This window comes from Robiginitalea aurantiaca (assembly GCF_030380815.1).
Classification (GTDB): domain Bacteria; phylum Bacteroidota; class Bacteroidia; order Flavobacteriales; family Flavobacteriaceae; genus Robiginitalea; species Robiginitalea aurantiaca.
Map to the genome: position 1 here is coordinate 115,343 of NZ_JAUDUY010000003.1, position 115,343 is coordinate 230,685.

At 47.2% G+C, this 115,343-nt stretch carries 101 protein-coding genes and 1 tRNA gene (2 of these 102 running past the window's edge); 49 read left to right on the top strand and 53 right to left on the bottom strand.

Annotated features, from left to right (window positions below; all coding sequences use genetic code 11):
* The 6 genes from QU605_RS06935 to QU605_RS06960 form a co-directional block, all read right to left on the bottom strand.
* Positions 1–14, bottom strand: partial view of an ABC transporter ATP-binding protein gene (locus QU605_RS06935; RefSeq protein ID WP_289724559.1) — the 5' portion only. The gene continues 988 nt to the left of window position 1, outside the view; only the first 14 of its 1,002 coding nucleotides appear in the window; the start codon lies at positions 12–14; its stop codon lies off the left edge, out of view.
* Positions 15–45: 31 nt separating this feature from the next.
* Positions 46–2,199: a prolyl oligopeptidase family serine peptidase gene (locus QU605_RS06940; protein ID WP_289724560.1), complete on the bottom strand. Its 2,154-nt coding sequence runs from the start codon at positions 2,197–2,199 to the stop codon at positions 46–48.
* Between the two features lie 76 nt (positions 2,200–2,275).
* A complete protein-coding gene (locus QU605_RS06945) occupies positions 2,276–3,274 on the bottom strand; it encodes an aspartate-semialdehyde dehydrogenase (protein ID WP_289724561.1) in 999 nt (332 codons plus the stop codon).
* 378 nt (positions 3,275–3,652) lie between these two features.
* Positions 3,653–4,066: a large conductance mechanosensitive channel protein MscL gene (gene mscL / locus QU605_RS06950; RefSeq protein ID WP_289724562.1), complete on the bottom strand. Its 414-nt coding sequence runs from the start codon at positions 4,064–4,066 to the stop codon at positions 3,653–3,655.
* Between the two features lie 62 nt (positions 4,067–4,128).
* A complete protein-coding gene (gene alr / locus QU605_RS06955) occupies positions 4,129–5,238 on the bottom strand; it encodes an alanine racemase (protein WP_289724563.1) in 1,110 nt (369 codons plus the stop codon).
* Entirely contained in the window at positions 5,222–5,875 is a 654-nt protein-coding gene (locus tag QU605_RS06960; RefSeq protein WP_289724564.1) for a thymidine kinase, read from the bottom strand. Before QU605_RS06960 ends, alr begins: the two co-directional genes overlap by 17 nt.
* Before the next feature lie 105 nt (positions 5,876–5,980).
* Between QU605_RS06960 and QU605_RS06965 the strand changes: the two genes are divergently transcribed.
* Positions 5,981–6,667 (top strand): DUF8457 domain-containing protein, encoded by a 687-nt coding sequence (locus QU605_RS06965; protein WP_289724565.1) that lies wholly within the window; start codon positions 5,981–5,983, stop codon positions 6,665–6,667.
* Between the two features lie 30 nt (positions 6,668–6,697).
* Positions 6,698–7,411, top strand: a complete 714-nt coding sequence (rsmI, locus tag QU605_RS06970) for a 16S rRNA (cytidine(1402)-2'-O)-methyltransferase (RefSeq protein ID WP_289724566.1) — start codon at positions 6,698–6,700, stop codon at positions 7,409–7,411.
* Between the two features lie 79 nt (positions 7,412–7,490).
* On the opposite strand, the gene QU605_RS06975 is transcribed toward rsmI, so the two are convergent.
* Positions 7,491–8,093, bottom strand: a complete 603-nt coding sequence (locus QU605_RS06975) for a carboxymuconolactone decarboxylase family protein (RefSeq protein ID WP_289724567.1) — start codon at positions 8,091–8,093, stop codon at positions 7,491–7,493.
* Positions 8,094–8,142: 49 nt separating this feature from the next.
* On the opposite strand from QU605_RS06975, the gene QU605_RS06980 reads away from it, so the two are divergent.
* Both QU605_RS06980 and recJ read left to right on the top strand, forming a co-directional pair.
* Positions 8,143–8,571, top strand: coding sequence for an OsmC family protein (locus tag QU605_RS06980; RefSeq protein ID WP_289724568.1), 429 nt, complete (start codon positions 8,143–8,145; stop codon positions 8,569–8,571).
* Between the two features lie 76 nt (positions 8,572–8,647).
* On the top strand, positions 8,648–10,351 hold the full coding sequence (gene recJ / locus QU605_RS06985) for a single-stranded-DNA-specific exonuclease RecJ (RefSeq protein WP_289724569.1): 1,704 nt from the start codon (positions 8,648–8,650) through the stop codon (positions 10,349–10,351).
* Here the strand turns inward: recJ and QU605_RS06990 are convergent.
* Together QU605_RS06990 and QU605_RS06995 are read right to left on the bottom strand one after the other, a co-directional pair.
* On the bottom strand, positions 10,345–11,118 hold the full coding sequence (locus QU605_RS06990) for a UDP-2,3-diacylglucosamine diphosphatase (protein WP_289724570.1): 774 nt from the start codon (positions 11,116–11,118) through the stop codon (positions 10,345–10,347). The two genes, recJ and QU605_RS06990, sit on opposite strands and share 7 nt — an antisense overlap.
* Before the next feature lie 60 nt (positions 11,119–11,178).
* Positions 11,179–11,631 carry a 6-pyruvoyl trahydropterin synthase family protein gene (locus QU605_RS06995; RefSeq protein WP_289724571.1) on the bottom strand — a complete coding sequence of 151 codons (453 nt, stop codon included), beginning with the start codon at positions 11,629–11,631 and terminating at the stop codon, positions 11,179–11,181.
* 88 nt (positions 11,632–11,719) lie between these two features.
* Between QU605_RS06995 and QU605_RS07000 the strand changes: the two genes are divergently transcribed.
* The 3 genes from QU605_RS07000 to QU605_RS07010 all read left to right on the top strand — a co-directional run bounded on the left by QU605_RS07000 (position 11,720) and on the right by QU605_RS07010 (position 15,473).
* Entirely contained in the window at positions 11,720–13,555 is a 1,836-nt protein-coding gene (locus tag QU605_RS07000) for an ABC transporter ATP-binding protein (RefSeq protein WP_289724572.1), read from the top strand.
* Positions 13,556–13,677: 122 nt separating this feature from the next.
* Positions 13,678–14,367: a hypothetical protein gene (locus QU605_RS07005; protein ID WP_289724573.1), complete on the top strand. Its 690-nt coding sequence runs from the start codon at positions 13,678–13,680 to the stop codon at positions 14,365–14,367.
* Complete coding sequence (locus QU605_RS07010) at positions 14,367–15,473, top strand: BamA/TamA family outer membrane protein (RefSeq protein ID WP_289724574.1); 1,107 nt, start codon at positions 14,367–14,369, stop codon at positions 15,471–15,473. The genes QU605_RS07005 and QU605_RS07010 overlap by 1 nt, the downstream gene beginning before the upstream one ends.
* A gap of 140 nt (positions 15,474–15,613) precedes the next feature.
* Here the strand turns inward: QU605_RS07010 and QU605_RS07015 are convergent, their stop codons facing one another.
* On the bottom strand, positions 15,614–16,387 hold the full coding sequence (locus tag QU605_RS07015) for an enoyl-CoA hydratase/isomerase family protein (RefSeq protein WP_289724575.1): 774 nt from the start codon (positions 16,385–16,387) through the stop codon (positions 15,614–15,616).
* A gap of 15 nt (positions 16,388–16,402) precedes the next feature.
* Positions 16,403–17,737: an MATE family efflux transporter gene (locus QU605_RS07020; protein WP_289724576.1), complete on the bottom strand. Its 1,335-nt coding sequence runs from the start codon at positions 17,735–17,737 to the stop codon at positions 16,403–16,405.
* Between the two features lie 156 nt (positions 17,738–17,893).
* Between QU605_RS07020 and QU605_RS07025 the strand changes: the two genes are divergently transcribed.
* Positions 17,894–18,691: a universal stress protein gene (locus QU605_RS07025; RefSeq protein ID WP_289724577.1), complete on the top strand. Its 798-nt coding sequence runs from the start codon at positions 17,894–17,896 to the stop codon at positions 18,689–18,691.
* Between the two features lie 515 nt (positions 18,692–19,206).
* On the opposite strand, the gene QU605_RS07030 is transcribed toward QU605_RS07025, so the two are convergent.
* Positions 19,207–19,280, bottom strand: a tRNA-Ala gene (locus QU605_RS07030).
* 126 nt (positions 19,281–19,406) lie between these two features.
* Between QU605_RS07030 and QU605_RS07035 the strand changes: the two genes are divergently transcribed.
* Entirely contained in the window at positions 19,407–20,117 is a 711-nt protein-coding gene (locus tag QU605_RS07035) for an SDR family oxidoreductase (protein WP_289724578.1), read from the top strand.
* Here QU605_RS07035 and QU605_RS07040 read toward each other — a convergent pair whose 3' ends face one another.
* From QU605_RS07040 to QU605_RS07055, 4 genes are all read right to left on the bottom strand, one after another.
* On the bottom strand, positions 20,118–22,868 hold the full coding sequence (locus QU605_RS07040; RefSeq protein WP_289724579.1) for a PD-(D/E)XK nuclease family protein: 2,751 nt from the start codon (positions 22,866–22,868) through the stop codon (positions 20,118–20,120). It lies immediately after the preceding gene.
* 66 nt (positions 22,869–22,934) lie between these two features.
* Complete coding sequence (locus QU605_RS07045; protein ID WP_289724958.1) at positions 22,935–24,314, bottom strand: OmpA family protein; 1,380 nt, start codon at positions 24,312–24,314, stop codon at positions 22,935–22,937.
* 126 nt (positions 24,315–24,440) lie between these two features.
* Positions 24,441–25,634, bottom strand: a complete 1,194-nt coding sequence (gene kbl / locus QU605_RS07050; protein ID WP_289724580.1) for a glycine C-acetyltransferase — start codon at positions 25,632–25,634, stop codon at positions 24,441–24,443.
* Positions 25,635–25,637: 3 nt separating this feature from the next.
* A complete protein-coding gene (locus QU605_RS07055) occupies positions 25,638–28,760 on the bottom strand; it encodes a UvrD-helicase domain-containing protein (protein WP_289724581.1) in 3,123 nt (1,040 codons plus the stop codon).
* Between the two features lie 109 nt (positions 28,761–28,869).
* Between QU605_RS07055 and QU605_RS07060 the strand changes: the two genes are divergently transcribed.
* Positions 28,870–29,478, top strand: coding sequence for a superoxide dismutase (locus QU605_RS07060; protein ID WP_289724582.1), 609 nt, complete (start codon positions 28,870–28,872; stop codon positions 29,476–29,478).
* A gap of 684 nt (positions 29,479–30,162) precedes the next feature.
* Here the strand turns inward: QU605_RS07060 and QU605_RS07065 are convergent.
* The 4 genes from QU605_RS07065 to purN form a co-directional block, all read right to left on the bottom strand.
* Complete coding sequence (locus QU605_RS07065; RefSeq protein WP_289724583.1) at positions 30,163–32,061, bottom strand: amidophosphoribosyltransferase; 1,899 nt, start codon at positions 32,059–32,061, stop codon at positions 30,163–30,165.
* 36 nt (positions 32,062–32,097) lie between these two features.
* Positions 32,098–33,024, bottom strand: coding sequence for a PfkB family carbohydrate kinase (locus tag QU605_RS07070; protein ID WP_289724584.1), 927 nt, complete (start codon positions 33,022–33,024; stop codon positions 32,098–32,100).
* Positions 33,025–33,097: 73 nt separating this feature from the next.
* A complete protein-coding gene (locus QU605_RS07075) occupies positions 33,098–33,733 on the bottom strand; it encodes a ribonuclease H1 domain-containing protein (RefSeq protein ID WP_289724585.1) in 636 nt (211 codons plus the stop codon).
* A gap of 3 nt (positions 33,734–33,736) precedes the next feature.
* The gene (gene purN / locus QU605_RS07080; RefSeq protein ID WP_289724586.1) at positions 33,737–34,312 is read right to left on the bottom strand and encodes a phosphoribosylglycinamide formyltransferase; all 576 of its coding nucleotides are present in this window, start codon (positions 34,310–34,312) and stop codon (positions 33,737–33,739) included.
* Between the two features lie 145 nt (positions 34,313–34,457).
* Between purN and QU605_RS07085 the strand changes: the two genes are divergently transcribed.
* From QU605_RS07085 to QU605_RS07110, 6 genes are all read left to right on the top strand, one after another.
* Positions 34,458–34,694, top strand: a complete 237-nt coding sequence (locus QU605_RS07085; RefSeq protein ID WP_289724587.1) for an acyl carrier protein — start codon at positions 34,458–34,460, stop codon at positions 34,692–34,694.
* Positions 34,695–34,802: 108 nt separating this feature from the next.
* Positions 34,803–36,053 carry a beta-ketoacyl-ACP synthase II gene (fabF, locus tag QU605_RS07090; protein WP_289724588.1) on the top strand — a complete coding sequence of 417 codons (1,251 nt, stop codon included), beginning with the start codon at positions 34,803–34,805 and terminating at the stop codon, positions 36,051–36,053.
* Between the two features lie 7 nt (positions 36,054–36,060).
* On the top strand, positions 36,061–36,792 hold the full coding sequence (gene rnc / locus QU605_RS07095; protein ID WP_289724589.1) for a ribonuclease III: 732 nt from the start codon (positions 36,061–36,063) through the stop codon (positions 36,790–36,792).
* A gap of 108 nt (positions 36,793–36,900) precedes the next feature.
* Positions 36,901–37,362: an IPExxxVDY family protein gene (locus QU605_RS07100; RefSeq protein WP_289724590.1), complete on the top strand. Its 462-nt coding sequence runs from the start codon at positions 36,901–36,903 to the stop codon at positions 37,360–37,362.
* Positions 37,363–37,366: 4 nt separating this feature from the next.
* The gene (gene pyk / locus QU605_RS07105; RefSeq protein ID WP_289724591.1) at positions 37,367–38,809 is read left to right on the top strand and encodes a pyruvate kinase; all 1,443 of its coding nucleotides are present in this window, start codon (positions 37,367–37,369) and stop codon (positions 38,807–38,809) included.
* Positions 38,810–38,865: 56 nt separating this feature from the next.
* The gene (locus QU605_RS07110) at positions 38,866–39,702 is read left to right on the top strand and encodes a DUF6503 family protein (RefSeq protein ID WP_289724592.1); all 837 of its coding nucleotides are present in this window, start codon (positions 38,866–38,868) and stop codon (positions 39,700–39,702) included.
* 7 nt (positions 39,703–39,709) lie between these two features.
* Here QU605_RS07110 and dinB read toward each other — a convergent pair whose 3' ends face one another.
* Positions 39,710–40,810: a DNA polymerase IV gene (gene dinB, locus QU605_RS07115; RefSeq protein WP_289724593.1), complete on the bottom strand. Its 1,101-nt coding sequence runs from the start codon at positions 40,808–40,810 to the stop codon at positions 39,710–39,712.
* 26 nt (positions 40,811–40,836) lie between these two features.
* On the opposite strand from dinB, the gene QU605_RS07120 reads away from it, so the two are divergent.
* From QU605_RS07120 to QU605_RS07130, 3 genes are read left to right on the top strand one after another with little or no spacing between them, the layout of a single operon-like run.
* Complete coding sequence (locus QU605_RS07120) at positions 40,837–41,514, top strand: NAD(P)H-binding protein (RefSeq protein WP_289724594.1); 678 nt, start codon at positions 40,837–40,839, stop codon at positions 41,512–41,514.
* Between the two features lie 22 nt (positions 41,515–41,536).
* On the top strand, positions 41,537–42,010 hold the full coding sequence (locus QU605_RS07125) for a CYTH domain-containing protein (RefSeq protein WP_289724595.1): 474 nt from the start codon (positions 41,537–41,539) through the stop codon (positions 42,008–42,010).
* Positions 41,998–42,501 (top strand): YciI family protein, encoded by a 504-nt coding sequence (locus QU605_RS07130; protein WP_289724596.1) that lies wholly within the window; start codon positions 41,998–42,000, stop codon positions 42,499–42,501. Before QU605_RS07125 ends, QU605_RS07130 begins: the two co-directional genes overlap by 13 nt.
* Positions 42,502–42,503: 2 nt before the next feature.
* Here QU605_RS07130 and pheS read toward each other — a convergent pair whose 3' ends face one another.
* The 12 genes from pheS to QU605_RS07190 form a co-directional block, all read right to left on the bottom strand.
* Positions 42,504–43,523 carry a phenylalanine--tRNA ligase subunit alpha gene (gene pheS / locus QU605_RS07135; RefSeq protein WP_289724597.1) on the bottom strand — a complete coding sequence of 340 codons (1,020 nt, stop codon included), beginning with the start codon at positions 43,521–43,523 and terminating at the stop codon, positions 42,504–42,506.
* Between the two features lie 60 nt (positions 43,524–43,583).
* Positions 43,584–45,458, bottom strand: coding sequence for a SulP family inorganic anion transporter (locus QU605_RS07140; protein ID WP_289724598.1), 1,875 nt, complete (start codon positions 45,456–45,458; stop codon positions 43,584–43,586).
* Positions 45,459–45,543: 85 nt separating this feature from the next.
* Positions 45,544–46,176 carry a carbonic anhydrase family protein gene (locus tag QU605_RS07145; protein WP_289724599.1) on the bottom strand — a complete coding sequence of 211 codons (633 nt, stop codon included), beginning with the start codon at positions 46,174–46,176 and terminating at the stop codon, positions 45,544–45,546.
* Positions 46,173–47,768, bottom strand: coding sequence for a SulP family inorganic anion transporter (locus QU605_RS07150; RefSeq protein WP_289724600.1), 1,596 nt, complete (start codon positions 47,766–47,768; stop codon positions 46,173–46,175). Before QU605_RS07150 ends, QU605_RS07145 begins: the two co-directional genes overlap by 4 nt.
* 260 nt (positions 47,769–48,028) lie before the next feature.
* Positions 48,029–48,802 carry a tetratricopeptide repeat protein gene (locus QU605_RS07155; protein WP_289724601.1) on the bottom strand — a complete coding sequence of 258 codons (774 nt, stop codon included), beginning with the start codon at positions 48,800–48,802 and terminating at the stop codon, positions 48,029–48,031.
* Between the two features lie 2 nt (positions 48,803–48,804).
* The gene (locus QU605_RS07160; RefSeq protein ID WP_289724602.1) at positions 48,805–50,583 is read right to left on the bottom strand and encodes a BatD family protein; all 1,779 of its coding nucleotides are present in this window, start codon (positions 50,581–50,583) and stop codon (positions 48,805–48,807) included.
* Positions 50,584–51,429 (bottom strand): tetratricopeptide repeat protein, encoded by an 846-nt coding sequence (locus QU605_RS07165; RefSeq protein WP_289724603.1) that lies wholly within the window; start codon positions 51,427–51,429, stop codon positions 50,584–50,586.
* The gene (locus QU605_RS07170) at positions 51,426–52,475 is read right to left on the bottom strand and encodes a VWA domain-containing protein (protein ID WP_289724604.1); all 1,050 of its coding nucleotides are present in this window, start codon (positions 52,473–52,475) and stop codon (positions 51,426–51,428) included. The genes QU605_RS07165 and QU605_RS07170 overlap by 4 nt, the downstream gene beginning before the upstream one ends.
* 6 nt (positions 52,476–52,481) lie before the next feature.
* A complete protein-coding gene (locus QU605_RS07175; RefSeq protein WP_434967917.1) occupies positions 52,482–53,483 on the bottom strand; it encodes a vWA domain-containing protein in 1,002 nt (333 codons plus the stop codon).
* Positions 53,480–55,141: a hypothetical protein gene (locus QU605_RS07180; RefSeq protein ID WP_289724605.1), complete on the bottom strand. Its 1,662-nt coding sequence runs from the start codon at positions 55,139–55,141 to the stop codon at positions 53,480–53,482. The genes QU605_RS07175 and QU605_RS07180 overlap by 4 nt, the downstream gene beginning before the upstream one ends.
* Positions 55,141–56,007: a DUF58 domain-containing protein gene (locus tag QU605_RS07185; RefSeq protein WP_289724606.1), complete on the bottom strand. Its 867-nt coding sequence runs from the start codon at positions 56,005–56,007 to the stop codon at positions 55,141–55,143. Before QU605_RS07185 ends, QU605_RS07180 begins: the two co-directional genes overlap by 1 nt.
* A gap of 63 nt (positions 56,008–56,070) precedes the next feature.
* A complete protein-coding gene (locus tag QU605_RS07190) occupies positions 56,071–57,072 on the bottom strand; it encodes an AAA family ATPase (RefSeq protein ID WP_289724607.1) in 1,002 nt (333 codons plus the stop codon).
* Between the two features lie 158 nt (positions 57,073–57,230).
* On the opposite strand from QU605_RS07190, the gene QU605_RS07195 reads away from it, so the two are divergent.
* The 3 genes from QU605_RS07195 to QU605_RS07205 are packed head-to-tail and all read left to right on the top strand — an operon-like array spanning position 57,231 to position 60,004.
* Positions 57,231–58,106, top strand: a complete 876-nt coding sequence (locus QU605_RS07195) for an aldo/keto reductase (RefSeq protein ID WP_289724608.1) — start codon at positions 57,231–57,233, stop codon at positions 58,104–58,106.
* Positions 58,107–58,121: 15 nt separating this feature from the next.
* Complete coding sequence (locus tag QU605_RS07200) at positions 58,122–58,871, top strand: SDR family NAD(P)-dependent oxidoreductase (RefSeq protein WP_289724609.1); 750 nt, start codon at positions 58,122–58,124, stop codon at positions 58,869–58,871.
* The gene (locus QU605_RS07205; RefSeq protein WP_289724610.1) at positions 58,868–60,004 is read left to right on the top strand and encodes an ATP-binding protein; all 1,137 of its coding nucleotides are present in this window, start codon (positions 58,868–58,870) and stop codon (positions 60,002–60,004) included. Before QU605_RS07200 ends, QU605_RS07205 begins: the two co-directional genes overlap by 4 nt.
* A gap of 1 nt (position 60,005) precedes the next feature.
* On the opposite strand, the gene QU605_RS07210 is transcribed toward QU605_RS07205, so the two are convergent.
* The 3 genes from QU605_RS07210 to QU605_RS07220 all read right to left on the bottom strand — a co-directional run bounded on the left by QU605_RS07210 (position 60,006) and on the right by QU605_RS07220 (position 63,460).
* Entirely contained in the window at positions 60,006–61,946 is a 1,941-nt protein-coding gene (locus QU605_RS07210) for an alpha-amylase family glycosyl hydrolase (protein WP_289724611.1), read from the bottom strand.
* The gene (locus QU605_RS07215) at positions 61,943–62,896 is read right to left on the bottom strand and encodes a carbohydrate kinase family protein (RefSeq protein ID WP_289724612.1); all 954 of its coding nucleotides are present in this window, start codon (positions 62,894–62,896) and stop codon (positions 61,943–61,945) included. The genes QU605_RS07210 and QU605_RS07215 overlap by 4 nt, the downstream gene beginning before the upstream one ends.
* Positions 62,897–62,959: 63 nt before the next feature.
* Positions 62,960–63,460, bottom strand: a complete 501-nt coding sequence (locus QU605_RS07220; protein ID WP_289724613.1) for a DUF3575 domain-containing protein — start codon at positions 63,458–63,460, stop codon at positions 62,960–62,962.
* A 257-nt stretch (positions 63,461–63,717) separates the two neighbouring features.
* Between QU605_RS07220 and QU605_RS07225 the strand changes: the two genes are divergently transcribed.
* Positions 63,718–64,443, top strand: coding sequence for a metallophosphoesterase family protein (locus tag QU605_RS07225; protein ID WP_289724614.1), 726 nt, complete (start codon positions 63,718–63,720; stop codon positions 64,441–64,443).
* A 359-nt stretch (positions 64,444–64,802) separates the two neighbouring features.
* Here QU605_RS07225 and amaB read toward each other — a convergent pair whose 3' ends face one another.
* From amaB to QU605_RS07245, 4 genes are all read right to left on the bottom strand, one after another.
* Complete coding sequence (gene amaB, locus QU605_RS07230; protein WP_289724615.1) at positions 64,803–66,356, bottom strand: L-piperidine-6-carboxylate dehydrogenase; 1,554 nt, start codon at positions 66,354–66,356, stop codon at positions 64,803–64,805.
* Positions 66,357–66,482: 126 nt separating this feature from the next.
* A complete protein-coding gene (locus QU605_RS07235) occupies positions 66,483–67,022 on the bottom strand; it encodes a 3-hydroxyanthranilate 3,4-dioxygenase (RefSeq protein WP_289724616.1) in 540 nt (179 codons plus the stop codon).
* Between the two features lie 87 nt (positions 67,023–67,109).
* Positions 67,110–67,586, bottom strand: a complete 477-nt coding sequence (locus QU605_RS07240; RefSeq protein WP_289724617.1) for a CAP domain-containing protein — start codon at positions 67,584–67,586, stop codon at positions 67,110–67,112.
* 229 nt (positions 67,587–67,815) lie between these two features.
* A complete protein-coding gene (locus tag QU605_RS07245) occupies positions 67,816–68,328 on the bottom strand; it encodes a CvpA family protein (RefSeq protein WP_289724618.1) in 513 nt (170 codons plus the stop codon).
* Between the two features lie 75 nt (positions 68,329–68,403).
* On the opposite strand from QU605_RS07245, the gene QU605_RS07250 reads away from it, so the two are divergent.
* The 3 genes from QU605_RS07250 to QU605_RS07260 all read left to right on the top strand — a co-directional run bounded on the left by QU605_RS07250 (position 68,404) and on the right by QU605_RS07260 (position 70,819).
* Complete coding sequence (locus tag QU605_RS07250) at positions 68,404–68,760, top strand: hypothetical protein (protein WP_289724619.1); 357 nt, start codon at positions 68,404–68,406, stop codon at positions 68,758–68,760.
* Positions 68,757–69,092, top strand: coding sequence for an antibiotic biosynthesis monooxygenase family protein (locus tag QU605_RS07255; protein ID WP_289724620.1), 336 nt, complete (start codon positions 68,757–68,759; stop codon positions 69,090–69,092). The genes QU605_RS07250 and QU605_RS07255 overlap by 4 nt, the downstream gene beginning before the upstream one ends.
* 71 nt (positions 69,093–69,163) lie before the next feature.
* Complete coding sequence (locus tag QU605_RS07260) at positions 69,164–70,819, top strand: glycerol-3-phosphate dehydrogenase/oxidase (protein ID WP_289724621.1); 1,656 nt, start codon at positions 69,164–69,166, stop codon at positions 70,817–70,819.
* Positions 70,820–70,828: 9 nt separating this feature from the next.
* Here the strand turns inward: QU605_RS07260 and QU605_RS07265 are convergent, their stop codons facing one another.
* Positions 70,829–71,827, bottom strand: coding sequence for an NAD(P)H-dependent glycerol-3-phosphate dehydrogenase (locus tag QU605_RS07265; RefSeq protein ID WP_289724960.1), 999 nt, complete (start codon positions 71,825–71,827; stop codon positions 70,829–70,831).
* 196 nt (positions 71,828–72,023) lie between these two features.
* Here QU605_RS07265 and QU605_RS07270 point away from each other — a divergent pair, with 196 nt between their 5' ends.
* Together QU605_RS07270 and QU605_RS07275 are read left to right on the top strand one after the other, a co-directional pair.
* Positions 72,024–73,553 (top strand): SulP family inorganic anion transporter, encoded by a 1,530-nt coding sequence (locus QU605_RS07270; RefSeq protein WP_289724622.1) that lies wholly within the window; start codon positions 72,024–72,026, stop codon positions 73,551–73,553.
* A gap of 189 nt (positions 73,554–73,742) precedes the next feature.
* On the top strand, positions 73,743–74,717 hold the full coding sequence (locus QU605_RS07275) for a phytanoyl-CoA dioxygenase family protein (protein WP_289724623.1): 975 nt from the start codon (positions 73,743–73,745) through the stop codon (positions 74,715–74,717).
* Between the two features lie 2 nt (positions 74,718–74,719).
* Here the strand turns inward: QU605_RS07275 and QU605_RS07280 are convergent, their stop codons facing one another.
* From QU605_RS07280 to QU605_RS07305, 6 genes are all read right to left on the bottom strand, one after another.
* A complete protein-coding gene (locus tag QU605_RS07280) occupies positions 74,720–76,846 on the bottom strand; it encodes a glycoside hydrolase family 97 protein (RefSeq protein WP_289724624.1) in 2,127 nt (708 codons plus the stop codon).
* Between the two features lie 144 nt (positions 76,847–76,990).
* Positions 76,991–77,578: a 2'-5' RNA ligase family protein gene (locus QU605_RS07285; RefSeq protein ID WP_289724625.1), complete on the bottom strand. Its 588-nt coding sequence runs from the start codon at positions 77,576–77,578 to the stop codon at positions 76,991–76,993.
* A 78-nt stretch (positions 77,579–77,656) separates the two neighbouring features.
* Positions 77,657–78,136: a c-type cytochrome gene (locus QU605_RS07290; protein ID WP_289724626.1), complete on the bottom strand. Its 480-nt coding sequence runs from the start codon at positions 78,134–78,136 to the stop codon at positions 77,657–77,659.
* A 45-nt stretch (positions 78,137–78,181) separates the two neighbouring features.
* Positions 78,182–79,144, bottom strand: a complete 963-nt coding sequence (locus QU605_RS07295) for a YheT family hydrolase (RefSeq protein ID WP_289724627.1) — start codon at positions 79,142–79,144, stop codon at positions 78,182–78,184.
* A complete protein-coding gene (locus QU605_RS07300; protein WP_289724628.1) occupies positions 79,144–80,145 on the bottom strand; it encodes a bestrophin family protein in 1,002 nt (333 codons plus the stop codon). The genes QU605_RS07295 and QU605_RS07300 overlap by 1 nt, the downstream gene beginning before the upstream one ends.
* Before the next feature lie 11 nt (positions 80,146–80,156).
* Positions 80,157–81,128, bottom strand: coding sequence for an NAD(P)H-dependent flavin oxidoreductase (locus QU605_RS07305; protein WP_289724629.1), 972 nt, complete (start codon positions 81,126–81,128; stop codon positions 80,157–80,159).
* A gap of 103 nt (positions 81,129–81,231) precedes the next feature.
* Here QU605_RS07305 and QU605_RS07310 point away from each other — a divergent pair, with 103 nt between their 5' ends.
* A complete protein-coding gene (locus QU605_RS07310; protein WP_289724630.1) occupies positions 81,232–81,708 on the top strand; it encodes an acyl-CoA thioesterase in 477 nt (158 codons plus the stop codon).
* Here QU605_RS07310 and QU605_RS07315 read toward each other — a convergent pair.
* Both QU605_RS07315 and QU605_RS07320 read right to left on the bottom strand, forming a co-directional pair.
* On the bottom strand, positions 81,680–82,585 hold the full coding sequence (locus QU605_RS07315; protein ID WP_289724631.1) for a DMT family transporter: 906 nt from the start codon (positions 82,583–82,585) through the stop codon (positions 81,680–81,682). The genes QU605_RS07310 and QU605_RS07315 overlap by 29 nt on opposite strands.
* Entirely contained in the window at positions 82,582–82,935 is a 354-nt protein-coding gene (locus QU605_RS07320; RefSeq protein ID WP_289724632.1) for an arsenate reductase family protein, read from the bottom strand. Before QU605_RS07320 ends, QU605_RS07315 begins: the two co-directional genes overlap by 4 nt.
* An 84-nt stretch (positions 82,936–83,019) precedes the next feature.
* Here QU605_RS07320 and QU605_RS07325 point away from each other — a divergent pair, with 84 nt between their 5' ends.
* Positions 83,020–83,484: a DinB family protein gene (locus QU605_RS07325; RefSeq protein WP_289724633.1), complete on the top strand. Its 465-nt coding sequence runs from the start codon at positions 83,020–83,022 to the stop codon at positions 83,482–83,484.
* A 6-nt stretch (positions 83,485–83,490) separates the two neighbouring features.
* Here the strand turns inward: QU605_RS07325 and QU605_RS07330 are convergent, their stop codons facing one another.
* Positions 83,491–84,228, bottom strand: coding sequence for a DUF3298 and DUF4163 domain-containing protein (locus tag QU605_RS07330; RefSeq protein WP_289724634.1), 738 nt, complete (start codon positions 84,226–84,228; stop codon positions 83,491–83,493).
* A gap of 112 nt (positions 84,229–84,340) precedes the next feature.
* On the opposite strand from QU605_RS07330, the gene QU605_RS07335 reads away from it, so the two are divergent.
* The 4 genes from QU605_RS07335 to QU605_RS07350 all read left to right on the top strand — a co-directional run bounded on the left by QU605_RS07335 (position 84,341) and on the right by QU605_RS07350 (position 90,200).
* Entirely contained in the window at positions 84,341–85,501 is a 1,161-nt protein-coding gene (locus QU605_RS07335) for a cystathionine gamma-synthase (protein WP_289724961.1), read from the top strand.
* 133 nt (positions 85,502–85,634) lie between these two features.
* Positions 85,635–86,978 carry an NADP-specific glutamate dehydrogenase gene (gdhA, locus tag QU605_RS07340; protein ID WP_289724962.1) on the top strand — a complete coding sequence of 448 codons (1,344 nt, stop codon included), beginning with the start codon at positions 85,635–85,637 and terminating at the stop codon, positions 86,976–86,978.
* An 89-nt stretch (positions 86,979–87,067) separates the two neighbouring features.
* Positions 87,068–87,787: a DNA repair protein RecO gene (gene recO / locus QU605_RS07345; RefSeq protein WP_289724635.1), complete on the top strand. Its 720-nt coding sequence runs from the start codon at positions 87,068–87,070 to the stop codon at positions 87,785–87,787.
* Positions 87,771–90,200, top strand: a complete 2,430-nt coding sequence (locus QU605_RS07350) for a TonB-dependent receptor (RefSeq protein ID WP_289724636.1) — start codon at positions 87,771–87,773, stop codon at positions 90,198–90,200. The genes recO and QU605_RS07350 overlap by 17 nt, the downstream gene beginning before the upstream one ends.
* Before the next feature lie 58 nt (positions 90,201–90,258).
* Here the strand turns inward: QU605_RS07350 and QU605_RS07355 are convergent, their stop codons facing one another.
* On the bottom strand, positions 90,259–90,531 hold the full coding sequence (locus QU605_RS07355) for a hypothetical protein (protein ID WP_289724637.1): 273 nt from the start codon (positions 90,529–90,531) through the stop codon (positions 90,259–90,261).
* Between the two features lie 188 nt (positions 90,532–90,719).
* Between QU605_RS07355 and ileS the strand changes: the two genes are divergently transcribed.
* The 4 genes from ileS to QU605_RS07375 all read left to right on the top strand — a co-directional run bounded on the left by ileS (position 90,720) and on the right by QU605_RS07375 (position 95,870).
* On the top strand, positions 90,720–94,121 hold the full coding sequence (gene ileS / locus QU605_RS07360; protein WP_289724638.1) for an isoleucine--tRNA ligase: 3,402 nt from the start codon (positions 90,720–90,722) through the stop codon (positions 94,119–94,121).
* Between the two features lie 4 nt (positions 94,122–94,125).
* Positions 94,126–94,509, top strand: a complete 384-nt coding sequence (locus QU605_RS07365) for a TraR/DksA family transcriptional regulator (RefSeq protein WP_289724639.1) — start codon at positions 94,126–94,128, stop codon at positions 94,507–94,509.
* Positions 94,469–95,164: a hypothetical protein gene (locus QU605_RS07370; protein ID WP_289724640.1), complete on the top strand. Its 696-nt coding sequence runs from the start codon at positions 94,469–94,471 to the stop codon at positions 95,162–95,164. The genes QU605_RS07365 and QU605_RS07370 overlap by 41 nt, the downstream gene beginning before the upstream one ends.
* A 73-nt stretch (positions 95,165–95,237) precedes the next feature.
* A complete protein-coding gene (locus QU605_RS07375) occupies positions 95,238–95,870 on the top strand; it encodes a lipoprotein signal peptidase (RefSeq protein ID WP_289724641.1) in 633 nt (210 codons plus the stop codon).
* Here QU605_RS07375 and QU605_RS07380 read toward each other — a convergent pair.
* Positions 95,855–96,415 (bottom strand): 5-formyltetrahydrofolate cyclo-ligase, encoded by a 561-nt coding sequence (locus QU605_RS07380; RefSeq protein ID WP_289724642.1) that lies wholly within the window; start codon positions 96,413–96,415, stop codon positions 95,855–95,857. The genes QU605_RS07375 and QU605_RS07380 overlap by 16 nt on opposite strands.
* A gap of 478 nt (positions 96,416–96,893) precedes the next feature.
* On the opposite strand from QU605_RS07380, the gene uvrC reads away from it, so the two are divergent.
* From uvrC to QU605_RS07425, 9 genes are all read left to right on the top strand, one after another.
* Positions 96,894–98,684 (top strand): excinuclease ABC subunit UvrC, encoded by a 1,791-nt coding sequence (gene uvrC / locus QU605_RS07385; protein ID WP_289724643.1) that lies wholly within the window; start codon positions 96,894–96,896, stop codon positions 98,682–98,684.
* Positions 98,685–98,698: 14 nt separating this feature from the next.
* Entirely contained in the window at positions 98,699–100,960 is a 2,262-nt protein-coding gene (locus tag QU605_RS07390; protein WP_289724644.1) for a patatin-like phospholipase family protein, read from the top strand.
* A 201-nt stretch (positions 100,961–101,161) separates the two neighbouring features.
* Positions 101,162–102,304: a 4-hydroxyphenylpyruvate dioxygenase gene (hppD, locus tag QU605_RS07395; RefSeq protein ID WP_289724645.1), complete on the top strand. Its 1,143-nt coding sequence runs from the start codon at positions 101,162–101,164 to the stop codon at positions 102,302–102,304.
* 416 nt (positions 102,305–102,720) lie between these two features.
* Complete coding sequence (locus QU605_RS07400) at positions 102,721–103,476, top strand: DUF3108 domain-containing protein (protein WP_434967920.1); 756 nt, start codon at positions 102,721–102,723, stop codon at positions 103,474–103,476.
* An 8-nt stretch (positions 103,477–103,484) separates the two neighbouring features.
* On the top strand, positions 103,485–104,450 hold the full coding sequence (locus tag QU605_RS07405) for a tryptophan 2,3-dioxygenase family protein (protein WP_289724647.1): 966 nt from the start codon (positions 103,485–103,487) through the stop codon (positions 104,448–104,450).
* 3 nt (positions 104,451–104,453) lie between these two features.
* Entirely contained in the window at positions 104,454–105,734 is a 1,281-nt protein-coding gene (locus QU605_RS07410) for a peptidoglycan DD-metalloendopeptidase family protein (protein ID WP_289724648.1), read from the top strand.
* Between the two features lie 7 nt (positions 105,735–105,741).
* Positions 105,742–107,388: a glucose-6-phosphate isomerase gene (gene pgi / locus QU605_RS07415; RefSeq protein WP_289724649.1), complete on the top strand. Its 1,647-nt coding sequence runs from the start codon at positions 105,742–105,744 to the stop codon at positions 107,386–107,388.
* 157 nt (positions 107,389–107,545) lie between these two features.
* The gene (locus QU605_RS07420) at positions 107,546–110,812 is read left to right on the top strand and encodes a TonB-dependent receptor (protein WP_289724650.1); all 3,267 of its coding nucleotides are present in this window, start codon (positions 107,546–107,548) and stop codon (positions 110,810–110,812) included.
* Positions 110,813–110,897: 85 nt separating this feature from the next.
* Positions 110,898–111,341 (top strand): hypothetical protein, encoded by a 444-nt coding sequence (locus tag QU605_RS07425; protein ID WP_289724651.1) that lies wholly within the window; start codon positions 110,898–110,900, stop codon positions 111,339–111,341.
* Here the strand turns inward: QU605_RS07425 and QU605_RS07430 are convergent.
* A complete protein-coding gene (locus QU605_RS07430) occupies positions 111,334–112,398 on the bottom strand; it encodes an endonuclease/exonuclease/phosphatase family protein (RefSeq protein ID WP_289724652.1) in 1,065 nt (354 codons plus the stop codon). The two genes, QU605_RS07425 and QU605_RS07430, sit on opposite strands and share 8 nt — an antisense overlap.
* A gap of 93 nt (positions 112,399–112,491) precedes the next feature.
* Between QU605_RS07430 and QU605_RS07435 the strand changes: the two genes are divergently transcribed.
* Both QU605_RS07435 and QU605_RS07440 read left to right on the top strand, forming a co-directional pair.
* Positions 112,492–115,254 carry a peptidase associated/transthyretin-like domain-containing protein gene (locus tag QU605_RS07435; RefSeq protein ID WP_289724653.1) on the top strand — a complete coding sequence of 921 codons (2,763 nt, stop codon included), beginning with the start codon at positions 112,492–112,494 and terminating at the stop codon, positions 115,252–115,254.
* Positions 115,251–115,343: the beginning of a DUF5689 domain-containing protein gene (locus tag QU605_RS07440; RefSeq protein ID WP_289724654.1), read on the top strand. The gene runs 1,302 nt beyond the window's last position; the window shows 93 of its 1,395 coding nt (coding positions 1–93); its start codon is at positions 115,251–115,253; its stop codon lies off the right edge, out of view. Before QU605_RS07435 ends, QU605_RS07440 begins: the two co-directional genes overlap by 4 nt.

The following is a 115,343-nucleotide window of genomic DNA, read 5'->3' on the forward strand; positions in this document are numbered from 1 at the left end:
AAAATCCGTTTCATATGGGAAACGGATTTCTAAATTAAGGGTTTTTTATTCCTTAAAGTCTTTGAATACAGCTTTATTGGGAAGCGATTCAAATCCCATATTATACAAGGTAAAGCCAAAGATATCCGCATACTGTTCAATGGTCTTGCTGATAGGAGTCCCCGCCCCGTGCCCGGCATTGGTCTCTATGCGTATTAAAACCGGATTGGTCCCGCTGTGCTTTTCCTGCAATGTGGCTGCGAACTTAAAACTATGTGCCGGGACAACCCGGTCGTCGTGGTCTCCTGTAGTTACCAGCGTAGCCGGATACGCCACCCCATCTTTAATATTGTGGAGGGGCGAATACCCTTTGAGATACTGGAACATTTCATCGCTATCCTCCGAGGTTCCGTAGTCATATGACCAGCCCGCGCCAGAGGTAAAGGTATGGTATCGAAGCATGTCCAGCACCCCTACTGCCGGCAGGGCAACCTTCATCAGGTCGGGGCGTTGTGTCATTACCGCTCCGACGAGGAGTCCTCCGTTTGAGCCCCCGCGAATAGCGAGATATTCCGGGCTTGTATAACCTTCGGAAATCAGGTATTCCCCTGCTGCAATAAAGTCATCGAATACGTTTTGTTTGTTTGTTTTTGTTCCGGCGTTGTGCCAGTCCTTACCGTATTCTCCCCCTCCTCGCAGATTGGGTACCGCGTAAATGCCGCCCTGTTCCAGCCAAATGGCATTCACCGTGCTGAAACTGGGCGTAAGGCTGATGTTAAAGCCACCGTATCCGTAAAGTATTGTTGGATTCTTCCCATTCAACTCCAGGCCTTTTTTGTGGGTGATCATCATTGGAATTCTGGTGCCGTCTGCAGAGGTATAGAAAACCTGGTTCGAATCGTACTGATCAGGATCAAAATCGATTTCCGGTTTCCAGTATACTTCATAGTCACCGGTATCTGCATTGAATTTATACGAAGTGCCCGGAGTATTGTAGTTTGTAAAACTGAAATAGAGTTCTTTCTGTTCTTTTTTACCTCTGAAGCCCCCGGCACTTCCCATTCCAGGTAATTCTACCTCCCGGACAAGATTCCCGTCATAGTCGTATTGCAGTACTTTTGAAATAGCGTCCACCATATATTCGGTAAAGAAATACCCTCCTCCCGTACCCGGCACCAAAACGTTTTCGGTCTCAGGGATAAAATCTTGCCAGTTTTCAGGACCCGGGTTGGCTGCATCTACAGTTACAATCCGTTGGTTGGGAGCCTCCAGATTGGTCACGATGTAAAGTTTGGATCCGACATTTTCAATCACATAGCTGTCGCTATCCTCATGATCGAGGATGGGAACTATCGGCGCATCAGGACGGCTCAGATCCCGGAGGAACAGCTTGTTTCCGGAGGTCGTGTTGGAGGCTGAAATGACCAGAAACCGGTCATCCTCAGTTACAGTTGCGCTGACGTATCTGTGTTTTTCCCCGGGAACACCCCCGAAAATAAGCTGATCCGCTTCCTGTGGGGTACCCATTTTATGGTAGTACACCTTATGCTGGTCTGTCTTTGCTGAGAGTTCGCTCCCTTCAGGTTTATCATAACTGGAATAATAGAAACCTTCCTGGCCTTTCCAGGAAATACCGCTGAATTTGACGTCTGTCAGCGTGTCCTCCATAATTTCCCTGCTCCTGGCGTCTATCACAATGATTTTCCTCCAGTCGCTCCCACCCTCTGAAATGGAATAGGCTGTCAGGGAACCATCTTTGGAGAAACTGAGGCCGGAAAGGGATGTTGTCCCATCTTCAGAGAACGTATTGGGATCCAGGAAGACTTCTGCAGCACCTTCTCCGGCTTTGCGATAAACCACAGACTGGTTTTGCAATCCATCATTTTTAAAGAAATAGGTAAACGCTCCCTCGATAAAAGGAGTTCCAAGTTTTTCGTAATCCCAGAGTTCCTGCAAACGGTTTTTAAGGGCTTCCCGATACGGGATTTTTTCAAGGAAGGAAAAGGTGACCTCATTTTGATTTTCCACCCAGGTTTCGGTTTCAGAACTTCTGTCGTCTTCCAACCATCTGTAAGGGTCCGCTACCTGTGTGTTAAAGTAGGTGTCTACGGTGTCTACTTTGGGTGTTTGGGGGTATTCTAGGGCCATTGGCGCTTGGGTTTTATCCTGGCAGGAAAGGAGTAATCCTGTAAGGGCAAGTAATGTTAGAAAGCTTTTCATACGCTGGTTTTTGAGGCTCTCAAAAATACCATAAAAAGTATTCTGCCGTCAATAGGATACGGTGTTTAACAGATTTTTAAGCGGGTTGGGCAAGTTTGGAATCAAGGAGGTATTCAGCAATCTGAACGGCATTAGTCGCTGCACCTTTTCGCAAGTTATCTGCGACAATCCATAGGTTAAGGCTTCTGGGCTGACTTTCATCCCTTCGGATTCTCCCGACGAATACCTCGTCTTTTTGATGCGCAGTAACCGGCATTGGGTATAGATTGGCTTCAGGGGTATCCTGCAGTATAATTCCAGGGGTTTGCGAGAGGAGCTCCCGAACCTCCCTGAGGTCAAAATCCGTGTGAAATTCAATATTTACAGATTCGGAATGTCCTCCTGCGGTGGGAATCCTCACCGCTGTGGCCGTTACGGAAAATGTGCGGTCATCCAATATTTTCTGAGGCTCCCGGGCAAGTTTCATCTCTTCTTTCGTATACCCGTTTTCCATAAAAATATCACAATGGGGAAGTGCGTTCTTGTAGATGGGATGCGGATAGGCCATCTTTCCCTCAATACCGGACACTTCATTTTCCAATTGTTGTACGGCTTCGACTCCAGTTCCTGAAACGGACTGATATGTGGAAATCACAACCCGTTTCATTTTGTATTTAGCATGAAGCGGGGCCAGAACCATAACCAGTTGTATGGTTGAACAATTTGGGTTGGCTATAATCTTATCCGAAACTTCAAGGGATGAGGCATTGATTTCCGGAACGATCAACTTTATTTCCGGATCCATACGCCAGGCTGAGGAGTTGTCTATCACTGTCGTTCCGGCTGCCGCAAACCTCGGTGCCCACTCCAGGGATGTGGCTGCCCCTGCTGAAAAGAGTGCCATGTCAGGTTTGGATTCCAGGGCCTGCTGCAGTCCGATTACGGCTACAGCCGCTCCGCGGAACAGGAGCTTCTTGCCTATGGACCGCTCTGAAGCTACAAGCAATATCTCATCGACAGGGAATTTTCGTTCCTCGAGCACCTTTAACATCACTTCTCCAACCATTCCGGTGGCACCTACTACAGCGAGTTTCATACCGTACACATTTTGGGGTAAAAGTAGTCAAGCAGCCTATTCTGTCAAAACGAGGCGTTTTTTAAAACAGAATCCTCCCAAATTGTTAAAATTTATGTTCGTCCGCTTCAGCGGGATTTCCCTCTGAAATCGGATAGTTTATAAGGTATGGATTATCCCATTTTGTTTTGGAATCCGAAGGTTCTGAATCAAGTGTTTGCTTAAAGGAATCGGAATGTGATGTTGTTTGCTCCCCGATAATCCTGGTAAAGCCTGGCCATTCCCGATTAGGGATTCCCCCAGGGGCTGTTAAAAGAAAAACCGCTTCGACGGCACGAAGCGGTTTAGGGTTAATAAAAGCTGCGGTGCAGCGGTGTTCGCGCATAAGCGCGGGCTTGTTTATTGCTTCTTGAGCAGGTCGCGTATTTCTGTGAGTAGTTCTTCCTGGGTTGGCCCTGCCGGTTCAGGCGCAGGGGCTTCTTCTTCCTTCGTACGTACTTTATTATACGATTTCACAATCATGAACAGCACAAAACCTACAATGATAAGATTGATGATGGAATTGATCCAGGCACCGTATCGGATCGCGCTTTCCGGGGTCACCACGGTGCCGTCTGATCCCATTACTGCTTCTGAAAGAACGATTTTAAATTCTGCAAAATCAATGCCTCCGGCAAAGTACCCTACGACGGGCATCATGATGTCATTTACAAAACCGTTGACCACGAGTCCCACGGCTCCCGCAAGAAGGACAGCAACCGCAAGGTCGATTACATTTCCGGTCATGATGAAATTTCTAAATTCTTTGAGCATGGTGTTTGGTTTAGTGATTACTAGTACTAAGGTAATAAATTTCAGTATGTTCTAACTGAATTTTAAGCTCCGGTAATTACCCTGGGAACGCGCTGGGAGATACCCGTTAACAGTTCATAGGAAATAGTATCCGCTCTGGAAGCCAAGTGCTCTGCGGAAAAACGATCCCCGAAGAAAACAACTTCATCACCTTCCTTACAGGTAATTCCGGTAATGTCCACCATGGTCATATCCATACAGACATTCCCGATGATTGGCGCTGGCATGCCAGCGATGTAAACCACTCCTTTTCCCTGACCGTATTGTCTCCCAATGCCATCTGCATGACCGATGGGCAGGGTTGCAGTGATCCGGTAATCCGGTGCCTGGTACCCCTTGTTGTAACCCACCCATTCCCCCGGTTCAATCTTATGTATTTGGGAAATCTTTGTGCGCAATTTCGATACGGGCCTGAGCAAGGGGTCTGACTCAGGATCGTTTGAATAACCATAGAGACCAATCCCGGTGCGAACCATATCCCATTGTGCCTGGGGATAGTTGAAAACCCCTGAAGTGTTCAGCAGGTGCTTAAAGGGACGCACTTCAAAGTGCTTATCCCATTGGTTGACGATCGCCCCGAATTTCTGAATCTGCCCGAGTGTAAAATCCCTTTCGCCCAGATCGTCTGAAGCCGCCAGATGGGAAAAGAGGGAGCGAATCTCTATGGCATCCGTAGCGTTGAGTTGTCGGCCAATCCATTCCAGATCGGTTTCCCAAAAACCCAGGCGGTTCAGTCCGGTGTTGAACTTTAAATGAACGGGATACGCCTGTTGTTTCTGATCTGTGGCGATCCGGATAAATTCCTGTAAGATCCTCGGGCTGTAAAGACTGGGTTCCAGGCAAGCCTCAATAAGCCCCTCCATCCCATTTGGCTGGGGGTGCAGCACCAGGATCGGTACCCGGATACCCACTTTCCGCAAGTGCACCCCTTCCGAACCATAGGCGACTCCAAGGTAGTCTACCCCCAACCCTTCGAGTTTTTGCGCTATGGCAACCGAATCGCTTCCATAGGCAAAAGCCTTGACGACTCCCAGCATTCTGGTCTTTGGCAGGATTCGGGAGCGCAGCACCTGATAATTATGCTCAAGGGCGTTCAGGTCAATTTCTAGAATGGTTTCAGGAGTCTTCTGCATTCCCGGAATTTTTGCTGGTGATTACCTGCGGATCCTTTACTTCGAGCTTGTTTATTTTTTCCTTGAGCATCGCTTTATAGAAAGCCGCCCTGCTAAGGGGTTCATATTCTTCAGTTTCCCCCAATAGTACCAGGCGGTCGCTTTGTGATTTTCGAAAGCTGTAATGAGCCAGGTTGCCCGTCCTCGGACAGATGGCATGTACTTTGGTAACGTACTCCGCAGTCGCCATTAGGGCGGGCATGGGCCCAAAAGGATTCCCCTTGAAGTCCATATCCAGGCCTGCTACGACGACGCGAACCCCACTGTTGGCCAAATCATTGCAAACGGTGACTATTTCATCGTCGAAAAACTGGGCCTCATCAATTCCCACCACATGGCAATCATCGGCGAGCAATCTGATGTTCGCTGCAGCCGGGACAGGGGTAGACCTGATTTCATTCTCATCGTGGGAAATCACTTTTTCTTCATGATACCGCGTGTCGACGATAGGCTTGAAGATCTCCACCTTCTGCCGGGCGAACTTGGCGCGTTTCAGACGCCTGATAAGCTCCTCTGTTTTACCCGAAAACATGGAGCCGCAGATCACTTCGATCCAACCGAATTGTTCTTCCGGGTTAACGGTATTTTCGAGAAACATTTTGTAATTTTAGACTAAATAATAACCTTCCGTCGTTTTCCTTCGGTAGAGGTTATAAAAGTATGAAAAATACGGGCCGGGAATTACGGCTCAGAAGAAAACGCTATGAAACGGAAACTAAGAGCTGAATTGACAGGACTGGCGAGCAAAATTCTTTCAGACGATAAAATGACAGAACTGCCCGTGCTATACGAACAGGCGCGAATGCTCTATGAGAAACTCGCAGTATTGAACTTTATTGAAGAAAAACTTCAGGACCTTGAAGTGGATGTCAGTAAGAGTTCTGTCGCATCTAAATTTGAAAAAATGGCAACGGCAGTCCTCAACGAGAATAAGCGTGTGCCGGAAAGCAATCCGCACGATGAGGACATTATTATTCCGGGGATCGATACGATCAAACACATGGTGTCTGAAATGCCCGGAGGGGAAGAACTGGAAGGCATTCTGGCCCAGTTTTTACAGCAGAATGATTTCGTGAAAAACGATAAGGATACCGTCACCCCGACTGCTGAGGATATAGCCGGAGTGCGCCCGGCGCGATCTCTTAATGACACGCTTACGGCGAAAGACATTACCATGGGGCTAAACGACCGGCTGGCTTTTGTAAAGCATTTATTTAATGACAGCACGGAAGATTTTAATCGGATATTGTCTCAATTGAACACCATGGATTCACACAAAAACTCTGTGGAATTCATCGAGAAGATGGTTAAACCGGAATACGAGAACTGGACCGGCAAGGAAGAATACGAAAGTAGATTTCTTGCCATGATCGAACGGCGTTTTTCCTGAGGTTCATAGACGGATTATCACAAGGCCGGGATGCTGCATGCATTTTCGGCCTTCGTTTCTTTAAAGAATATGGTCGGCTCACTTATTATCGTCCCAACTCCCATCGGCAACCTGGGGGATATTACCCTCAGGGCTCTTGAGGTACTTAAGTCCGTAGACCTGGTACTGGCTGAGGATACGCGAACCAGTGGAAATCTTTTAAAGCACTTTCAGATCTCAACTCCCCTGCGTTCCTATCACATGCATAATGAACACCGGGTATTGGACCAATTGGTCAGCCGGATCAAAGCCGGGGATACCCTGGCCCTGATTTCCGATGCGGGAACCCCTGGAATTTCCGACCCCGGGTTTCTGTTGATTCGGGAATGCATTCAGGAGGGGATTTCTGTAACCTGCCTGCCAGGGCCTACTGCCCTGATTCCCGCCCTGGTCAATAGTGGATTCCCTTCGGACCGCTTTGTTTTTGAGGGATTTCTGCCTCCGAAGAAAGGACGTCAAACCCGATTACAACTTCTTGCGAAAGAAAGCAGGACGCTTATTTTTTACGAAAGCCCGCATAAACTTCTGCGAACCCTAACGCAATTCATTGCGCATTTTGGTGCAGAAAGACAACTAACGGTATCCCGTGAACTGACCAAAATCTACGAAGAAACCATTCGGGGTTCAGTGGCCGAGGTATTAAGCCATTTTGAAAAACACCCTCCAAAAGGGGAGCTTGTAATCGTCGTTGAGGGCTTTAAATAGCCGGTGATGCCGGTAGCACTCCAGATTCGAATTTTGATTTTCCGTTTAAAAAGGAAAGTGATTTTTGAACAGGTCTTCCTCAATAAGCGCTTCCGTCGTGTTTCCCTTTGTCCCAACCGTATTTAGAGAGGAATTTATCCCCACTTTCCACGGCCCCATCTTCGATGGATGTCCCCATGGAATCGTTCCAGCGGTTTAAATATCCGAACAGGGAAATCACACCCAGGATCTCGACTATTTCGCCATCATTCCAATAGGTGTGAAGCCTCTTTTTAAGGTCAGCGTCTACGGTATTGGGTATCTGGGAGGCTGCAAGGGCGAAATCCAGGGCAGCGCGTTCTCCTTCGGTGAAAGAGGCATGCGTGCGGTATTGCCAGATGTTATCCAGCTTTTCCTGTTCCGCTCCGTAGCGCTCCGCAGCACGAATGGAATGGGCCTGACAATAGCGGCAACCGGCTGCATTGCTGCTCACCCAGGCGATCATGCGTTTCAAAGCTGAAGTCACCCTTCCTTCATTAGCCATAACAGCTTTATTCAATTCAATAAAGGCTTTGGATATGGCCGGACGGTGTTGCATCGTAAGGACGGAGTTCGGACAAAACCCAAGGGTTTCATTAAAGAATTCTGCCAGCTTCCAGGTCTCGGGATCGCTATTGGGGTCAAGGGGTTCTACCAAGGCCATTGTAGGGGGATTTTATTGTATTTTTGATTTTTACAAGTAACGAAAAATTATGGCTTCTTCCAACTATGTGAAAACCAGGTGGATGGGGAATATGGCTTTTGAGAGCAATAACCCCTCCGGACAAACTTTTAAAATAGACGCCAGCCCCGATGAAGGGGGTCAGGGGGACGGTCTCAGGCCCAAAGCACTTATGCTTAGTTCGCTTGCCGGATGTTCCGGTTTGGACGTTGCATTTATCATCCGGAAAATGAAACTCGAGATCGACAGTTTTCACATCGATATTCATGCCCGTCTTACGGATACCCAACCCCAGACATACGAAAATGTTCAGATGGAGTTCCATTTCTTTGGTTCGAATTTAAACGAAGCCAAACTCAAACGGGCGGTTACCTTATCAGTGGATACCTATTGCGGAGTCATGAAAATGTTCCGGAGTTTTGCTGAGGTGTCTGTCAGTTCAAAGTTTCATCACCAATAGCAGACTACACAGTCCCCAATTGGAAATCCTGAAAGGCGATTTCAGATTCCGGGAGTATTGTTAACCTAAAGCATCGATGCGCTGGATTTATAAACCCAAACCGGACAGTGAGTCGACAGCTGCTCTGGCGGATTCGCTCAACGTGGACCCTTTAATCGCGGGCCTCCTTGTTCAGAGGGGTATTCTCGATTATGAACAGGCCCGTCTGTTTTTCAGACCTCAGCTCCAACACCTGCACGACCCATTCCTTATGCGGGATATGGATCTGGCGACCGCGCGAATTGAAAGCGCGATTCGGAATGAAGAGCGCATCCTGGTTTATGGGGACTATGATGTAGACGGGACTACTGCTGTTTCCCTGCTGGTCGATTATCTGGTATCCTATTACCCGCATGTAGCTTCATATATCCCCGATCGATACCTGGAAGGGTATGGGATCTCGTATCGGGGCATCGATTTTGCAGCTGACAATGAGTTTCAACTCATCATCGCACTGGATTGTGGTATCAAGGCTGTGGACCAGGTGGCCTATGCCAGTCAAAAAGGAATTCACTTTATCATATGCGACCATCACAGGCCAGGTGACCGATTGCCGGAAGCGGTTGCCGTGCTGGATCCCAAGCGGGATGACTGCACTTATCCGTATAGTGATTTATGTGGTTGTGGGGTTGGATTTAAACTTATTCAGGCCCTGCAGTACAATAAAGGACATTCCGTTGAATCCCTTCGTCCTTATCTGGATTTGGTGGCTGTGGCCATCGCCGCTGACATCGTTCCCATCACGGGGGAGAACCGGATTCTTACCCATTATGGCCTGCAAGTGGTCAATGAGCGTACGCGTCCCGGCCTGAGGGCCCTGATGCAGGAAATTAATAGAGATCACTATCAGGTTTCCGATCTTGTCTTCCAATTGGCCCCCAGACTGAACGCTGCCGGAAGGATGCAGCACGGGGACCAGGCCGTACAACTCCTGACAGCACGTGATTATAATCTGGCGGCAGAACTGGCAAGGGAGATCGAATTATTGAATCAGGAGCGGAAGGGTACGGATAAGCAAATGACTGAGGAAGCTCTGGCAATGATCTCCGAAGATGGGGAAGAATCCCGGATGAGTACTGTTGTTTACAGGGATTCCTGGCATAAAGGAGTTATTGGGATTGTAGCTTCAAGGCTGATGGAAACCTACTACCGGCCTACACTGGTCTTTACCCGGAGCGGGGATAAACTTGCCGCTTCAGCACGTTCAGTTCGCGGTTTTGACGTATATCAGGCCCTGGAGGCCTGTGCAGATTATATTGAACAGTTTGGAGGCCACACCTATGCGGCGGGTTTAACGCTTCAGGAGGACATGTATGAGGCGTTTAAGGGGAGATTTGAAGCTGTGGTGTCGGAGACCCTCCTGCCTGAACACCGCGAACCCCAGATACAGATTGATATGCCGGTGCATTTGAGGGAAATGACCCCAAAGCTGGCCCGAATTCTGAAAGAATTTGCGCCTTTTGGCCCCGGAAATCCCAGTCCGGTTTTCACGGCTGGACCTTTAAGGGATTCCGGCTATGCCCGGACCGTTGGCGAAAATGGGGATCATCTTAAACTGGCCGTTCTGCAGGAGGATGCAGGGCCTTTTGGCGGAATTGGGTTTGGCCTTGGAAAACACCTGGGTTTGGTTAAGGGGGGTGCTCCGTTTTGGGTGGTATTCTCGCTGGAGGAGAATGCCTGGAAAGGCAAAACAAGTCTACAGCTAAAAATCAGGGATATTACAGGGGAACCACCTCAGTAATCCTTTTCGAAATACACCAATTGAAGGTCTTTCCCGTCAAAGACCCCATAACTGAAGTAGCCGATCCAATCCCCCAGGTTTATATACCTGGATTCCTTTGAGAGCTCGATGTCCAGAGGCAGGTGGCGATGGCCGAAAACAAAATAATCATAATGCCGGGCCTCCAGTTTCTTTTTGGCATATTGGACCAGCCATTCTTTGTCTTCGCCCAGAAAATGGACATCTTCTTCACCTGAAATCAAGCGGTTTTTGACTGAAAAATACTGCGCAACACGCACCCCAAGGTCTGGATGTAACCATCGAAAGAACCATTTGGCAACCGGGTTGGTAAACACTTTTTTCATTCGCTTGAATCCCTTATCCCCTGGGCCAAGTCCATCCCCATGACCGATAAAAAACTCCTTCCCACCGATCTCAAAAACCTGTGGCCGGTGAAAGACAGGAATGTTTAACTCTTCTTCAAAGTAGCCATTCATCCACAGATCGTGATTTCCCACGAAATAATATACAGGAATGCCGCTATCGGTTATTTCTGCCAATTTTCCCAAGGTACGCGTAAACCCCTTTGGCACCACTGTGCCGTATTCAAACCAGAAGTCAAACAGATCACCTAAAAGAAAAATTGCCGCCGCATCTTTGCGGATGCTTTCGAGCCAGCGCACAAATTTTTTTTCACGTGGCTGGCTGCGTTCAGAAGTGGGTGCCCCCAGGTGATTATCGCTGGCGAAGTATATCTTTTTTCCTGATGGGACCTCAATGGAATTCATCGGCTGTAAAATTACGGATATCCCCGGGATTTCAATTCCTGGGAATTGTACAAACCCCGGTTACGGATTTTCACTGGCAAACCATTCTGCATATGCCGTGCCGGTTTCCCGTAATTTTAGGGAGTGCAGTTCAATTCCCTCTGGCAGGCGTTTGCGGATCTTACGGGCAAAATCTGAAACCATGTTTTCCGAGGTGGGCTGGTAGTCCGCAAGGATTACTTTGTGACCGTTTTCACTAAGCGTTTTGGCAAGGGTTACATGTGGCGTTTTTCCATTAAAGACCGTTGCATGATCAAACGGGTCTACAATTTCTTCCTTTACGATGGTCTTCAAATCCCCAAAATCTATAACCATTCCAAGTTTCTTATGCCCTTCTTCCTGAATGGGCGTCCCGATAACAGTCACAGACAGGTGATAACTGTGCCCGTGGACGTTCCGGCACTTGCCGTCATATCCGTACAGCGCATGTCCGGTTTCAAATGTAAATTCCTTGGTAATCCGAATACGTTCCATTGAAGGGTTCTTTAAAGGCTACAAAAGTAGGAATAATGTCTGATGGTGCCTTTATTTGGATCAGGGGAGTTCACTAACTTGCATGATTATGGCACGGACCCGACTTAAGTCCATCACAGATCAGGATCGAATCTCCCTGAAAGACTCCTTTAAGGGGTGGCGTTCAATACCCCGGTTTTTCCGGGAAATCTACCATGCTGCCCCGGGAATGTTTCTGATCAATACCACAGCAAGAGCCCTGAAGGCCTTTAGTCCTGTGGTTTTACTTTGGGTAGGGAAACTCATCATAGATGAAATTGTCCATTTAACCCAGGAAGGTGCAACCAATATGGAACAACTCTGGGTCTATGTAGGCATAGAGTTAGGGGTTGCCCTGTTATCCGATTTACTTGGGCGCCTGGTTAATTTAACGGATGGTCTTTTGGGGGATTTGTATTCAAATACGTCATCAGAGCGTATTATTCGAAAGGCACAGGAACTCACCCTTGAGCAACTCGAGGACCCTGAGTTTTACGATAAACTCGAGCGGGCGCGAACCCAAACCAACAGCCGTGTTAACCTGATGAGTAATGTCCTGGGGCAGGCCGAAGGGGTGCTCTCGGTGACTTCCCTGATCGCAGGGCTGATCTATTTTGAGCCCTGGCTGATCCTCCTGTTGATCCTGAGCGTAATCCCATCTTTTATCAACGAAATAAAGTATTCCTCAGACCGCTATTCCCTGGCCAGGTCCTGGACCAGTGAACGGCGCGAACTGGACTACCTCAGGTATATTGGGGCAAATAGTCAGACGGCAAAGGAGGTCAAGCTTTTCGGGCTGACCAACTTCATTGCCAAACGGTTTAAAAATCTGGCCCACGAATACTACCTCCTGAATCGAAAACTCGCGATCCGGCAGAGTGTTTTAGGGGGGGTGTTTAATCTTTTGGGGATTCTTTCCTATTACGGGGCCTATGTGCTGATCATCTACCGGACCCTGGGCGGATTCCTGACCCTTGGGGAACTGACCTTCCTTTCCGGGTCCTTCAATCGGCTTCAGGGCAGTCTTCAGGCTTTTTTCTCAAGGTTTACAAGGATTTCAGAGAGTGCGCTTTACCTGAAAGATTACTTTGACTTTGTCGACCTGGAAATCCCAACCCCTGAGCATGAACCGATACCCCTGCCGGACAGCATTAAGGAGGGGTTTGAGTTTAAGGACGTTCACTTTACATATCCGGGAAGCAATACCCCAACTTTAAAAGGGATATCCTTTACCCTAAAGGCTGGTGAGAAGATGGCCTTTGTGGGACAGAATGGAGCCGGTAAAACGACACTGATAAAGCTCATCCTGAGGTTTTATGAGCCGTCCAAGGGCAGCATTTTACTTGATGGGATTGACATTACACGGTTTGATAAGCAGGCGTACAGGGATCGGTTTGGCGTGATATTTCAGGACTTTTTCAGATATGAATTCACGATACGGGAGAATATCGCTGTAGGCAATATCGACGCCCTGGATGACACAGAACTGATTCGGGACGCTGCAAGGAAAAGTCTTGCAGACCAGGTGATTAGCGAACTTACAGAGGGACTGGAACAGCAGCTTGGGCGGCGTTTTAAACGGGGTCAGGACCTCAGTGGAGGACAGTGGCAAAAGGTGGCTTTGGCCCGGGCTTATATGAAGGATGCTGAGGTCATGGTGCTGGACGAACCCACAGCATCCCTCGATGCAAGGGCTGAGTACGAGGTGTTTAAACGGTTTATCGCGTTGACAAAAGGACGCACGAGTATAATCATCTCACACCGGTTCAGTACGGTGCGCATGGCCGATCGAATTCTGGTGCTTGAGGGCGGCAGGATTCGCGAATTGGGCACCCATGAGGAGTTGCTCGCCAAGGACGCGCTTTATGCCGAACTCTTTAGGTTACAGGCAGCCGGATACCAATAGCCTGCGTTTAATCCTCGGGAATGGGTTCTGCGATTTTCAAATTGTTTAACTTTACCTTGATACTGCTTATGTTTCCGAAATCAGGAAAGTGATTTAAGGATTCCAGCAATTGTATTTGATCTATGTTTCAGATTTCACAAAGAATCATATTCACAACCCTTTTCCTTGCAGGGATTGGATGTTTTTCGGGTATGAGTCAGGACGCCGGAGCAAATACGGTTTCAAAAGATAGCTCTGTCACCCCATTTCAGAAAGGCAGATGGCTCACCGGGCTCAATGGGAGCTTTAATTCCAGCACACTTGAACTGAGGTCTTCTGATGACCTTATTGCCACCAATTCCTATGCCCTTGAAATATTTAGCGGGACTTTTTTTAAGGATCGATGGTTCCTGGGGGCCAATATAGTCGCCAGGAGTAGCAGCGGGAACGGACTTGTAGACACAGAATCCGAAACCCTGTTGATTGGTCCATCCATTCAGTATTACTTTCTGAATGAATCTTATGGCTCCTTATACGTGAGCGTGCTACCCGGCTATATCAGACTGAGGGAATCATCCACTCTGGAAGTGGGAAACCGGTCAGTTACGGAATTAGCGGAGGGCCCCGGATTTGCTATCAGGACGCGTCTTGGATTTGCCTATGCGCTTTCCAAACGCGTAATTCTGGACGTTGGAGTAGGCTCAACTTTTAACTGGATAGATGTACGGTACGACTCGGAGTTACAACAAAATGTATTTAAAGAATCCATATTTGCGAACTCTACATTCTTTTCGTTTGGTTTCAATGTGCTTTTAGACGAATTCTTTTTCTGATGCGCAGACTCCTCTTCTACATATTGATGCTTAGTTGTTCCTTATCGGTATGGGGTCAGTCGAAAGATGGCGCCATCATAAGAAGCGATACGCTGAAGTCAGGAAAGAGCCTGAAACTTATCGGGATCCCTGTAATATTCAGCACCCCGGAAACCGGATTTGGATTTGGCGGAGGGGGTCAACTCTTTATCACCGGGGAAAGCAATACGTTTGGAGTTCGTAAGTCCAATATACTTTTCACCGGGATTTACACCGCCAATTCACAGATTGTGTTACAAGCTTTGCCCCAGGTGTATTTTGGCGAAGGCGATTACTATCTGGACGGGTCATATGAATTCCGGATTTATCCGAATAAATTTTGGGGTATTGGAAACAACACCCCGGATACCAATGAGGAGAATTACGACATGACCAGCCATAAATTAAGGGTGGACTTTCTTAAGAGGCTACCACCATCCCTAAATTTTGGGATGCGCTTTAATTACGAGTATCATGAGCTGACGGAAGTAGAAGAAGGCGGACTTCTGGACTCCGGGGACATACCCGGTAGTGAAGGGGCTATCATAGTGGGGCTGGGCGCAATTTTTAATCTCGACACCCGTGACCAGGTGGAAGATCCCAAGGGAGGTTATTATGTGAATTTCAACGCCCAGTTTTCCAGTAAGAACTTCGGGGCTACCTATGGTTACAATCGATTTATAACAGATCTCCGGGCCTATTATCCGCTTGGTGAAAAGGGGTTATTGGCTGCCCGGATTTACGTGGAAAACAACTATGGGGATGTTCCATTTCAGTCTAAAGCACAGTTCGGGGGAGGAAATATGGCCAGGGGCTATTTTCAGGGCAGGTTTATCGACGACCAGATGTATGTGCTAACAGCGGAATACCGATGGCGATTTCACCCGCGATGGAGCCTGGCAGCCTTTGGGCTTATGGGCGAGGTTTCCGGTATTAATCAGGAATTTTTTAACAATCCCAAGTTCAGTACGGGTGGGGGAGTCCGCTTTAAAATCCTCAAAAAACAGAATACCCTTGTCCGGTTAGACGTAGGGATCGGGGAGGCCGGAAACAGTGGATTTTACTTCGGGGTTAATCAGGCTTTTTAACCCCGGAACCAGTGCAGTTCACCAAAGTTTACTTCTGGCGTTGAGGTACTCCTAATGGTTTCCTTCACCTGCTATAAATAAGGATTCGGATCCGCTACTCAATAAAAATTTGGACAAGAAACCCCCGGTGTTCCGGTACTTCAGCGTTTTTTCTTAAAGGCTGAAATGGTTTGCTGGGTGGTTTGGGATAATGCCAGTTTACCTGTCATTGCTGCCCGGGAAGTCAGAAGATCATCCCAATGTTCGGTTCCTTCCCACAAGGCTCTTTTCATGAGCATTAAGGCATCCCGGGAGTGGGATGCGAGGTCAGCGGCAAAAAACTCAGTTTCCTTATCCAGATCCGAACGGGATTCGAAGACCTTTGAAAACAGGCCGCGTTCTCTGGCCCAGTATGCGCTTTTCCACTCGGAGGGAGCAAGAGCCAATTCTGCAAGTCCGGATACCCCTGCTTTTCGTTCTACCGCTGGGGCAATAACCAAAGGAGCAATTCCAAGACCGATCTCCGAGAGACGCAGCGAGGCTTTGTCAGAAGCCATCACATAGTCGCAGGAGGCTATCAGGCCTACTCCGCCACCTACTGCTTTACCATGTACTTTACCAATAATCGGGATGGGGCAGGTTCGCATACTGTTGATCAACCGGGCAAAACCATTGAAAAATGCAGTGCTTTGTTCCGGAGTTGAAATCTCCAGGAGTTCATCAAAAGATGCTCCTGCGCAAAAGGCCCGGTCTCCTTCAGATTGAATGAGAATAAGTGCGATTTCCGTATTGGCCCCAAGGCTTTCAATCTCCTTGCAAAGCCGGCTGAGAAGCTCTGAATTCAAGGAATTACTGGAAGGGTGTCCAAACTCCAGTATGGCCAGGCCCCCGTCTAAACGGGTGTAGAGACTACCTTCTTTGCGCGTTGTTCCCATTGTTTTAAATCAAATTTAGACGTTTTGTAAGAAGGGGCGAAATTTTCTCCGGAACTTCCAGATCAGCGTTCCACCCCGGACAAGCATCCAACATGTAAAAGCAGCCCAGATTCCATATAGTCCCAGATTCAGGGCTTTTCCTGCGTATAGCACGGGTAAAAAGACCAGAAAGGTCGCCAGGAGCAGGACATTCCTCAGGTAGCGCATTTCCCCCAACCCCTTGAAGATGCCATCGAAGATAAAAGCAATCGTATTGATTGGCATCCCCAGGATTACAATAATGAAAATACTGTAAAAGGCGCTGAGCACAGCGGGTTCAGAAGAGAAAACACGGCCTATGGGATAATAGAATATGCCTCCAAGTAACATGAGCATTACGGAGATCCAAAGACCATAACGGGTGATTTTTTTACTGAGAAGCCAGAGGCTGTCGTAGTCCTGTGCCCCTAGAAAACGACCTCCCAGGATTTTTCCGGCAGCCGAATAGCCATCTATAAAAAAGGCAGCGAACAGCCAGAGATTCACGGCTATGGTATGTGCTCCAATAGCTTGATCTCCCAGTGCGGTTGCTTCACGAACCCCGAAAAGAAGGGCGATATTTAGAGAGAGGGTTCGGACAAAAAGATTCAGTGCCATACCTATAAGCCGTTTCAATTCCGGGTGCAATGACCATTCAGGGAGGAGTCGAATGGAGGTTTGTGTGACCAGCAACCAAAGCGCCATGACCGCCATCACCCCCTGGGCGATCAGGCTTGCCCACGCTGCCCCCTCCAGACCCATAGGGGGGATCCAGTCTGTGATCCCATACACGAGGATCAGATCCAGGATGATATTTAATCCAGCCCCTGTAATGGCGATAAGCATAGGCCATACAGTATTTTGAAGCCCCTGGAAAATACCCATTATGGCAAAGACAAATAGCGTAAGGGGGAATCCCCAAACGCGTATTTCGTAATAGGCAACACACCGATCGAGAATTTGCCCGGAGGCGTTTAGAAGTTCAAAGATCTCGCGGCTTAAAGGCAATGAGACCAACAAAATGATCAGGCTTATTCCAATGTTGATGCTTATGGCCTGAGCAGGAAGGGACTGTATTTCGGATAGCCTGCCGGCACCATAATACTGAGCTATAATTGCCGAAATGGCAGAACGGGTTTGCCCCAGAATCCAGATCAGCATACTGAGAAAAGATCCGACAATCCCAATGGCGGCCAGGGACTCGAGGCCATTTTCGGGTATATTCCCGACGATGGCAGTATCTGTTATACTGAGCACGGGTTCCGCGATTCCGGCGATCAGTGCCGGAATCGCCAGCTTGTTGATATTCTTGAAAGTGAGGACCGAATTCACCAGGCGAAGATACGCGGAGTCGGCAATATTAAAAAGGATTCAAGGATCTACCTGGGGGCTTATTCCTTAATTGGCACCGGTATTTCATACTTTTGAGGCACCCTCGTGATTCAGGCTTTTTATTGTAAATTTAAGTTGTGTAATTAAATCTTTAGTATGAAAAATTTTCTGGTTCCTGTCGGAAATTCAAAAGACTCTTTTGAGACACTGCAATACGCAGTTAAGTTCGCTGCTCATTTTGATGCCGTAATCTATGTGATGGAGGTTTTAAATGTGACAAGCAGGGCCGGGGATCTGGCAAATATGACCGAAAAATTTGTAGCCAGCAGCCGGGAACGCGTGAGGGAACTTATCGGGCGTATCGATCCCGGATCCGTAACCATCAAAGTGGCCACCTATTCCGGAGATCTTATCGACGGTTTGAAAGAGATAGATGCTGAACTTGGGATTGACCTTATCATTATTGCCCCCAGGTCCGTTGAGGTAGATGAAGAACTCTATCTTGGGAGTACTTCCGGCAGTATCATCAAAAGAACGGACATACCTACCCTCATTGTTCCGAAAGGGGCAAAATTTGTACCCTATAAGAATATCCTGGCAGCATTCAAGTCAGGAGTTTTAAAACGGAATCGCATCTTAAATCCGCTGATTGCCATACAAAAGGAGTTTTCATCAAAAATCAGCCTGTTGCTGGTCAAAACCCCCGGATATACAGACGAGGACTTAAAAATAAACACCGCGTTGATGGATGTCAGCTCCGAAGTAACCCTTACCGAACACGCCAAGACCTATCTCGGCGTGCTGGAGCAAATCAAAACGCATCAACCTGACCTTCTTTGTGTTTTTCGAAGGAAGCGGGGCTTTTTCTCAGCCTTATGGGAGAAGAACCGAATTCTGAAATCCGAGTTTTCAGTTCGGATTCCGGTTTTGGTCCTTAGCGTTAAAAAGTTTTGAAACAGATTTCTAAGCGCAATATTCAGTAACTGAAAGGACATTGCAGCTTATGGGAATAACTTGTTTAACGGGGGTGGGGGTCAGTGCCCCAATTCCACACGAATGACCCCTCTCAGATCGGGGTGAATCCTTGGATCGCATAGTTGTAGCCTCCTCAAAACCAAAAAAATTCCGCTCGGGCAGGCTCGGCGGGTTTTTTAATTTCTGGATCACGTCATGAAAATTGCGATTGATCCTGGAAAATACCGGAGTAGCTGCGCTGCTCCAGGTCCGAGCCTCCAAATAGCTCCGGTGGAGCTATTTTAGCGAGGAGACAGGCGGTGTGGTGGCCTTGAGATAAATGAATTGCTCCAGGAGTAGCTGCGCTGCTCCGGATAATCTCCAGTCCTGCAATTACAGTTCACTTCGCCTATTGGCTCAGGTGTCTTAAAACAAAAAATCTGCTCAGGTAAACCTGGCAGATTTTTATGATTTTAATCCACAGCCGAACTGTAATCGTGAACCGTGAGTGATCGTGGAGAATACCGGAGTCGAACCGGTGACCTCTTGCATGCCATGCAAGCGCTCTAGCCAGCTGAGCTAATCCCCCGAACTAGAACGCAAAAAAAAGACTTTTTAGGGAGGTATCAAAATACAGGCCTTATTTTATCTTTCATAAAGGCCCGATTGCTTTTTTCAGACTATTTTTGGGACAATTAGGACAAAACACAGACAGATGGAAGATTTAAAAGGCAAGGTTGCATATATAACGGGAGGTTCCAAAGGCATAGGACTCGGTATTGCACGGGAATTAGTCGATAGCGGTATGCGGGTTGCAATTTCCGGACGGGGGGCATCGGACCTGGAGAATGCTGTGGCGTTACTCGGCCCGGAAAACGCCATGGGAATCATATCAGACGTAACACGGCTTGAAGATGAAACCTCCGCCGTTGAGAAAATCATCGATCGCTGGGGACAGCTTGACGTCGTTGTAGCCAATGCAGGGGTTGGACATTTTGCACCTATCGATGAATTGGAAGCCAGTGCATGGCACCAAATGATCAACACCAACCTGAATGGGGTCTACCATACCCTGATGGCCTCTATGGACCCACTAAAGGCTTCTAAGGGCTATTATATTACTATTGCAAGTCTTGCGGGTACTAATTTCTTTGCCCAGGGAGCGGGATACAATGCGACAAAATTTGGCGTAGTAGGATTTACGCAGGCTGTGATGCTGGACTTAAGGCCGCACGGGGTAAAAGTATCCACCATTATGCCGGGGTCTGTATCTACTTATTTTAATGATCACACCCCATCTTCCAAGGACGCCTGGAAAATTCAGCCGGAGGATATTGGCCGGTTGGTAAAGGATCTTCTTCAAATGCATCCGAGGACGTTACCCAGCAAAATAGAAGTACGGCCTACGCGCCCGGATTTAAAGTAATCAGATCCGTTCTATCGGCTCTATCGGAATAGTTGCATTAAAGAGTTCAGCGATAAGTGATTTAAGGGTCTCCTCAAAATGCAAAAGGACCTTTCGGTTAATGACTTCGTCCTGTTTATTGGGAGCAGTTTTTATTCCAAACCATTGAAATTCCGAACGGATATTCTTAAAAGAGAATACGCCTGCCCTGAAATTGGAGTCCGGCTCCTCAATTTCTTGCTGCATTAGCCAGGCGTAACACATTACCTGAAAAGCTTTGGATTTCTTCGGGTCTTCGCGCAGGCTTTGCCAATCCGTAATCCTCAGGTTGGTGGGCTCCACCCTTCCCGTTTTATAGTCAATAATATGCAAGGCGCCGTCCACGGTTTCAACCCGGTCAACGGTACCTTTAATACGAACCGGAAAATCACAACCTGGAACATTGTTAAGCAAGCGCGTTAACTTTTTCTCAATTCCCAGGATGCGTACTTCGTGCAATTTGATGCGCTTTAATTCTATTTCAAGGAATAGTTCAATGTATTTCCCCATAACACTTAAGGCAATCAGGTTTTTCCCACCTGCTTTGCTCCCTTTGAGATAGTGTTTCTCAAAAGCACCTGATAACACCTCGGGGACCTGGTTTTTCATCTGCCTGAGATGTTCGGGCGTCAGAATCTGTCCAAGTAAGGGCAGATAAAGGAGTTCAAGGGTTTCATGAATGACGTTTCCAAAGGTATTTGCCGCAATGGTTTCTTCTAAAAGCAAAGTATCATGGATTCCCAGAATCGTTTTACGGTAGAATTCAAGAGGATCTTCGATATATCTGCTAAGGGAAGTAGGTGAAAATCCCGTAGAGGCCTTCCTGCCAAGGTACTCCAGTAAAGACGAACTTTTGTCTATCGCTTTCAGGAGGGTAGGAGCAATACCGGATTCAGGAGCTGCCAGATTATGCTGTATAAACCCGGACATCCTGGGGTCGTTCCTCAATTGATGTATAAAGCGGCTTGGCTCTCCGCCTTCGAGGACATCGGGTTCCGTATTATAGCAGATGTATATGTTTTTGGCCCTTTGCAAGAGGCGATAGAAGTGATAGGTATATACGGCATCTTTTTCCTTAAAGGTGGGGAGTCCAAATTCTCTTTTAACTTCGAAAGGAATAAAAGAGCTGTTCGTTTTACCTGCCGGAAGTACCCCTTCATTTACCGAAGTTATCACCACAGTTTCAAAGTCCAGGCACCTGCTTTCGAGCATCCCCATTATTTGTAATCCTTCCAGGGGTTTTCCTTCGAAATCCAGGGTGTCCTCTGCCAAAAGTTGCTCAAAAAGCATAAGAAGGGACCTGTTATCCGAAATAAAGGGGTAGGTGCGATTTAAATCGGATAACTGATTGAATAAAAGGTGAAAATGCCTCAGGAATTCAAGGCTTACCGTATCCTGAGAATTCATATAAACGCGCTTTAAGTCCTCAAGAAGGTCCGTAAAGCGGGCAATCAACTGCCCTGGCCCCGGAGGCGGATACAAAGAGACCAGGGTTTCAATTTGCTGGGGAAACCCATAATACTGGAGATCTTTTGAATTCAGATAGATAATGTTATCCCGAATAATGCGTCCTGAAGCCACCGTGCTGTTAAAGCCCATCTCCGTAAACCACTCCTGAAGAAAGGGATGTGTCAGAAGTTCAAGTAATGTTTTTGCCTGTACTCCTCTTTTTGGGTTACCCTTATACAATTGGAAGAGCACCTTAAAAAGGTGCGCCAGGGAACTGTCTTTTAAAGGATAGCCCATGGTTATATTCACCCCGTCCAGGGCTTCGGGAAGGCTGTGTAATACAGGGTTTAAAAGGCTTTCATCTCCCAGGATCAGGGCTGTGTTTTCCAGCTTTCTGGAATCCTCCTTCAGGAGGTCGCCAATGAGACCCCCGGCGTATTTGGCCTGGGCAACAGATTTGGGCAGGCCTGCAATCTGGATGTTTTTTTCAGTACTGAAGTGCATGCCGACCCCCTTGGGAGCCACATTTTTTAAGGATTTCCAGGAATTGAAATGTTTTCTAAGGAAGTAACCTGCATCGTGGAGGGTATTCTCGAGGTAATATTCATCGGCATCCCAGAAGATATCCGCCCGATCATTTTCGAGTAGTTCCCGAATAATGAATTCCTCAGCCTTATTCAGGGCATTAAAACCAGCGAAAATATAATGCAAAGAAGGATTCAATTTCTGGTATTCAGCAACCCTGGAGGCGGCCTTTCGATAGACTTGCCCCTGATACCCCAAACCCTCTTTCTCGAGACGATTTCGAAATCGCTGGTAAATGGGCAGCAGTGATTTCCAGAAGCGAACTTGTTTATCGATCATTGGGGTAGAACTTCCATCTGGTGTCCAATGCCTGATTTCCTGAAGGGAACCCAGATAGTCAAAAAATTGGATCTCGTCTACCAGGTACCGGTCGATTTCATTGAAGTCCTGAAGAAGCATCCCACCCCAGCGACTGAAGTCGTAGAAAGATTCCTCCTCCAGGCCTTTTTCATCTCTATAGGCTTCGTAAAGATTGAACATCAGCTTGGTGGACGTGGCGTATTGCAGCTCTGAAATTTCGGCAATGAAGGTCTCAATACTGAGAATTTTTGGAGCCAGTAGCGTCTTATGTGTTTTTGTGGCCATCAGGTTCTTCAGGAAATAGCCGGCCCTTTTACTTGGGAGGATAAATACATAGTCTTCCGGCTTGCTGTGCCAAGCACCAAAATCTTCTAAAACCGATTCAAGGAATGAGATCATGTTTAAAAATAAAAAAAAAGCCCCGGCAGAAATGCCGGGGCTTTCATTATGTAAGAATGTTTATTCTTAGTTATTCGGAGTTTCACCGTGAATCTCAACCCTACGGTTGGTTCTTCTACCTTCGCGGGTGTTGTTATCCGCGATTGGGCGCTCTTCACCATATCCTACAGAAGTCATTCTTTCAGAAGGAATACCTTTCTCGATAAGGTAATTCATTACAGATTGAGCTCGCTCACCTGACAATCTCTTGTTAAGGGCGTCGCTACCAGTGCTGTCGGTGTGACCTTCAATTCTGAATTTAACGTTAGGATAATCGTCAAGAATATCGGCAATGTTATCTAGAACATCTGCTGACTGAGGCTTGATCGTTGATTTACCAGTGTCAAACAGGATCGTCTTAGCGTAATCCAGAAGCGTCTTACGAACGGCTTCAGTTACTTCAGGACAACCGTTGTTGGCAACTGTTCCTACGAGGTCAGGACAGAGATCATCTTTGTCTGGAATTCCGTCACCGTCACGATCTGGCCATGGGCATCCGTTGTTTTCAGCTGGACCTGGCTCATTAGGACATTCATCGTCTTTGTCAGCAACTCCATCGCCGTCAGCATCAGGACATCCTGCAAGAGCAACTAATCCTGGAGTGTTTGGACAAGCATCGTCTTTGTCGATTACAGTATCGCCGTCTGAATCAGGGCAACCGTTGTATTCAACTGGACCTGGAGTGTTCGGACAGGCATCTTTGGAATCTTCGATACCATCGCCGTCTGAATCAGGACAACCGTTGAAAGCTTCAAGTCCGGGTACTTCAGGACAAGCATCGTCTTTGTCGTAGATGCCATCACCGTCTGTATCTGTACCACCGAAGCGGATAGAAACACCTGCCATATGCTGGAAGTGCGTTACACCGTAGTCTTCGAAAGTGTGTTTGTAAGTAGATTGAAGGGTAAGTCCGATCCAGTCACTGAACCAGTAATCAAATCCAAGACCACCGTTTACAGTACCAGCTCCAATTTCGTCTACCCAAGTATAACCCCCACCAATTTCGATGAAAGGAGTAAAGCGACGTCCTTGAAGGAAGGCATATTTAAGAACACCATCAACAGCGTAATGAGATACGTCGTCTACTCTGGTGTCGCCTAGTTTGCTAATCCTGTTCAGGGATCCACGAACACCAGCGGAGAAACCATCTCCTACATAACGCGAAATACCCAGGTAAGAAACGGATGGCAAAATGTTCCAGTGGTCATTCACATTGAAGTACTCATCAAACAAACCTCCTGTTTCATAATTCGGAAGGAAAGAAGCAGGTGTGGAATTTGTAGGATAAACATCAATAGCGTTTATACCAATTGTGAACTGCCACGGATTATCCTCATCCTGAGCTTGAATGTTGTTAAACCCTAAAAGGATAAGGGTCACAACTAATAATCTACAAAGCTGTTTCATGTTCAAATTTTTAAGTTTAAGTGTTTATCAGACGCAAATGTAAGTTGTTAAGAATTATTAACAAAATCAATTTCCCATTTTTTATCGCATTTTAGGCCACCTCAATACCTTAATATGTATATGAGTTTATATTACATTTAATCCCTTACCTACCTCTATGAAAGCCTTTATAGCCCGATCCAGGTGCTCTTTAGTATGCGCAGCAGAGAGTTGAACGCGTATACGAGCCTTGCCCTTGGGCACTACAGGATAGAAAAACCCTATAACGTAAATTCCGCGATCTAAAAGCATATTCGCCATATCCTGGGAAAGCTTGGCATCGTATAGCATTACGGGTACAATGGCAGAATCCCCATCAATGATATCAAATCCGGCTGCTTTCATTCTCGTTTTGAAATAGATTGTATTCTCATCGAGTTGCTGTTTTAGACTGTTGTCCCGCTCCAGCAATTCAAAAACCTTTAATGAAGCCCCGACGATGGCGGGAGCCAGGGAGTTCGAGAAAAGATACGGGCGGGAACGTTGCCTGAGCATTTCAATAATCTCTTTTTTTCCGGTCGTGTAGCCCCCCATAGCCCCCCCCATGGCTTTTCCGAGGGTTCCTGTGATGATGTCTATCCGTCCCATGACTCCTTTTTCTTCCAGGGTTCCGATCCCTGTCTCGCCTATAAATCCCGTAGCATGGCATTCATCGATCATGATCATTGCATCGTAGCGTTCTGCCAGGGTGCATATTTCATCCAGAGGGGCGACAAGTCCGTCCATAGAAAAAACCCCGTCTGTTACGATGAGTTTAAATCTGGCGCCATCTTCCCGTGCCTGTTTTAACTGGGCTTCCAGATCCTGCATATCTGCATTGGCATAACGGTATCTTTTGGCTTTGCACAGCCGGACTCCGTCAATAATGGAGGCGTGGTTAAGGGAGTCCGAGATTATAGCGTCTTCAGGCCCCAGCAAGGGTTCAAAAACCCCTCCGTTGGCGTCAAAGGCCGCAGCGTATAAAATGGTGTCCTCGGTACCGTAAAAATCGGCGATCCGTTTCTCGAGTTTCTTGTGGATATCCTGCGTCCCGCAAATGAACCGGACCGATGACATCCCAAAGCCGTGACTGTCCAGGGTGTCTTTGGCCGCCTGGATGACTTCAGGGTGGGCGGAAAGTCCGAGGTAATTGTTTGCACAGAAGTTCAGCACTTCAGCTCCGGTGGAAATCCGTATCACAGGTCCCTGAGGAGAAGTTATGATCCGCTCTTCCTTGAATAAACCTGAGTTCCGTATTTCTTCGAGTTCATTTTCAAGATGTTCTTTTATCGATCCGTACATAAGCTATATAAATTCTGGGTTTACTTTGTTTTCGTTGATGTAAATAACGATTGCAGCCTCTACGGGATACCCCATATCTATTATGGCATCCCTGTATTCCCGGACCTGGGCAAGGTGTTTGTTATCGGGTTTCCCGGTTTTGTAATCCAGGATCACCGCCTTTTCCCCGAGGAAAACAAGCCGATCGGGGCGTAAAATTAGCCCATTTTTCGTTAGAATTTCCCGTTCGTTTAAAACACGGGCTCCGGGTCCGAAATAGGAGGCAAGTTGGGGGTGTCCCGTTACGGACTCCAGACGTTGCTGCAGGGATTCTCCATCCACCTGCTGTATCAACCCCTCCCGTATGATCTGAGATACAGCTTTATCCACATCAGAGGCATAAACGACCAAACTCAGCGCATAGTGCAGGATGTTTCCATACTGCATGGCCCTGATCTGTTCGGTGTCTCTGTACCTCTCCTGATTGCTCACAAGCCTGAGGGCAATCCTGTCCCTTCCTGTGTACTGGTAAGGCAGCGGAATCTTGGCATTCTTGATCTCAGGAGTGTGATCAGGATCTAAAGCCCCAAAGGAATAAACTGTTCTGTCATCTTCCCAAAGTCCTTTTTCAGAAAGGTACCTGAAATAAACATCTGAATAGGTCCGCGGGGTTGCAGAAGTGTCCTTTTTTGCAGGGGTTTTACTAATGATGTACAAAGCTTTAACAGCGCGCGTATGGGCCACGTACAGGAGGTTGTAGGCATCCAGTTCGAGTTTTTCCTGGGCTTCTTCATAGCGTTGAGGCGCTGGGTCACTGTAGTGCATCAGGTTTTTGTTTTTCCCGACGAGAACGGAGGTAAAACCGGCATATCGATCCGGGTTTACGGGCAGCCAGATTTTCGGGTTTTTTTCGTAATAGATTTCCGAATGCGCATATGGAAAGAGAACGACCGGGAATTCGAGTCCTTTGGATTTGTGCACAGTCATCAGCGTAACGGCATTGAATCCGCCCGGAGCACTTATGCTTAGGGAATTTTCCTTTGCTTTCCAGTGCTCCAGAAAGGTTTGTATTGAGGGATCCCGCCGCTGACCGATTTCCTGTACGATATCCATGTAGAAAATGAGGTAGGCATCCTTCTGCCCTCCGAGGTTGAACTGCCGGATGGCGAATTCCATTACTTCATAAACCGGTTTCAATCGCGCGCGTTCAGGATGGAAGTTATAGGTAATCAGAAGTTCGTCGATACCGTTCAAATGCCTGGTTATCCAGGCATGTCGATCCTCCATGTCCCGGCTGAGGTAGAATAACAGGTCCAAAGCGTGATTCTGATCTTCCGGCACTACCAAATACTTCAAAAGGGCCGTCAGAAACTGTATCCCGGGATGGTTCTTCAACAACAATGTCTCTGAAGAACTGACGGGTATTCCCGAATCCATGAGATACTGCGATAACATCACGCCGTCCCTGCCCTTGCGGGTCAGGATACAAATGTCTCCATAAGCATAACCCCTTCCGGCGAGTTCCCGAAGAATGGTTAGTGTCCTTTCCGCATAAGCGTCATCCTGGTTTTGGGAATCAGCGGGGATAAACTCCAGATGAACCAGACCCTGATTGTCAAAATGAAACTCCTGCTGATTGCCTTTAAGAAAGAGGTCCGCATAGCTTTTCCTACTCATATACGCGCTAATATGACTGAAAAAGGTATTGTTAAATTCCACAAGTGGCCTGTGGCTGCGAAAATTCTTTGGAAGTGGTTGATTCACGGGTTCTACGGGGAAGGGGTTCTTATTCCCTTCGATCAAATCCAGGAATTGCTCGGCCTTCCCTCCCCTCCAGCGATAGATGGCTTGTTTGGCATCTCCCACCAAAACCACCGATCCTCTGGCACCCTGTTCAAATTCACCTTCGAGGGCATTGCTGATCAGTGGGACGAGGTTTGCCCACTGCAGCTCTGAAGTATCCTGAAATTCATCGATAAAGTAGTGCTGATACCTTTCACCCAGGCGCTCGTAGATATATGGGGCAGGCTGGTCGGCAATATTATTGGAAATAATGGTGTTAAAAGCTGAAATCGGCAGGAGTCCTTCCTCGTCACGGAGTTTTTTAAGTTCCTGTTGGAGCAATCCGAGAACGGCAAAAGGGGCAATGTTTTTATAGGCATTTACCAAAAAATCCCAATAGTGCAATCCCCTGAGGATCTCATCAAAGCCCTTTTTAAATACCGGCAGGAGATTATCCATTTGGTGTTTTACAGTTTCTTCAACCCTTCCCGGATATAGGGGTTTTTCCCCAAATTCCCGAATCCATTGGCTTTCCAAGTTCAGGTTGAACTGCCCGGCTGAGATTTTTTGCAATAGATTTGGGAATGACTTCCGATTAAAATCTGAAAATTCCAGATCATTCGAAGCGACAACGGCAAGGAGTGCTTCGGCATTTCCGATCAGCGCTTTTTCAATTTCCCTCCGATAGGTGTTCAGTGTTTTTTGGAGCAGCAGAAAATCCTCAATATATTTCTCTGAGAATGCGTCCAAATCCCTGAAATGGGTTTCATCGAAGAGGAGCTTGCCCATTTGAAGCAGGTCATGGCTAATATCCCAGCTGCGGTCATCTTCAGCTTTTTCGAGTGCAAACTCAACCAGAATTGCAGTCAGTTTCTGATCTGTTCCCGCTTTTGCGACCAGATTATTCACGGCTTCTTCCAGTAGGGCGTCGGTATCCAGAACTACTTCAAAATTCGAACGCAGCCCGAGGTCCGGGGCAAATGTCCGCAGAATCCGGTGATTGAATTTGTCGATGGTCGAAACATCAAAAAAGGCGTAATTGTGGAGTATTTGCTGAAGCACGCCCCGACTTCTATGGATCAGGGTAGTCCGGTCTGTTTGCAGTGCCTCAAGGACTGCCTGAAATAAGGGTGGCGATTGTGAACCCTCTATTCTAAGGGTAGCGAAACCCATTAAATTTTCAAGGATACGGGTCTTTAATTCTGAAACCGCTTTGTTGGTAAAGGTGAGTGCGAGAATTCTTCGAAAAGAACGCGCTGAACCCGGCTGTAAAATTAAAGTGAGATATTCCCGGGCCAGAGTAAAGGTCTTTCCTGAACCCGCTGAGGCATCAAAAATCCGAAAGGCTTGCAGTCGCTCATCCATCAGTTGCAAATTAAGGATTCTCCTTAGCTTCTTAACAATTAATTAGCGCAAAGTGTTTGTTAAAAACTGTATTTTTGGTAAACATTTTTGATAACAAAAACCACGATTTATGTCATTTCAACTACCTAATTTACCTTATGCATACGATGCTCTGGAGCCTTACATTGATGCCCGGACCATGGAAATACATCATACCAAACACCACAACGGGTATACCACTAAACTCAACGCTGCCATTGAAGGCACGGATCTGGAGGGAAAGACCATAGAAACAGTCCTGGGCGACTTAGATATGTCGAATACCGCTGTTCGCAATAATGGTGGCGGTTATTATAACCACTGTCTGTTTTGGGAGGTTATGTCCCCCAATGGCGGAGGAAGCCCTGAAGGCGGACTGGGGTCTGCAATATCGGATGCTTTTGGCTCTTATGAGGGATTTAAGGACGCTTTTAGCAAAGCTGCTGCCACAAGATTTGGTTCAGGCTGGGCCTGGTTGTGTGTGCACAAGGGGGGAAAGGTTGAGATATGTTCTACGGCCAATCAGGATAACCCGCTTATGCCTGGTATAGGATGCGGAGGTCACCCCATTCTGGGACTGGATGTTTGGGAGCATGCTTACTATCTGCACTATCAAAACCGCCGGCCCGATTATATAGAAGCTTTTTTCAATGTGATCAACTGGGACAGGGTAGCAAAAGAATACGCGGCTGGCAGCTAAAGGCCATATCAAAGTCAATTGTCAAAATCCCGGATCTTCCGGGATTTTTTTTTGCCTCTGTAAATCAGAAAAGGGCAGAGAAACCTCTACCCTTTTCATCCCAAATCTTACCATAAACTTAACCTACTTATGCTATGGCAATACTAAAATACTGGTATTAAGAGAAATAACAAAGAAAATTCTTTAGAAAAAAAGACAGAAGTCCGAAAAGGACTACGTTTTGAGATGGAAATTCAAACAGGAATGTCTGGCAAATTTATGTGGATTGCCAAAATAAAAAGGCAAGGTTTTACCCTTGCCTTTTCCCCAAATCTTACCATGAACTTAACCTACTTATGCTATGGTTCTTCGAAAGTAAGGCAAGCATTCAGGTGTGGAAAAGCTCTTGGATGAACACCCGTTAAAACCGTTGAAATACGGGCATTGCAAATGCGTGTGGGAGAAGTAGTACGCTGTGTGAAAGGAGCAACTTCAGGGCTTGTGATAAAATAGGGAGTGATGGGTTAAAATAAAAAAGGCGGAGAAGACTCCGCCTTTTTTTCCCCAAATCTTACCATGAACTTAAACCTACTTATGCTATGGCTATCCGAAAGTAAGCCGTCAAGCCGCTCAGCATAGCAATTCAGCGATGAATTGCTTAAAACATCGATGAAATACCACTAAAGGTGTATTTCGTCGATAATCTTAATAGGCACGCTGGTTTTTGCCTTCATAAAAATTGATAAAAGCGCGGTTTACGACCCGATTGCCACCGGGAGTTGGATATTCACCCGTGAAGTACCAGTCTCCCAAATTTTTAGGGCAGGCTTTATGAAGATTCTCAATGGTCTGATAGATAATTGTTACTTCCGCCTTGATATCGGCAGGGCTGAGGATCTCAGCTATTTTGGCTGAAATCTCCTGTGCCGTAAAAGGCTCGTAAAACCTTTTCACATAGTTTATGTCTTCTGAGTCTTCCCGGACTACTGAGGCTTTACATTCTTCGTAAATATCTTTGATGGTATCTTCCGTTCCGCGATCCTTGTGAAGTTCAAGAGCAGCCCTGAAGGCGATAAAGTCTTCCAACTTGGCCATATCAATACCATAGCAGTCGGGGTACCGTATCTGGGGTGCGGAGGAAATCACAATGATTTTTTCGGGATTCAGTCTGTCCAGAATCCGAAGGATGCTTTTCTTCAGTGTCGTTCCCCGAACAATACTGTCGTCTATTATCGCCAGGTAATCCCCCTTTTCCACGGCCCCATAGGTAATGTCATAAACGTGGGCCACCAGATCGTCCCGACTGCTATCCTGGGTGATAAAAGTTCGGAGTTTGGCGTCCTTGATCGCAACCTTTTCAATCCGTGGACGTACATTGAGGATTTCGTTAAGGCTTTCCGGATTGAGGTCGGAACCCAATGCGAGTATTTGAGATTCCTTCTTTTTGTTGAGGTAGGTCTGCGCCGCTCCAACCATGCCCAGAAACGATGTTTCTGCGGTATTGGGAATATAGGAGAAAACGGTCCTGCGGATGTCCCCGTTTATCGTTTTCAACAATTGCGGAAACAATAGCCGCCCCAATTCTTTGCGCTCCTCGTAGATCTCCCGGTCATTCCCCCTGGAGAAATAAATGCGTTCAAAAGAGCATGCCTTTCGCTCTTTGGGCTCCAGGATTTCATCGATCGAGACCTGGCCATTTTTCTTAATGATAATGGCATGGCCCGGGGGCAACTCCTCTACGCTGTCGTAGGTAACATTAAAAACGGTTTGGATGGCAGGGCGTTCCGAGGCGATAACCACTACTTCCTCATCCTTGTAGTAATAAGCCGGCCGGATTCCTGAGGGGTCTCTGAGGACAAAGGCATCACCGTGCCCGAGCATTCCCGCCATGGTGTATCCCCCATCCCAGTTCTTCGAAGATTTCCGGAGGATTTTCGCGACTTTCAACCGCTCGGCAATATGAGGGGAAGCTTCCATTTTTGAAAACCCTTCTTTCTTGATATTCTTGTACAGTTTGGCTACCGCATCGTCGAGAAAATGCCCGATCTTCTCCATTACCGTAATGGTATCAGCCATCTCTTTAGGGTGCTGTCCCAGCTGAACCAGATTGTCAAACAATTCCTTGACGTTGGTCATATTGAAGTTCCCGGCGACAATAAGGTTGCGGTGCATCCAGTTGTTTTGCCTCAAAAACGGGTGAACACTCTCAATACTGTTCTTTCCAAAGGTCCCGTAACGGACGTGTCCGAGGATCAATTCCCCGATATAGGGAATATTGCTTTTAAGCCATTGGATATCCTCTGCCTTTTCGGGAGACTCTTCGAGAGCTGTATTGATTCTGAGATTTATGCGGTCAAAGATGTCCTGAATAGGTTGTGACTGTATGGATCGTATGCGACTCATATAACGCTCTCCTGCGTCCATATCGAGTTTAATACTGGCGTAACCAGCCCCATCCTGACCCCGATTGTGCTGTTTTTCCATCATCAGGTACATCTTGTTGACCCCGTAGAACGCCGTCCCGTATTTCTCCTGATAATATTCAAGGGGCTTCAACAGGCGGATCATGGAAATACCACATTCGTGTTTGATCGCGTCACTCATGGAAATAGAATTAAAAAACCAATATGATATGGTCGGTTATTGGATCTCAAAATCAAACTGCGTCAGATCTTTAAATTCTTGTAACCGGGTCTCGATTTCGTCAGGAGTTACATCCTGAATGCGTTCCGTACCAAAGCGCTCGACGCTGAATGAGGCCAGATTAGACCCGTGTATCACAGCGTTTTTAAGGTTTTCAAAAGAAATATTTTTTGTCTCTGCCAGATATCCGGTAAAACCTCCTGCAAATGTATCCCCCGCACCTGTCGGATCGAAGACTTCTTCTAAGGGAAGCGCAGGTGCAAAAAAGATCCGTTTTTCGTGAAAGAGTAGGGCTCCGTTTTCGCCTTTTTTAATCAGGACGAATGCCGGCCCCATGGCACTAATTTTACGAGCGGCTTTGACCAGGGAATATTCTCCGCTGAGCTGTCGGGCTTCTTCATCGTTAATGGTAATGACATCTACCTTGCCAATCACGTCGATCAGGGCATCCCAGGTGTGTTCCATCCAATAATTCATGGTATCGAGAACAATCAGTTTGGGTCGGCTCTTTAATTGCCTGAGTACACTAGACTGAATTTCGGGGTGCAGGTTGCCGAGCATTACGACATCGGCATTTTGGAACCCCATGGGAACTACGGGATTAAAATCTGCAAGCACATTGAGTTCCGTCGCCAGTGTGTCCCTCGTATTCAGGTCGTGATCATACTTTCCGCTCCAGAAAAATGTCTTTCCTTCTTTGACGACTTCAAGGCCTTCGATATCCACGGACTTACTTTTCAGCAGATCGAGATATTCCTGAGGGAAATCACCCCCGACTACGGAGACGATACCAGGCTGTACATTGTAATTGGAGGCTGCGAGTCCTATAAAAGTTGCTGCTCCGCCGAGGATTTTATCGGTTTGGCCGAATGGAGTCTCAATGGCGTCGAATGCCACCGTTCCGACAACGAGTAATTTACCCATTGATTTAAAAGATTTTTGCAAATATACGGTTTTGATTTGCGATACCTCATGGCATCAGGAGTGAAGTTTTGAACTACTTCCTGCCAAAATCTGCCGGGATTTCACCCCATGCCCGGGTTTCCCATTTTACCACGGGGGTGTTATAGGAATTGGAGTGCAACCATTCCTCTGCCCTGTGGATCATCTCAAAAAGTGCAGCATTTTTTTCTGAGGGTTTCAACTGTGTATTGCATTTTTTCTTCCTGACCCATGCCATCGCAGTTCTGGAATCTGAATAAAGCACACGGTTACTGCCGTGTTTTTTGAGATAAGCAAGTCCATGTACTATGGCGAGAAATTCTCCAATATTGTTCGTGCCCTCTTCAAAGGGTCCCTGCCGAAATAGTTTTTTCCCAGTTTTTGTATCTACTCCCTGATACTCCATAATCCCCGGGTTTCCGCTTGAAGCTGCGTCTACGGAAATCGACAGGTAATTGGGCGGCCCGATATCCTTCATCAATTCCTTTGAGCCCTTTTTTTTCTTGGCAATCAGCTTTAAACTGTCTTCGTAAGAAGTATTAAAGGCTTTTTCTGCCTCATCCCGGGTAATAAATCCCATGTATTTTGCCCCTTCAAAACCTTCAACTTCTTTTTTGCAGGCCTGCCAGCCTTTGTAAACCCCGGGGTTTTTCCCTTTCCAAACCGTGTAATATGCTTTTTTCTGAGCCATGGTTCAGGGAAATAGGAGGGTAGCGATGGTCGAGGGGTAATATTTGTATTCCAGGGAGTGAACTTTTTCGGCCAGGGTTTCAGGGGTATCATCCGGGTTGACAGGGATGCGTTCCTGAACCAGGATACTGCCTTCGTCATAGGCCGCATTAACGCGATGGATAGTGATACCCGATTCTTTTGCCCCGGAAGAAATTACTGCTCTATGTACGTGCATGCCGTACATTCCCTTCCCTCCGTATTCGGGAAGCAGGGCCGGATGTATATTTATAATGCGATCCGGGTAGGCGTTTACCATGGCCTCCGGAATTTTCCACAGGAATCCGGCCAAAACGATGATGCTGGGATTCAAACTTTTTAATAGCCCCATAAGGCCATCAGCTTCCTGGTAGGCCGGACGGTTGAAGCAATAGAGCGGTAAACCCAGTCTTTTGCAGCGATCAACAACTCCGGCTCCCGGGTTATTGCACAAAACACCTTTGATGGTTACCCGCTCATCCCCCTTAAAGAAATTAGCAATATTCTCGACATTGGAGCCTGAGCCCGAAGCGAATAGTACAATACGTTTATCGTTTTTCACGGAAGGAATTTAGGGTCGGATTTAAGGGCAAATGTACTATTGTCAGCTCTAAATTGTGTATATTAGGATACATTTTGATGGTAAATGGAGGTTTTATTCCAAAGTTTTATATTTTTGCCATCATCTTAATTTTAAATCTTACAATATGTCAGATATTGCATCAAGAGTAAAGGCTATTATTGTTGATAAGCTGGGTGTTGACGAAAATGAAGTGGTTACTGAGGCCAGCTTTACCAACGACCTGGGGGCAGATTCACTCGATACAGTGGAGCTTATTATGGAATTCGAAAAGGAATTCGATATACAAATCCCTGATGATCAAGCTGAAAATATCGCAACAGTAGGCCAGGCCATCAGTTATATTGAGGAGGCCAAGAATTAATGATATCCTATTCATTAGTATTTAAATTATCCATGTGGTAAACGCGCTGCATGGATAATTTTTTTTTAATTTACGCTTGGGTTGAAAGTACATTTATAGATTCGTTCCATGGATAAAAAGCGAGTAGTAGTTACCGGGATGGGGGCCCTTACGCCCATTGGGAACACTTTGGATGCGTACTGGGAAGGACTTATAAGCGGCAAAAGCGGGAGTGATTTTATCACGTATTTTGACGCTGAAAAATTCAAAACAAAATTTGCCTGCGAACTTAAGGGGTTTGATCCCATGGATCATTTCGACCGGAAAGAAGCCCGAAAGCTCGATAGATTTACACAATACGCTTTAGTTTCCTCAGATGAAGCCATTGCAGATTCAGGTCTGGACCTGGAAGCCATAGACAAATTCCGGGTCGGGGTGATCTGGGGCGCAGGGATAGGAGGCCTGGAAACCTTTCAGACCGAAGTTCTGAACTTTGCCCAGGGAGACGGGACTCCCAGGTTTAATCCATTTTTCATCCCCAAGATGATTGCGGATATAGCTCCGGGTAATATCTCAATCAAACACGGCTTTATGGGGCCGAACTATACGACAGTTTCTGCCTGTGCCTCTTCGGCCAATGCGATGATCGACTCCCTGAATTATATCCGTATGGGATATTGCGATGTGGTCGTAACCGGAGGAAGTGAAGCAGCTGTAACCATTGCAGGAATGGGTGGTTTCAACGCCATGCACGCACTTTCTACCAGAAATGATAGTCCAAAAACGGCTTCCCGTCCTTTTGATGCCACAAGGGATGGTTTTGTGCTCGGTGAAGGCGCTGGAGCGCTTATTCTCGAAAGCTACGAGCACGCTAAAGCAAGGGGCGCAAAAATTTATGCCGAAATACTGGGAGGCGGATTATCCAGCGATGCCTATCACATGACTGCACCCCACCCTGAGGGGATAGGGGTGATCAGGGTTATGGAAAATTGCCTGGAGGATTCAGGCGTTTCCCCTGAGGACGTAGATGCCATCAATACGCACGGAACGGCAACCCCCCTGGGGGATGTTGCCGAACTCAAGGCTATTTCCCACGTATTTGGGGACCACGCCCCGAATATCAATATCAATTCGACAAAATCGATGACGGGCCACCTTTTGGGAGCTGCCGGGGCCATTGAGGCAATTGCCTCTATCCTGGCCATGAAGCACAGTATCGTGCCACCGACCATCAACCATACCACGGTAGACGATCAGATCGACCCGAGGTTGAACCTTACCCTGAATAAAGCGCAGAAGCGGGAAGTAAAGGTAGCCATGAGCAATACCTTTGGATTCGGAGGGCATAATGCATGTGTCTTATTCAGAAAATTTAGTTAGAAGGCCGATGACATTTCCCGGAAATATCTTCAATTCCCATCCCAAAGAGGATGGGGATTTTTTTTTGGGAATCACTCAAATCCTCGGCTTTAAACCCCGGAAACTGGACCTCTACAAGAATGCATTCCTGCATCGATCCCTAAACCTGAAGGATAAAAAGGGCAACCCCCTGAATTACGAGCGTATGGAATTTTTGGGGGATTCAATGCTGGGGACCATCATTTCCCATTACCTCTATAAAGAAGTTCCGGCCGGTGATGAGGGCTATTTGACCAAAATGAGATCAAAAATCGTCAGTAGAAAGCACCTGAATGAGTTGGGGAAAGATCTGGGGCTTCTCAATTTTGTGGAAAGCCGAATTCCTAAAGAACACTTTGGTGAAAACATCTACGGTAATGTTTTTGAGGCGCTGGTAGGTGCGATTTATTTGGACAGGGGGTATAAGTACTGCGAGAAATTCATACAGTCAAGGGTGATTGACCCCTATGTGGATATCGAACAGCTGGAAGGTAAGGTAATCAGTTATAAAAGCCTGGTCATCGAAGGATGTCAGAAACAAAAGAAGGACTTTCAGTACGAGGTGTACGAGGATACCGGAAATGACCCGATAAAACACTTTGGGGTGAAGCTATGGATCGATGGACGTATTATGGCCAAGGCACGGGCAACATCAAAGAAGAAAGCTGAAGAGAAAGCTTCAAAAAGGGCGTTCTATGCCCTTCAGGGAAAAAAGAAATAGCCGTATTGTCAGAGCTACAACGTTTTCGCAATTTATGGGAAGTCCTTAGGGCCGGCCGTTCTAGGTGAATTCCTGCAGAACACGTATCTTTACTTTTGGTACTTTGTCATGGGAGAAATGGAGGATTTGTGGGAGGACCTTCTGGATGAAACAGTATTCAGCCTCTTCGCCATCCATAGCAATTTGGAGGATTATGCCATGGCTTACGCGATAAATGCGGCCTTCGGGCTTCACCTTAAGCGTACCCGGGAAGACCTTGAGCTCAATGCCCATGGTTTGTTTGTGGTCTTTGAATGGAAGGATGAGACGGCATATAGGGAGTGGACCTTGTTTAAAAATTCGGGATCGGAATACGGAGCCGGGTCATCCACGGGACTATTCAAGGATGAACCTGAAGTAAAGCGCCGGTCTCTAATCCCCGAAAAGCGAGAAGTGGATTTTTTTCTGAAACTGGAAGGAGATGAGCAAAACCTTGGAATTCTACCTTCTCTTTTATCCATCCCCAGGGTGAGTACGGCATACAGGCTTGAAACTGCAAAACTAAAATCCAGATACAATCTAATTTACTAGAGGAATGCCCAATAAAAAGAAAACTAAAATAGTTGCCACCCTTGGCCCTGCGACCAGCAAGAGAGAAGTACTCAAAGGGATGATGGAGGCAGGTGTAGACGTGTTTCGAATCAATTTTTCCCATGCGGATTACGAAGATGTAAAAAAGCGGGTAAAAATGATTCGGGAATTGAGCGAGGAACTTCAGGTTTATACCGCTATTCTGGCCGACCTTCAGGGTCCCAAACTTCGTGTAGGAGTGATGTCTGGAGAAGTGATAGTAGCCCCGGGGGATGAAATTGTTTTTCGGACCGGTAAACCTTTTGAGGGCACTGCCGAAGAGGTTTATATGAACTACAATGATTTCCCGAGGGATGTCAATCCGGGGGAACGCATACTACTCGATGATGGGAAGCTCATGTTTGAGGTTGTCGAGACAAACCGCAAGAATGCCGTCCGGGCAAAAGTAATTCAGGGAGGTCCACTCAAATCTAAAAAGGGGGTGAACCTTCCAAATACGAATATTTCCCTGCCGGCCCTTACAGAGAAGGATATCAAAGACGCCATTTTTGCTATTTCCCAGGAAGTGGACTGGATAGCCCTATCCTTTGTGCGACACAGCCAGGACCTTATCGACCTGCAACAGATTATTGAGAAGCATTCGAAGTACAAAATCCCCATCATCGCCAAAATTGAAAAACCAGAGGCGGTAAAAAACATCGATAAGATTGTGGCGTATTGTGACGGTCTTATGGTTGCCCGGGGGGATCTGGGAGTTGAAGTTCCTGCCCAGGAAGTTCCGCTTATTCAGAAGAAATTGGTTTTACGCGCCAAAAAGGCACGGATTCCGGTAATTATCGCCACTCAGATGATGGAAACGATGATCACCAGTATGGTGCCTACCCGGGCGGAAGTCAATGACGTCGCGAATTCTGTTATGGACGGCGCGGACGCGGTGATGCTCTCGGGTGAAACTTCTGTTGGAAACTATCCGATCCAGGTGATCGAGCGCATGACCAGCATCCTTAAAAGTGTTGAGAGCTCCGACCTGATCAATGTGCCCCAGGAACCACCACATGTACGTACTAAACGATATATTACCAAAGCGGTATGCTATCATGCAGCATCGATGGCCAATGAGATCAAAGCAAAAGCCATTTCAACGCTGACCAATAGCGGGTATACGGCATTCCAGATTTCCGCATGGAGACCCAGCGCCCATATCCTGGTATTTACGTCAAACCTGAGAATCCTTTCGCAACTCAATCTTCTTTGGGGCGTAAAGGCCTTTTATTACGATCGCTTCGTGTCAACAGATGAGACCATTGAGGATGTAAACCGGATCGCTTGTCAAAAAGGCTTTTTGGATGTTGGGGATATGCTAATCAGTCTCGCGGCCATGCCCATAAAGGACAAAGGGATGGTGAATACCCTGAGGGTTACAGAGATCGAAACGTGTAACTTATAAACCGGCAGCCAGGCATTTTTCAATTCTGATATCCTCAGGAGCAAAACCAATTTACGATGAATCCACTACAAAAGGTGCGTTTAGGCATTGCAGGGTTTTTCCTGCTGGCCTTTTGGGCTTGTAAGGATGCCCCGACTTCAAACCCGAATACCCCTGAAGAGATCGGGGATACAGCTCCTGCCCAGGTCCAAAGCCGCTATCCTGAGGCCTTTGCCAGGGCTTTAGAGGCTCATGGCGGTCTTGAAAACTATGAAAAGTTCCGGTCTTTAGAATTTAAATTGGAAAACTGGCCCTTTGGTAAGAAGGCTCCCTTGACGGACCTTCACAGGGTAGACCTGCAAAACCGGAAGGTGCTGATTGAAGGAGATAAGTATCGCCTGGGATTTGACGGAGATGAAGTTTGGGTAGAAAATCCAAAGGCGCTTGGTACTCCTGCGGACTTTTACTACGCCACCCCGTATTACTTCAGTCTGGTTCCATTTGTTTTTACAGATCCGGGTACAATTCTTGAGGATCAGGGCCCCGTCACTTTTCAGAATACGCTATACCAGGCTGTGAAAGTGACCTACGAATCCGGTATAGGGGATACCCCTGAGGACTATTATGTGTTGTATCTGGACCCGGAGTCCTATGAGGTCAAAATGATGTCTTATATCGTTTCGTTTCCGGCATTCCGAAATGGGAAACAGGTTCAGGAACTCGAACCCCACGTAATTGTTTACAAGGATTATCAGGAGGTGGAGGGCCTTAAAATGCCTCATTCCTTTGCGTTTTACAATTGGAATGAAGGCATGATTGATCTCGGGGAAAAACCCAGGGGAGAGGCACAATTCTCACAACTCAAACTCACAACCGAAGTTTTCCCGGATATGATCTTTAACAAGACCAATTGATCCGGGTTTAAAAATCAAATTTCAACTGAACCTGTACCGCATTCTCAGCGGGTTCATTTGTTGTTTTTTCCGTGTTGAGGTTCGAAAGGGATATCCCCAGCAGCCGAACGGAATTCTGCAGCGGTTCCTGATATAACAATTCTTTGGCAATTTCCAGGACCATGGAAGCCGTGGAAATATAATAAGGCAGGGTTTTACTCCGGGTGTGCAGTCGGAAATCACTGTATTTAATCTTCAGGGTAATCGTTTTACCGGCTCGCTTTTTAGGTTTTAGACGTGATTCCAGCTCCGCCGCAATGGCTGATAACCGGTCCAACATGAAGACTTCACTGCTCAAGTTTTCTGAGAATGTGCGTTCCGCTCCAACAGACTTGGGAGATCGTCTGGGTTGTACGGGACTAAGGTGAATTCCCCGTACTACCTGATAATAGTGCCTGCCGCTTTTACCGAAATGCGTCTCCAGGAATTCCGGGGTTTTCCGCAGTAAATCTGAACCTGTAAAGATCCCCAAATTGTGCATTTTCTCTGCGGTAACCCTGCCCACACCATAGAATTTGCGAATTTCAAGGGCCTGAAGGAATTGGGGGACAGCCTCAGGTGGAATGGTCTTTTGCCCATTCGGTTTATTGAGGTCACTGGCAATCTTGGCGATAAACTTATTGATGGAAATCCCGGCAGATGCCGTTAGCCCGGTTTTAGTGTAGATTTGATCCCTGATTTCCCTGGCGATGAGGGTAGCTGACGGGATTCCTGTTTTGTTTTCGGTTACATCAAGGTAGGCCTCATCCAGGGAAAGGGGTTCCACCAAATCGGTATACTCCCGGAAAATCTCCCGGATTTGCAGCGAAATTTCCTTGTAGCGTTCAAACCTGGGTTTAACAAAAATGAGATCCGGGCACTTTTGTTTTGCGAGATACCCACTCATGGCCGAGCGGACGCCATAGGTCCTCGCTTCATAGCTCGCCGCGGCTACAACACCTCTTTTAGAACCGCCGCCCACGGCAAGGGGTTTTCCTTTGAGGGATGGGTCGTCTTTCTGTTCAACCGAAGCATAGAAGGCATCCATGTCCACATGGATAATTTTACGCAGGGGTACCTCTGTCTCCATAATCAAATTTACTATATATTTAGGCGATGGAAAGGCAGGGAAAGAAGGCCATAGTATTGGGTGCCACCGGCCTGGTTGGGCGTTTGTTGACCCGGAAACTGCTCAAAAACGCTCAGTACTCAGAAGTCCTCATTATGGGCAGGACTCCTTTTGGTGAAAGGGATCCAAAACTTACTGAAATCCGGGCAGATTTACACGCACTGGAAGACTTCGAACACCTATTTTCAGGAGATGTTGTTTTTTGTTGTATCGGTACAACAAAGGCTAAAACCCCGGATAAAAAGAAGTATAAGGCGATAGATTACGGGATTCCTGTTACTGCTGCGGGATTATGCAAAGCCAATGGCATCCCTGCTTTCCTCGTCATATCGGCCTTAGGAGCAAATCCACAAAGTTCCCTTTTTTACAACCGTATAAAAGGTGAGATGGAAGCTGCCGTACTCAGGTATGACCTGCCCCATACGTATTTGTTGCAACCTTCTCTTATAGGTGGAAACCGTTCAGAGACCCGAAAGGGAGAAAAACTTGCCATAAAAATTATGGGACTGTTACAACCGATTTTTCGCGGTCCCCTGGCAAAATACCGGATCATTGAACCCGATACCATCGCCGAGGCGATGATTTATTTGGCAGAGAAACCACAGGCAACACCGCGAATACCTTCTGATCAAATTCAGAAACTCGGACAGGAGGCGAAATCTTAACACTGAGGAAAGGAATACCCACATGGTAGAAATTGAACGAAAATACTTGGTGAATGGGCTTGGTTACCGAAAGGAGGCCAGAGCTCATATCCGAATAGTTCAGGCATTTCTGTCGACCGATCCGGATCGCACCATACGCGTGAGATGTACGGGACCCCATGGATTTTTGACCATTAAAGGGCGCACCTGTGACAAAGGGACTACCCGACGGGAATGGGAGTATGAAATCCCGCTTAAAGATGCAGAAGAAATGCTTGCCCTGTGCGTAACACCTCCGATTGAAAAAATTAGATATCAAGTCGAATTTGGCCTTCATACATTTGAAGTTGACGAATTTACAGGCCTTAATCAGGGCCTGACCCTGGCAGAAGTGGAGCTTGAATCAGCAGATGAGGTTATCGAAAAACCTTCATGGCTGGGACAGGAGGTGACAGGGGATATTCGATATTACAATTCGCAGCTGAGTCTCAAACCCTATACCACATGGAACGATTAGTATACATTGCTTTCATCATTATGTGCACAGCCCTCGCAGGAGGTTGCAAAATAGATAACAAAACTCCTCAGGAGCCGGTGAGCGCGGAGCGCCCACAACCACCTTCAGTGAGTAACCTCAAGAAGAAACTTGTGGATGAGGGCTATGAAATCTTTGATTACGTGGATGAGAAAACCGGAGATACGGTATTGATGCAGCAATACTTTATCGCCTTCTTAAAGAGCGGACCAAACCGTACACAATCCAAAGCAGCGGCCGACAGCCTTCAGGAACTTCATATGGCACATTTAACGCGTATGTACGAAGAAGGGTATGCAGATATTTCCGGGCCGTTCGGGGATGATGGCGAAATACGCGGGATTACCATTTACAATACCCCTACCCTGAAAATGGCAGATAGCCTTGCGAATCTGGACCCCATGGTCAAATCCGGACGTCTGCGCATCGAAGTTCATCCCTGGTGGGCTGCCAAAGGCTTTCCGTTGCGGTGATCTTATAAAACGCTCTTGAATTGCTTTAGAAAGCGGAGGTCATTCTCGCTTAGTAACCGAATATCGGAGATCTGATATAGCAAAAGTGCAATACGGTCAATACCCATACCAAAAGCAAAACCTGAATATTCCGAGGAATCAATACCGCAATTGTCGAGAACATTCGGGTCTACCATACCGCATCCCATGATTTCAAGCCAACCGGTGCCCTTGGTCATTCGATAGTCTGTTTCGGTTTCCAGGCCCCAGTAAACATCGACCTCGGCGCTTGGTTCTGTAAAGGGAAAGTACGAAGGACGCAGCCTGATTTTTGATTTCCCGAATAAGGCCGTTGTAAAATACTGCAGGGTTTGTTTCAGGTCGGCAAAGGAGACGTTTTTGTCAATATAGAGTCCCTCGACCTGATGAAAAAAGCAGTGTGACCTGGCCGAAATAGCCTCATTCCGATAGACCCTTCCGGGAGAAATAGTGCGAATAGGCGGCTTATGCTCCTCCATATATCGTACCTGCACGGAGGAGGTATGTGTCCTTAACAGAATATCCGGATCGGTTTGTACAAAAAAGGTGTCCTGCATATCCCGGGCAGGATGGTATTCCGGTAAGTTCAGCGCGGTGAAATTATGCCAGTCATCTTCGATTTCCGGTCCTTCAGAAACGGTGAAACCGATTCTTGAGAAAATGTCAATGATCCGGTTGCGAACAATTGAGATTGGATGCCGGGCACCGAGCTCCAATGGCTCACCGGGGCGCGTAAGATCACCAAATAGGTTCTCCCGGTGCCTTGACTCCTGCAGCCCTTCACGCAGCGTTTGGACCTTGTCAGAAGCGGCAATTTTCAACTCATTTACCTGTTGGCCAAACGCTCGTTTCTCCTCCTTTGGAACATCTTTCAACGCTTTGAAAAAATCGTTGAGGAGTCCTTTTTTTCCAAGGTATTTTATGCGAAAAGCTTCAATAACTTCAGGGTCTTCTGAGCTAAAGTCCTTTACGTCTGCGATGTGTTTTTTCAGTTGGTCGATCATGCAGATAGCGGTTTTCCGGTGCGAACCCCGGGTTAAAGGGGATAACAGGAAACAAATGTACTATTTTTCATCATTTGGAACGGGGATGTTTTTACGTATCCAGCGGATACATGCACCGAAAGAATCAAATATTTGTGCTTCCGGCACCAATTCGGGAATAATATCAATGCCTTCCATGAGATATCTGGGTTGTTCCAGCAGATTCACAAAAAGAATGGTGACGCCCTTTTGAGCCAATCCCCGGAGTACTTCCTCCATAGCATACAGGCCGGACTGGTCCATATACTGCATCCTTCCCAGACGTAGAATTACGGTATTGGCTTTGGGAGGTATTTGGGCAGACAGCTGATGAAAACCGCTTGTGTTACCAAAGAATAAAGGCCCCTTGAGGTGTTTAATAAAGACGGTATCCTCCAGGCTTTCCGGGAAATTTTTTTCATCCGGCCAGGCCTTTTCCGGCTGCAGCGGACGCACCTCTGAACGCTTAGCTGTCAGGTCGCCAATGGCTTTCATAAAAATCAGGGAGGCGATAATTAGCCCGATGCCAACGGCGTAGACCAGATTCCAGAAGGTGGCCAGGACCATAACTATGACCATTATCACTACGTCCGCACTAATTCGAAAGGGTCCTAATCGCATGTTTTTAGGAAGACTGGGGATGGCTTTTAAGCCCCGATAATCCATAACGCTAATGCCGACCGTAATGAGAATTCCCGCCAGCACAGCAGCAGGTATATTCGAGGCAACCGGTCCGAGGGCCAGCAGGATAAAAAGGAGGAGGATCCCGGAGATCATCCCGGATAGTTTTGTCGTCCCTCCGGCATTAATATTTACAACAGTCCGAATCGTAGCTCCTGCTCCTGGCAAGCCACCAAACAAAGCTGAAATACTGTTGCCAATTCCCTGACCGACCAGTTCCCGGTTAGGTTGGTGACGTGTTTTTGTGATATTATCGGCGACCACAGAGGTCAACAGGGAGTCTATGGCCCCAAGGAGTGCCAGGGTAAAGGCAGTAAAGAGGTAGGGCGTAATCGTTTCCAGGTCAAACTCGGTAAAAACCCGCATTTCAGGAAGGGGTAAGCCCTGTGGAATGACTTCAATAGGCCGGTAGTCGATTTTAAAAAAAAATGCGATGCCCGAAACGAGCAGTAAAGCTACAAGGGTACTGGGAATGACACGGGTGATTCTCTTGAACCCATAAATAATCAGGATGGTGATCAATGTCAGAATGAGTTCAATCCAATTTAATTTAGAAAAAGCCCGGGGGAATACGCGGATGGCTCCGATGACCCCGGAAGCCTCTGACGAGGCCAGGGATTCAGCTTCTTTATGGATCGCTTCCGATGTGATTTCCCCCGAACGCTCGATGGTTTCTTTAAAGTCTTCAAGGACCAGGATGCCCTCCCCAGCCTCATCTTCCAGAATATTTTCAAGCAGCAATTCTTCTGCCTGAGGTTTAAAGGTATTTATAAACACTTCATCTTCTTTGGGATAGTACCCAAGGGCAGGGAGTAGTTGTGTAATGATGATGATCAGCCCAATAGCGGTCATAAACCCGGAAATAACCGGGTAGGGGATATACCGGACGTATATCCCAAGTTTGAGTAACCCAAGGGTGACCTGCATCAGGCCGGCTAAAAGGAAAACCATCAATATTGCAGGCAATGCCTCCTCCACAATACCGTCATAGGTTGCAATAATACCGGCGATCACTACCATGCTGACGGCTGTCATCGGGGCGGTTGGCCCTGAAATTTGGGTGGGAGTTCCTCCGAACAATGCTGCAAAAAAGCTGAGAAAAATGGCCCCGTATAACCCTGCACTCGGACCCAGGCCCGAACTGACCCCAAAGGCAAGTGCAAGGGGTAAGGCGACGATTCCTGCCGTTATGCCGCCAAACAGGTTTCCTCTTAGATTTGAGAACAGGTGTTTCACGTGTTTTCAGGATTGGATATCAAGATACTGAATTACAAATTGAAGCGTTGTAATCAGCTGTCACTGCCAGATTCTATCAGCAGTCTTAAAGATCCAGAAATCGGACCTTTCCGGAAGCAATATCGTACATAGCACCTGAAATGATAATCTCCCCGTCTTCTTCCATCATGCGGAGTACGGGGCTTTGTTTGCGGATGTTATCCATGGTCAGGCGAACATTGGTCTCGGCAACCTGATCCACAAAGCTGAGATTTTGAGAGGTACGCTCCAAAGGATCTTCTGGTTTAGATACGGCCTGAACGGCAGGTTTAATCTTGGATAAAAGCCCTGTCAGATTACCCATACGGGCATCATCGCAGGCACCTTTAACCGCTCCGCATGAGGTATGCCCAAGCACGAGAATTACTTTTGTGCCTGCTAATTTGCAGGCGAATTCCATGCTTCCAAGCAAGTCGTCGTTTACAATATTACCGGCCACCCTAACGCTGAAAATATCTCCAACGCCCTGATCAAAAACAAGTTCTGCGGATACCCTGGAGTCGATACAACTTAGAATGGTTGCATAGGGATACTGGCCCGTGGAAGTATCACGTACCTGTTCAAGCAGGTTTCTATCGGCCTGAAGGTTCTTTACAAAACGGTCATTTCCATTTTTGAGAAGTGCGAGTGCTGCGGAAGGGCTAATATTCGCCTGGTCTTCTTTGGTAAGTGCTCTCATAGGTCGGTCGGATTCACAGGGGCTGCCTGAAGGTTTATAAATTCGGAATAATCAACGGGATTTCTTTCTTCTCCCTGCTGGGAGATCAACAAGATATCTATGTTTCTGTCCCTTGCCTTAAAAGAAAAATCACTTAGGATTTCAATAATATCGTTGTCGAGGTAGCGCGTCTTGCGCACGTCGAGCTCCAGGAAAGTTTCCGGGGGCAGTCCATCGAGTTCCTTGAGGATAGCCCCTTTATTGAAAAAGGTAACTTCTTCGGCAAGAGTCATTCGAATCCTGTGCCGGCCATTGCTCTTATCTACGATGTGCAGAAAATGACTGTTCTGGTAGCTTTTAAAGAGAATTACGACAATACCGACACCAAGCCCGAGCCCGATACCCACCAGGAGATCGGTGAAAATAATACCCAGTACTGTGACGATAAAAGGGGTGAACTGCTTCCAGCCCAGCGAATACATATGTTTGAACAAGGTGGGTTTGGCGAGTTTATATCCTACCAAAAACAGGACAGCTGCCAGGACGGAGAGCGGTATTTTATTGAGCAGGCCCGGGATAAGGATTACCGAAATCAGCAGGAAAAAACCGTGAATCACCGCCGAAAGCTTTGTGCGGCCCCCGGATTGGATATTAGCAGAACTCCTTACGATTACCTGGGTCACGGGCAGTCCTCCAATAAGTCCTGACAACATATTGCCAACACCCTGGGACAAGAGTTCTCTGTTTGTAGGCGTTACCCTCTTCATAGGATCGAGCTTATCCGTAGCCTCTACACAGAGCAGGGTTTCCAGACTGGCCACCAGTGCTATTGTAAAGGCGGTAATCCAGATTTCGGGTTGTCCGATGACTGCAAAATTTGGAAAACTGAACTGGGCGAGGAAGGAGGCCGTATCCTCTGGCACCGGTACGCTGACCAGATGTTCTGACGAAATCCCCCAAAAGGTGTTACCCTGCGTACTTATAAAAAAGAGAATACCAATGACTACCGCGACCAGGGGTCCCTGTACCAACTGAAAAAATCTGTGTCTACGGGTTAGCACCCGATCCCAGAGCACCAGAATCCCGAGACCGACAAAGGCGATAAGCGTTGAGCCGGGTGAAATATTCTGAAAGGTCCTGAAGATTTCAGTAAAGGTGGTTTCCCCGTCCACCTGCATAAATGCAAAATCGCCCTCCGGATCCGCATCGTATCCAAAGAAATGGGGTATCTGTTTCAGGATAATAATAATTCCAATCCCTGTAAGCATGCCTTTAATGACTGAGGACGGGAAATAATATCCGATAACCCCGGCCTTTAAAAGACCAAAAACCAATTGGATGGCGCCCCCGAGTACTACGGCCAGCAGAAAATTCTGATAACCGCCCAGGGTTCCTATGGCTGTAAGCACTATCGCGGCAAGCCCGGCAGCCGGGCCGCTTACCCCAACCTCAGAACCGCTGAGAGACCCTACGACAATTCCCCCTACGATCCCTGCAATGAGCCCGGAAAATAAAGGTGCGCCACTGGCCAGTGCGATTCCCAGACATAAAGGAAGTGCGACAAAGAAAACAACGATACTGGCCGGAAGGTCCTGCTTGAGGGTTTTAAACATAGAGAGTCATTAAATATTACGCGTCTTCCGTGAAATGCCTGAAGTTATTTCAGGAGGCACTTCACCTGAAGAACCTGTTTGTTTTTACAAATGCCCAACCACGTATTCATACGGGATATTTTCATGGGGTCATTCCTTTTTGGGCGCGGGAACTATTCACGTTTAATACCCAAAGCCAGAATCCGTACGAAATTTGGAAGGGTTATTCCCGGCTGAATAACAAAGATAGAAGAGTAGCGGACTCAAACTGTTAAAGAATGTTAAAAATCCTTTAGAAGGCGGAGCGCATCACCTTCGGCCCATCCCGTTTGTCCGTCGGCCAATTCAATTTTCAGCCATACGTCCAGGGAATCCTTTACCTGAACCTTGGTGCCCTCATGAAGAAGAAAAACAGGACTGCTATCCCTGTTCGGTTCAGAACGGACCGTGATTTCCCGATTGAAAATAATGGCAGGCTGGGACTCCTGGTAGGCGCGGTATCTCAGGTAAGAAAACGCGGTACAGAAAAGTGCAAGCATCAGGGCGATACCACTGCTGATCAAACCGATTCGCTTTCGATTTGGCCGATCACTGCCCAGAAAGAACAAATACATCCCGACGAACAGGAACATTAAGAAGATCCCCAAAAATGCCCATGTATTCATGGAGAATGAATTGAGAATCCCTTTGTAAAGCCGCTCCAGATCCGGTTCCGGGAGTGGGCTGATATCATCCAGGGTCATGTTTCTGGCATAGGCGAGATTATTCAGAATTTCCGTATCTCCAGGTTTTAGCAGGAGTGCCTTCTCGTAATAATAGATGCTGGGGGCGACTTCATTCTGTTTATAATGCGCATTCCCCATATTGAAATAAAGGGCAGCCGAATGCTCCCCATTACTTAGTATTTGCTCGTAAAAGCCAATGGCCTCCTCGTAATTCCCCTGATTGTAGGAGGCTGTAGCCTTATCAAAAAGGTCTTCACTTTGCGCCATACCCAGATTCCCTAACATTAGGAGGGCGAAAACAGGATTGATTAAACTGTGGGTCAGCTTCATAATCATAGGGCTTTGTCAAGGGCAGTGATCACTTCACTGGCTTTTTGATAATCCTGCTCCATCTGTACCTGAGAAAAGGGGCTGTAGCGCGCCCTTTCACAATTTTCCAGAAGGGAAATAAAACCATCACTGGCGGAATCATCTACCTTTTTTTCCGATAGTAAGGTGCGTATTTTGTCCTTGGAGAATTCAGAGGTTTCTATTTTGAGTTTGGCCTTCAGATAATTATGCAATGCCTTTTCCATGGCGACATAAAAGGATTCCTTGTCTCCAAGCGCTTTTTTCGCTGTGGAAAGATACTTTCTGGCGAGTCGGTTGGCTCTTCGGACGCGCGTTCCTTCAACATCCATTTCTCGTGCTTCCTTCTTCCTGCGAAACAGTATAAAGAGCGGTATGGTCAACAGGGGTCCCAAGAGGAGTGCCAGGTGCATCCGGGTACCGACGAACGTATTCCATTTTTTAGGAATGAGTTCTGGGGTGAGTTTGATAAAATAAAACTGATCTCCTCCCTGGACGGTAGTTTTGGGAGCCGTGACAATGTCCGGGGTATCCAGGGTAGCCTTGGGGCCTTCCAGGACATTGATGGTAATTTCACGGGACGTGATCCGCTCATATTTTTCCTTTTCTGGATTAAAGAATGAAAACGAAATTGACGGAATAGGATATTTGCCCTGATAGCTGGGGACGACGGTATACTGCTCAGCAACACTACCCTTCATCCCGGAGAGATTTGTCTTGACATCCTCATTGAATTCAGGTTCATAGACTTCCAGGGCACTGGGAAGGGTGAGTTTTGGTAATTGGAATAATTTAAGGTTTCCGGTTCCGGAAACTACAACCTTGGCCTGCAGGGATTCACTTGCATTAAGTGCGTCTTTGGTTGTGGTCACTTCAAAATCGAAATCCCCGACTGCCCCACTGAAATCTGCGGGTTTACCCGAGGTTGGAAGGGGTTTGACCTGTATGGTCCTGTTACCCGCCGAGACCACTTTGTTGGTTTTCGTATAGACGCGTCCCCCAAAAAAGTCCCGTTTCTCCGTTGGTACTTCAAGAGAAACGTCCAGCGCTAGGGGTTCAATTTCGAGATCACCGCTTTTCTGTGGATAAAGCACTACTCTTTTCAGGATTACATAGCGATAGGGCTTGCCCTGGTATATGCCTTCTTCGATATTATAGCGGGAAAGGGGAATGTCCTGACTCCAGAAATTATTGTATTTGGGGTTGTCCAGCGGACGAAAGTTTGACACCACGATGGATGGGCTTACAAAGAGCTTATAAACCACGCTTATGGGTTCATTCAAATAGGGATCCGTTTTGGAAACCTCCGCGATTAAATGCAAATTCTCGTCTGCGATATCATCGGCTGAAGGTGCACCGTTTGGTCGCGCGACGGCATCGGTTACAGTGATCTTTTTCGGAATGGTCTTATAGGTTTTCCCTTTTATAATAATGCTGGCCTGGCCAATGGAATAGGTGCCCTTCGAAAGTGGCGCCAGGGTGTATGAGTAGGTTTTGGAATAGGAACGAACACCGTTAATCCATGATGAGCTGATCGCCTGAGAGGGACCCATAAGGATTCTGAATCCCTCAAAATCAGGAGGTACAAAATTGTCTCCATCCCGGTTCATGATAAAATCTGCCCTGAGGCGCTCATTGACCCCAAGCCGTTCTTTGCTTACCTGAAGTTCAAAGGTTACATCTTCCGACTCTTGACCCCAGGTTGTGAACCCGGCGGTGAGCAGGAGAAAAGCAAACGCGATATGTCGCCTGAGCAGGTACATCTACCAGTCTTTTTCTTTTTTTACTTTAGGTCCCTTTACTTTCTGGGCGTCTATTTTTTCCTTGACTTTCTTTTCCTCGTTTTCCATAGCTTCCAGCAGGTTTTCTATTTGCTGGGGAGAGAGCTGATTTGGCCTTGGAGGACTTTGTTTTTCATCCTGTTGGGAGGGATCCGGTTTTTGTTCCTGCTCTTCTTTTTCAGGGCCATCCCCTTCTTTGTTTTCCTCCTTTTCGGAATCCCCATCCTGTTGATTCGGATCCTGATTGTCTTCCTGTTCTTCTTCTCCTCCCTGATCCTGATCCTGATTCTGATCCTGATTCTGCTCCTTTTCTTCGTCCTGGTCCTGTTGCTCGTTCTGATCGTCCTCATTCTGATCCTGGTTCTGCTGGTCTTTCTTCAGCATTTCCTTGGCAAGGGCCAGATTGTATCGGGTTTCTTCATCCCCGGGGTTATTCCTTAGCGCTTCCTTATACGCCTCTACGGCGTTTTCATACTCCTTTCGCTTCATATAGACATTGCCCATGTTGTGGTAGGCCCTGTGCCTGTCGGGTTTTTCATCCGCGCGCTCACCGGCTTCTTTATAGCTACCGAATGCTTCTCCAAAACTCTCGTTTTCGTAATAGGCATTCCCGAGGTTGTAAGGCGCTGCCGGATTTTCAGTGCTTTTTGATATGGCCTTGCGATAAGTTGCTTCAGCCGTGATAAAATCGTCAGATGCGAGTTCCTGATCTGCCGCGGATGTGAGCTTCTTAGACTCCTCAAGGGCCTCATAATCTATTTGCTGCTCCTGTTGTCCAAAACTGATCAGGGCACAAAACAAACTAAATACCAATATCAGGTTTTTCATTCAGGAAGCTTTTTTTCATTAAACAAATCCAGTTTGCGAAGCCAGGCCGTTTTGCGCTCCAGCACAAAAATGTCCAACATGAGAATAAGGAGTGCGCCAGCTAAAAACCACTGGAACTGGTCCTTAAATTCCGCAAATTGTTTGGCCTCGAATTCCTTCTTATCCATCTGGGCCAGGATTTCCTGTATGGCCTCAACCGCGGCAGCTGTATTTTCACCGTTAATGTAGGCACCATTGCCTTCACTGGCAATTTCAATGAGAATTTCTTCATTGAGCCTGGTGATAACTACCTCTCCCTCGGAATCTTTTTTAAGAGACGATACAACCCCATTGCGCTTAATGGGAATTGGTGCGCCCTTAGGCTGCCCCACTCCAATGGTATAGACCTGGATCCCCTGCTCGGTGGCGAGATCAACCGCATCTATAACGGCTCCTTCTGAATGGTCTTCCCCATCAGAGATAATAAAAAGAACCCGATTGGTCTGTTCTTCGTCGTCAAAATACGTTGCAGCGAGTTTAATGGCCTCATTTATGGCCGTGCCCTGTGATGAAAGCATGTCCGTATTCATGCTTTGAAGGAACATTTTAGCCGCTCCGTAATCTGTGGTTATCGGTAATTGGGGGTATGCCTGTCCGGCATAGGCAATAATGCCAACCCTGTCACTGGCCAGTTCGTTTATGATTTCAGAAACCAGGCGCTTTGCTTTTTCCAGGCGATTCGGGGCGATATCCTCTGCGAGCATACTCTTGGAGACATCCACAGCAAACACAATATCCACACCCTCCCGTTTCACGGTCTCCAGTTTAGTACCCATTTTGGGGTTTACAAGGCCCAAAGTGAGAAAGGTCAGGGCCATGAGTAACAGGATCATCTTGATTTGAGGTTTGAATATGGACCGATCAGGCGCCAGTCCCCCGAGAAGCTTAGGGTCTGCGAATTTGCGCTGAACACGTCGTTTCCAGATCTGGTGGATAAAAAACAAAAAGACCACCAGGGGTAAAACCCCCAGCAGATACAAGTATATTTTTTCGTCGAGTTGAATCATATCCGCTTATATAAAACTTCTGAATACGGTGATTCGCAAAATCCATTCCAGCAAGAGCAATGCTCCCGCCAGTAAAACCCAGGGCCTGAATTTTTCTTCGTATCGATAGTATTTGAATTCCTCTATTTCAGTTTTCTCCAGTTTATTGATCTCATCGTAGATGGCTTCCAGTTTTTCATTGTCCGTTGCCCTGAAGTACTGACCTCCGGTGGCATCGGCTATTTCCTGCAGCAGGACCTCATCAATTTCAACCTGTCTCATGCCGTAGCGAAAAGAACCATCTGCGTTATAACCCACTGGAGAGAGCGCATTTCCATTGGTTCCCAGGCCTATTGTATAGGTTTTAATGTTGTATTCCAGGGCGAGGTCAGCGGCTGTCTGCGGTTCGATAAACCCGGCATTGTTGACTCCGTCAGTTAACAAAATGATCACTTTGCTGATTGCCTTACTCTCCTTTAGGCGGTTAACTGAAGTAGCCAGTCCCATTCCTATGGCAGTACCATCGTTGAGTTGCCCATAGGTAATGTCTTCAAGTGCGTTCAGGACAATGCTTTTATCACTTGTTATGGGAGTCTTGGTGTAGCTTTCCCCGGCATAAACCACAAGGCCAATGCGGTCACTGGGTCGTTTTCGGATGAAGTCCGAGGCGACTTCTTTCAGTGCGGAAAGGCGATTTGGCTTTAAATCCCTGGCCAGCATACTCGAGGATACATCGATCGCCATCACGATATCTATACCCTTGGTGGTTTTGGTTCTCGTGGAAATATCCTCAGTCTGAGGGCGGGCCATGGCGACAATGACGGCTGTAATGGCAAGTAGCCGAAGCACGAAGATAAAGGGCCTGAGTTTGCTGAGCACTGAAGCAGTGGTGAACCCTTTCAGGCTCGAAATACGGAGGGTAGGGGATTGCTTCTTCCTTTTGAGATAATACCAAAACAATGCCACTGGTAGTACGAGCAGTAACCAGAAAAACTCCGGATTGGCAAATTGGATATCTCCCCCTATCATATGACTGTTTTCACTTCAATTGTATTGAGAATCCGGTCGACGATTTCCTCTGCATACAGATCATCTTCTTCCCAGGAAATCACAACCTGTTGCATAAAACCGTTTCCTCCAAAAAGCAGAATCGCGTACTTCCCTTTCAAAAATTCATCGGAATCCGGGATTTTGAAATTTCCCCTTCCAAATACTTTTGTGCCGGGAATACCGGAAACTGTTGTGAATTCTTCCTGTTTGGTAATGATGTTTCGGGCGCCATTCCTTTCAAACCCGGCCAGAATCTGGTCCACCGCCCCTTCGTAATCCGGCGCTTCATCTGTTTTGGTAAATACGGTAGAAACAGCGGCAATGGAAAGGTTGGCGCGGTGATCATCATAGGCAAAGGCATCCAGGTCCTGTATTGTACCCATGGCTTCAGGAGGCAACTCGATTTCCTTGCGGTAGAGGACTTCGGGCGTCTCCAAGATCACAGGTGGATATCCATATGAACTGGAGACCCATTCGCCTTCGAGCAAATTTTTGCTTGGGTTGCCAATAAGATAATCTTTGACAGTCTGGAAACCGAAATAACCAATAGCCGAAACCAGGGCAACGACGAGCAGGCCGGCAGCCGCGCCCAGTGCAAAACGAATCTTTCGTTTGCGTTGCTGCTCGGCTACTGCCATCCGGTATTCTTCCTGTTGGAGAAGCTCCTCCTCCGTAGGTTCGGGAATGGCTTCCTTTGTTTTCTGAACAATTTCCTCAACCTTGTTCCGGTCTTCCTCAGCTTTCCGCAATTCGGGCTTGCTTTTCGCAAATTTGACCAGGTCAGCGGTTTCCAAAATATTTTGGAACTGCCTTAAGGTGTTATCTTCAAGGTCCAGTTTTCCGGCATCCCTGAGTAATTCAATTTTTTCAAGGAGCTGTCCGGTGGTACTTTCCAAAGCACTAATATGTACTTCTTCCTCCAGATACCCGCGAACGATACTGGTGAGTTCGGTATAGTATTGTTTGAACTCGTCCTGAATTAAATACCGGGATTGTTCCAGGCGCTTCAATTCCTTCATCGCCCTTTCATAAGGAGGGAGCAGAGCTTCCGCCTCCTCTTCTGAAAGTGGTTTTTTTCGCAGGAAAAACCAGTAGTAGGCGCCGCCGGCCAGGAGTACTGCCAGAAGTCCGAGGGCAACCCATTTCAACCAGCCCCAACGGCTTGCCTGCACTTCCATCATCGGTTTTATATCGTACATTTTCTGATTCACGGTATCCACCGGAACGGTGGCCACCATAACCAGGATGGAATCCGTAAAAAACCCTTTTCCGTCGATTTCGATGCGCTGAGTGGGCAGGATGTAACCTCCCGAGTCGAATTGCGTGAGGGCATATGTTTTCTGTAACAGCAGGCGGTCGTTTTTCCGGGTGGTATCCGTCATAAAGGCCTCTACAGTCTCAAGGGGAGAAAAGGTCTGTCCTTCAGGAAAGATGACCTGGGCTGCAGAATCTACTTCTACGGCAACGGTCCATCGGATCTGCTCGCCTATCCGTATCGAGGCGGTGTCAGCCGAGGAGACAATTTTGGGCGCCTGTTGGGAAAAAGCAGGGGCAGACATAACCACGAGCCAGAATAGAAGGATTCTGATTTTCCCTTCCATTTCAGGTACTAAGACGGCTATTTTGTCCCTTCGCATCAACTTCTTCGTTTAAAATATCCCAATAATTTTTTCACATAACTCTCATCTACCTGGCAATCCAAAACGCCGCAACCCGCACGTTTAAAGGTATCCTGGAAGTAGTATAATTGTTCCCTGTAATGGCTTGTATAGGCGTTTCGAACCTGGCGGGAACTTGTATTTACCCATCGGATCTGGCCCGTTTCGGCATCCTCCATGGAAACGACACCAAGGTTGGGTAACTCCCGTTCCATCGGATCGTAGACCCTGATCCCGGTCAGGTCGTGTTTTTTCCCCGTAATTTTCAGGTTGTGTTCATAGTCATCGGCCATGAAGTCAGAGAGGACAAATACAATCGACTTCTTCTTGAGCACATTAGAGAGAAATTTCAGGGCACCTGAGATATCCGTTCCGTGACTTTTGGGCTCGAATTCCAGTAATTCCCTGATGATCCGAAGCACATGACTTTTTCCTTTTTTGGGCGGGATAAAAAGTTCTACTTCTTCAGAGAACAGAATCAGCCCGACTTTATCATTATTCTGCAAGGCTGAGAAAGCAAGGGTAGCGGAAATTTCGGTCAGCACCACACGCTTGAATTGATTAACGGTCCCGAAGAATTCAGACCCGCTGACATCTACCATCAGCATCATAGTGAGTTCCCGCTCCTCCTCAAATACTTTTATATAAGGCTCATTATACCGGGCTGTTACGTTCCAGTCAATACTTCGGACATCATCGCCATATTGATACTGCCTGACCTCGCTGAAGGTCATACCCCTCCCTTTGAAGGTAGAATGATATTCTCCACCAAAAATATGATCGGAAAGACGCCTGGTCTTAATCTCGATCTTACGGACTTTTTTTAAGAGCTCTTTAGTATCCATTGGCGTTCACGGGGGTTCATCTATTCGGATACAGGCTGTTGATCAGGTAACCCTGAGGAACCATTATGGTACTTCAATCTCGTTTACGATACGGTTGATAATCTCCTCCGGGGCTACATTTTCTGCTTCAGCCTCATAGGTGATGCCGATTCTATGGCGGAGCACATCGTGCACCACTGCTCTGACATCCTCTGGAATCACATATCCCCTTCGTTTGATAAAGGCGTAACACTTCGCGGCAGTCGCCATATTGATACTACCCCTTGGTGAGGCGCCGAAGCTGATCAGAGGCTGCAATTCTTTCAAATTGTATTTTTCGGGGAAACGGGTAGCAAAGACGATGTCGAGGATGTACTTTTCAATTTTTTCATCCATGTAGACTTCCCGGGCTACTTTCTGACCGGACATAATCTGTTTCAGGCTTACCACAGGGCGTATCTCAGGAGCCTTTCCAAGCATGTTCTGTCGCATGATCAGCTGCTCCTCGTTCATCTTCGGGTAGTCGATGATCGCCTTGATCATAAAACGGTCAACCTGGGCCTCCGGCAGCGGATAGGTTCCTTCCTGTTCAACAGGGTTTTGAGTTGCCATAACTAAAAAGGGCTCATCCAGCACAAAGGTTTCGTCCCCTATGGTAACCTGGCGTTCCTGCATGGCCTCCAGCAATGCGGATTGTACTTTGGCAGGCGCCCGGTTGATCTCATCGGCCAAAACAAAATTGGCAAAGATGGGACCCTTTTTTATAGAGAAGTCGTTCTCCTTGATGTTATAGATCATGGTACCTACAACATCGGCGGGTAAGAGGTCCGGCGTAAACTGGATTCTCGAAAAACTTCCTTTAACCGTTTTGGCGAGTGTGTTAATGGCGAGCGTTTTTGCAAGTCCGGGCACCCCTTCAAGCAGGATATGACCCCTGCCCAGCAATCCGATCAATAGCCGTTCGATCATATGACGCTGGCCTACGATTGCTTTATCCATCTCCTGGATCAGCAAGTCGATAAAAGCACTTTCCTGAGCAATTTTCTCATTTACAGCACTTATATCCACAGTTTTGGTTTCTTCCATAAAAAGGATTTAGATTTCGATTGTCAACACACTGAAATATTGCAACTCGCAAATTGAAAATTTATTTAGTGATTGCCTGTTAACGATTGGTTAAAAATAGCGGAAAACCCCCAGTTTTATGACCCTTTTAAGGGATTTTCTCATTACTTTCACGGGGTATGAAAAACACGGTAACTTACTCGGGAATTATAGCCGGGACAATGACCTGGGGTAGCTGGGGTCGCCAGTATTCTCAGGGCGAAATGGCCTCGTTGATAAATCGCTGTCTGGAGATGGGTATTACCACCTTTGATCATGCCGATATTTACGGGGGTTACACCACGGAAGCGGACTTCGGGAAAGCCTTTTCAGAAAGTGGCGTAGACCGGCAAAACGTGCAGTTTATCAGTAAGTGTGGGATACAAATGCCTTCCGAGGCGCGTCCCCTTGGGGTGAAGCACTATGAGTATGGGACAGATTACATCATTCACTCTGCGGTAACCTCCCTGCAGCACTTGAAGACGGAGTATCTGGACCTGCTGTTACTCCATCGCCCCAGCCCACTGATGCATCCTGAAGAAGTGGCTGCGGCCTTTTCGGCCCTTCGGGATTCCGGTAAGGTGCGCGCATTCGGAGTGTCTAATTTCACTCCTTCTCAAATTTCACTGATCGGGTCGGCAGTCCCGGTTGAAGCCCATCAGTTTGAATGTTCTCTTACAGCAGAAACTCCTTTGTGGGACGGAACGCTCGACGATTGTATAGTCCACGGGCGTACTGCAATGGCATGGAGCCCATTGGGAACCTACTTCCGGGAAGCAAATGAACAAAATACACGGATCGCAGATTGTCTGAAGCCTTTATGTGAGAAGTATCAGGCTACCGAAACACAGCTATTGCTGGCATGGTTACTTCGGCATCCCGCCGCAATCCATCCGGTGGTGGGGACAACCAAACCAGAGCGCCTTCAGGAATCAATGGATTCAATGAACCTCGACCTGGAGCTACAGGATTGGTTTTTGATGTTGGAAGCCAGTCAGGGAAGTGAAGTACCATAAAAAGTAATTAAACATATGGATCGAACAGTTTTTATTACGGGCGCGAGCAGTGGCATCGGAAGGGCGACTGCGGAGTTGCTTGCGGAAAAAGGGTTCCGCATTATCGCTTGTGGCCGAAGGGAAGAACGTCTGCAGGCACTGAAAGAGAAATGGGGCGAGAAAATACATGTACTGTGTTTTGACGTTCGCGACAAGGACGGTGTTTTCAAAGCTGTAGCCCAGCTACCGCCGGAATTCAGGGCAATTGACATCTTAATCAACAATGCGGGGAACGCCCATGGGATGGATCCGATAGACCAGGGAAGCCTGGACGATTGGGATGCGATGATCGACATCAATGTAAAGGGCCTGCTGTATGTAACCAAGGCACTCTTACCCTCTTTACTCGATGGAAGTAATAGTCACATTATCAATATCGGTTCTACCGCTGGGAAGGAGGTATACCCAAAAGGGAATGTGTATTGTGCGAGCAAATTTGCTGTGGATGCGATCAATCAGGCTCTGCGCATCGACCTGAACGAGCACGGTATACGGGTAGGAGCCGTGAACCCCGGACTTGTTGAAACCGAATTCAGTGAAGTGCGTTTTAAGGGTGATTCTCCCAGGGCAGCAGGTGTTTATAAGGGATTTCAGCCCCTTACTCCCGAGGATATTGCAGAGGTAATCCACTTTGTAATCAGCCGCCCGCCCCATGTGAACATCGCCGATTTAGTTGTCATGCCTACCGACCAGGCAAGCAGTACGATTGTTCGTAAAGACTTATGATTAATAAACGCCTGCTGATTAAAAACCTGCTCGCCCATAATGACGAGAACAGTTTTTATGACAAAAAACGGGTAATTGACATCAGTCAGAAGGAAGGCAAGGCAAAATTCCTTAAACACGTTTGCGCCCTTGCGAACAGCAATCCAAAAAACAGATCCTATATTGTTATTGGTGTTGAGGATGAGGACAACGAGATCGTCGGGGTCGATTTTTTTGACGATAGCAAGATTCAGAATCTGGTCAACGCTTATCTGGACAACCCTCCATTGATTTCATATGAAAACGTCCTTTTTCCGCACCTTCCGGAAGGACGGGTTGTCGGCCTGGTTACCATAACTTCGTCCGGTAAGATCTGTGCCCTTAGACGCAATATCTGGAAGTATTACGGAGGTGCCGTCTTCATCAGGGAAGGCAGTATCAGCATGCCGAAAAATTTTGACATCTCAATCTCCGACCGCAACGCTACAACCGTAGCCCAAATAGAGCGACATGCCAGGAACAATATCGAGCTGACCCTTGATGGGGTAATCGATTTCCTGAATCACAGGCATAGGGATCTGAGCAGCCACTACAGGGTTTTCAAAGAGCAGTTTGTGGTTTGTTGGGCAGGAAATAAAAAAGAAGTCAAGCAGGAGGTCTATTATTCCAGGGTGGATATTGAACTGATCAACGAACAGGTGAAGTTGTTTTATTCATCCCTGGATGAAGTTTCCATTTCCTCAGATTCAGATTCCTTTTACATTACCGAATACATTTATCTCGGTCTGGACGACCAGAAGCGCTATTACCCCCTGGAAAAAGTGACCATTAAATTTTCGGATAACGGGACGTATCAGATATTTGGCGAACTTATTTTTGACCCGCCCCAATACGAACGCAAAACCCTTCATCATATATTGAACACCAATAAATCCCTGCTTCGAAAACTCGTTAAGGGAATATCGCTTAAGCCTACTGAGATTAAGGACCTGCAGCGGTTCCCTGCCACAACGCTGATCTGTTACCTCAATGGATTTGAAGAGGCGGAAGAACTCATGCTTTCATCCCGAAAATTGCTTAAAGAGCGAGATGCCGAAATCTACAGCTCCCTCAAGGAAGCGCTGCGAATTTTGCGAAAAGTGCGCTACAATTAGGTCAATACTTTGTAAGCCACAACAGATCTGCAGGGGGAAGTTCGAGCAATCCACTCTGAACCTGCCTGGTTGTGCCATCGATCAGGTTGTGATATTTTCCATTTTTGATAAATCCCAAAGCGCTTAAGAGGGAAGTATTTACGACCTGCGGGCTATCGTCGAAATTGGCCAGTACCAGGATGCCTTTTGAAGATCCCGCCCCTCTTTCAAAAACGAGAAGGTGTTCATTGCCGGCATCGTGAAATTGAATGTTGTAATGATCTGCAAAACAGCCCTTTTGTTTTCTCAATGCAATCAGGTGTTGCAACCCGTAAAAAACCTTTGAGGAATGCGATTTTTTGGAAGGTAGCCCAGATACCGTTTCCCAGTCGTGTATGGGACGGTTGATCCAGCGGCTGTCCATGACTTTATCGGGTTCCGCCATATAGGAATAGTCATTGAGCATTGCAATTTCGTCACCCGCATAGATCAGGGGGATCCCCGGAGTGGCCAGGATAATTCCATAAAGCATCAGGATTCTGCCAACGGCTAAATCGATTTTTGAATCGTCTCCTTCTTCCAGGGCCTTTTCGAGTCCCAAAAGGGAAGCAGTACTTCCTGTTATCCGGCCGTCGCCTGTAAGGGGGTTATACATAAAAACGGCTCCTTTGGCCGGGCTCCATTCCATCCGTTGGCAAAAATAGTCCAGCAGGAAACGTCGGTGAGCCTGAGGATCCCATCCCATGGCGGCAATGTGGGAATCGTCAAATCCCAACCCGATATCATCGTGACATCGGATATAATTGATCCAGGTACACGAGTCGGGTATTGTAGGAATGTTTTTGATGCTGTGGCGTAGTAATCCGGTTTTTTTAGTGGCCACGGAATTCCATAAACAGGCCATAAAGGTTGCGTTGTAAGCGATTTCGCATTCATTCCCTTTAAGAATACCCTTTCCGAAATACTTTATGATTTCATGCGGGGCCACAATCGCTTCTGCCAGAATAATTACCCCCGGGGCAACCACTTGCAGGCACAGTCTGAAGAGCGCGATCAACTGATGCGCCTCTGGCAGATTTTGGGAGGTTGTGCCGATTTTTTTCCATAGGAAGGCCAGGGCATCAAAGCGGATCACGTCAACCCCTTTGTTGGAGAGATCAACCAGGTTCGTCAGCATAGCCAGGAATACCTCTGGATTGGTGTAATTCAGATCCCACTGATAGGAGTTGAACACGGTCATGACCCATCGCCGCATTTCGGGAGAGTAGGTGAAATTTCCGGGTGAAGTTTCTGGAAACACTTCCGGCAGGCTTAGTTCATAAAGATCCGGGAGATTCCTATCTGGAAAAGTGTAATAAAACTCCTGAAATTCCGGGTTACCTCGCTTTGCTTTTAGCGCCCACGGAAACTCATCAGAGGTGTGGTTGACCACGAAATCGAGCATGAGGCAAATACCTTTATCCCGAAATGCTGCGGTGAGGCGATCAAAATCCCGGGCAGTTCCGAAGACAGGGTCGATTTCCGTATAGCTGTTCACGGAATAACCCCCGTCATTGGGCCCTGAAGGTCTTTTGGTAATCGGCATCAAATGCAGGAAATTGATGCCCAGCGATTCGAAATAGGGGATTTTCTCTTCCAGGGCTTTAAGGTTTCCACAAAACCGGTCCACATAGAGTTGCATTCCGACCCAGTCCCCGGATTGATACCAATTTCCCTCCATTTGACGGGTCAGATCCTGTATTTTCAATTCCCTGGATCGCCTGCTGAAGAGTTCAGGCAGCAGATCCTGAAGTTTTGTAAAATGCTGCTTATGGGCGCTGTCCGGATAAAGAGAGAAGAACAAATCCTGAATCAGGGTATAATTGGCGGCAAGCCTTGTCTCGAATAACCCCTTGAGTTTCGCGTTTGTGGGTGCCTTTCCAATATGACCCGTAAGGGTTTTGTGTATGGCGGCCTGGTTCATCTTAGGGCTTGCTTGAGTTCTTCCTGGCTGGGGAGGGAGGGGATGGCTCCAAATTGTGTTGTGGTAAGTGCTCCCGCCACATTCGCTTTCCGGACCATTTCCATTAGAAATTCGAAGTTTCCGGTTACTTCGGACGGATCGTCCAGGCCAGACAACAAATAGAGCAAACAACCGATAAATGAATCTCCTGCACCCGTCGTATCCACAGGCTGAACGGCTATGCTGGGAATAACCCCATGACGGGTTCCCGTGCTGAGAAAGGTCCCCTCGCTACCGAGGGTTATTACGATAGCTTCCGCACCCACATCGTGCAGAACGGCGCAGGCTTCTGTAAGATCCTCCTTGCCGCTTAAGAGCTGGGCTTCTTCAAGCGAAAATTTGCACAGATGCGATTTCTCGACAAATGGGATGCATTTTTTTATAAAGGCGGATTCCCGTCGTTTCCATAAATCCTGCCGAAAATTCGGATCAAAACTGATAAAAGCCCGCTCCGTCAGGCCATCGAAAAAGTAATGTCCGTAGGCGGCTTCCAACGGTCCCCCAAGGAGGGCAGTGGCAGCCCCGAGGTGCAGCATATTTCCCTTGAACTCAGATTTGATTTTGGGGAGGTATTTGAGTTCCCGGTCGGCACCCCGGCTAAACACAAAATCCCGCTCTCCGTTTTCAGCAATGGAAACAAAAGCAAGGGTGGTAAACGTATCTGATTTCTGCAGATGAAGGGTGTCGACTTTGTTTTCGATCAGGATATGCTCCAGGTAATTCCCAAACGGATCTTCTCCGATACAGCCAATAAAGGCGCTGTTCCCTCCTAATTTGGAAATAGCACAGGCTACGTTAGCCGGTGCGCCTCCAGCCTTCTTTGTAAAAACAGAGGCCTTCCTGAGATCACTCCCCTGGTTTTCAGCCACAAAATCGATGAGTAATTCACCGATGCAAAAGACTTTTTTCATTTCTTTTTTCTTTAAGTAAAGCCCTATTCTTACAGACTTACAGCAACCATGCTGGTCCGGATACTAAAAACGCTTGCCGATCGAAATACCGGCACGCGGATAGACATCGTTAAGCAGATCATTATTCACGAAGTTCCGGCCAACCCCCAGGAACAATTCTGCAATCCACTGGTTTTTTGTCATAAACTTACCCCCAATAGCAAGCCCCAATCCCGCCCCAAGAGCTGTATTTGACCTGCTGGTCCGCTCTGAAAAAAATGCCCCATTCCCTTCTGCAAAGAATCCGGCCGCCTTCTTTTTGCCAAAGTACAGGCGATAATAAGGGATGGCATTAAAGCGATAATCAATGGAATTGTCAAGGGCAAATCCAAGAGAAAGACCAAGGGCAGAGTCTTCACCAAGAATACGTTCATAAGAGATTTCCGCAAAACCCGCCAGCAAATAGGCGGCATTTAGCTTTAACTCATTAACGCCCAAGTCATTTGTGGTGTCATTTTGCGCGCGGAGACTCAGCGTCTGGCCCATGATCAGGAAGATAAAAAACACGAGGATCTTTCTTTGCATCGGATGGCCGGGTTAGGGATATAAAGGTATTACCTTTTACGCTTGATTTTAGGTCTAAGCTACAAGTCCGAAGTGATGAAATCAGACCGTTCTAAAGGAGTTGAAAAGTAGGTAGAAAAGAGATTTAAGCCAAAAAATGTGGCATAAATATCGTTGTTGCGTTTCAAAAATCATTGTCCGGTCGTACCTTTCACAACCGGGATCGGCAAGGGGTGTTGCTGTCGCGATTTCCCACTGATATTTACAGTAGTATTTTTATGAGAACCTATGTAATTGGTGATATTCACGGGGGACTGAAGGCATTGATGGAAGTGCTGTATCAAGCCCGGCCGGACCCGGACGACACGCTTATCTTCCTGGGGGATTATGTCGATGGTTGGAGCGATGCTGCGAATACCCTGGACTTTCTAATGGAGCTTCGACAAGGGTTTAAGTGTCTTTTTATCCGGGGAAATCACGATGAACTTTGTCTTCGATGGCTCAAAGAAGGAAAGGAGAATCCCCTTTGGCTTCAGGCTGGGGGGGAGGCAACGCAAAAATCATATACAGGTATTGGGTCTGCAACCCGAAAAGCGCATATAGACTTTTTGGAATCCCTACAGGATTATTATCTCGATGAGGGGAATCGCCTTTATGTTCACGCCGGATTTACAAACCCCAAAGGTGTGGCCCACGAGTATTTTTCAAAAAATTTTTACTGGGATCGAACACTTTGGGAAATGGCTTTAGCCCTGAATCCTGACTTACTAAGTAATGACGTGGTCTACCCTTCTCGCCTCAAGTGCTATCATGAGATTTTTATAGGACATACTGCCCTGACCAAAATCGGGATTACAGTCCCTTACAGACGCGGTAATGTATGGAATGTAGATACCGGTGCTGCACACAAGGGCCCACTTTCGATCCTGGAAGTTGCTTCTAAAAAGGTCTGGCAGAGCACCCCGGTACATTTGCTTTACCCGGAAGAAGCGGGGCGCAATTAACGACCTCAAAGTGTAGTACTCGGACCATTTTAACGCAAAATTCTTTCAGGGTCAGCGGCAAATTCTGTCAATCATACAGTGATGTATGCCGCTCATACAAATCCGCTATGGGATTTTGAAAAGATTTGAGAATTTACCGAAAAGCCGCTTAGGAGGTCCTCACTTTTCTTTTGATCGGAAAAGTTTCCTACTCCTTCTACAGGACCTTCATCCAAGTGGATTTTATTTTGGATTAGTTTGGTTAGTTTGAAAATCCGTTTTGACCCGGTTAGGGAGCAAAGCGGATTTTTACCTTCAGCCAAAATGCTGTGGTCGAACCACCCGAAAAGAATCTCAAATTGAGTCCCTGAAAATCCCTCTTAAAGATCGAATTTGATTCCCTGAGCCAACGGAAGACCTGTACTGTAATTTATGGTATTGGTCTGTCTGCGCATATAGATTTTCCAGGCATCAGAACCCGATTCTCTGCCGCCGCCGGTCTCTTTTTCTCCTCCGAATGCGCCTCCGATTTCGGCCCCCGAAGTGCCGATATTCACATTGGCAATACCACAATCGCTTCCTCCTGCTGAAAGAAACGTTTCCGCTTCTCTTAAATTATTGGTCATAATTGCTGAAGACAATCCCTGACGGACACCGTTTTGGATGGCGATTGCATTTTCAACATCCCCCTTGTATTTAAGCAAGTACAGGATGGGTGCAAAGGTTTCGTCCTGAACGATTTCAAAATGATTTTCAGCTTCTGCAATCGCGGGCTTTACGTAGCATCCACTCTCGAAGCCCTCACCCTCCAGCACACCGCCGGGAACAAGAAGTTTTCCGCCTTCTGCCACTACTTTCTCCAGGGCATTTTTGTACATGGCTACGGCGTCTGTGTCAATCAGCGGACCCACGTGATTGTTTTCATCCAGTGGGTTGCCGATTTTCAATTGATTGTAGGCCGCGACAAGGGCGTCTTTTACCTGATCGTAGATCGATTCGTGTATAATGAGTCTTCTCGTGGAAGTACATCGCTGTCCACACGTTCCTACTGCCCCGAAAACAGCCCCGATAATGGTCATCTTAATATCGGCATCCGGTGTGACGATAATGGCATTGTTTCCGCCGAGTTCCAGTAGTGTTTTGCCAAGACGCGCTCCAACGGCCTGAGCGACGATTTTACCCATTCGGATAGAGCCAGTGGCCGAAATTAAGGGGATACGGGTATCGTGGGTCAGGTATTCCCCTACCCGATAGTCGCCATTGATAAGGCATGAAATTCCTTCAGGCATCCCATTGGCCTGGAAAACCTCAGCGGCAATTTTTTGGCAGGCCACCCCACACAGAGGAGCTTTTTCAGAGGGTTTCCATACGCAGACGTCCCCGCATACCCAGGCCAGGGCCGTATTCCAACTCCATACCGCTACGGGAAAATTAAAGGCCGAGATAATACCGACCACTCCCAGAGGATGATATTGTTCGTACATCCTGTGCTCAGGTCGTTCCGAATGCATTGTCAATCCATGAAGTTGCCGGGACAACCCTACTGCAAAATCGCAGATATCGATCATCTCCTGTACCTCCCCCAGGCCTTCCTGATAGGATTTCCCCATTTCATAGGAAACCAATTTACCCAAAGGTTCTTTTAGCTCCCGCAGACGCTGACCGAATTGCCGGACTATTTCCCCGCGTTTTGGGGCGGAGACCTTACGCCATATTTTAAAAGCTTCCGTAGCAGTAGAAAGGACTTTGTCGTAATCGGCTTTAGTCGTTGTTTGTACTTTGCCGATCAGCGAATTGTCGACAGGGGAAAAGCTTTGGAGTATCTCCCCGTTTGCAAACCATGAATTCCCGGTGGATGAGCCTGGGTTCAATTCTTCGATTCCAAGCATTTTCAGAGCCTGTTCCATTCCAAAATCAAGTGCCACTTCTGCCATTGTACTGTGCTTTAAATTTGTTTTATTAAATCAGCACAAAATTACAAAATCTATCGGGGGTACAGACCGATGACCCATAAATCTTTTTAGACTACAAAAGGCGTTAAAACCGCTTTTTAGCGTTGGTTAATCCTTTGAGGTAAATCGCGCATCGGCTTCCATAACCGTGCCGCATCGGTCACAAGTGCGCAACTCCACAGAGGAATAAAAAGCTTCAAAATGCGGCAGGAAATCCGCTTCAATGTCTTTTAGCGTAAAATAGACTTCGTGCAATTTATGGTTGCAGGAATCGCAATACCACAACAACCCGTCTCTCAGGTTGAGGTGTTCTCTCCGACGTTCGATAACCAGGCCGATTGAACCCGCATGCCTGACCGGGGAGTGAGGCACTCCTGCGGGATGAAGATACATATCGCCAGGGCCCAGTTTCAGGATTTCCTTTTTACCATTTACCTGCGCGTGGACCTCTATAGTCCCCTCGAGCTGATAAAAGAGTTCTTCAGTTTCATTGTAGTGATAATCTTTGCGGGCATTGGGGCCTCCGACTACCATGACGATATAATCGGAAGCTTCTTTGTAGAGATTTTTATTTCCTACCGGAGGCTTTAATTCCTCCCGGTGTTCCTCTATCCATTTGTCAAGGTTAAAAGGAGCGCGAATTTCCATAGAACAGGGTCTGAATTGTGTCTCTAAATATAATTAAAAAGACAGACCCAACAGGGAGGATGCGGGGTTTAAGGATGTAGGTGGAAATTACTGGAGATAAAACAATTGGGTGTAATAAAGATTGCCCTGCGCATCTTTTTTAATGCTGATAGCGGTATGGGTGAAGTTTCCTTCCATTGTTTTTTTATGGGAATCGCTTGCTAACCAGCCTTCAAGAGCCTGAGCTGCCGTATTGTGATTTCTGGCCACATTTTCAGAAACAGCCTTGGCGGCGACTTTGGAGGAAATTCCCGAGGCACGTGCGGTGAAGTTGTCGTGGTTCAGGGATCCGGAAGCAATCATATAGTCGGTATGCGCATTGGCATAATCATAGGCAATACTGCTGAAAATTAGTGCAGATTCCCCAACTGATTCGCGATGGGCATTGACTAAATCCAGTAATTCACCTTCCATTGCGGTTACGTTCTCCGCCACAGAAAAAATAGGTTCTTCGGCTTCCTTGGAACAGGACATGACAAAGACCAGGCAAAATGCCAATAAAGCGTGCTGCAATTTCATTTTCATATAGTGTTCTGCTTGCAGGCTAACTACTCAGATAAGAAAGGGTTGTTCTCGTTCCCGCCTTTCGGATGGGAAGTTTAATATTACTTAAAACATCAGAAAGTAAGGAGATTAGCACTCGATTTTTCGATTAAAGGCCTGATCCTAACGGAGAGCGGATGAAATGCAATAAATTCAGGTCAGAATATCACACCTAAAGCACGAAAAGAAAGCTTGTAAAGTCAGAATAAGTTTACAGAAATGATTTCTTATCGTGTAGGAATTCGGGTTCAAGTATCCCGGAGAAGATCAGCGATCCTGAATCTTTGATCGGTTTGTAAAGAATGGATTGTTCAAAGGCATCAGGAGCTAAGAGGTCAAGGGGTTGGTTCGCCCGTTCCAGAAAACTCATCAGGACTCCAAGGATAATAGCGACCTTAACGATCCCGAAAATACCCCCAGCAATACGGTTCAGGAAACCGAGCATCGCAAAATCCGCCGCTTTTGAGAGCAATTTTCCAAGTAAATTCACCCCGATCAGAATTGCGAGGAAGGTAATTACAAAGGCTGAGATTTTGATAAAGGTTTCATTCCAGTCCAGCTGTTCACTGAGATACCCCGCAGTGATATAGGAAAAATGGATGGTTCCGTAAAAAGCAGCGATAAGGGCCACTACGGAAGCTATTTCGACGAACACACCGTTTCTCCAGCCTTTGTAGAGGCCGAAAAGCAAAAGCCCTCCGAGAATGATATCCACTATACTCATAATCTGCTTTCAACAAATATAGACATTGATTTGTACCTTTGGCCGTCATCCAAGAGTGTATTTTAACAAGGGCATATGTCACGAGATCCGTTACTTAAAGAAAGGTGGGATTTACTCTCCCGTAAACTATCTGATCAATTTGCAGATGGGGACCCCTTGGACCTTGATGCCATTATTTATTTAATCGGGGTTCAGGAACTGGGGCAGCTGCACCGGAAATTTAAGAAAGACGAAAAAATAAACCTGATGCACATTGCGATTTGCAGGTTGCTGGAACCTTATGGTTACTATGCATTCGATCATTTTGATCAGGAAGGCTGGCCTCATTATACCCTTTTGGAAGCGCTTCCGACCTTGAAGGCAGGGGAGCAATCCGTCCTGATGAAAGAGGCTATTGTCTCGTATTTTACAGAGAAAAGCTATTTGGAATGACGGCGGGATACTACGCGGTGATCTTTACTTCCAAACGCACATCCGGGGATGAAAGCGCTTATGCTGAAATGGCCCAGCGCATGCATGATTTGGCAGCTTCGCAACCCGGTTTTCTGGGAGTGGAATACGCCAGGGACACATTGGGAATCACTGTGAGTTACTGGGATTCCCTCAAAAGTATTGCGGACTGGAAAACCAACGCTGAGCACCTCATCGCACAGGAACGCGGAAGAAAGTATTGGTATGAGTCCTACCGGATTCGAATTTGTAAAGTGGAACGGGAGTACGATTTTCAAAAACAACCCGCCCCTGGGCCGGATTCGAAGAAATAGCGATTCCTTAACCCTGCCCGGGTTGGAAGCGCCTCGCGAAAGCCCTATTTTTGACTAAATCCCGATCCTTTATGCTAAATCCGGTATCATTCTCCGCCCTGAATCGTTCTGAAGATATTGCGAATCTGAAAGAGGTGGATCTCGTCGTAATCGGTGGAGGGATCACCGGGGCTGGGATTGCCCTTGATGCAGCTTCGAGAGGACTAAGTGTTGTACTGCTTGAGAAGGGGGATTTCGCTTCGGGCACCAGTAGTAAATCCACAAAATTGATTCACGGGGGGCTCCGCTATCTGAAACAATTTGATTTCTGGCTTGTCAAGGAGGTGGGATCTGAACGCGCCATTGTCCACAAACTGGCGCCTCATCTGGTCCTCCCTGAAAAAATGCTGCTTCCCTTGATTGAAGGCGGGTCATATGGCAAATGGTTAACGTCAATCGGACTCAAGGTTTACGATATCCTGGCACAGGTAAGCGGGGACGATAAACGCAGGATGCTCGAGAAAAAGGAAGCCCTCCAATTGGAGCCACTTTTACCAAAAAAAGGTTTAAAAGGGGCCGGGTACTATGCGGAATACAGGACAGATGATTCGCGACTGACCATCGAAAACATAAAGACAGCACTTCACTTTGGAGCAAAGGCGCTCAACTATGCTGAGGTTACCGATTTCCTATACGGAACCGACGGGCAGTTAAGCGGGGTTGTCGTTTCGGATGGTATAGGGGGAGGTAGTTTTGAGATCACCTCCAGATATGTCATAAATGCTGCCGGGCCCTGGGTGGATGAACTCCGGAGCGTGAACCAGAGCAAAAAGGGAAAAAGGCTACACCTGACCAAAGGGGTGCATCTGGTTTTTCCGCATGAGAAACTGCCTGTAAAGCAGTCTGTTTATTTTGACGTCCCCGATGGGCGAATGATCTTTGCTATTCCCAGAGGAAAAATCACATATGTCGGAACAACCGATACGACCTACAATGCAGACAAAGATGAGGTTCATACAGATTTGGCGGATGCCATTTACCTTATCGCTGCCGTCAATAATATGTTCCCGTCCATAGAACTTGAAATGTCGGATATCATTTCTTCATGGGCAGGTCTCAGGCCTCTGATTCACGAGGAGGGGAAGTCGGCTTCTGAGCTATCGCGGAAAGATGAGATTTTTACTTCAGATTCCGGTCTCATCAGTATTGCAGGCGGAAAACTGACCGGGTACCGAAAGATGGCGGAACGGGTCGTAAACCGCATTGCGGAGGACTTTGAGGAGTTCGAGGGCAGAGAACTCAAGGCGTGCACAACGGATCAGATCCCCCTCAATGGAAGTGATTTTACCAAATTCAAACAGGTTTCAAAATACATAGCTCAGGTTCAGGCCAGGCTTGAACCCGAAGGGTTAACCGCTTATGACGCATGGTTTTTGGTGACGAATTACGGGAAACAGACAGATCGGATATTGCGTATTTTCAGCGACCTCAAAGACCCGGATCCTTATTGGCGTCTTATGAAAGCGGAGCTTCATTTCGCTCTGGATCACGAGATGATACACAACCCTATGGATTTTTTAATTCGCAGGACAGGAAGGCTTTATTTTGATATTGAAAGCATTGGGAAATACCTGGAAAAGGTCGCAGAAGAATGCGCGCTCAGGTTAAACGCGAGCGCGGGGGTAATGTCGGGATGGGTTGCGGAAATGAAACTGCAAATAAAACAACACAGCTCCTTTGAGCTTTGATTGCGGGTATCAGCTTATTCGATCGGCAAGTCGGGCAAATACTTTTTTCGGGTTTTTGTTCTGATAGAGCACCTCATACACCGCATCTATAATCGGGGTCTTTACTTTTTTCTCGAAATCCTCCTTGATTTTATAGGCGCTGCTGACGGCATAATACCCCTCAGCTACCATATTCATCTCCATCATGGCGCTTTTCACGGTATAGCCTTTACCAATCATATTGCCGAACATCCTGTTTCTGCTGAAAATGGAGTACCCGGTTACCAGCAGATCTCCGAGATACGCCGAGTGATTGATATTCCTGTCGATATTATAGAGGCGTTTTGTATATCTCTTCATTTCCCGGATGGCATTGCTCATCAGGACGGATTGAAAATTATCCCCGTAGCCGAGTCCATGTGCAATCCCTGCGGCGATCGCATAGATATTCTTCAGCATGGCTGCGTACTCGGTGCCTATGATGTCCTTACTGACCTTGGTTTTGATGTAGGAACTCCGGAGTGCACTGGCGACCTGTTCTGCTTTCTTTGGGTCGGCACAGGCAATGGTCAGGTAGGATAATCGTTCCAGCGCTACCTCTTCAGCATGGCATGGGCCTGTAATCACCCCAATATCCTTAAATGGGATATCGTAATTGTCGTGGAAGTGTTCGCCTACAATCTTCCCGCTCTCCGGGACGATCCCTTTGATGGCTGAAAAAATAGTCTTCCCTTTGAGCTTAACGTGAATCTTTGATAATTCGGCCTCGAGAAAGGCGGAAGGAATGGCAAAGATCAAAACGTCAGCATAGGAAATCGCCTGGTCTATTTCGTCGGTAAGGCTGAGTTTTGCGGTGTCAAAAGAAACCGAAGTCAGATAATTCGGATTATGTCCGTGTTCATGGATATAGTCAATGGCATCCGAATTGCGCATATACCAGCAAACTTCATCCAGATTTTCGCAAAGCATTTTCACGATGGCAGTGGCCCAGCTTCCTCCGCCCAGGACGGCAAATTTTTGAAACTCCATTACGCTGATCAGGTTTGCGTCCAAAAGTACTCAAAAATTTAAGCAGTCCTGAGTGGGGGCATTCAGAAGCTGCATGTAACAGATCTGTCTCCGGGCGCTGAAGTCCAGCTGTTTTGGGGCCTAAACCTGAGATTTCCGGGCCATTTTAGGGCACCCCCGTTTAATAATGCTATTTTTGCGGCCTTAAAATAGCGTTTTGAAGAAATACCTCAACCTGTTTGATTTTTCGCAGAAAGTAGATTACCGGACGGAAGTCCTCTCGGGATTTACCGTGGCTCTTGCTTTGGTGCCCGAGGCTATTGCATTTGCACTTATTGCCGGCCTTTCACCCCTGACCGGACTCTATGCGGCATTTGTCATGGGACTCATCACCTCAATTTTTGGAGGACGACCCGGGATGATTTCAGGGGCGACGGGGGCCGTTGCAGTAGTCATCGTTTCGCTTGCTGCTTCCCACGGGGTGGAATATGTTTTTGCCACGGTTATTCTGGCTGGGCTACTACAGGTTACCGCCGGGGTACTCAGGCTCGGGAAGTTTATGCGCCTTGTTCCGCAACCCGTGATTTTCGGTTTTGTAAACGGGCTGGCAATCATCATATTTATGTCCCAACTGGATCAGTTTAAAACCGCAGATGGGCAGTGGATGGAAGGAATGTTGTTGTGGACTTTCCTCGGATTGGTATTTCTGACCATGGGAATTATATGGCTCCTTCCCAGACTGAGCCGTGTGGTACCCGCTTCCCTGGTTGCGATCCTGGTCGTATTTGGCATTGTCCTGGTATTTGATATCCCCACCAGAAACATCGGCGACATCGCCTCCATAAAGGGGAGTTTCCCGCCGTTTCATATACCATCCCTTCCGCTTACCCTTGAGACTTTAACCATAATTTTCCCCTATGCCGCTGTGGTTGCAGGAGTGGGCCTCATTGAGAGCTTACTGACCCTCAATATTGTTGATGAAATCACAGAAACCCGGGGTCATAGTAATAAAGAAGCCGTGGCCCAGGGAACGGCGAACATACTGTCCGGATTTTTCTCGGGTATGGGGGGTTGTGCCATGATAGGACAGAGCCTTATCAATACTTCGAATGGGGCACGTGCACGACTTTCAGGCATTGTTGCGGCCCTTATGCTCCTCGCATTTATTATGTTTGGTGCACCCCTGATCGAAAGGGTACCTATGGCTGCACTTACCGGATTGATGATTATGGTGGCACTCGGAACCTTTGAATGGGCCAGTCTGCGCACTTTCCGGAGGATGCCCAAATCGGATGTTCTGGTGATGATTCTGGTCACCCTGGTCACCATATTCCTCCACAACCTTGCCCTGGCTGTTTTGGTGGGGGTAATCATTTCCGCCCTGGTTTTTGCCTGGGATAATGCAAAGCGAATCCGGGCCCGGAAATATATCGATGAGGAAGGGGTTAAACACTACGAGATATACGGTCCGCTGTTTTTTGGTTCAATTGGACTTTTTAACGAAAAGTTCGATGTACAGGGAGATCCCCAGGAAGTCATTATTGACTTTCAGGAAAGCCGGATCGTAGACATGTCTGCAATAGAAGCTTTGAACAAGCTTACAGAGCGGTACCTGAAAGTGGGCAAAAAGGTGCATTTGAAACACCTCAGTTCGGACTGTCTTAAATTGCTCAGAAACGCCGATGAGATCATTGAGGTCAACGTTCTTGAAGATCCTACCTACAAGGTCATTACAGATACGCTGTGACCTGATTCTCCTTTCGATTCCCGGCTGAAGCGACCGGGCTTTCTTTCAAGGCATAAGAGGTGACAAACCCTTCTGCGTTTAAGGTTTTGTGCCCCATACCTCTGGAAAATTCCTTAACTTGTTTTGAGCAAGCTGAAACAGTTTTACGGGTCTACTACCTGAAGGCTGAATCGTTTAAAAGGCAGCGTTATGGAGAAGCCCTCAAAAAACATCGAAATGGCCAACAAAGCCCATGAGGCGATCCCGGGAAATCCTTCAACGGCCACGAGCAGTACGAAAAAACTGAACGATCGCTCCGGAGGCCAACCCTTATGCCTGCTTAGCGAGACAGATTGGACACATTGGATCGAACAGGGGTACGTCGTTATTAAACAGGCTATTTCTAAAGCCCAGGCGACAGAAACAGCTAAATTTTTGTGGGAATTTGAGGAAAAAGACCCGGAGAACCCCGCGACCTGGTATGCTCCGCCAAGGGCAGAAATGCAAATGAAGGAATTGGCCGGAACGGGAATGGTTGAAGTATACAATCATCAGCATTTATGGGATAATCGACAGCAGCCAAAGATCTACAAGGCTTTTGTGGATATCTGGGGAACTCCGGAACTCTGGGTAACCATTGACCGGGCCAACCTGAATTTCCCTTCACGCCCGGGCTATGAACAAAAGGGGTTTATTCATTGGGACTATGACCCGGACACCCGACCTCAGAATGTACAGGGGGTTTTGGCGCTCTCGGATCAGACAGATCCCGAAATGGGCGGGTTTCAGTGCATTCCATGGCTCTACAGGAATTATGAGGCGTGGAAAAAGGATCAGCCGGAGGATCGGGATCATTTTCAACCGGACATCAGCGGTTTGGAAGATAAACTGGTGAAGGTAGCTCTTGAAGCAGGGGACCTGATGATCTTCAATAGCCTTTTACCTCATGGAATCCGTCCTAACCTTTCTAAGGATAAGGTAAGGATCGCCCAGTATATTTCCATGATGCCCGCCGAACCCGATAATGAAGCTCTGAGGCAATGGCGAATTCATTCCTGGAAAAACCGGGTCGCTCCTGAAGGGTATGCATTCCCCGGTGACCCGAGAAAATGGGAGCAGGAAAAATACAAAACCGCCCGTTTGTCCGAGCTTGGCCAAAAGCTTCTCGGCCTGGCGCACTGGTGAGATTATTCCCGAATCAGGCTTATGGCCAACCCTCCTCCCGGCGCCAGATGAAATGTCTGTTGTGAGGAGTTGTTTACCGTCTGTTTTTCTATTTCAAGAGCTGTTGGATTTTCCCGGAAATGCGCTTCGGGATGGTCCTTATAATATGTTGCCTGGAAGGAAATCCCATCGGGCAGGAAACTGAAATCGATTTCCAGATCCCTCGGGTTCTCATCGGTTATGGCCCCTACAAACCAGTTACCTGTATCCCGTTCTTCGCGGGCAATTGAAACAAAATCCCCCACCTCCCCGCTGAGTACTTTGGATTGTTCCCAATCCACACCCACATCCCGGATAAATTGAAATGCGGCCTGGCCTTCATAATTTTCGGGAAGGTCGCAAGCCATCTGTATGGGGCTGTATATCACAACATACAAGGCCAGCTGCTGGGCAAGGGTCGTGTTTACCTGGCTTTCGGGTTTTTGTGTGAGCCCGATGTCGAACACACCCGGGGTAAAATCGATTGGGCCTGCAAGCATTCGGGTAAAGGCTACAATGGGAAGGTGCTCGGGAGGATTGCCTCCTTCTACAGACCACGCATTGAATTCCTGTCCGCGCAACCCCTCACGGGAAATGGCATTCGGGTAGGTCCTTCTTAAGCCAGTCGCTTTGATCGGTTCATGGGCATTGATGGCTACCTGGTATTTAGCAGCCGTTTCCAGGACCTTTCTGTAGTGGTTGACCATCCATTGCCCGTGGTGGTATTCGCCTTTTGGGATGAGTTTCCCCACGTAGCCGGTCTTTACGGAATGCATTCCCAATTTATTCATCAGGGCAAAGGCAGTGTCTAATTGTTTTTCATAGGTTCTGGGGGCAGCCGAGGTCTCATGGTGCATAATGATTTCCACACCTTTTTCCCGTCCATAGGAGGCGAGGGCTTCGATATCATAATCCGGGTAGGGAGTGACAAAATCGAATACGCCTTCCCTGTCCTCAAATCCGATCCAACGCTCCCAACCTGTATTCCAGCCTTCAACCAACACCCCTTTGATATTGTTTTCGGCTGCAAAATCGATATAACGCATGGTGTTTTCCGTGGTGGCCCCGTGTTTTCCATGGGCTTTCCCGGTATCCACCCACTGATCCTTCTCATCCAATGTCATCCCGTAGTCCCAGGTGGCTATTGCCAAATGCATTTCCCACCAGATCCCGATGTATTTCATCGGGGTGAACCAGGAGACATCACCCAATTTATTTGGCTCGTTCAGGTTCTCAATGAGCCTGGACTCAATAAGGTCACCGGCTCGTTCGGCAATTTGGATTGTCCGCCATGGCGTCTTTAAGGGTAGGGCGCCTCTGACTTTATATCCCAGGCGGTCGGAACCTACCAGGGCACTGGTGAGTTTCAGGTCCTTGGGATCGACCTTTAATGTCATCCCGGCGTAGTCTGTAAGATCCGCCTCGTGGAAACTCAAATGGAGCCCCTCCTCGGAACGCATGGTCACTGGGGTATTCACTGCATTTTCCGGAATATAGGTGGAAGCAAGGTTGGGATGATCCTGTTTGGTAAGGGCGTTTATTTCCGAGACACGGGAGGTGTTGTAGAGGTGCTCATAAATGTCCCAGTCCCCGGGTATCCACCAGGTCATATGATCTCCTGTAAGATTGAATTCTGATTTTTCCTCCGTGATCCGAAGGCTGTCCCTTCCTTCCTGCCGGGGGAATTCATACCGGAAGGCAATACCATCCTCATAGGCCCTGAAATGCAGAATTAACTGCCGGCCAGGGGACGCTTCTTCTTTGAGAACAATGCGGGCCCCATTGTAATTGTTGCGGACCTCGCGTTGTTCCCCCCAGGGCATCTCCCAGGTTTCATCTTCTGAAGTCAGGCTGCTTTCCACCCACTGCATCCCATCCATGAGGGCCGGTTGATCTTTGAATTCAAAGCCCAGGGCCGAGCTGTCAATAACGGGCTTGCCGTCTCGCAATACCCGGTAACCCGGACGGCCAGAATCATCCAAATAAACAGCTACACCGTGGGTCTTTTGGGGAGACGACAACAATAGCATATCCTGTTCAGTTGCGTTTTGGCAACCGCTGATTGCGAGTAACAGGGCGAGAATAAATACAGTCAGAAAGAATCGGTTCATAAGGTTTTGGTTTGTTTAGAATCCTTACTGCATAGGCCGTTTTCAAAGTATAAACGAAATGGACTTCCAGGTTTCAGCAGTAATTCCAGGGATTTTCAAATCTAAAGATAGGAAGAATTCCCAATCGGGTATACGGGAAAACCGCTATTCGTATAAGATACCATGGTAGGGGAACTCCCGGTAAATGTCCCAGAATTTGCCGTTGTGCTTTAATAAAAACAGGCTGGAAACGTTGAAGGAGTCCTGAAAATTTCGCGAGTTAAATTCACTCCAGGCCTGCTCAAAATCGGCTTCTTTTAAATCCCGGGTTGCTATGGTCATATGGGGGTGAAAAACCCTTTTTTTGGAAGGCGACGGGAATCCCAATTCGGAGATCAAATGCGCTTTTAGCCGGGCTTGTAGTTCCTGCAGAGGGAGATGATCCCGTATTTTCACAAAGAGCACCCGGGGCGGAAAACAGTCGAACCCATCCAGGGTTACGTGGAAAGGCATTTCGCGTGATGCAAATTCCCTCAGGCAAGTGATTAGCCGGGGTTCCTCAGCTTCAAGTTTATGAAACGGCATCTGAAGGGTAATATGTGCAGGAGATTTAAGCGCATGTGCCGCACCGAATCGATCCCTGATTTCAGTTTTTAGGGCATGGACGCTATTCATGATCCCGGAGTTGGGAACAAGGCCAATAAAGTATTGTTTTTTAATCTCCGGAATTTCTTTTTCAGGCTTGGCCGGCATCTGGAAATAGTCTAAGGGACAACAAAAAAACCGGGCACGACAAGTGCCGGCCCGGTTTTTTGTAAAAGTATCGAACGCTTACAGGGTTCTCAGGTATTCAGCCAGGGCCCGGGCATCTGCTTCAGAAAGATTCTGATTGAGCATAATGGCTCCGTTATATTCCTCGAGCAGTGCTTTTGCTATGGGGTCCTCTTTAAGCATCCCATCGGGATTGAGAATCATATTCATCACCCATTCCGGACTTCGGCGGGTATAGACCCCAGTGAGGTCAGGTCCGATCATCCGCTGTCCGACCATATGACAAGCGGTGCAAATCATTTGATATTTTGTCTCCCCGGCCTTGGCAAGTTCCATATCAATTTCTTCTCCGAAATCTACAGAAGTTATGGGACCTACCCCCTTATTATCGAGGTCTACGGGCACGCTTTCAGCGGCTGATGCCTGTACTTCCTCTGTTTTGGAACGATTCATCTCAAAACCGTCTTTTTTTGTTTCTTTCTTTTCGCCACATCCGAAAAGAAGCATCGTGATTGCAATACCTGAAAGGATTCGTTTCATAAGCTCTGATTTCTTAACTGAGCCCCTAATATAGTAAATAGCGGATTACTTCACGAAACTCAGGAATTCCAGACTCCTCTTTTCACTGTAGTAATAGCTTCCAGCAGTCACAAAACCCACGTGGCCACCGAAACGGGGACTTTCAAAATGAACATAGGCATGGTCCCTGCAGCGTTCTTCCGGATAGCATTTTGCGCCCAGGAAAGAATCATTTTTGGCATTCAGCAAAAGGGTGGGCGTAGCAATGCTTTCGATAAATTGGAGACTGCTGCACTTTTGATAGTAATCCAGGGCATCTTTAAACCCATGTGCCCGACTCGTATAGATGTCGTCAAAATCCTTCAGGCTCTTAATCTGATCGACACCCCCCTGATCTAAGGCGTCCGGAAAACGACTTTGTTTCTCAGCAACTTTTTCGCGCAGGGATTTAAGAAAACGCTGGGCATAGAGCCAGTTTGCAGGTCGGTTGAGTTGAATCAGGGAATCGTGCAGATCACAGGGGACCGAGATCACTGCGGCCGCGGTAATGTGCCGGGTAAGTTCTGATCGTTCTCCCAGAAACTTCAGGATCAGATTACCACCAAGACTAAATCCTTTCAGAAAAATCTTTTCGTAGTCATACCTTTTGAGAATATGTTGAAGTACAGCACTGAGGTCCTCAGTGGCACCGGAATGGTAGGAGCGAAATCTCAGATTGGGCTCCCCGCTGCATCCCCTGAAATTTACAGCACAGACATCGTAGCCATTTTCGCTAAAGATTCCTGCGCTACCCAGCATATAGGGGCGTTGCGCATTTCCTTCCAGCCCATGTAAGAGCAGGATAAGGCGATCCCGCGGCTCATCCTTACGAGTCCAGTCAAGGTCCAGAAAGTCCCCATCGGGTAAAATCAGGCGCTCTCGCTCCTGTCCTGGCTTTACAGGTTTACGCAGGAGGGCCGAGTAAATGGTTGAGGCGTGGCCATTCCGAAAGGGAATGGAAGGCTTGAAATCAGATGAAATCAGAGGCATCAGTACAAAATATTGTTTTTTGGCGCGATCTTTTCAGGAAGGGATTCTTCATCGAGCATATCCTTCAAATCGATTTCAATGGTTCGACAAATAGCCGTCATGGCTACATCGTTGAATCTTCCTTCAAAAGGATCTTCACTATTACTCCCAACCTTGTCCATGGTGATAAAAATCCAGGACAGGAGGACAGAAAGTGAAATGGCTGCCAATTCCATCCATATTCGGGCTGTACCCGACAATGAATTGAATTCTTCATCAAAAGCATTCAACAGCCCAAAGGGTAGTAGCAGTACAAAAATCCAGGCAAAAACCGTCCCGAAATAAGAGTATTGTCTTGGGAAGGGAGTGTTTTTAATACGCTCACATCCGCCTTGCTGATTGTACATTTCCTCCATCAGGTGATGAAGGAGTAATTTGTCAAATTCAGAGATCCGCTTCTGGCTGAGCAATTGTTCAAGATGAAGGGCCTGATTTTTTATAAGGTGCGTGGCTGCATTCTTTCGGGACTCCAGGGATTTTAATTCGGCTTCAGAAATAAAGGGTTCAAGTACTTTCTCCAGGGAGGATTCCTCTTGAAACACTTCGATTATACGCTTAAAGGATCGCCTGGGTTTCATGGAGAAAGTACTGGGTCTTCTCAACTGTATTCTCAGGGCATTGATCCAGGCCAGGTGCCGGTATATCAAAATCTTTTTGTCTTCCTCGCTTTCCTGTACAAGGCTCAGTACCTGGGTAGCCCATGTTCTGGAGTAATTCACAATAGACCCCCATATCTTGCGGGCCTCCCAGAAACGATCATAGCTCTGGCTGTTCTTAAAACCGAGATAAAAGGATACAGCGATTCCGATTACGGAGAGCGGCTCAAAAGCGATAGAAATAAAGGTCCACCCCTGATAATAATACAGGTAGAAAATGAACGAGGTCCAAACCGTAAAAAACACAAGGTTTTTCCAGGTACCCAAAATTATGGGTATTACCCCCATGTTCCTCTTAACATACATACAACCTGCGGTTAACGGTAGTGATCCAATACAGCGGCTTGGGATTCCAATGCTTCAAGGAACTCTGTGCGAAGGCGTTCGACGAGTTCACCGACTGGCAAAACATCTTTTATCGTGGCTACCCCCTGCCCTGCAGACCAGATTGTTTTCCAAGCCTTTGCCTCTGTGTCGAGTTCTTTTCCAAAATCGATTTTGACATCCTTCTTAAGGTCTTCTTCAGAAAGTCCGGCCGCCCTGAGACTCGGCCCCAGGAAATTGGCATGAACCCCTGAAATTGCTGCAGTATAGACAATATCACTTGCTCCCGCCTCGATGATCATATCCCGGTATTCCGGAGGAGCTGCACTTTCTTCAGTGTTTATAAACCGCGTCCCCATATAGGCGAGGTCCGCACCCATCTGAAGTGCTGAGGCTACATCGCGCCCGGTACTGATGCAACCCGAAAGGATGAGGGTTTTGTCATAAAAACTGCGTACTTCGGCAATCAGCGACATCGGATTCATGATCCCTCCATGTCCCCCCGCTCCAGCTGAAACGAGAATGAGCCCATCCACACCGGCCTGAGCCGCTTTTTCGGCGTGTCTCTTTTTGATGATGTCGTGAAAGACCAGTCCGCCATAACTGTGGACCGCATCTACCACTTGGGAGACGGCACCAAGGGAGGTGATAATCAAAGGCACTTTATGTTTGACGCATAGTCTTAAATCGGCCTCCAACCTGGGATTCGAAGGGTGTACTATAAGGTTGACTCCAAAGGGTGCAGGAGTTTTGCCCGTTTCCTTTTTAAAGGCTTCAAGGGCTTCTGAAATTTGAATTAACCAGGCTTCAAAGCCTTCACTACTTCGTTGGTTTAGTGCCGGAAAGGTACCTACGATGCCATTCTTACAACAGGCGATCACGAGTTCCGGGTTGGAAATCAGGAACAGGGGCGCTGCAATAATTGGCAGGTCCAGGGTGCTTATAAAGGCGGGTTTCTCACTCATGGGAATATATTATAGGGCTAAAAATAAGGATAAAATAAAGGGCAGCGGAAAAACGGTTTTTAAATTCAACGTATTTTTGACGTTTTCTCAATGCGATAGGATTATGTACTTGAAACCCGTAGAAATTCGATGGAATGACCTGGATGCGAACCGCCATTTGGGCAATACTGCCTTTATCAGCTTTATGAGTCATACCCGGATGGCTTTTTTTCACGATCTCGGCTTTAACCTGGAGTACCTTAATTCTAATGATATTGGCCCCATCGTATTTTACGAACACGTCTATTATCTCAAGGAAGTGTTGCCGGGAAATCCGGTTCAGGTTTCCCTGGAAATCACAGGGTTGAGCGAAGACGGGATGTTTTTTGAATTTCACCACAACATCTACAACCACCAGGGCAAGCAGGCAGCACACGCCCAGCTCATGGGCGCCTGGATGAATCTTACCTCACGCAAGCTTACCTGCCCTACCCCTGAGATGCAGGTAAAATTCAAAGACGTGGAAAAGGGAGCAGGCTTCAGGGTACTTACCAAAGAAGATACGCGACCGGTCAGGATTCCGAGGAAAGACCTGCCCTAGGGCGTTTGCTTACCAGGTAAACCCCAAAAAGCACGAGCAGGGTAGCCCCAAATGTCAGCAGGGATAATTTGTCTTTGCCCATAAGGAGGGCAAAGAGAATGCCTATAACGGGTTGCGCATAGACAAAAGCACTCACCGTGGACGCTTTCAACTCTGTCAGCGCAAAAACATTAAAGAGGTACGTCAGAAAAGTAGTTCCTATAATGACAAACGCTATGGCACCCAAACCTGCCGGGGGGATATCCATCCAGTTGATCTCCATAAACTGAGATACCGTAATTGGAAAGTTGATCGCGAAAGCAATTGTAAAAAGCCATTTCATCAGGGTGAAGGGATGATATTTTTCGATAAGCTTTTTAGCCAGTATGAGATACAGGCCGTAGCTGGTCGCATTGACGATAAAAAGCGCATTGCCCAATGGAATATTGGGGGCGTTTACCTGTTCGCCTTCGTTCATAAAGATAAGTGCGAGCGCCCCTGCGAGCCCCATAAGTATTCCCAACACTTTAATGCGGGTTACTTTTTCGGCGATTAAAAAAACGGAAAGTACCGTAACAATAATCGGGGTAATCGTGACGAGGACCGAACTGTTGATTGGGGTGGACAATTCCAGACCCTTAAAGAAGGCTAGCATATTGATGACCATCCCAAAAAGAGAACAGAGCAGGAGCCGGCCCCAGTCTCGTTTTTCAATGCGTTCTTTGGGGCCGAAAATGGAAATGAACCAGAACAGGATGGCCGCTCCGCTAACCCTGAGAAAAATAAAGCCAAACGCCCCGACATGGTGTGGCATTACACCCTTGGCAATGGTATGATTCAGGCCGTAAATGGTGGTGGCCCCTATGGCCGCCAGGATGGCTAGGGTTCTTTTGCTCAAGAGTGAAGGGCTTCTTTGGCAGCAGCCACGGTTTTGGCAGCATTTCCAACAAAAATCTGATTTTCAAGGACGGTTACCGGTCTTTTCAGAAAGGTATAGTGTTCCAGGATTAGTCTTTTGTAATCCGGTTCACCCAGGGCCTGATTTTTCAGGTTCCGTTCCTTATAGAGTCGTGCACGCTTGCTGAAAAGGGCCTCATAACTGCCCGCGAGATCCCGCATTATTTCCAGGTCTGCCGCGGTAATCGGATCGGATTTAATATCCTGCATGATGAAGTCTCCTGGGAGCGCCAGTTCATTTAGAATGCGCTTGCAGGTGTCACAGGTACTTAGGTAATAGAATTTTTTCATAAGACCAATATCATTGCCCAGTGTTTCTCGGTTTCAAAAGTAAGGTTTAATTTAGAAGCAAAATACCGCTAAACCCCATTCAAAATGAAGGCCGAATTTATTTTTCAGACGATGAAGCGTCACCGGAAAAATCTGGTAAAAATTCTCGAGAATACTTCCGAATCAGACCTTGAATGCATCCCGGAAGGCTTTCGGAATAATATCTGGTGGAATATCACGCATTTGCTCGTAGTGCAACAACTTCTCTGTTATCGGTTGAGCGGTCTTCCCTTGTACATAGCGGAGGATATGGTTTCGGCCTATTCCAAAGGAACATTCCCTTCTGAATTACCGGGCCCTGAGTACCGGGCTGACGTTGCTCGATTGCTGGAGGAGACTGTGAACACTTTGGAAGCAGATTATAACAAGGGCTCGTTCAATGAGTACAATACCTATACGACCAGTGCTGGTTTTGTCCTTACCTCCATAGACGAGGCACTGCAATTTAACCTCTATCATGAAGGCCTTCATCTGGGAATCATCCTGTCCCTTATGAAAGTGATCCGGTAGGGAGGATCAATTCCCGCCTTTTTTCAGATAGGGAAGGCCTTCCTCTATCGGGATTTCGATTATCAGCGCTCCGTCTGCATAGGATGCGGCTTCGTAGGGATTGTAGTGCAATACGATACGCTCAGCATCCAGGCCGATGTTCTCGGGAAGCTTAAATTTATTTTCTTCAAACATGAATCCCGTGCTGTTAATAGGGGCTTCCATGGGGATATCATATTTTTTGCGAAAAGCGCTTTCTGCTAATTCCGAAAATTCGTCTGGATTTCTTAATAATTGGGAGCCCGGGAGTTCTTCCCCGGTTTCTCTGTCGAAGTTCAGGTAGGCCGTACCCCCATATCCGTGGGCCCCGCCTGTAAAAATGTATTTGTCCAGTTTAATGGTTAAAACATCCGGACCATCATAAGATGTAGTTCCCTCAACACTTGCTTCCCACCCGGTCAATTCCTCCGGGAATTCACTTTGTACAAACTGAAATCCTTTTGTAAAGGCTTCTATTGCGCCTGGAATATCCGCGGCATTATTCTCCCTGTCAAAGTCCAGTAATTCAATGATCTCCTCCCTGATCACCCGGTTTATAGACTTTCCCAATGCGGTTTTTTCACTTGCCTCGGGTACGGAAATGTGCACTACCGGACAGTCCTTGCAATCGGCTCCCTGGTATTCGCGCATTTTCAGCTCTGTAGTAGATTCTGAAGCGCAACTAAATAGCAAAAAAAGGATACAGATTGGAATTACTCTTTTCATAGATACTGGAATGAGCGCCAAAGATACGCACTCCGGACAAAAACTCATTTTCACAGAAGGAGTTGTAAACGCAGTGGAATCCGAATACCTTTGTCCCAACAATTTTCGACCCATGAAAAAGCAACTGAGATTCAACAGCAATACAATTCACGGCGGGCAGGAGCCCGACAAAGCTTACGGAGCCGTTATGCCTCCGATTTACCAGACCTCTACCTTTGCCCAATCCACACCGGGAGGGCACAAGGGATTCGAGTATTCACGGAGTGGAAACCCGACAAGGCATGCTCTGGAGAAGAGCCTCGCGAGTATTGAAAATGGAAACTATGGCCTTGCTTTTGCAAGCGGTCTTGCCGCCATGGATGCGGTAATTAAACTTCTGAGTCCTGGAGATGAGGTGATTTCAACAAATGACTTATACGGGGGCAGTTATCGTCTTTTTCGAAAAGTATTTGAACCTTTCGGCCTGCATTTTCATTTTGTGGATATGCAGGATCCCAGCCATATAGTAGCGGCAATCTCCGAAAACACAAAACTCATTTGGGTGGAAACGCCTACAAACCCGATGATGAATGTTATTGACATTCGGGCTGTAGCGGATCTGGCCAAAAGGAACAACATCTTGCTGGCAGTTGACAATACCTTTGCAACACCCTATCTTCAGCAACCACTGGATCTGGGCGCTGATATCGTCATGCATTCTGCCACGAAGTATTTAGGGGGGCATAGTGACGTGGTCGCGGGAGCGCTGGTCGTCAGAGATTCCGATCTGGCAGACCGGTTGTATTTTGTACAGAATGCCAGCGGGGGCGTCTGTGGTCCCATGGACAGTTTCCTGGTCCTCAGGGGCATAAAAACCCTGCATGTGCGGATGCAGCGGCATTGTGAAAATGGCGCAAAAATAGCGGCGTTTCTGCGCGATCACCCGGCTATTGAAAAAGTGTATTGGCCCGGATTTGAGGATCATCCGAATCACGAGGTGGCCAAAAATCAAATGAATGGATTCGGGGGGATGATTTCCTTTGTTCCAAAAGGGGCAACGTATGAGGATGCCGTTAAAATTGTGGAATCCCTCGAAGTATTCACCTTAGCTGAATCTCTGGGGGGTGTGGAAAGTCTCGCAGGTCACCCCGCAAGTATGACGCATGCCAGTATTCCAAAGGAGGAGCGGGAAAAAAGCGGCGTTTCCGATGCCCTTGTACGCCTGAGTGTCGGTATCGAGGATGCAGAAGATTTAATTGAAGACCTCGGGCAGGCACTTTCTGCTCTTAATTAAGGGGATCAGGGAGCTGGAGATTGAAAAAAAATTGTCAAATTTTCATTAAAACAGGCTCTGAATTACGGGAAAGACATAATTTAGCTCATATTTTTTGAACCTGACAATTATCAACCAAAGCGCTATGTCTGAAATACACGCAAAAATCGAGGCTTTCATGGAGGAAGTCCGAAGTCGAAACGGGCACGAACCCGAGTTCCTTCAAGCCGTACAGGAGGTCGCGGAAACAACCATTCCCTATATCTCTCAAAACAAAATATACAACGGCAAGAATATCTTGCTGAGGATGGTCGAGCCAGAACGACTTATTTCCTTCAGAGTCTCCTGGATAGACGATAAAGGAGAGATCCACGTGAATCGTGGCTATCGGGTCCAGATGAATTCTGCTATCGGACCGTATAAGGGAGGCCTGAGATTTCACCCGTCGGTCAATGCGAGTATCCTGAAATTCCTGGCCTTTGAGCAGGTGTTTAAAAATAGCCTGACCACCCTGCCGATGGGTGGTGGAAAAGGAGGCTCCGATTTTGACCCAAAAGGAAAATCCGATGATGAGGTAATGCGGTTCTGCCATTCGTTTATGGCCGAATTATGTAGGCATATAGGCCCGAACACCGATGTTCCCGCAGGCGATATTGGCGTGGGAGCAAGAGAAATCGGATTCCTTTTCGGAATGTACAAGAAAATCCGGAATGAGTTTACCGGAGTGCTTACCGGTAAAGGTCTTTCCTGGGGGGGATCCAAAATCAGGCCTGAGGCCACGGGGTATGGAACGGTGTATTTTGCAGAGAACATGCTTAAGACACGTGATGAAACCATAGAGGGAAAACAGGTCGTTATTTCCGGTTCTGGCAATGTTGCCCAGTATGCCGCTGAAAAGGTTATTCAGCTGGGGGGCAGGGTACTAACCCTTTCTGATTCTGGCGGGTATATCCACGACAAGGACGGGATAGATGAAGAAAAACTGGCATGGGTTATGGACCTGAAGAATAACCGGAGAGGTCGTATTTCAGAATATGCCGAGAAGTATTCAGGTGCGACATACCATAAAGGAGAAACACCCTGGAGTGTCCCCTGTGATATTGCCCTACCCTGTGCTACCCAGAATGAGCTCGATGGGAAGGATGCGGAAAGTCTTGTTAAAAATGGTTGTATCTGCATCGCGGAAGGGGCGAACATGCCTTCAACTCCTGAGGCTATTCACGTCTTCAATGAGGCCAGGGTATTATTTGCTCCGGGCAAGGCCTCCAATGCAGGCGGCGTAGCTACCTCCGGTCTGGAAATGTCCCAGAATTCATTGAGGATCAGCTGGACCCGGGAGGAAGTAGACCAAAGGCTTCGGGGTATTATGGAGGATATCCACAGCTCGTGTATCGAATATGGTATGGAATCTGACGGTTATTGCAATTACGTTAAGGGCGCCAATATCGCTGGCTTTGTTAAAGTTGCCGATGCGATGCTGGCCCAGGGGGTTATATAGATTAATCGATTTATAGTTGAACTCCCGGACAACGCTGTCCGGGAGTTTTCTTTTTTATAACTGTATCTTTAGCGCAAAGCTCTTTCCCAGTGTCCCAAACGACCAAGGCTATTGTTCTTACCTCTCTAAAATACGGAGACAACAGCTTAATTGTCAAGCTCTTGACAGAAAAGGCAGGCTTGCAGTCATTTATGTTGAAGGGCATTTTAAAAAGCCGAAGGGGGCGACTGAAAGTAGCCTTTTTCCAACCTCTCACCCAATTGGAAATCGTCGCCAAAACCAATAAGCCAGGTACCCTCGGGTATGTCCGTGAAGCCTCAATAAGTTACGGCTATCATTCGATTCCCACAGATATTCGCAAAGGGGCCATCGCCTTATTTCTCGCAGAGGTCCTGTCGCAGAGCATACGAGAACAGGAGGCAGAGCCACAGATGTATCAGTATGTGGAAACCACCCTCCAATGGCTCGATCAGAACGAGGAAATTGGAAATTTCCACATACGTTTCCTCATTGGTCTGACGCGTTATCTTGGGTTTTATCCGGATCTAAGCACGACAGAAGGTGCATATTTTGATCTTGTCGAAGGCGCTTTTTGCAACGATGCATCCTGGAATCCATGTTTCGGAGGTCCTGAACTGGATTATTTTAAGAGGCTTTTAGGCACGAATTTTGATGCATTACACACCGTTAAGCTGAATCAAAATCAGCGAAAAATCCTGCTTGAAAACCTGGTTCGCTATTTTGAGATACATTTGCACGGTTTCAAAAAACCAAAGTCTTTAGTCGTTTTGGATGAAGTTTTTTCATAGGCAACTTACCCTTGCACTAATTGCAGTTTTTGGATTAATAGCGGGTCTTAGGGCTCAGCAGGCAGGGGTATTCGACCGGGAAACCGGCGAGCCTATATCAGATGTGGCAGTCTTTACGGAAGACCGCTCGGTCACCGCACTAACGGATTTTGATGGATATTTTGACCTTGGCCTTTTTCCCCAGGGCGTACGCATCGAGATACGTCACCTGTCGTATCAAACACGAATTCTCTCCCCTGAAGGGATTCGCCGCATGGGCGGTCGGATTCTATTGGCATCAAAACCAGAGCAGCTGCAGGAGATTGTGATCTCTATATCGAAGTGGGAACAACAAAAAAGGGATATACCCCAAAAAATTGAATCTATCAGTGCTGCGGAAATTGCCAAGGGGAACCCGCAAACGTCGGCCGATCTGCTGCAGCAGTCGGGAAAGGTATTCGTCCAGAAAAGCCAGTACGGTGGCGGTAGCCCGATGATTCGCGGGTTTGCTACAAACCGGGTTTTACTTTCTGTAGATGGGGTTCGGATGAATAATGCGATTTTCAGAGGGGGTAACATTCAGAATATCATTTCCATTGATCCCTTTTCGGTAAAGAATGTCGAGGTGCTCTTCGGTCCGGGATCTGTGATTTATGGGAGTGATGCCATTGGGGGGGTCATGAATTTCTATACCAAAACACCCAGGTATGCCCGTACAGACACCCTCGAGGTTCAGGGAAACGCAGCATACAGGACGGCAACAGCCTCCAAGGAGCAAACGGTTCATGGCGATATTGCATTGGCCAGTCAGAAGTGGGCCATGCTTACAAGTCTTACGTATAATTCCTTTGGCGATTTGCGAATGGGACTGCACGGGCCGGATTCTTATCTCCGGCCCGGTTATGTTGTCCGGGAGGATGGACAGGATGTCTACTGGCCTAATGAGGATCCAAGGACCCAGGTGCCTACCGGATACCAACAATGGAGTTTTATGCAAAAAGTGGGCTACCGGCCGAACAACAGCTGGTCCTTTGATCTGGGGCTGCATTACTCCCGTACCTCGGACTATCCGAGGTACGATCGGTTGATCCGACCTGCGGATAATGAGGCAGGGCTCAGATCAGCCGAATGGCAATACGGCCCGCAGATTTGGGGAATGGCTAACCTGCAGATGGCTCATAAAGGGACAAACACCTTTTACGACCGCTTAAAGCTGAGCGCCGCATACCAGTATTTCCAGGAAAGCAGAACCGACAGGAGTTTTCAGGACCCGATCCGATACGAAAGCAGGGAACAATTGGATGCCTATTCTCTAAATCTCGATTTTGAGAATCGGAAGATGGGGAATTTCAATCTGTTTTACGGGGCAGAATATGTTTTCAATGGGGTAGATTCAAAAGGCGAGGAGGAAAACATCAATACTTCTGAGCAGGTGCCCGGACCTTCGCGCTATCCCGACGATTCTTCCTGGCTGAGCCTTGCAGCTTACGTTAACAGTACGTATCGGTTAAAACCAAACCTGACCCTTCTGGCCGGGTTGCGGTACAGTCACTTCTGGATAGACGCAGATTTTGAACAGGATTTTTATCCGTTCCCTTTCGAAGATGCCCGTTTAAATAGCGGAGCGCTGACCGGAAGCCTTGGCCTGAGTTGGTTTCCTCATGAAAACACCCAGATTACGGCAAACACCTCAACGGGATTCCGGGCGCCAAACATCGATGATGTGGGTAAAATATTTGATTCTGAACCGGGCTCAGTGGTGGTTCCCAATCCGGATCTGCAGCCTGAATACGCCTATAATTTTGAAATAGGCCTGCGCCAGAATGTAGGGGACAAACTGGTTTTAAAAGGTTCTGCCTACTACACATACCTTTCCAATGCGCTGGTACGACGCGACTATACCTTTAACGGGCAGGACACCATTGTTTATAACGGGGTGCCGAGCAAAGTTCAGGCCATTCAAAATGCATCCAGTGCTTTTGTTTACGGTGTGGAATTTGGTTTTGATGCGACCCTTCATGAATTCTGGGCATTCAGGGGAAACCTGACGTTGGCCGAGGGCGAAGAGGAGGAAGCAGATGGCAACATTACGGCCGCCCGCCATGTAGCCCCCACTTTTGGAAACCTCGAATTGGCATGGGACAAATACCCCTGGCAGGCCGGGGTATTTATGAATTACAACGGGGAGATCCCTTTTGATGATCTGGCCTTGTCTGAGCGGGCGAAACCATTTATTTATGCTGAGGACGCCAATGGAAATCCCTATTCCCCCTCCTGGTATACATTGAACCTGCGTGCATCTTATACACTTTGGGACCGCTACCAGTTGACGCTTACCATGGAAAACCTGACCAATCAGCGATATCGCCCATATTCTTCCGGGATTGCTGCCGCAGGCTTTAATGTAATAGCCGGTTTCAATGTAAGGATATGACATAAAAAAACCCGTGCTTTTGGCACGGGTTTTTGGTTTAAGAAGTGTCTGGCTAATTTCAATTTTCGACGGTTTCTTCAACTTTCTTCTGCACATCTTCATTCATTTCTTCAATGGCTTCACCCGTTTTTTCAACGGCTTCTTCAGCCGCTTCCTCTACGGCTTCAGCAGCCTCTTCAGTGGCGTCTTTTACATCATCAGCGGCATCTTCCAAAGCTTCTTCAGTCTGAGCTGCGGCTTCTTTGGTTTTGTCGGCTGTTTCCCTGCAGGAAGCCAGCGTGAACAATAAGGTCATTGAAAGCATGATGGCAGATAGGATTCTTTTTTTCATGAGTATGAGATTTGGGTTAATACAAACGTTGTAATCATATACGCAGAAATATCCGTTACGGACTTTTCTGGCCGGGTTACAGAGGATGTTCACCCCTTCCCATTTCCTCTTTAAATGCCTGCAGGTTATCACTAAATTCATTAATTTTGCGCTCTTTAGAAAAATCAAGGACTCAATTCTGGAATTGGATGAAATTCGAAGAATACAAAAAGTTGGATCTCCCCGGGGTTGCTGAAGCTGTTTTAGATTTCTGGAAAACCGGAAACATCTTTGAAAAGAGCATCAGTACCCGAGAAGGGGGTACGCCTTTTGTTTTTTATGAAGGGCCTCCCTCAGCCAATGGAATGCCCGGAATTCATCACGTGATGTCCCGCACCATAAAGGACCTGTTCCCGCGCTACAAGACCATGAAGGGGTTTCAGGTTAAACGTAAAGCCGGGTGGGATACCCATGGACTTCCGATCGAGTTAGGGGTGGAAAAGGAATTGGGGATTACCAAAGAGGATATCGGTACAAAGATTTCTGTGGAAGCGTATAATGAGGCCTGTAAGAAGGCCGTCATGAGATATACGGATGCCTGGAATGAAATGACCGAAAAAATCGGGTACTGGGTAGACACAGAGGATCCTTATGTCACCTATGAGCCCAAATATATGGAGACCGTCTGGTGGCTGCTTAAGCAGATCTACGACAAGGGTCTCATCTACAAAGGGTATACCATACAGCCGTATTCCCCAAAAGCCGGAACAGGTCTAAGTTCACATGAACTCAACCAGCCCGGTACGTATCAGGACGTAACCGATACCACTGTAATCGCACAATTTGAGGCTATTCCAGAAACATTGCCCGACTTTTTAACGCGGGAATCCGGGCCGGTTTATTTCCTTGCCTGGACGACAACACCCTGGACACTCCCTTCGAATACGGCGCTTACGGTAGGTCCGAACATCGACTATGTCCTTGTTGAGACCTTTAACCAGTATACACACAGTCCCTCCAAGGTTATACTTGCCCGTACACTGATCAATAAAGTCTTCTCGGGAAAATTTTACGAAGTAGGATCAGAAGATGAGTGGCCTGCCTTCAAGGCCGGGGATTCTAAAATCCCTTTTCGGGTATTGCGTGAATTTAAGGGTTCCTCCCTTTTAGGGATTCGCTATCATCAACTATTGGATTACGCCCAGCCCTATGAAGGGGCCGAGGATGCCTTCCGGGTGATTTCCGGAAACTTCGTAACTACTGAAGATGGTACCGGTATCGTCCATACTGCCCCTACATTTGGTGCAGATGACATGCAGGTGGCTCAGGAAGCCGATCCACCCATACCCCCGTTGCTCGTCCTGGATGACTCCGGGAACCCCGTGCCACTTGTAGACCTTCAGGGCAGGTTCCGGCCTGAGATGGGCTCTCTGGGCGGGAAGTATGTCAAGAATGAATACTATGAGGAGGGGAAAGCACCGGAGCGTTCGGTAGATGTGGAACTGGCCATTCGCCTTAAGGAAGAAAACAAGGCTTTTAAAGTTGAGAAGTACGCCCACAGTTATCCGAATTGCTGGCGGACCGATAAACCCATTTTATATTACCCGCTGGATTCGTGGTTCATAAAGGTAACCGCGGTGCGCGATCGGATGTACGAACTCAATGGACAAATCAACTGGAAGCCCAAGGCTACCGGGACTGGCCGATTTGGGAACTGGCTTGCTTCAGCAAATGACTGGAATCTATCACGATCCCGTTATTGGGGTATTCCCTTGCCGATCTGGAGGACAGAGGACGGGCAGGAGATGACCATGATTGGGTCTGTTGAAGAACTCAAGGCTGAAATCACCAAAGCGATTGCTGCCGGATTTATGGAGGAAGACCCGTTTGAAGGGTTTGTGCCTGGTGATATGTCCGAAGCAAATTACAACCGGATTGACCTTCACAAGAATATAGTGGACCGCATTATTCTGGTGGCGCCTTCCGGTAAGCCCATGCGACGGGAAAGCGACCTTATCGATGTGTGGTTCGACAGCGGCTCCATGCCTTATGCACAATGGCACTATCCTTTTGAAAATCGGGAGTTCATCGATTCGGGCCGGTATTTTCCAGCAGATTTTATCGCTGAAGGCGTCGACCAGACCCGGGGTTGGTTTTATACACTTCACGCAATTGCTACGATGGTCTTTGATTCGGTAGCCTATCGAAATGTTGTTTCCAACGGGTTGGTGCTGGATAAGGACGGAAAGAAAATGTCAAAGCGGCTTGGCAATGCGGTCAACCCTTTTGAAACGGTCGATGAACACGGGCCGGATGCTACCCGATGGTATTTGATTTCCAATGCGAATCCCTGGGATAACCTCAAATTCGATATGGATGGGATTGTGGAGGTAAAACGAAAGTTTTTCGGGACGCTGTACAACACCTATTCCTTTTTTGCCCTGTACGCCAATATTGACGGATTTTGTTATCAGGAGGAAGAGATCCCAATTGAGCAGCGACCTGAAATCGATCGCTGGATTCTCTCGGAACTCAACACCCTGATCCTGGAGACTGACCGGGCTTTTGAAACCTATGATGCCACACGTGCGGCCCGAATGATTTCAGATTTTGTTCAGGAAAATTTGAGCAACTGGTACGTGCGGCTTTGCAGAAGGCGTTTCTGGAAAGGGGAATACGGTCCGGATAAGTTATCCGCTTACCAGACCCTTTTTACCTGCCTGAAGCGCGTCTCACAACTGGCAGCCCCAGTAGCTCCTTTTTTTATGGAGCAGCTCTACAGGGATCTTACATTGGCCACCGTTCAGGAAAAGTCCGAGAGTGTACACCTGTCGGATTTTCCAGAGTCCGACCCGGGATTGATCGATAAGGATCTGGAAACAAAAATGGCCAGGGCTCAGACGATCTCTTCCCTTGTGCTATCTATTAGGCAGAAAGAGCGGATTAAAGTGCGGCAACCCCTTCAAAAGATCATGATACCCGTCCTGGATTCCGGTGAGCGCCATGCAATTGAGGCTGTCGCAGATTTAATTAAATCTGAGGTCAATGTAAAGGAAATTGAATTGCTGGATGACGCTTCCGATATCCTGGTCAAACGAATCAAACCCAATTTTAAAACGCTGGGTCCTCGCTATGGCAGAGACATGAAGGCTATCGCCAGGGCCGTGGGAGAAATGGATCAGGATGATATCCAGAAAATCGAACGCGAGGGCGAAATTGTACTTGACCTTGAGGAGAAAAGTATTAAATTACACCTTGATGATGTTGAAATTAGCTCACAGGATATTGAGGGCTGGTTGGTCGCATCCTCAGGCCCTTTGACGGTAGCCCTGGATGTTACGATCGATGAAGCTTTGCGCAAGGAGGGAATTGCCAGAGAACTGGTAAACCGAATCCAGAACCTGAGAAAGGAATCAGGTTTGGAGGTAACGGATAAAATTGACGTTAAATTTTTAAAAAATGAAGCGGTCGAAGCGGCCGTATTGAGCAATTTGCAGTACATTAAATCAGAAACATTGACGGCTGACTTGGAGTTTCAGGACGAATTAATTGAAGGCACCGCCATAGATTTTGATGAAGTCAGCACGAAGTTGCTCATTCAAAAACACTGATGTTATGGGAGAAGATCTAAAAACGAGGTTTTCCGATAAGGACCTCGACGAGTTCAGAACAATTATTGAAGAGAAGATAGAGAAGGCCAAAAAACACCTGGACCTCCTCAGGAGTTCCTATATGAATGACGGCAATAATGGTACAGATGACACCTCGCCTACCTTCAAGGCTTTTGAAGAGGGGTCAGAGACCATGAGCAAGGAGGCGAATACACAATTGGCTATTCGCCAGGAAAAATTCATACGGGACCTGAAAAATGCGCTCCTCCGAATTGAGAATAAGACCTATGGTATTTGTCGGGTTACCGGAAAGCTGATTAACAAGGAACGCTTAAAGTTAGTTCCACATGCCACACTTAGCATTGAAGCAAAAAACATGCAGAAGTAATATCAAAAGCCCTTCGGGGCTTTTTTTAAACCCAGTTCTATGCCGGGCATTCTTCGCATGCTACATCCTGGGATGCGGCATCATCTATGGCCAGAAACAACTTACCAAAACCCTTCTGAACCCGGGCATCTCCTCTGTTAGTATAGATGGGACGATGTCCTATAAGTTAGAGTTGCAAACAGGCACTTCTAAAGAGGTAAGTGTTGAGGCCCAAATGGAAGGGGAGTACAGTCCGGATTTGATGGTGCTCTTCAGGGAATCCGGGACAACCCTCTTTATCGAAACTCGTTTTAGTCCTAATTTCGAAATGCCAAATGACAAACTCGGGGCGCACAAGGTGATTTCAATCAGCCTGAAGGTAACCGTGCCTGAAAATCAGGACGTATTCCTGAATGCGGCAAGTTGTCAGCTAACCACCTTCGGAGTGTTTAAAAACCTCGATATCGTTTTTAATGATGGCGGGTGTAATTTATCACACAGGGCCGAAAACACGGAAGTGCAGACGGGGTCCGCTCCCATTATAGCACATTTGAAATCCGGCGTGATCGAGGCCCGTTCTAAATACGGAGAAGTCCATATCGACCCGCTGCCGAGGGGCGATCATCACCTCAAACTGCACAGTACTCAGGGAAATATTTCTGTCCTTTCGCTCTGAAAGCAGGAGTGCCTCCCCTGGTGTCCGTACATTGGTATATAATCCCTATTTTTGACCGATTTAAACGAACTGGATGAATTTCAAGAAATCCCTCCTGCTGGTCGTTATCCTGCTCTTGGCAGATCAACTCAGCAAAATCTATATAAAAACCCACTTCGAACTCGGTGAATCGGTTGAAGTTTTTTCCTGGTTTAAGATTCTTTTTATTGAAAATGAAGGAGCTGCCTGGGGAACGAAACTCAGTGACATCCTTCCTTTATCTGAAAAAACCGGAAAGTTAATTCTCACCGTATTCAGGTTGCTTGCCATTGGGGGTATCGGATACTGGTTATGGGATATTTTGCGGAAAAATGCCAATACCACCCTCGTTGTTGCTGTGAGTTTGATTTTTGCAGGTGCTATTGGGAATATCATCGATTCCGTATTTTACGGACAGTTATTCAATCACAGTTACGGACAAATAGCCACACTCGGCTCCGACGATCCTTATGCAGGTCTGTTCTACGGAAAGGTAGTGGATATGCTTTATTTTCCAATGATCGATACCGTATGGCCGGATTGGATCCCCTTTGTCGGAGGAAAGGCCTTTCGCTTTTTTGAACCGGTTTTTAATATTGCAGATACAGCGATCAGTACCGGTGTTGGCATCTTGCTTGTTTTTAACAAGACCGCTTTTGAGAAGCGCGATAATCAGAAAGAAAAATAGCCCTTGGGGGTGACACAGCCGTTTAGCTTAATATCGGTTTTTTCGATATCTGTAATCGCGTCCACCGGATCGAAAAAACTCAACCCTATCTTTAAGGCATCAGGCCTGCACTGTGCGAGAAAACGGTCGTAAAATCCTCCGCCATACCCCAGGCGGTTTCCACCCCTGTCAAAACAGAGTAACGGAACAAAAATAACATCGATAAGGGTCGGATCCACGGGGAGTCCGGAAACCGGTTCAGGAATTCCGAGGGAACTCATTTTGAGCGCAGTCGCATCGGTAAGCAAGGTATGGGCGAGGTCCTGTTTTCCAATTACTTTTGGGACCACAACGTTTTTGTCTTTGCCCTGGAGTATAGTAAGTAAAAAGGAGGTGTCTACTTCTTTTTTTTCCGGTATACTCAGAAAAAGGTGATAAAAAAAACCGTCCCAGATTTGTAATCCAAGACAGTGATTCGCAATTTTTAAGCTTTCCGTTTCTATCTGAGAAGGGGAAAGTTCGTTTCGTTTTTGGAGATAGGTAAACCGAAGCTGTTTTTTTTTCATCGCTTCTGATTTAACCTAATACGCAGGGGAACGCAACTTCTTTAAAAGTTAATCTCTGGCCGAAACCGCCACATAAACTTTAAAGAAAAGCATCAGTATGAGATACATTCCCAAAGTGATGAGATAATTGTCCATAAGTTTTATTGCTTGAGGTCTAAATATAAAAGAATAACGCAAATTTTACCATAAACGGTATAATTTAATCGATGAAATGCACACATTTGACATTTTTTTAACTGGATCCCCTGATTTTAAAGGCGTCTTTAACACCTGTTTAAGAGGTCTAAATTGCTAAAAACAGTTTTCCTTTCCAGGTAATCCCAGAGGGGGCAGCGATTACAAATATTCGCTTTAAGGCTGCAAAAACCTTTCAGCAATGCGAATCGCCCCGGAGCTGTTTGTGTAAAGTCAGGAAAATTAGAGTTCTATCCGAGGCAAAGGACTTGGGCCTTATCTTTGAACTCAGTACAGTACCCCAATGGATGAGCTTACACTCGATATTCAACTAAAAACACTCCCCGAAAATCCGGGAGTGTATCAATTCTTCGATTCGGAGTCAAAAATTCTGTATGTCGGGAAAGCTGTAAATCTTAAAAAAAGAGTTAGTTCCTATTTCACCAAAACACATCAGAACGGGAAAACCCGTGTCATGGTTCGGAAGATCAGGTCCATTAAACACATAGTCGTTCCCACCGAATCCGATGCCCTTTTGCTGGAGAACAACCTGATCAAACGCCTCCAGCCGCGCTATAATGTCTTGTTGCGGGATGATAAGTCTTACCCCTGGCTTTGTATTAAGAACGAGCGATTCCCCCGCATTTTCCCCACCCGTAAGCGGATTAAAGACGGATCGGAGTACTTTGGACCTTACACCCAGATGCGGACCGTACGCGCCCTGCTGGACCTGATAAAAAGCGTATATCCCCTCAGAACCTGTAATTACGATCTTTCGGATGAAAAAATTAAGGCGGGAAAGTACAAGGTGTGCCTGGAATATCACCTTGGAAACTGCCTCGGGCCCTGCGAGGGTTTACAGGATGAAGTTTCATACCAGCAACAGGTTGCGGATATACGTGAAATTATAAAAGGCAATTTTCGTTCTTCCCTTCAGTATTTTCAAAATCGGATGAAGCAGCTGGCTTCTGAAATGAAGTTTGAGGAAGCGCAACAAATCAAAGAGAAAATAGAAGTCCTGGAGAATTACCAGTCCAAATCTACAGTGGTTCACCCGAAAATAACCAACGTGGATGTGTTTTCAATTATATCGGATGCCACCCACGCGTACGTCAATTACATGCAGGTAAGCCATGGCCTGGTAGTGCGTTCACACACGATGGAGATACGCAAAAAACTTCAGGAGGCAGATGAAGACCTTCTGGCACTGGCTATAGTGGATCTCAGAGAGCGTTTTGAATCGGAGTGCAAAGAGGTTTACCTGCCTTTTGCGGTGCCCCTTCCGGAGGGAATCAAAATTCACGTTCCCAAATTGGGGGACAAACGCAAGATCGTTGCCCTTTCAGAACGCAATGCCCGATTTTTTCGCCAGGAGCGCTTTAAGCAAATCAAGATTACAGATCCGGACCGGCACACCAGGCGTCTTATGGAGCAGATGAAACGCGATTTGCGCCTGTCTGAGGAACCAAGGCATATTGAATGTTTTGATAATTCAAATATTCAGGGGACCAACCCTGTAGCCGCCTGTGTGGTCTTCAGAGATGGGAAACCCTCAAAAAAGGAATACCGGCATTACAACATTAAGACCGTTAAAGGGCCTGATGATTTCGCCTCTATGGCGGAAGTGGTCCATCGTCGATACAGGCGTTTGGTAGAAGAAGGGGAAAGCCTGCCCCAGCTGATTGTTATCGATGGTGGCAAGGGACAGCTATCGGCGGCTCTGGAAAGTTTGGAAAGATTGGGACTCAGGGGGCAGATCGCGATCATCGGAATCGCCAAAAGACTGGAGGAAATCTACTTTCCACAGGATCCGATACCCCTCTATCTCGATAAGAAATCCGAAAGCCTGAGAATCGTTCAACAGCTTCGAAATGAAGCTCACAGATTCGGAATTTCGTTCCACAGAAAGAAACGAAGCAAAGCGGCCATTAATTCCGCCCTTGAAAATATCGAGGGTATTGGCGCCAAGACAGCCCAGCAATTGTTGCGAAAATTCAAGTCGGTAAAACGGATTCGGGAAAGTTCTGTAGAGGAGATAAGCGAAGTTGTAGGACCTTCAAAAGCCCGTAAAGTTTATGATAGTTTGCGCGAATAAAGTACCTTCACACAATGCGCTCTTTATGGATTTTATTGCTAATGCTACCGGTAGTGGCCAGCTCTCAGACCCCTGTAGATCAGGATGAGGATCTGAAAGTTGGGTTGGTGCTCAGCGGGGGTGGCGCAAAGGGTATGGCCCACATTGGCGCGTTAAAAATCATTGAGGAGGCCGGAATACGTATCGATTATATTGGCGGTACAAGTATGGGGGCCATTGTGGGTGCCCTTTACGCTTCGGGCTATTCGGCTGCACAGCTGGACTCCCTTTTCAGAAGCAATGATTTCAGTGTCCTTATCCAGGATCAATTGCCCAGGACCGCAAAACCTTTTTATGAGAAGGAGGCCGCAGCCCGGTATGCGCTTTCGCTGCCATTCAACAATTTTAAGGTGAGTATTCCCGCAGCCCTATCCGGGGGCCAGAATATTTACAATGAACTGGTGGAGGCGCTTTATCATGTAAAGGATGTATCCGATTTTAATGAGCTGCCCATCCCGTTTTTTTGTATTGCCACAGATGTTGAAACGGGGGAAGAAATAATGCTGGATCAGGGATACCTGCCCGAAGCCATTATGGCCAGCGGGACATTCCCTTCCCTTTTTATGCCAGCTGAGGTCGATGGCCGGATACTAATTGATGGTGGGGTTTTGAACAACTATCCCGTCGACCGTGTCCGGGCAATGGGTGCTGAACTGATCATAGGGGTGGATGTACAGCATGGTTTACGGGGACGGGAAGAGCTCAATTCTGCCACGGAAGTATTGTTGCAGATCAACAACTATCGGACGGTAGGTCAGATGGAGGAAAAGGCACTTAAAACGGACCTCTACATTAAACCCGATATGGATCGTTTCTCAGTGATCGATTTTGAGGCTTTGGATAGCATTGTTGCAGAGGGTGACCGGGCTGCCCGGGATAACTGGGAAGCCTTAAAGATTGTTGCGGAAAGACAGAAGTCGCAACCTGGCCGGCCGCGGATTCCCAAAGCAGTGGATTCCCTGACGATCAATCGGTTGATAATTCGCGGGAACAGTACGTATTCCAGGGGGTTTATTAAGGGGAAGCTTCGATTCGACCTTTCTGAAAAAATAGCCTTTGCGGATTTACAACAGGGGATTATCAACCTGGCTGCAACAGAAAATTTTTCCACCATCAGATATAAGTTGGTTTCTAACGGCCTGGGCGAAGACCTCATTCTTCATCTTCAGGAGAACCCTATTCAGTCTTACATCCGGTTCGGACTCCATTACGATGACCTCTATAAAACGGCGGGCCTGGTTAACTATACAAAGAAAAAATTGCTTGCGGATGACGATCTCGCCTCCCTCGATCTGATTCTTGGGGATCATATCCGGTACAAGGCCCAGTATTTCGTGGATAAGGGGAGTTATTGGAGTTTTGGGATTAATTCCAGGTACAACAGTTTTGATGAAGAAATTAACTACAGCCTGATACAACAAAATTTCAACACCCGGCAGAATTCGGATGTCAATGCCATTAATCTGGATGTTACAGACCTGACCAATCAAATTTATGTGCAAACCGTTTTAAAGGAGGAATTTGCTTTTAGCCTGGGTTTGGAACACAAGCTGCTAAAATACAGTACCCGAACCCTGAGTCAATTGCCGGATCAAGGAGGACCTTCAATCCCGGAAGATTCCGGAGAGCGCACCTATTTTGAAAACAGTAATTATTTCAGCGCTTTTGGAAAATTAACCCTTGACAGTTATGACAACGCGTATTTTCCAACTCGCGGACTTTATTTTGACGGGGATTTTCACCTCTATCTTTTTTCATCCGACTTCAATAATAATTTCGCAGAATTTTCCGTCGGAAAGGCACGTATGGGGGCGGCATTTCCGCTTTTTTCCAAATTGAGTCTCAACCTGGAAACTGAAGGTGGATTTAAACTCGGGGTTTCAGACGTAACCTCCCTTGATTTTGTCCTTGGCGGGTTTGGGGCACAAATGATCAATAATTTTGAGCCATTCCTTGGCTATGATTTCCTCAGCCTTTCCGGGAACAGCTATGTGAAAGCTTATGGCAGACTCGACTGGGAGTTTGCCCGGAAAAACCACCTCTTGTTTTCACTGAACTACGCCAATGTGGAAGATGATATTTTCCGAACCGGTGAGTGGTTTACCACCCCGGATTATTCCGGATATGGAATTGGATATGGCTGGGATTCGTTTTTTGGCCCCGTTCAGGTATCGTATTCCTGGTCGCCTGAAGGAGGTAATGATTTTCTTTTCTTCAGTATTGGATATTGGTTCTGAATCCCTGTTTGCACGAAGTATGAGCACTTCGGGGACTCGACGATTTTTCCGATATTTGTATAAAGTTTATACAATGATCGTACTGCGTCCGGATATCACCCCACACTTTCGCGCTATGTGGTAAGCAGGAACGGAAACATTCCTGACCTGCGGGATCTGAACCTGCAAAAAAAACGTACGAATCGAATTAAATACAGTATCATGTCATTAGTTGATAATACCTCATTAAAATTACCCAAGGAAAACCCTGAAGCTGAGGATTTCCTGCCCCTTCTGGGAACGGATCACGTTGAACTATACGTTGGAAATGCCAAGCAGGCTGCACATTATTATATGTCTGCCTGGGGGTTCCAACCCCTGGCCTATGCCGGGCTGGAAACCGGAAGTAAGGACCGTGTTTCTTACGTTCTGAAACAGGATAAAATCCGATTGGTATTAACCTCGCCGCTGAAACCGGGAGGAGATATTAACAGGCATATCGAACAGCACGGAGATGGGGTTAAGGCCATTGCCCTCTGGGTAGATGATGCAACCAAGAGCTATCAGGAAACGGTAAAGAGGGGAGCAAAGAGCTATTTTGAGCCTAAAACCATCAAAGATGATCAGGGCGAAGTTGTGTTGTCAGGGATCCACACTTATGGAGAAACCGTTCATGTTTTTGTCGAACGCTCCGGCTATGACGGGCCTTTTTTGCCGGGATACCGGACATGGGATCCCTATTACAAGCCAGAATCCATCGGCCTGAAGTACATAGATCATATGGTCGGGAATGTGGGCTGGAATGAGATGAATAAATGGGTTAAGTTTTATGCCGAGGTCATGGGATTCGCTCAGTTGATTTCCTTTGATGATAAAGACATTTCCACAGAATACACCGCTCTGATGAGTAAGGTTATGAGCAATGGGAACGGGCGCATTAAATTCCCGATCAATGAGCCCGCAGAAGGCAGGAGGAAATCTCAGATCGAGGAATATATTGAGTTTTATAATGGGGCAGGGGTTCAACACCTCGCCCTGGCAACAGATAATATTATCGAGACGGTTACCGCCCTTAAGAACCGAGGGGTGGAATTCCTCACTGTCCCCGCTTCCTATTATGAAGATGTTCTGGACAGGGTAGGGGAAATCGATGAAGATCTGGAACCGCTTAGCAAACTTGGAATTCTCATTGACCGGGATGATGAAGGATATTTGCTGCAGATTTTTACCAAGCCGATTCTGGACCGCCCAACGCTTTTTATTGAAATCATTCAGAGAAAAGGGGCTAAATCCTTTGGCAAGGGGAACTTCAAAGCGCTTTTCGAAGCTATTGAAAGAGAACAAGAGTCCAGAGGGACCCTTTGATGTTCGAGTTCTTAACGAATTCTGAAATTCTGGAAGAAAACAGATAAAAGAGTGTTAAGAGGGTAGTTAAAGTCCGTTAAAACGATGGAGTCTGCAGGAGGGATGCGCTATTTTTGAGATCAACAAGGGGTGGTTCCCTTGAAACTTTAAGTATTGGTTTTTCATAATTTAAAGTTTGGTTGGTTATTTAGGAAAAGCCCTGGTCGCCCGATCGGGGCTTTTTTTTACAACGCATGACTTTTTACAGTCAGAAACAGGTGTCTCTCGTGCAATAGAATGATGTAAACGCCAGTTATCTTATTGGATTTCACGTTCTGGCGATACCAGACAATCATATTTTCACCAAATTTGCCATGATGTTGGCTATGCGTCTTCTGATACTCCTGATTTTTTTTAACCTGAGCGTTTCCGGTCTTATGGCCCAGTTCCGCTCGGAACCCGTTGCGGTATTTAAAGAATCATCGTTTAAACCAGGAGAGTGGTTGAAATTCCGGGTTCATTACGGCATTTTCAATGCCAGTTACGCTACACTACATCTCACTTCCGATACTCTGGGCACTACACCGGTCTACCACGTTGTGGGCACAGGTAAAACAACCGGATTGGCCAGTATTTTCTTTAAGGTGGACGACCGGTATGAGAGTTATTTTGGGAGGACTGATGGGCGGCCCTATCGGTTTATTCGCAAAATAAATGAGGGGGGGTATACCCGCGATGTGGAAATCAATTTTGATTATACCCAAAAAAAAGCCTTCTACCACGATAAAAAGAAGGATGAAAAAATGCAGTTTGATATCGGGTATTCCATCCAGGACCTGATCTCGGCATTCTACTTTTTAAGAAATACCTATGAGGTTAGCGATCTTGTCATAGGGCAAAGCCTGAAGCTCAAAATGCTCTTTGACGATGATGGAATCCTCAATTTCCGCTTGAAGTTCCTTGGGGTTGAAACGCTCAAGACCAAATTTGGAAAAGTGGAATGCCTGAAATTTCGTCCGATCGTTCAGTCCGGAAGGGTTTTTAAAGAAGAGGAAAGTCTATCTTTGTGGGTGTCTAACGACAAAAACAAAATTCCCATACGCATTCAGGCAGATCTTATGGTAGGGTCTATTAAAGCGGATTTGGAAGCATACAATAGCCTGAAACACCAGTTCAAGATGATTATAGACTAGTCCGTCTTATGGAAGACAAAGCGCAAATCGAAAAGCAAATTCAACAGCTGGGTGAAAAATTCCGCGACTCCGGCCAGAATTTAAGCGCCTATCTCGATGGCCTGCTCTATCAACGCTACCTCACCTATTGGGATTACATCCGCCTGGACACCCTCTTAAGCCTGCAGGTACCCAGAACCCATTTCCCGGATGAGGAAATCTTCATCATGTACCATCAGATTACTGAACTTTATTTTAAACTGATTCTCCATGAACAGAAACAACTCGTGGAAGATACGTCGGGAAACCTGCAGACCTTTATTGAAAAACTCAACAGGATAAATAATTATTACAAGGCGCTCATTTCATCCTTTAGCATCATGGTCCGAGGGATGGAACCGGAGCAGTTTATGCGCTATCGGATGGCGTTGCTCCCCGCCAGTGGATTTCAATCTGCACAGTACCGGATGATTGAGATTTATGCGACACCCCTTGAATTTCTCGTGCATGCGTCGGAACGCGAAAAGTTTTCTCAGAACAACACCATCGAAGAACTCTACGAGCATATTTATTGGAAAAAAGGGGCTACGGAGCTGAAGTCCGGAGAAAAAACGCTGACCCTGAAACAGTTCGAAAAAAGGTATACGCCGCGCTTCCTCCGTATAGCACATCAGGTAAAGGGAAATACAATCTACCATAAATACTTAAATTTGCCGCCGGAAGAAAGGGATAATAAAGCGCTAAAGAGAGCGTTACAACTGTTGGACCTCAATGCCAATGTAAACTGGCCGCTGATGCATCTCGGCTCAGCTTACCGTTATCTGAACAGGAAAGCGCAGGAAATTGAGGCTACTGGAGGCACGAACTGGAAGAAATATCTTCCGCCGGGATTTCAGAAAATTGTTTTTTTTCCTGAGGTACACGATCGGGAAACTATTGAAAATTGGGGCAAACAATGGGTTGAGCACGGCCTTAACCCGGAAAAAAATCATTGACGAATGCGATTTTATTGGGGCATAGTTTTAATCTCTCTGGGGTTTTTATCCTGCGGAGATACGACTACAGAGAAGACTACAACGAGCACGGAAATTCCCACAGAAACGAAAGAGATAATTGAGCCATCAATTGCATATGGTTTCGACCTGAATGAATTCAAAGTGTTTAAGGATACCATACGTGCCGGGGACAGTTTTGGGGAATTGATGCTGGATAATAAGGTTGAATATCCGAAAATTCACGAACTGACAGAGCGTTTTAAGGATACCTTCGATGTGAGACGTATTCGGGTTGGAAAACCCTATATGATTCTGAAATCACGCGATACTTCGGAAGTAGCACAGGTTTTTATCTATCAGGAGGACCCCATCAATTACACGGTGATAGACTTTAGGGATACTGTTACAGCTTATAAAAAACAACGCGAGGTAACCTATGTCCAAAAGGAGGCTTCGGGGGTCATACCAAATGGCGGATCCCTTTCGAACGTAATCGTGGAACAGGGCCTGGATTATTACCTGACGTATGACCTCTCACAGATCTACGCCTGGACGATTGACTTTTTTAAGTTGAATCCCGGGGACAAGTTTAAGATCATTTATCAGGAAAAATATATAAATGACACCATCTATGCAGGTGTTGGGCCAATCGAAGCAGCCTACTTTGAGCATAATGGGGAACCTTTCTACGCGTTTTCGTATATGAACGATTCGCTGGACGTTCAGGAGTATTACGATGAATCGGCCAATAACCTTCGAAGGACCTTTTTGAGGGCGCCTTTGAAATTTGGGCGCCTTTCTTCCCGCTATAACCTCAAAAGGAGGATTCGATATTACGGATACAAGGTCAGACCGCATAAGGGAACAGACTATGCTGCCCCAATCGGCACCCCCATTCTTGCTACGGCTGACGGGGTGGTCACTGAATCGACGCGCCGGGGCGGAAACGGTAAATACGTTAAAATCAGGCATAACGGAACCTATAGCACCCAGTACCTTCATATGAAGGCTCAAAAGGTAAAAAAGGGGGAGTTTGTCCGTCAGGGTGATGTCATCGGATGGATCGGGATGACCGGGAATACCGGGGGACCTCACGTGTGCTACCGCTTCTGGAAAAACGGGAGACAGGTAGATCCTCTGCGTGAAAAGCTGCCGGCCGCTGAACCCCTGGCAGAGTCGCTTAGACCAGAGTACTTCGGGTATATAAACCCTTTGAAGGATCAGTTGGAGTGCATTGATTATACGCCAGCTGAAACCATGGAAGATCTGGTTACCCTTAATTAGCCCAAGCATGTCGCTACCAAAAACTGACCCTACCCGGACCGAAAGTTGGAAACTTCTCAAGGAGCATTACGCAGCATTAAAATCAGAACATCTTAGAACCCTTTTTTCTGAGGATCCGGGGCGTGCCGCCCAATTTAGAATCGAGTGGGGTGAATTCCTGATTGACTATTCCAAAAACCGGATTACCCCAAAAACCATGGATTTGCTTCAAAGGCTCGCTGTGGAGTGTGGCCTGGAGGAAGCCATAAAAAAATATTTTGAAGGGGATCGGATTAACGAGACAGAAGATCGCGCCGTACTTCACACCGCCCTCAGGGCAGCTTCAGGTAATTCCCTTTACCTGGATGGTGGGGATATCATGCTCGAGGTTGAAGCTGTGCAAAAGCAGATGGAAACCTTTAGCAATGCCGTTATCAGAGGCGAGCGAAAAGGCTATACCGGAAAGGCATTTACCGACGTGGTGAATATTGGGATTGGCGGTTCGGATTTGGGTCCGGTCATGGTTACCGATGCCCTGAAGTATTATCAAAATCACCTGAACATACACTTTGTAAGCAATGTAGATGGGGATCATGTTTACGAAATCCTCCGGCATCTGAATCCGGAAACAACCCTGTTTATTGTCGTTTCCAAGTCTTTTACGACACAGGAAACCCTCACAAATGCCCTTACGATAAAGAAGTGGTTCTTAAAGAAGGCAACTGAGAAGGATGTAGCCCTTCATTTTGCTGCAGTATCTACGAACACGGAACAGATTTCCAGTTTTGGGATCTCAGAAACCAATGTATTCCCCATGTGGGATTGGGTAGGGGGACGGTTCTCTTTATGGAGCGCGGTAGGCCTTTCTATTTGCCTGGGAATCGGATATGCGAATTTCTCTGAACTACTTGAAGGTGCCCGCGGGATGGACAGGCATTTTCAACAAACCCCATTTGAAAGGAATATTCCTGTTGTTCTCGGCTTACTCAGTATTTGGTACAACAATTTTTTTGGAGCTGAAACAGAGGCAGTTATTCCATATAGCCAATACTTGCAGCATCTCCCGGCATACTTGCAGCAAGGGGTGATGGAGAGTAACGGCAAACGCGCTGATCGGAATGGCAATGCTGTGACCTATCAGACCGGAACCATCATTTGGGGAGCTCCGGGAACGAATTCCCAACACGCCTTTTTTCAACTTATTCATCAGGGCACCAAGTTGATTCCAGCCGATTTTATTGGATTTAAAAAGCCCCTCCACGGGGATATGGATCACCACCATAAGTTGATGGCAAACTTTTTTGCGCAGACGGAAGCCCTGATGAATGGGAAAACCCCGGAAGAGGTAGCCGCAGAACTCCGGGACCAGGGACTCGAAGAGGAGGCAGTTGCGAACCTGCTTCCATTTAAAGTTTTCGAGGGCAACAAACCTACAAATACCCTTCTTATAGAATCCCTTACACCAGCAAATCTGGGAGCACTGATCGCGATGTACGAGCACAAAATCTTCGTCCAGGGCGTAATTTGGAATATCTTCAGCTACGACCAGTGGGGCGTGGAGCTTGGAAAACAATTGGCTAAAACCATCCTTGTTGAATTACAGCGCTCATCGACCGGGAATCACGACAGTTCTACCGTACAATTAATGTCCGCGTACCAGAGCCCGCAGGCGTAAACACCCTTTTAGTAACCCGTTAATAACTTGTCCTGTACTTCCCGGGGCGAGATGTGTTATTTGTTAATTTTATCCCAAATTATTTAACCTTCCGTTAAACTTAAAATGGTTGTAAATGGTCATTTTTGCGCCGGGTTAAAACTAATAAATAAACACCATGAAAAGATTAATTCTGACTCTGATTGCGGTCTTATTTGCCTCCTATACTTTCGCTCAGGGGGTAACAACTTCAGCGGTAGCTGGAAAAATGACTGATGCCAACGGAGAACCTCTTGGCGGCGCCAGCGTTGTAGCTGTGCACCAGCCAACAGGATCGACCTACGGGGCTGCGACCGATTTCGACGGTTTTTACAGGATTTCCAATATGAGGGCGGGAGGCCCGTACCGGATTTCTTTTTCGTATATCGGTTTTGAAACCGATGTTCGCGAGAATGTATATCTGACACTTGGCCGGGCTTCTCAGTTTAATATTTCACTGGAGGAATCGGCCACTGCTTTGGAAGAAGTTGTAGTTACAAGTTCAAGTTCAGGCATATTCGGAGCCAGCAAAACAGGGTCGGAAACGACGGTATCCAAGCGCGATGTGCAGAACCTTCCCGCCACCTCGCGTTCCCTCGCCGATTTTGTCCGGATCACTCCTCAAGCGCAGGTCACGGAGGGGAATGATGGTTTTAGCATATCCCTGGCGGGACAAAACAACCGTTACAACGCGATTTACATTGACGGAGCAGTGAACAACGATGTTTTCGGACTATCGGGCTCGGGAACTAACGGAGGACAAACCGGGGTCAATCCGCTGTCTGTGGATGCCATTGAAACCATTCAGATCAATATTGCCCCCTTCGATGTGAAACAATCGGGATTTTCAGGAGGATCGATTAACGCCATCACGCGATCAGGTTCCAACAGTTGGGAAGGTTCTGCCTATGGCTTTGTGCGAAATCAGAGCCTGGCCGGAAAAACACCTCCCGGACTTGTCGGGGACGGAGAAGAGCGGCAGCGCCTTGCCGATTTCACAGCCCTTACCTACGGAGCCCGAATAGGCGGCCCCATCATCAAGGATAAATTATTTTTCTTTATAAACTATGAAAGGCAGGAGGATGAAACTCCTCAACCGTTTAATTTCAGCAATTATATCGGCAGATCCTCTCTTTCGGACCTCGAAAACCTCGGTAACTTTTTAGGGAGTACCTATGGCTATGACCCTGGTATTTTCGACAACAATACCAGGACACTCGAAAGCGATAAACTAACGGCCAAAATTGATTGGAATATCAATGAAGATCATAAACTTTCCTTTCGATACGGATATGTTGGCGCAAATAACCTTGAGGCCCGAAGTTCGGGATTCAGGAATATCGGATTTATCAACGGTTCGGAACTATTTGAAACCAAAACGAACTCCATTGCCCTGGAGCTGAATTCGCGGTTTGGAAATAAATACTCCAACAATTTCGTTCTGGGTTATACTTCCGTGCGAGACGACCGCGACCCGGATGGGGAACCCTTTCCGACGGTAGATATTCAGGATGGGGCCGGGACCATATCATTTGGGGCGGAGCCGTTTTCAACAGCTAACCTGTTGAACCAGGATGTGTTTACGATAACGAACAATTTTGAAATCTACACGGGTCGTCACACAGTTACCCTCGGGGCTAACCTGGAATTTGCGGATGTCAAGAACCTCTTTTTTGCATTTAACTACGGGGATTACACTTATGAAGATGATTTTGACGATGCCGGAAACCTCATATCCAGCGGGTTGGACCAGTTCCTGAATCAACAGGATGCCACACTCTACCAACACGGTTATTCGCTAATCGGAGATCGTACCGTAGGGGATAATTCTTCCGGGGCTTCGGAGTTTGATACCTTTCAGGCAGGATTCTACATTCAGGATGAGGTTCAGATGTCCGACAATCTCAGGGTGACCCTTGGTGCGCGTATTGATATTCCCTATTGGAGCGACGGTGTAGTAAACGATGATTTCAACAACCGCACCATACCGATTCTGGAGTCCGCCGGAAAGGACCTGCAGGGTGCCAGGGTCGGGCAGAGTATAGACCCCACACCCATGTTTGCCCCCCGGGTAGGTTTTAACTGGGATGTCAAAGGAAAGGGTATGACCCAGGTTCGGGGTGGACTCGGTGTCTTCACTTCCCGCTTGCCTCTTGTATGGCCAGGCGGAACCTATAACAATAACGGGGTTACCGGAGGATTTATGTTTGAGTTTGGACAACCTTTTGAACCGGACGTAAACAATCAGTTTAAAGATCCTGAGCCGGGTACCGGAGGTACCGGAGGAAATATCGACCTTATCGCCAAGGATTTCAAACTTCCTCAGGTGATGAAGTACAACATTGCCGTGGATCAGAAATTACCTTTCTGGAACCTTATCGCCACAGCAGATTTCCTGTATACAGACATCATTACGGATGTTTATTACCAAAACCTCAATCTAAAGCGGCCTGCTGGATTTTACCAGGGTGCCGATATCCGTCCGTTTTACGATCGACGGGATGAAATCGATCCGACTTACAACGGGATTTATCTCGCTTCCAACACCGGTGGAGGTCATGCTTACAACTGGACATTCTCACTTCGCAAGCCTTTTGAGAATGGATTTGCAGGTGGAATATCCTATACCAAGGGAGATTCCTTTAAGATTTTCGACGGTACTTCCTCCCAGAACAGTTCCCAGTGGCGGAATATTCAAACCGTTAACGGCAAAAATTCAAACCTTCCGGTAACCCGGTCCGATTTTGCGATCGGCAACCGGATTACAGCAAATGTCTCCTATGAAATCCCATGGAATGAAAACATCAAGACCACATTTGCACTTTTCTATGAGGGGTATCAGAGCACTCCCTACAGTTTTATCTACAGAGAAGGCCGGGATTTATTGAACGACGACTCCAGGGATAATGCACTTATTTATATCCCCGCGAGCCAGGACGAAATCCTTTTGCTGGATATCACGGACAATGCCGGGAACGTTATTGTATCAGCGGATGAGCAGTGGAACGATCTGAATACGTTTATCAACAGCGTTGATTACCTGAACGAGAGACGTGGTAAATACGCAGAGCGCAATGGATCCCTGGGGGTTTGGAGTCATGTTATCGACCTTAAATTGCTTCAGGATTTCAGCCTGAATTCGGGTGACAAAAAACACACCTTCCAGATTTCCCTGGACATGTTCAATTTCACCAACTTTCTCAATAAAAACTGGGGACAACGCCGTTTTATCCGTAGTGAAGTTAGTCCGCTAACCACGGTTGGAACCGATGAAACTCCAGCTTTCCAGGTAAATTATGGTACGGTTAACGATGATGGTACTCCGAACATTATTGAATTGAACGACGCTGGTCTTGCCTCCTCAAGATGGCAAGCTCAAATAGGCTTGCGGTACATATTCAATTAAAAGATTTGCGATCCCTAAAAACCCTGGCTGTAAGGCCGGGGTTTTTTTATCAAAAAAGAATACCTTTAGGGTCAAACCTTCGACGATGGAAATACTACAAACCGTACATTCTTACCTGGCCTATGTCGCTTTAGCCGTCTTGTTTATTGCAGTTGCAAACGCCGTTCTCGGTCTTTTCGGAAATAAGATATTCACCATGGAAAAGGATCTCAGGATAAGCCTGTTTGCACTGATCATCTGCCATATTCAGCTCCTTGTTGGTCTGTTGCTGTACTTCGTTTCCACCAGTGGTTTTAAAGCGATCCAGTTGGTGGGTATGGAAGGTGTAACCTCCAATCCCGCAGCCCGCCTCCTGGCCCTGGAGCATCCCCTGATCAATATTATCGCAGTGGTGCTCATTACCATAGGTTGGTCCAGACACAAAAAATATCTTGAAGGAAACAAAAAATTCAGGAGTATAGCGGTTTTTTACGGTCTTGGATTGTTCCTTATCCTCAGCCGCATTCCCTGGGGCCAATGGCTTAATTGACGTTTAAGGACCTGGGACGAATCAGGAAGGCATACACCGGAAAGTGATCGCTGTACCCCCCTTGATAGATCCCCCCTGCGTAGGTCCGGAATGGGTAGTTTTTATATCGCCCTGAAGCTGTTTTCAGGTAAGGCGGTTGATGAATACCCGCTTTCCAAAAACGGTATCCCCCTTTAGTTGTGTCTTTCCAGGAGGGGGTAAAGAAAAGCTGGTCAAAAAGATTCCATCGATCCCTGTAGGCCAGGGTTCCAAGACCCCTTCGGTAAGCCTTTGACAGGGGGTTGAATAGATTGATATTTCGGTTCTTACCTTTGGGAGAGGCACGTCCCATTAGAATAGCTATACTCCGATCTACAGGATTATCATTATAATCCCCCATCGAAATAATCTTGGCATCCGAATCCCTGTACAGAATGGAATCGATAAGTCTTCGCTGCAGCAAAGCGGCAGCCTTTCTGTATTCCCGGCTTTTTACCGTCCCGCCTCCACGGGAAGGCCAATGGTTTATCAGAACATAAATCAGGTCCGTATCGAGATAGCCACTGACGACCAACTGATCGCGGGTGTATCTGCGGCCTCCGGAATCCTCATGGAGCAGCAGACGAACGCTCTTGTTCACGTCTGGAAAAAAACGGTCTTTGCGATACAAAAGCGCTACATCTATCCCCCTTCGATCAGGCGAATCATAATGGATAATTCCATATGAAAATGGACTGAGGGCGGGTCGCCGGAGAAGTGCTTCAAGAACCTCCCGGTTCTCCACCTCGCAGACACCGATCAGGTCAGGGGGATGCACACCTGTCTCAATCCCAATTTCGAAAATCGCTTTGGCGAGGTGATCCAATTTTCGGCTCAACCGTCCGGGGGTCCAGTGATCTGTGCCCTCGGGCGTTCTGTCATCATCCAATGTCAGGGAGTCGTTCCGGGTATCGAAGAGGTTTTCGAGATTATAAAAAGCGATGGTCCGGATCTGGAACTCCTTTTTAGGGGGTTCCTGACACAAAAGAATTCCTGTTTGCACAAGGCAGGACAGGACGAATGGAATTACGGGTTTCATACGCAACTTTCCTCAAAACTATAAGGGTAAACTGCAAGGGCGATGCGGCCTGGCCTATGAATTTTGCTTCGGATAAAAAACGTCAATTTTGTTATGGTGCAATACAGGTTGATCCGGGGCTTGCTGATTCTGGGTTTTGTCATTGGCGGACAGTGGAATTTGTGGGCACAATGGTCGGGTTTAAGGGGGAAAGTAGTGGATGGGTTTTCGGGAAAGGCGCTCGGAGGTGTCAGGGTGGTTATACATGGAAAGCAAATTGAAGGACGAACAGATTCCGGGGGGCTTTTTTTCATCCCGCTACAGGAACCTTTGGATTCGATACGTTGCAGGTTTGTACTTGATGGATACCTCCCCAGGGAGTTTTCAAATTTAAGTATCCGGCCGGGCCTTGACCTGGGAATTGTCTCTATGGATCCCGAAGCAGGCGAGAATCCCACGGAAAACTTTATCCCGTTGAGTGAGACAGACCTTTTTGAAGCTGATGTTCTCGGGGGAAACCCGGGATTTCTTCATGCGGGACGAGATGTTTTTCTCAACAGAGCCGCTTTTGACTTCAGTCCGGCTTTTTTCAAAGTACGCGGATATGACAATAGAAATGCCGCTGTATTTCTCAATGGGATTCCAATGAATCGCTTTACAGACGGCCGTCCCCAGTGGAATACCTGGGGCGGCCTGAATGATGTTACAAGGAATCCGCGGTACCATATGGGTCTTGAACCCCCTGAACTTGGGTTTGGAGGTCTTACGGGAACGACCGTTATGGATATCACACCTGAGACGGTCCGGAAGGGATTCCGGTTGACCTTGAGTGCTTCCAACCGGAACTACGCCGGGAGATTGATGGCTACCTACAATTCAGGTTTTGGAAAGCAAGGGTTTGGTTTTATGGCTTCTGTTTCCCGTCGGGGGGCGGCAAAGGGGTATCTGGAGGGCACCCCCTATGATGCATACTCGGTTTTAATGGGCATTGCATTTCGACCGGTACAGGCACACGAGCTCAGCCTCACGGGGATTTATGCTTCCAACCTGAGGGGGCGGTCTGCTGCCCTTACTTCAGAAACGCTTGCCCTGGGTGGCAGGAGGTATAACCCTTATTGGGGATCGCAGGGGGGAGACATACGGAATTCACGAATGCGATATATCGCTGAACCCTTGGTGAGTCTTCGATATCAGTACACCGGCCCCGCTGTGAGATATACGATGGCCCTGGCCTATCGAAAGGGCATTCAGTATCGCACCCGCCTGGCCTACTTCAACGCCCCCAATCCGGATCCGGCCTATTACCGGAACCTTCCGAGCTTCTATTGGAATCGTTCCTTTGGCCCAAACCTGATAAGCGCTGAGGCCTCCAGGGCGGGATTTCTGAAATCCCCCCAAATCGATTGGGCAGCGCTCTACCAGGCAAACCAATTGAAAGGTGATGCTGGGGCAGCTGCCTATATTGTGCAGGCCGACTGCAGTGAAGAAGCCCAATTTTCGGCAAACACTTTTGTCGAATGGGATTTTGGCAGCGGATGGGCACTTAAGGCAGGAGGGCTTTACCAAAACGCGGGCATAGGGAATTACGGTCGCCTCGACGATCTGCTTGGAGCATCTTTTCACCGCGACAAAGATCCATTTAGTAAGACCCAAAATGACGTGTATGGGGTTTTGGAGAAAAGAGGTCGGGATCGGATCGGATACAACTATTCCGTTCGTGTAGATCAGTGGCAGAGTTTTCTGAACCTGTGGTACACGAGGAGGAAATGGACGTCTTACCTAAGCGGGCTTTTTGGGTATACAGGGTATAGGCGAACGGGAAACTTTTTAAATGAAAAATATCCGAATACCTCCTTTGGCCAGGGAAAACAAAAACAATTTCCGGACTACGGCCTCAAAGGAGGGGTGCGGTATCAGATTTCAGGACGGCACTGGGTGCAGTTCAATACGGCATTATTAACACGGCCACCTGTGCTTCGAAATACCTTTATCAATCCAAGAGAGCGCCATGGATTTGTAAAAGGCCTGAAGTGTGAAAGGCTGCAATCCGCCGATGCCTCTTACTTTCTCAGGGGAACTGTGCTCTCCTCCAGACTTTCGGCCTATTACACCCGGATCATGGATCAGGCCGGAGTTAATTTCTTTTTTTCAGATACCGGTTACGGGTCGGCCTTTGTACAGGAAATAGCTACAGGGCTGGATGTGCTTCATAAAGGATTGGAACTGGGCCTTGAACTGGATCTGAGCCCTTCTGTGCAGCTGAGTGGGGTTGTGGCCATAGGCGATTTTAAGTATGCCAGTAATCCCGATCTTCGATTGTATTTCCTGCCCGGGGATCAACCAAGGGATATCCGGGAAGCGCAGGGGAGCCTGTTCCTGGGACAGGCTGCTCTGAAGGATAAAAATATTCCTGCCGGACCCTCGAAAGCCTTTGGTATGGGGATTCAGTATCGCGGGAGCGCATACTGGTGGGTAGGTACAACCATAAACTATCTGTCAGGCCAATATCCCTCCCCTTCATACCTCCGTCATACCCGGGGGTTTCTTTTGGATCCGGATACCGGACAGGAATTGACAGGGGCGATCAGAGAGGAGTACCCCAGGGCACTTAAGCAAAAGGCCCTTCCATCCCTCTATCTGGTAAATCTCACGGGTGGGAAATCCTGGAAAAGGGGACCCCATTACATCAGTTTGTTTATCAGTGTAGCCAATCTTTTGGATGCCTACTACCTTTCAGGGGGATATGAGTCCGGAAGAAATGGCAACCTGAAACAATGGTATCAGGATCAGCTCAGCGGAAGTCCATCTTTCGGAACCCGCTACTGGCCTGGATTTGGAAGAACATTTTTTGTCAATTTGAGCTGGAGTTTTTTATGACTACGCCATTTAAAGCCGGGACAATTCTCGGTCCTCTGCTTGCAATGCTTACCGGGATGCAGTTCGCTTGCCAGAAATATACAGACTAT

Excerpts from the sequence above, each read along its gene's own strand:
- QU605_RS06940 (WP_289724560.1), bottom strand. The coding sequence starts at position 2,199 with ATGAAAAGCTTTCTAACATTACTTGCCCTTACAGGATTACTCCTTTCC.
- QU605_RS06945 (WP_289724561.1), bottom strand. The coding sequence starts at position 3,274 with ATGAAACTCGCTGTAGTAGGTGCCACCGGAATGGTTGGAGAAGTGATG.
- mscL (WP_289724562.1), bottom strand. The coding sequence starts at position 4,066 with ATGCTCAAAGAATTTAGAAATTTCATCATGACCGGAAATGTAATCGAC.
- alr (WP_289724563.1), bottom strand. The coding sequence starts at position 5,238 with ATGCAGAAGACTCCTGAAACCATTCTAGAAATTGACCTGAACGCCCTT.
- QU605_RS06960 (WP_289724564.1), bottom strand. The coding sequence starts at position 5,875 with ATGTTTCTCGAAAATACCGTTAACCCGGAAGAACAATTCGGTTGGATC.
- QU605_RS06965 (WP_289724565.1), top strand. The coding sequence starts at position 5,981 with ATGAAACGGAAACTAAGAGCTGAATTGACAGGACTGGCGAGCAAAATT.
- rsmI (WP_289724566.1), top strand. The coding sequence starts at position 6,698 with ATGCTGCATGCATTTTCGGCCTTCGTTTCTTTAAAGAATATGGTCGGC.
- QU605_RS06975 (WP_289724567.1), bottom strand. The coding sequence starts at position 8,093 with ATGGCCTTGGTAGAACCCCTTGACCCCAATAGCGATCCCGAGACCTGG.
- QU605_RS06980 (WP_289724568.1), top strand. The coding sequence starts at position 8,143 with ATGGCTTCTTCCAACTATGTGAAAACCAGGTGGATGGGGAATATGGCT.
- recJ (WP_289724569.1), top strand. The coding sequence starts at position 8,648 with ATGCGCTGGATTTATAAACCCAAACCGGACAGTGAGTCGACAGCTGCT.
- QU605_RS06990 (WP_289724570.1), bottom strand. The coding sequence starts at position 11,118 with ATGAATTCCATTGAGGTCCCATCAGGAAAAAAGATATACTTCGCCAGC.
- QU605_RS06995 (WP_289724571.1), bottom strand. The coding sequence starts at position 11,631 with ATGGAACGTATTCGGATTACCAAGGAATTTACATTTGAAACCGGACAT.
- QU605_RS07000 (WP_289724572.1), top strand. The coding sequence starts at position 11,720 with ATGGCACGGACCCGACTTAAGTCCATCACAGATCAGGATCGAATCTCC.
- QU605_RS07005 (WP_289724573.1), top strand. The coding sequence starts at position 13,678 with ATGTTTCAGATTTCACAAAGAATCATATTCACAACCCTTTTCCTTGCA.
- QU605_RS07010 (WP_289724574.1), top strand. The coding sequence starts at position 14,367 with ATGCGCAGACTCCTCTTCTACATATTGATGCTTAGTTGTTCCTTATCG.
- QU605_RS07015 (WP_289724575.1), bottom strand. The coding sequence starts at position 16,387 with ATGGGAACAACGCGCAAAGAAGGTAGTCTCTACACCCGTTTAGACGGG.
- QU605_RS07025 (WP_289724577.1), top strand. The coding sequence starts at position 17,894 with ATGAAAAATTTTCTGGTTCCTGTCGGAAATTCAAAAGACTCTTTTGAG.
- QU605_RS07035 (WP_289724578.1), top strand. The coding sequence starts at position 19,407 with ATGGAAGATTTAAAAGGCAAGGTTGCATATATAACGGGAGGTTCCAAA.
- QU605_RS07040 (WP_289724579.1), bottom strand. The coding sequence starts at position 22,868 with ATGATCTCATTCCTTGAATCGGTTTTAGAAGATTTTGGTGCTTGGCAC.
- QU605_RS07045 (WP_289724958.1), bottom strand. The coding sequence starts at position 24,314 with ATGAAACAGCTTTGTAGATTATTAGTTGTGACCCTTATCCTTTTAGGG.
- kbl (WP_289724580.1), bottom strand. The coding sequence starts at position 25,634 with ATGTACGGATCGATAAAAGAACATCTTGAAAATGAACTCGAAGAAATA.
- QU605_RS07055 (WP_289724581.1), bottom strand. The coding sequence starts at position 28,760 with ATGGATGAGCGACTGCAAGCCTTTCGGATTTTTGATGCCTCAGCGGGT.
- QU605_RS07060 (WP_289724582.1), top strand. The coding sequence starts at position 28,870 with ATGTCATTTCAACTACCTAATTTACCTTATGCATACGATGCTCTGGAG.
- QU605_RS07065 (WP_289724583.1), bottom strand. The coding sequence starts at position 32,061 with ATGAGTGACGCGATCAAACACGAATGTGGTATTTCCATGATCCGCCTG.
- QU605_RS07070 (WP_289724584.1), bottom strand. The coding sequence starts at position 33,024 with ATGGGTAAATTACTCGTTGTCGGAACGGTGGCATTCGACGCCATTGAG.
- QU605_RS07075 (WP_289724585.1), bottom strand. The coding sequence starts at position 33,733 with ATGGCTCAGAAAAAAGCATATTACACGGTTTGGAAAGGGAAAAACCCC.
- QU605_RS07085 (WP_289724587.1), top strand. The coding sequence starts at position 34,458 with ATGTCAGATATTGCATCAAGAGTAAAGGCTATTATTGTTGATAAGCTG.
- fabF (WP_289724588.1), top strand. The coding sequence starts at position 34,803 with ATGGATAAAAAGCGAGTAGTAGTTACCGGGATGGGGGCCCTTACGCCC.
- rnc (WP_289724589.1), top strand. The coding sequence starts at position 36,061 with ATGACATTTCCCGGAAATATCTTCAATTCCCATCCCAAAGAGGATGGG.
- QU605_RS07100 (WP_289724590.1), top strand. The coding sequence starts at position 36,901 with ATGGGAGAAATGGAGGATTTGTGGGAGGACCTTCTGGATGAAACAGTA.
- pyk (WP_289724591.1), top strand. The coding sequence starts at position 37,367 with ATGCCCAATAAAAAGAAAACTAAAATAGTTGCCACCCTTGGCCCTGCG.
- QU605_RS07110 (WP_289724592.1), top strand. The coding sequence starts at position 38,866 with ATGAATCCACTACAAAAGGTGCGTTTAGGCATTGCAGGGTTTTTCCTG.
- dinB (WP_289724593.1), bottom strand. The coding sequence starts at position 40,810 with ATGGAGACAGAGGTACCCCTGCGTAAAATTATCCATGTGGACATGGAT.
- QU605_RS07120 (WP_289724594.1), top strand. The coding sequence starts at position 40,837 with ATGGAAAGGCAGGGAAAGAAGGCCATAGTATTGGGTGCCACCGGCCTG.
- QU605_RS07125 (WP_289724595.1), top strand. The coding sequence starts at position 41,537 with ATGGTAGAAATTGAACGAAAATACTTGGTGAATGGGCTTGGTTACCGA.
- QU605_RS07130 (WP_289724596.1), top strand. The coding sequence starts at position 41,998 with ATGGAACGATTAGTATACATTGCTTTCATCATTATGTGCACAGCCCTC.
- pheS (WP_289724597.1), bottom strand. The coding sequence starts at position 43,523 with ATGATCGACCAACTGAAAAAACACATCGCAGACGTAAAGGACTTTAGC.
- QU605_RS07145 (WP_289724599.1), bottom strand. The coding sequence starts at position 46,176 with ATGAGAGCACTTACCAAAGAAGACCAGGCGAATATTAGCCCTTCCGCA.
- QU605_RS07150 (WP_289724600.1), bottom strand. The coding sequence starts at position 47,768 with ATGTTTAAAACCCTCAAGCAGGACCTTCCGGCCAGTATCGTTGTTTTC.
- QU605_RS07155 (WP_289724601.1), bottom strand. The coding sequence starts at position 48,802 with ATGAAGCTGACCCACAGTTTAATCAATCCTGTTTTCGCCCTCCTAATG.
- QU605_RS07160 (WP_289724602.1), bottom strand. The coding sequence starts at position 50,583 with ATGTACCTGCTCAGGCGACATATCGCGTTTGCTTTTCTCCTGCTCACC.
- QU605_RS07165 (WP_289724603.1), bottom strand. The coding sequence starts at position 51,429 with ATGAAAAACCTGATATTGGTATTTAGTTTGTTTTGTGCCCTGATCAGT.
- QU605_RS07170 (WP_289724604.1), bottom strand. The coding sequence starts at position 52,475 with ATGATTCAACTCGACGAAAAAATATACTTGTATCTGCTGGGGGTTTTA.
- QU605_RS07175 (WP_434967917.1), bottom strand. The coding sequence starts at position 53,483 with ATGATAGGGGGAGATATCCAATTTGCCAATCCGGAGTTTTTCTGGTTA.
- QU605_RS07180 (WP_289724605.1), bottom strand. The coding sequence starts at position 55,141 with ATGCGAAGGGACAAAATAGCCGTCTTAGTACCTGAAATGGAAGGGAAA.
- QU605_RS07185 (WP_289724606.1), bottom strand. The coding sequence starts at position 56,007 with ATGGATACTAAAGAGCTCTTAAAAAAAGTCCGTAAGATCGAGATTAAG.
- QU605_RS07190 (WP_289724607.1), bottom strand. The coding sequence starts at position 57,072 with ATGGAAGAAACCAAAACTGTGGATATAAGTGCTGTAAATGAGAAAATT.
- QU605_RS07195 (WP_289724608.1), top strand. The coding sequence starts at position 57,231 with ATGAAAAACACGGTAACTTACTCGGGAATTATAGCCGGGACAATGACC.
- QU605_RS07200 (WP_289724609.1), top strand. The coding sequence starts at position 58,122 with ATGGATCGAACAGTTTTTATTACGGGCGCGAGCAGTGGCATCGGAAGG.
- QU605_RS07205 (WP_289724610.1), top strand. The coding sequence starts at position 58,868 with ATGATTAATAAACGCCTGCTGATTAAAAACCTGCTCGCCCATAATGAC.
- QU605_RS07210 (WP_289724611.1), bottom strand. The coding sequence starts at position 61,946 with ATGAACCAGGCCGCCATACACAAAACCCTTACGGGTCATATTGGAAAG.
- QU605_RS07215 (WP_289724612.1), bottom strand. The coding sequence starts at position 62,896 with ATGAAAAAAGTCTTTTGCATCGGTGAATTACTCATCGATTTTGTGGCT.
- QU605_RS07220 (WP_289724613.1), bottom strand. The coding sequence starts at position 63,460 with ATGCAAAGAAAGATCCTCGTGTTTTTTATCTTCCTGATCATGGGCCAG.
- QU605_RS07225 (WP_289724614.1), top strand. The coding sequence starts at position 63,718 with ATGAGAACCTATGTAATTGGTGATATTCACGGGGGACTGAAGGCATTG.
- amaB (WP_289724615.1), bottom strand. The coding sequence starts at position 66,356 with ATGGCAGAAGTGGCACTTGATTTTGGAATGGAACAGGCTCTGAAAATG.
- QU605_RS07235 (WP_289724616.1), bottom strand. The coding sequence starts at position 67,022 with ATGGAAATTCGCGCTCCTTTTAACCTTGACAAATGGATAGAGGAACAC.
- QU605_RS07240 (WP_289724617.1), bottom strand. The coding sequence starts at position 67,586 with ATGAAAATGAAATTGCAGCACGCTTTATTGGCATTTTGCCTGGTCTTT.
- QU605_RS07245 (WP_289724618.1), bottom strand. The coding sequence starts at position 68,328 with ATGAGTATAGTGGATATCATTCTCGGAGGGCTTTTGCTTTTCGGCCTC.
- QU605_RS07250 (WP_289724619.1), top strand. The coding sequence starts at position 68,404 with ATGTCACGAGATCCGTTACTTAAAGAAAGGTGGGATTTACTCTCCCGT.
- QU605_RS07255 (WP_289724620.1), top strand. The coding sequence starts at position 68,757 with ATGACGGCGGGATACTACGCGGTGATCTTTACTTCCAAACGCACATCC.
- QU605_RS07260 (WP_289724621.1), top strand. The coding sequence starts at position 69,164 with ATGCTAAATCCGGTATCATTCTCCGCCCTGAATCGTTCTGAAGATATT.
- QU605_RS07265 (WP_289724960.1), bottom strand. The coding sequence starts at position 71,827 with ATGGAGTTTCAAAAATTTGCCGTCCTGGGCGGAGGAAGCTGGGCCACT.
- QU605_RS07275 (WP_289724623.1), top strand. The coding sequence starts at position 73,743 with ATGGAGAAGCCCTCAAAAAACATCGAAATGGCCAACAAAGCCCATGAG.
- QU605_RS07280 (WP_289724624.1), bottom strand. The coding sequence starts at position 76,846 with ATGAACCGATTCTTTCTGACTGTATTTATTCTCGCCCTGTTACTCGCA.
- QU605_RS07285 (WP_289724625.1), bottom strand. The coding sequence starts at position 77,578 with ATGCCGGCCAAGCCTGAAAAAGAAATTCCGGAGATTAAAAAACAATAC.
- QU605_RS07290 (WP_289724626.1), bottom strand. The coding sequence starts at position 78,136 with ATGAAACGAATCCTTTCAGGTATTGCAATCACGATGCTTCTTTTCGGA.
- QU605_RS07295 (WP_289724627.1), bottom strand. The coding sequence starts at position 79,144 with ATGCCTCTGATTTCATCTGATTTCAAGCCTTCCATTCCCTTTCGGAAT.
- QU605_RS07300 (WP_289724628.1), bottom strand. The coding sequence starts at position 80,145 with ATGTATGTTAAGAGGAACATGGGGGTAATACCCATAATTTTGGGTACC.
- QU605_RS07305 (WP_289724629.1), bottom strand. The coding sequence starts at position 81,128 with ATGAGTGAGAAACCCGCCTTTATAAGCACCCTGGACCTGCCAATTATT.
- QU605_RS07310 (WP_289724630.1), top strand. The coding sequence starts at position 81,232 with ATGTACTTGAAACCCGTAGAAATTCGATGGAATGACCTGGATGCGAAC.
- QU605_RS07320 (WP_289724632.1), bottom strand. The coding sequence starts at position 82,935 with ATGAAAAAATTCTATTACCTAAGTACCTGTGACACCTGCAAGCGCATT.
- QU605_RS07325 (WP_289724633.1), top strand. The coding sequence starts at position 83,020 with ATGAAGGCCGAATTTATTTTTCAGACGATGAAGCGTCACCGGAAAAAT.
- QU605_RS07330 (WP_289724634.1), bottom strand. The coding sequence starts at position 84,228 with ATGAAAAGAGTAATTCCAATCTGTATCCTTTTTTTGCTATTTAGTTGC.
- QU605_RS07335 (WP_289724961.1), top strand. The coding sequence starts at position 84,341 with ATGAAAAAGCAACTGAGATTCAACAGCAATACAATTCACGGCGGGCAG.
- QU605_RS07350 (WP_289724636.1), top strand. The coding sequence starts at position 87,771 with ATGAAGTTTTTTCATAGGCAACTTACCCTTGCACTAATTGCAGTTTTT.
- QU605_RS07355 (WP_289724637.1), bottom strand. The coding sequence starts at position 90,531 with ATGAAAAAAAGAATCCTATCTGCCATCATGCTTTCAATGACCTTATTG.
- ileS (WP_289724638.1), top strand. The coding sequence starts at position 90,720 with ATGAAATTCGAAGAATACAAAAAGTTGGATCTCCCCGGGGTTGCTGAA.
- QU605_RS07365 (WP_289724639.1), top strand. The coding sequence starts at position 94,126 with ATGGGAGAAGATCTAAAAACGAGGTTTTCCGATAAGGACCTCGACGAG.
- QU605_RS07370 (WP_289724640.1), top strand. The coding sequence starts at position 94,469 with ATGCCACACTTAGCATTGAAGCAAAAAACATGCAGAAGTAATATCAAA.
- QU605_RS07375 (WP_289724641.1), top strand. The coding sequence starts at position 95,238 with ATGAATTTCAAGAAATCCCTCCTGCTGGTCGTTATCCTGCTCTTGGCA.
- QU605_RS07380 (WP_289724642.1), bottom strand. The coding sequence starts at position 96,415 with ATGAAAAAAAAACAGCTTCGGTTTACCTATCTCCAAAAACGAAACGAA.
- uvrC (WP_289724643.1), top strand. The coding sequence starts at position 96,894 with ATGGATGAGCTTACACTCGATATTCAACTAAAAACACTCCCCGAAAAT.
- QU605_RS07390 (WP_289724644.1), top strand. The coding sequence starts at position 98,699 with ATGCGCTCTTTATGGATTTTATTGCTAATGCTACCGGTAGTGGCCAGC.
- hppD (WP_289724645.1), top strand. The coding sequence starts at position 101,162 with ATGTCATTAGTTGATAATACCTCATTAAAATTACCCAAGGAAAACCCT.
- QU605_RS07400 (WP_434967920.1), top strand. The coding sequence starts at position 102,721 with ATGGCCCAGTTCCGCTCGGAACCCGTTGCGGTATTTAAAGAATCATCG.
- QU605_RS07405 (WP_289724647.1), top strand. The coding sequence starts at position 103,485 with ATGGAAGACAAAGCGCAAATCGAAAAGCAAATTCAACAGCTGGGTGAA.
- QU605_RS07410 (WP_289724648.1), top strand. The coding sequence starts at position 104,454 with ATGCGATTTTATTGGGGCATAGTTTTAATCTCTCTGGGGTTTTTATCC.
- pgi (WP_289724649.1), top strand. The coding sequence starts at position 105,742 with ATGTCGCTACCAAAAACTGACCCTACCCGGACCGAAAGTTGGAAACTT.
- QU605_RS07420 (WP_289724650.1), top strand. The coding sequence starts at position 107,546 with ATGAAAAGATTAATTCTGACTCTGATTGCGGTCTTATTTGCCTCCTAT.
- QU605_RS07425 (WP_289724651.1), top strand. The coding sequence starts at position 110,898 with ATGGAAATACTACAAACCGTACATTCTTACCTGGCCTATGTCGCTTTA.
- QU605_RS07430 (WP_289724652.1), bottom strand. The coding sequence starts at position 112,398 with ATGAAACCCGTAATTCCATTCGTCCTGTCCTGCCTTGTGCAAACAGGA.
- QU605_RS07435 (WP_289724653.1), top strand. The coding sequence starts at position 112,492 with ATGGTGCAATACAGGTTGATCCGGGGCTTGCTGATTCTGGGTTTTGTC.